General features: G+C 67.7%; 118 protein-coding genes (2 of these 118 cut by a window edge). 43 read left to right on the top strand and 75 right to left on the bottom strand.

The annotated features are described in order from the left end of the window. The 3 genes in view from O3I_RS14025 to O3I_RS14015 are tightly spaced (at most 2 nt apart) and all read right to left on the bottom strand, a layout consistent with a single transcriptional unit that may run on beyond the window. Positions 1-703: the 5' portion of a carbohydrate ABC transporter permease gene (locus O3I_RS14025; protein ID WP_014983585.1), read on the bottom strand. Its footprint begins 266 nt before the window's first position; the window shows 703 of its 969 coding nt (coding positions 1-703); the start codon lies at positions 701-703; the stop codon falls past the left edge of the window. A 2-nt stretch (positions 704-705) separates the two neighbouring features. Next, positions 706-2,064 carry an ABC transporter substrate-binding protein gene (locus O3I_RS14020; RefSeq protein ID WP_041562605.1) on the bottom strand — a complete coding sequence of 453 codons (1,359 nt, stop codon included), beginning with the start codon at positions 2,062-2,064 and terminating at the stop codon, positions 706-708. Next, the gene (locus tag O3I_RS14015; RefSeq protein ID WP_051066598.1) at positions 2,064-3,026 is read right to left on the bottom strand and encodes a sugar-binding transcriptional regulator; all 963 of its coding nucleotides are present in this window, start codon (positions 3,024-3,026) and stop codon (positions 2,064-2,066) included. Before O3I_RS14015 ends, O3I_RS14020 begins: the two co-directional genes overlap by 1 nt. 146 nt (positions 3,027-3,172) lie before the next feature. Between O3I_RS14015 and O3I_RS14010 the strand changes: the two genes are divergently transcribed. Next, positions 3,173-4,642 (top strand): mannitol dehydrogenase family protein, encoded by a 1,470-nt coding sequence (locus O3I_RS14010; protein ID WP_041563776.1) that lies wholly within the window; start codon positions 3,173-3,175, stop codon positions 4,640-4,642. On the opposite strand, the gene O3I_RS14005 is transcribed toward O3I_RS14010, so the two are convergent. Next, entirely contained in the window at positions 4,639-4,893 is a 255-nt protein-coding gene (locus tag O3I_RS14005; protein ID WP_014983581.1) for a hypothetical protein, read from the bottom strand. The genes O3I_RS14010 and O3I_RS14005 overlap by 4 nt on opposite strands. 100 nt (positions 4,894-4,993) lie before the next feature. Beyond that, positions 4,994-5,752, bottom strand: coding sequence for an acyl-[acyl-carrier-protein] thioesterase (locus tag O3I_RS14000; protein WP_014983580.1), 759 nt, complete (start codon positions 5,750-5,752; stop codon positions 4,994-4,996). 142 nt (positions 5,753-5,894) lie between these two features. On the opposite strand from O3I_RS14000, the gene O3I_RS13995 reads away from it, so the two are divergent. After that, positions 5,895-6,776: a hypothetical protein gene (locus tag O3I_RS13995; protein ID WP_014983579.1), complete on the top strand. Its 882-nt coding sequence runs from the start codon at positions 5,895-5,897 to the stop codon at positions 6,774-6,776. 83 nt (positions 6,777-6,859) lie between these two features. Here the strand turns inward: O3I_RS13995 and der are convergent, their stop codons facing one another. The 11 genes from der to steA form a co-directional block, all read right to left on the bottom strand. Beyond that, the gene (gene der / locus O3I_RS13990) at positions 6,860-8,263 is read right to left on the bottom strand and encodes a ribosome biogenesis GTPase Der (RefSeq protein ID WP_081594296.1); all 1,404 of its coding nucleotides are present in this window, start codon (positions 8,261-8,263) and stop codon (positions 6,860-6,862) included. Between the two features lie 11 nt (positions 8,264-8,274). Continuing rightward, positions 8,275-9,018 carry a (d)CMP kinase gene (gene cmk, locus O3I_RS13985; protein ID WP_014983577.1) on the bottom strand — a complete coding sequence of 248 codons (744 nt, stop codon included), beginning with the start codon at positions 9,016-9,018 and terminating at the stop codon, positions 8,275-8,277. After that, positions 9,018-10,592 carry a pseudouridine synthase gene (locus O3I_RS43780; protein ID WP_081593982.1) on the bottom strand — a complete coding sequence of 525 codons (1,575 nt, stop codon included), beginning with the start codon at positions 10,590-10,592 and terminating at the stop codon, positions 9,018-9,020. The genes cmk and O3I_RS43780 overlap by 1 nt, the downstream gene beginning before the upstream one ends. Before the next feature lie 9 nt (positions 10,593-10,601). After that, positions 10,602-11,246, bottom strand: coding sequence for an SMC-Scp complex subunit ScpB (scpB, locus tag O3I_RS13975; RefSeq protein ID WP_041563774.1), 645 nt, complete (start codon positions 11,244-11,246; stop codon positions 10,602-10,604). Between the two features lie 623 nt (positions 11,247-11,869). Beyond that, complete coding sequence (locus O3I_RS13970) at positions 11,870-12,832, bottom strand: segregation and condensation protein A (RefSeq protein ID WP_081594294.1); 963 nt, start codon at positions 12,830-12,832, stop codon at positions 11,870-11,872. Between the two features lie 200 nt (positions 12,833-13,032). Further along, on the bottom strand, positions 13,033-13,968 hold the full coding sequence (locus O3I_RS13965; RefSeq protein ID WP_014983573.1) for a ParA family protein: 936 nt from the start codon (positions 13,966-13,968) through the stop codon (positions 13,033-13,035). 362 nt (positions 13,969-14,330) lie between these two features. Further along, positions 14,331-15,284 carry a site-specific tyrosine recombinase XerD gene (gene xerD / locus O3I_RS13960; RefSeq protein WP_014983572.1) on the bottom strand — a complete coding sequence of 318 codons (954 nt, stop codon included), beginning with the start codon at positions 15,282-15,284 and terminating at the stop codon, positions 14,331-14,333. Positions 15,285-15,296: 12 nt separating this feature from the next. Further along, entirely contained in the window at positions 15,297-15,959 is a 663-nt protein-coding gene (locus O3I_RS13955) for an NUDIX domain-containing protein (protein ID WP_014983571.1), read from the bottom strand. Between the two features lie 4 nt (positions 15,960-15,963). Continuing rightward, on the bottom strand, positions 15,964-17,685 hold the full coding sequence (locus O3I_RS13950; RefSeq protein WP_081593981.1) for a CTP synthase: 1,722 nt from the start codon (positions 17,683-17,685) through the stop codon (positions 15,964-15,966). A gap of 89 nt (positions 17,686-17,774) precedes the next feature. Beyond that, positions 17,775-18,719: a copper transporter gene (locus O3I_RS13945; protein ID WP_014983569.1), complete on the bottom strand. Its 945-nt coding sequence runs from the start codon at positions 18,717-18,719 to the stop codon at positions 17,775-17,777. A gap of 31 nt (positions 18,720-18,750) precedes the next feature. Beyond that, positions 18,751-19,965 carry a putative cytokinetic ring protein SteA gene (gene steA, locus O3I_RS13940; RefSeq protein WP_014983568.1) on the bottom strand — a complete coding sequence of 405 codons (1,215 nt, stop codon included), beginning with the start codon at positions 19,963-19,965 and terminating at the stop codon, positions 18,751-18,753. 259 nt (positions 19,966-20,224) lie between these two features. On the opposite strand from steA, the gene O3I_RS13935 reads away from it, so the two are divergent. From O3I_RS13935 to O3I_RS42615, 3 genes are all read left to right on the top strand, one after another. Beyond that, positions 20,225-21,040 carry a hypothetical protein gene (locus O3I_RS13935; RefSeq protein ID WP_014983567.1) on the top strand — a complete coding sequence of 272 codons (816 nt, stop codon included), beginning with the start codon at positions 20,225-20,227 and terminating at the stop codon, positions 21,038-21,040. 279 nt (positions 21,041-21,319) lie between these two features. Further along, positions 21,320-22,489 carry a M23 family metallopeptidase gene (locus O3I_RS46295; protein WP_014983566.1) on the top strand — a complete coding sequence of 390 codons (1,170 nt, stop codon included), beginning with the start codon at positions 21,320-21,322 and terminating at the stop codon, positions 22,487-22,489. A 193-nt stretch (positions 22,490-22,682) separates the two neighbouring features. Beyond that, positions 22,683-23,183, top strand: coding sequence for a VOC family protein (locus O3I_RS42615; RefSeq protein ID WP_167829138.1), 501 nt, complete (start codon positions 22,683-22,685; stop codon positions 23,181-23,183). 87 nt (positions 23,184-23,270) lie between these two features. Here the strand turns inward: O3I_RS42615 and O3I_RS13920 are convergent, their stop codons facing one another. From O3I_RS13920 to O3I_RS13910, 3 genes are read right to left on the bottom strand one after another with little or no spacing between them, the layout of a single operon-like run. Further along, the gene (locus tag O3I_RS13920) at positions 23,271-24,680 is read right to left on the bottom strand and encodes a DHA2 family efflux MFS transporter permease subunit (protein ID WP_014983564.1); all 1,410 of its coding nucleotides are present in this window, start codon (positions 24,678-24,680) and stop codon (positions 23,271-23,273) included. Continuing rightward, on the bottom strand, positions 24,677-24,871 hold the full coding sequence (locus O3I_RS13915; RefSeq protein WP_041563767.1) for a hypothetical protein: 195 nt from the start codon (positions 24,869-24,871) through the stop codon (positions 24,677-24,679). Before O3I_RS13915 ends, O3I_RS13920 begins: the two co-directional genes overlap by 4 nt. Then, a complete protein-coding gene (locus tag O3I_RS13910; protein ID WP_014983562.1) occupies positions 24,868-26,277 on the bottom strand; it encodes an amidase in 1,410 nt (469 codons plus the stop codon). The genes O3I_RS13915 and O3I_RS13910 overlap by 4 nt, the downstream gene beginning before the upstream one ends. 76 nt (positions 26,278-26,353) lie before the next feature. Here O3I_RS13910 and O3I_RS13905 point away from each other — a divergent pair, with 76 nt between their 5' ends. Both O3I_RS13905 and O3I_RS13900 read left to right on the top strand, forming a co-directional pair. Further along, positions 26,354-26,758 (top strand): MerR family transcriptional regulator, encoded by a 405-nt coding sequence (locus O3I_RS13905; protein ID WP_014983561.1) that lies wholly within the window; start codon positions 26,354-26,356, stop codon positions 26,756-26,758. A 103-nt stretch (positions 26,759-26,861) separates the two neighbouring features. Beyond that, positions 26,862-27,281, top strand: coding sequence for an SRPBCC family protein (locus O3I_RS13900; RefSeq protein WP_014983560.1), 420 nt, complete (start codon positions 26,862-26,864; stop codon positions 27,279-27,281). 5 nt (positions 27,282-27,286) lie between these two features. On the opposite strand, the gene recN is transcribed toward O3I_RS13900, so the two are convergent. The 5 genes from recN to O3I_RS13875 are packed head-to-tail and all read right to left on the bottom strand — an operon-like array spanning position 27,287 to position 32,055. Then, entirely contained in the window at positions 27,287-29,062 is a 1,776-nt protein-coding gene (gene recN, locus O3I_RS13895; protein ID WP_041562603.1) for a DNA repair protein RecN, read from the bottom strand. Then, positions 29,040-29,999, bottom strand: coding sequence for an NAD kinase (locus O3I_RS13890; RefSeq protein ID WP_014983558.1), 960 nt, complete (start codon positions 29,997-29,999; stop codon positions 29,040-29,042). Before O3I_RS13890 ends, recN begins: the two co-directional genes overlap by 23 nt. Further along, complete coding sequence (locus tag O3I_RS13885) at positions 29,996-30,829, bottom strand: TlyA family RNA methyltransferase (RefSeq protein WP_014983557.1); 834 nt, start codon at positions 30,827-30,829, stop codon at positions 29,996-29,998. Before O3I_RS13885 ends, O3I_RS13890 begins: the two co-directional genes overlap by 4 nt. Before the next feature lies 1 nt (position 30,830). Next, positions 30,831-31,109 (bottom strand): hypothetical protein, encoded by a 279-nt coding sequence (locus tag O3I_RS13880; RefSeq protein ID WP_051066596.1) that lies wholly within the window; start codon positions 31,107-31,109, stop codon positions 30,831-30,833. Positions 31,110-31,149: 40 nt separating this feature from the next. Next, the gene (locus O3I_RS13875; RefSeq protein ID WP_014983555.1) at positions 31,150-32,055 is read right to left on the bottom strand and encodes an HAD-IIA family hydrolase; all 906 of its coding nucleotides are present in this window, start codon (positions 32,053-32,055) and stop codon (positions 31,150-31,152) included. Between the two features lie 299 nt (positions 32,056-32,354). Between O3I_RS13875 and O3I_RS13870 the strand changes: the two genes are divergently transcribed. From O3I_RS13870 to O3I_RS45910, 3 genes are all read left to right on the top strand, one after another. Next, positions 32,355-32,804, top strand: coding sequence for a hypothetical protein (locus O3I_RS13870; RefSeq protein WP_014983554.1), 450 nt, complete (start codon positions 32,355-32,357; stop codon positions 32,802-32,804). 109 nt (positions 32,805-32,913) lie between these two features. Continuing rightward, a complete protein-coding gene (locus O3I_RS13865) occupies positions 32,914-33,918 on the top strand; it encodes a hypothetical protein (protein WP_141692301.1) in 1,005 nt (334 codons plus the stop codon). Continuing rightward, entirely contained in the window at positions 33,908-34,372 is a 465-nt protein-coding gene (locus tag O3I_RS45910) for a hypothetical protein (protein WP_014983552.1), read from the top strand. Before O3I_RS13865 ends, O3I_RS45910 begins: the two co-directional genes overlap by 11 nt. Before the next feature lie 269 nt (positions 34,373-34,641). On the opposite strand, the gene O3I_RS13850 is transcribed toward O3I_RS45910, so the two are convergent. The 4 genes from O3I_RS13850 to O3I_RS13830 all read right to left on the bottom strand — a co-directional run bounded on the left by O3I_RS13850 (position 34,642) and on the right by O3I_RS13830 (position 40,541). Further along, complete coding sequence (locus tag O3I_RS13850; RefSeq protein ID WP_014983551.1) at positions 34,642-34,872, bottom strand: Trm112 family protein; 231 nt, start codon at positions 34,870-34,872, stop codon at positions 34,642-34,644. Positions 34,873-34,882: 10 nt separating this feature from the next. Then, positions 34,883-35,572, bottom strand: a complete 690-nt coding sequence (locus O3I_RS46785; protein ID WP_272944296.1) for a GtrA family protein — start codon at positions 35,570-35,572, stop codon at positions 34,883-34,885. 535 nt (positions 35,573-36,107) lie between these two features. After that, entirely contained in the window at positions 36,108-38,357 is a 2,250-nt protein-coding gene (locus O3I_RS13835) for a membrane protein (RefSeq protein WP_041562600.1), read from the bottom strand. A 24-nt stretch (positions 38,358-38,381) separates the two neighbouring features. Then, positions 38,382-40,541, bottom strand: a complete 2,160-nt coding sequence (locus tag O3I_RS13830) for a membrane protein (RefSeq protein WP_041562599.1) — start codon at positions 40,539-40,541, stop codon at positions 38,382-38,384. A gap of 330 nt (positions 40,542-40,871) precedes the next feature. On the opposite strand from O3I_RS13830, the gene O3I_RS13825 reads away from it, so the two are divergent. Beyond that, the gene (locus O3I_RS13825) at positions 40,872-41,996 is read left to right on the top strand and encodes a glycosyltransferase (RefSeq protein ID WP_014983547.1); all 1,125 of its coding nucleotides are present in this window, start codon (positions 40,872-40,874) and stop codon (positions 41,994-41,996) included. Beyond that, positions 41,986-43,125 carry a dTDP-4-amino-4,6-dideoxygalactose transaminase gene (gene rffA / locus O3I_RS13820; RefSeq protein ID WP_014983546.1) on the top strand — a complete coding sequence of 380 codons (1,140 nt, stop codon included), beginning with the start codon at positions 41,986-41,988 and terminating at the stop codon, positions 43,123-43,125. The genes O3I_RS13825 and rffA overlap by 11 nt, the downstream gene beginning before the upstream one ends. A 52-nt stretch (positions 43,126-43,177) precedes the next feature. On the opposite strand, the gene O3I_RS13815 is transcribed toward rffA, so the two are convergent. Continuing rightward, positions 43,178-43,777 (bottom strand): class I SAM-dependent methyltransferase, encoded by a 600-nt coding sequence (locus tag O3I_RS13815; RefSeq protein ID WP_014983545.1) that lies wholly within the window; start codon positions 43,775-43,777, stop codon positions 43,178-43,180. 116 nt (positions 43,778-43,893) lie between these two features. After that, complete coding sequence (locus tag O3I_RS13810; RefSeq protein WP_051066941.1) at positions 43,894-46,830, bottom strand: acyl-CoA synthetase; 2,937 nt, start codon at positions 46,828-46,830, stop codon at positions 43,894-43,896. Positions 46,831-47,362: 532 nt separating this feature from the next. On the opposite strand from O3I_RS13810, the gene O3I_RS13805 reads away from it, so the two are divergent. The 3 genes from O3I_RS13805 to idi all read left to right on the top strand — a co-directional run bounded on the left by O3I_RS13805 (position 47,363) and on the right by idi (position 50,354). After that, on the top strand, positions 47,363-48,769 hold the full coding sequence (locus tag O3I_RS13805; RefSeq protein WP_014983543.1) for a family 2B encapsulin nanocompartment shell protein: 1,407 nt from the start codon (positions 47,363-47,365) through the stop codon (positions 48,767-48,769). A gap of 143 nt (positions 48,770-48,912) precedes the next feature. Further along, on the top strand, positions 48,913-49,785 hold the full coding sequence (locus O3I_RS13800) for a geranyl diphosphate 2-C-methyltransferase (RefSeq protein ID WP_014983542.1): 873 nt from the start codon (positions 48,913-48,915) through the stop codon (positions 49,783-49,785). Then, positions 49,782-50,354, top strand: a complete 573-nt coding sequence (gene idi, locus O3I_RS13795) for an isopentenyl-diphosphate Delta-isomerase (RefSeq protein ID WP_014983541.1) — start codon at positions 49,782-49,784, stop codon at positions 50,352-50,354. The genes O3I_RS13800 and idi overlap by 4 nt, the downstream gene beginning before the upstream one ends. Here idi and O3I_RS13790 read toward each other — a convergent pair. Next, entirely contained in the window at positions 50,332-50,856 is a 525-nt protein-coding gene (locus tag O3I_RS13790; protein WP_014983540.1) for a hypothetical protein, read from the bottom strand. The two genes, idi and O3I_RS13790, sit on opposite strands and share 23 nt — an antisense overlap. A 309-nt stretch (positions 50,857-51,165) precedes the next feature. Between O3I_RS13790 and O3I_RS13785 the strand changes: the two genes are divergently transcribed. Then, entirely contained in the window at positions 51,166-51,516 is a 351-nt protein-coding gene (locus O3I_RS13785; RefSeq protein WP_014983539.1) for a hypothetical protein, read from the top strand. Between the two features lie 60 nt (positions 51,517-51,576). On the opposite strand, the gene O3I_RS13780 is transcribed toward O3I_RS13785, so the two are convergent. The 3 genes from O3I_RS13780 to O3I_RS13770 all read right to left on the bottom strand — a co-directional run bounded on the left by O3I_RS13780 (position 51,577) and on the right by O3I_RS13770 (position 54,628). Next, entirely contained in the window at positions 51,577-52,314 is a 738-nt protein-coding gene (locus O3I_RS13780; RefSeq protein ID WP_041563760.1) for an aspartate/glutamate racemase family protein, read from the bottom strand. Then, positions 52,314-53,822: an NCS1 family nucleobase:cation symporter-1 gene (locus tag O3I_RS13775; protein ID WP_014983537.1), complete on the bottom strand. Its 1,509-nt coding sequence runs from the start codon at positions 53,820-53,822 to the stop codon at positions 52,314-52,316. Before O3I_RS13775 ends, O3I_RS13780 begins: the two co-directional genes overlap by 1 nt. An 83-nt stretch (positions 53,823-53,905) precedes the next feature. Then, entirely contained in the window at positions 53,906-54,628 is a 723-nt protein-coding gene (locus O3I_RS13770; RefSeq protein ID WP_014983536.1) for a GntR family transcriptional regulator, read from the bottom strand. Between the two features lie 145 nt (positions 54,629-54,773). Between O3I_RS13770 and O3I_RS13765 the strand changes: the two genes are divergently transcribed. Continuing rightward, positions 54,774-55,940 carry a serine hydrolase domain-containing protein gene (locus tag O3I_RS13765; RefSeq protein WP_014983535.1) on the top strand — a complete coding sequence of 389 codons (1,167 nt, stop codon included), beginning with the start codon at positions 54,774-54,776 and terminating at the stop codon, positions 55,938-55,940. Between the two features lie 79 nt (positions 55,941-56,019). Continuing rightward, on the top strand, positions 56,020-57,255 hold the full coding sequence (gene ilvA / locus O3I_RS13760) for a threonine ammonia-lyase (protein ID WP_014983534.1): 1,236 nt from the start codon (positions 56,020-56,022) through the stop codon (positions 57,253-57,255). 122 nt (positions 57,256-57,377) lie between these two features. On the opposite strand, the gene O3I_RS13755 is transcribed toward ilvA, so the two are convergent. From O3I_RS13755 to O3I_RS13735, 5 genes are all read right to left on the bottom strand, one after another. After that, complete coding sequence (locus tag O3I_RS13755) at positions 57,378-58,766, bottom strand: M28 family metallopeptidase (protein WP_237748297.1); 1,389 nt, start codon at positions 58,764-58,766, stop codon at positions 57,378-57,380. Positions 58,767-59,019: 253 nt separating this feature from the next. Beyond that, on the bottom strand, positions 59,020-59,994 hold the full coding sequence (locus O3I_RS13750; protein ID WP_014983532.1) for an ABC transporter substrate-binding protein: 975 nt from the start codon (positions 59,992-59,994) through the stop codon (positions 59,020-59,022). A gap of 34 nt (positions 59,995-60,028) precedes the next feature. Continuing rightward, on the bottom strand, positions 60,029-61,099 hold the full coding sequence (locus tag O3I_RS13745; protein ID WP_014983531.1) for an ABC transporter permease: 1,071 nt from the start codon (positions 61,097-61,099) through the stop codon (positions 60,029-60,031). After that, positions 61,096-61,902 carry an ATP-binding cassette domain-containing protein gene (locus tag O3I_RS13740; RefSeq protein ID WP_014983530.1) on the bottom strand — a complete coding sequence of 269 codons (807 nt, stop codon included), beginning with the start codon at positions 61,900-61,902 and terminating at the stop codon, positions 61,096-61,098. Before O3I_RS13740 ends, O3I_RS13745 begins: the two co-directional genes overlap by 4 nt. 325 nt (positions 61,903-62,227) lie before the next feature. Next, positions 62,228-62,551 (bottom strand): DMT family transporter, encoded by a 324-nt coding sequence (locus O3I_RS13735; RefSeq protein ID WP_014983529.1) that lies wholly within the window; start codon positions 62,549-62,551, stop codon positions 62,228-62,230. 63 nt (positions 62,552-62,614) lie between these two features. Between O3I_RS13735 and O3I_RS13730 the strand changes: the two genes are divergently transcribed. Continuing rightward, complete coding sequence (locus O3I_RS13730) at positions 62,615-63,301, top strand: hypothetical protein (RefSeq protein WP_041562597.1); 687 nt, start codon at positions 62,615-62,617, stop codon at positions 63,299-63,301. Between the two features lie 65 nt (positions 63,302-63,366). Here the strand turns inward: O3I_RS13730 and argH are convergent, their stop codons facing one another. The 3 genes from argH to O3I_RS13715 form a co-directional block, all read right to left on the bottom strand. Next, positions 63,367-64,788 carry an argininosuccinate lyase gene (gene argH, locus O3I_RS13725; protein WP_014983527.1) on the bottom strand — a complete coding sequence of 474 codons (1,422 nt, stop codon included), beginning with the start codon at positions 64,786-64,788 and terminating at the stop codon, positions 63,367-63,369. 14 nt (positions 64,789-64,802) lie between these two features. Next, positions 64,803-65,702 (bottom strand): SAM-dependent methyltransferase, encoded by a 900-nt coding sequence (locus O3I_RS13720; RefSeq protein ID WP_041563758.1) that lies wholly within the window; start codon positions 65,700-65,702, stop codon positions 64,803-64,805. 61 nt (positions 65,703-65,763) lie between these two features. After that, positions 65,764-66,966, bottom strand: a complete 1,203-nt coding sequence (locus O3I_RS13715) for an argininosuccinate synthase (protein WP_014983525.1) — start codon at positions 66,964-66,966, stop codon at positions 65,764-65,766. Positions 66,967-67,237: 271 nt separating this feature from the next. Here O3I_RS13715 and O3I_RS45525 point away from each other — a divergent pair, with 271 nt between their 5' ends. After that, positions 67,238-67,402 (top strand): hypothetical protein, encoded by a 165-nt coding sequence (locus O3I_RS45525; protein ID WP_156055162.1) that lies wholly within the window; start codon positions 67,238-67,240, stop codon positions 67,400-67,402. A 6-nt stretch (positions 67,403-67,408) separates the two neighbouring features. On the opposite strand, the gene O3I_RS13710 is transcribed toward O3I_RS45525, so the two are convergent. From O3I_RS13710 to argC, 6 genes are read right to left on the bottom strand one after another with little or no spacing between them, the layout of a single operon-like run. Beyond that, positions 67,409-67,897, bottom strand: a complete 489-nt coding sequence (locus O3I_RS13710) for an arginine repressor (protein ID WP_014983524.1) — start codon at positions 67,895-67,897, stop codon at positions 67,409-67,411. Beyond that, the gene (gene argF / locus O3I_RS13705; RefSeq protein ID WP_014983523.1) at positions 67,894-68,862 is read right to left on the bottom strand and encodes an ornithine carbamoyltransferase; all 969 of its coding nucleotides are present in this window, start codon (positions 68,860-68,862) and stop codon (positions 67,894-67,896) included. Before argF ends, O3I_RS13710 begins: the two co-directional genes overlap by 4 nt. Further along, positions 68,859-70,082, bottom strand: coding sequence for an acetylornithine transaminase (locus tag O3I_RS13700; RefSeq protein WP_014983522.1), 1,224 nt, complete (start codon positions 70,080-70,082; stop codon positions 68,859-68,861). Before O3I_RS13700 ends, argF begins: the two co-directional genes overlap by 4 nt. Beyond that, a complete protein-coding gene (gene argB, locus O3I_RS13695) occupies positions 70,079-71,005 on the bottom strand; it encodes an acetylglutamate kinase (RefSeq protein ID WP_014983521.1) in 927 nt (308 codons plus the stop codon). Before argB ends, O3I_RS13700 begins: the two co-directional genes overlap by 4 nt. Next, the gene (gene argJ, locus O3I_RS13690) at positions 71,002-72,228 is read right to left on the bottom strand and encodes a bifunctional glutamate N-acetyltransferase/amino-acid acetyltransferase ArgJ (protein WP_014983519.1); all 1,227 of its coding nucleotides are present in this window, start codon (positions 72,226-72,228) and stop codon (positions 71,002-71,004) included. Before argJ ends, argB begins: the two co-directional genes overlap by 4 nt. Continuing rightward, the gene (argC, locus tag O3I_RS13685; RefSeq protein WP_041563757.1) at positions 72,225-73,298 is read right to left on the bottom strand and encodes an N-acetyl-gamma-glutamyl-phosphate reductase; all 1,074 of its coding nucleotides are present in this window, start codon (positions 73,296-73,298) and stop codon (positions 72,225-72,227) included. The genes argJ and argC overlap by 4 nt, the downstream gene beginning before the upstream one ends. 301 nt (positions 73,299-73,599) lie before the next feature. Here argC and O3I_RS13680 point away from each other — a divergent pair, with 301 nt between their 5' ends. Further along, entirely contained in the window at positions 73,600-73,875 is a 276-nt protein-coding gene (locus O3I_RS13680; protein WP_141692300.1) for a hypothetical protein, read from the top strand. A 61-nt stretch (positions 73,876-73,936) separates the two neighbouring features. On the opposite strand, the gene O3I_RS13675 is transcribed toward O3I_RS13680, so the two are convergent. Next, on the bottom strand, positions 73,937-75,172 hold the full coding sequence (locus tag O3I_RS13675) for a sodium/proton-translocating pyrophosphatase (protein WP_141692299.1): 1,236 nt from the start codon (positions 75,170-75,172) through the stop codon (positions 73,937-73,939). 324 nt (positions 75,173-75,496) lie between these two features. Between O3I_RS13675 and O3I_RS42610 the strand changes: the two genes are divergently transcribed. Beyond that, positions 75,497-75,994, top strand: a complete 498-nt coding sequence (locus O3I_RS42610) for a hypothetical protein (protein ID WP_014983515.1) — start codon at positions 75,497-75,499, stop codon at positions 75,992-75,994. A gap of 24 nt (positions 75,995-76,018) precedes the next feature. Here the strand turns inward: O3I_RS42610 and O3I_RS13665 are convergent, their stop codons facing one another. After that, the gene (locus O3I_RS13665) at positions 76,019-76,606 is read right to left on the bottom strand and encodes a TetR/AcrR family transcriptional regulator (RefSeq protein ID WP_014983514.1); all 588 of its coding nucleotides are present in this window, start codon (positions 76,604-76,606) and stop codon (positions 76,019-76,021) included. Positions 76,607-76,737: 131 nt separating this feature from the next. Here O3I_RS13665 and O3I_RS13660 point away from each other — a divergent pair, with 131 nt between their 5' ends. Beyond that, entirely contained in the window at positions 76,738-77,682 is a 945-nt protein-coding gene (locus O3I_RS13660; protein ID WP_014983513.1) for an alpha/beta hydrolase family protein, read from the top strand. Between the two features lie 8 nt (positions 77,683-77,690). On the opposite strand, the gene O3I_RS13655 is transcribed toward O3I_RS13660, so the two are convergent. The 5 genes from O3I_RS13655 to O3I_RS13635 form a co-directional block, all read right to left on the bottom strand. Then, entirely contained in the window at positions 77,691-77,930 is a 240-nt protein-coding gene (locus O3I_RS13655) for a hypothetical protein (RefSeq protein ID WP_041562596.1), read from the bottom strand. A gap of 20 nt (positions 77,931-77,950) precedes the next feature. Further along, entirely contained in the window at positions 77,951-78,502 is a 552-nt protein-coding gene (locus tag O3I_RS13650) for a hypothetical protein (protein WP_014983511.1), read from the bottom strand. Continuing rightward, a complete protein-coding gene (locus O3I_RS46285) occupies positions 78,489-79,886 on the bottom strand; it encodes a hypothetical protein (RefSeq protein WP_014983510.1) in 1,398 nt (465 codons plus the stop codon). The genes O3I_RS13650 and O3I_RS46285 overlap by 14 nt, the downstream gene beginning before the upstream one ends. Further along, positions 79,883-80,170: a hypothetical protein gene (locus O3I_RS13640; RefSeq protein ID WP_014983509.1), complete on the bottom strand. Its 288-nt coding sequence runs from the start codon at positions 80,168-80,170 to the stop codon at positions 79,883-79,885. The genes O3I_RS46285 and O3I_RS13640 overlap by 4 nt, the downstream gene beginning before the upstream one ends. Positions 80,171-80,406: 236 nt before the next feature. Further along, positions 80,407-80,622, bottom strand: a complete 216-nt coding sequence (locus O3I_RS13635) for a hypothetical protein (protein WP_014983508.1) — start codon at positions 80,620-80,622, stop codon at positions 80,407-80,409. 300 nt (positions 80,623-80,922) lie between these two features. Here O3I_RS13635 and O3I_RS13630 point away from each other — a divergent pair, with 300 nt between their 5' ends. Next, entirely contained in the window at positions 80,923-81,390 is a 468-nt protein-coding gene (locus tag O3I_RS13630; RefSeq protein ID WP_014983507.1) for a hypothetical protein, read from the top strand. A 184-nt stretch (positions 81,391-81,574) separates the two neighbouring features. After that, positions 81,575-82,096 (top strand): hypothetical protein, encoded by a 522-nt coding sequence (locus O3I_RS13625; protein WP_141692298.1) that lies wholly within the window; start codon positions 81,575-81,577, stop codon positions 82,094-82,096. An 86-nt stretch (positions 82,097-82,182) separates the two neighbouring features. On the opposite strand, the gene O3I_RS13620 is transcribed toward O3I_RS13625, so the two are convergent. Then, positions 82,183-82,785, bottom strand: coding sequence for a TetR/AcrR family transcriptional regulator (locus tag O3I_RS13620; protein WP_014983505.1), 603 nt, complete (start codon positions 82,783-82,785; stop codon positions 82,183-82,185). A gap of 64 nt (positions 82,786-82,849) precedes the next feature. Between O3I_RS13620 and O3I_RS13615 the strand changes: the two genes are divergently transcribed. The 4 genes from O3I_RS13615 (at position 82,850) to O3I_RS13600 (ending at position 87,572) form a co-directional block, all read left to right on the top strand. Next, entirely contained in the window at positions 82,850-84,220 is a 1,371-nt protein-coding gene (locus tag O3I_RS13615) for a flavin monoamine oxidase family protein (RefSeq protein ID WP_014983504.1), read from the top strand. Between the two features lie 101 nt (positions 84,221-84,321). Beyond that, positions 84,322-85,683 carry a flavin monoamine oxidase family protein gene (locus tag O3I_RS13610; protein ID WP_014983503.1) on the top strand — a complete coding sequence of 454 codons (1,362 nt, stop codon included), beginning with the start codon at positions 84,322-84,324 and terminating at the stop codon, positions 85,681-85,683. A 271-nt stretch (positions 85,684-85,954) separates the two neighbouring features. Then, complete coding sequence (locus O3I_RS13605; protein WP_014983502.1) at positions 85,955-86,896, top strand: quinone oxidoreductase family protein; 942 nt, start codon at positions 85,955-85,957, stop codon at positions 86,894-86,896. Positions 86,897-86,933: 37 nt separating this feature from the next. Continuing rightward, positions 86,934-87,572: a TetR/AcrR family transcriptional regulator gene (locus O3I_RS13600; protein ID WP_014983501.1), complete on the top strand. Its 639-nt coding sequence runs from the start codon at positions 86,934-86,936 to the stop codon at positions 87,570-87,572. A gap of 346 nt (positions 87,573-87,918) precedes the next feature. Here O3I_RS13600 and O3I_RS13595 read toward each other — a convergent pair whose 3' ends face one another. The 3 genes from O3I_RS13595 to O3I_RS13585 form a co-directional block, all read right to left on the bottom strand. After that, positions 87,919-88,305, bottom strand: a complete 387-nt coding sequence (locus tag O3I_RS13595) for a hypothetical protein (protein ID WP_014983500.1) — start codon at positions 88,303-88,305, stop codon at positions 87,919-87,921. Between the two features lie 498 nt (positions 88,306-88,803). Then, complete coding sequence (locus O3I_RS13590) at positions 88,804-89,262, bottom strand: SRPBCC family protein (protein WP_014983499.1); 459 nt, start codon at positions 89,260-89,262, stop codon at positions 88,804-88,806. Between the two features lie 194 nt (positions 89,263-89,456). Further along, complete coding sequence (locus O3I_RS13585; RefSeq protein WP_014983498.1) at positions 89,457-90,623, bottom strand: EstA family serine hydrolase; 1,167 nt, start codon at positions 90,621-90,623, stop codon at positions 89,457-89,459. 145 nt (positions 90,624-90,768) lie between these two features. Between O3I_RS13585 and O3I_RS13580 the strand changes: the two genes are divergently transcribed. After that, positions 90,769-91,350: a TetR/AcrR family transcriptional regulator gene (locus O3I_RS13580; protein ID WP_014983497.1), complete on the top strand. Its 582-nt coding sequence runs from the start codon at positions 90,769-90,771 to the stop codon at positions 91,348-91,350. Positions 91,351-91,509: 159 nt separating this feature from the next. Here the strand turns inward: O3I_RS13580 and O3I_RS13575 are convergent, their stop codons facing one another. Next, positions 91,510-91,893 carry a winged helix-turn-helix transcriptional regulator gene (locus tag O3I_RS13575; RefSeq protein WP_014983496.1) on the bottom strand — a complete coding sequence of 128 codons (384 nt, stop codon included), beginning with the start codon at positions 91,891-91,893 and terminating at the stop codon, positions 91,510-91,512. 96 nt (positions 91,894-91,989) lie between these two features. On the opposite strand from O3I_RS13575, the gene O3I_RS13570 reads away from it, so the two are divergent. Further along, a complete protein-coding gene (locus O3I_RS13570) occupies positions 91,990-92,838 on the top strand; it encodes an SDR family oxidoreductase (RefSeq protein WP_014983495.1) in 849 nt (282 codons plus the stop codon). Between the two features lie 428 nt (positions 92,839-93,266). Next, positions 93,267-93,674: a nitroreductase/quinone reductase family protein gene (locus O3I_RS13565; protein ID WP_041563751.1), complete on the top strand. Its 408-nt coding sequence runs from the start codon at positions 93,267-93,269 to the stop codon at positions 93,672-93,674. Between the two features lie 95 nt (positions 93,675-93,769). Here the strand turns inward: O3I_RS13565 and O3I_RS45520 are convergent, their stop codons facing one another. Continuing rightward, positions 93,770-94,075: a hypothetical protein gene (locus O3I_RS45520; RefSeq protein ID WP_167829088.1), complete on the bottom strand. Its 306-nt coding sequence runs from the start codon at positions 94,073-94,075 to the stop codon at positions 93,770-93,772. Between O3I_RS45520 and O3I_RS13560 the strand changes: the two genes are divergently transcribed. Beyond that, positions 94,004-94,477 carry a DUF4265 domain-containing protein gene (locus O3I_RS13560; protein ID WP_014983493.1) on the top strand — a complete coding sequence of 158 codons (474 nt, stop codon included), beginning with the start codon at positions 94,004-94,006 and terminating at the stop codon, positions 94,475-94,477. The genes O3I_RS45520 and O3I_RS13560 overlap by 72 nt on opposite strands. Positions 94,478-94,652: 175 nt before the next feature. Next, positions 94,653-94,787, top strand: coding sequence for a hypothetical protein (locus O3I_RS46780; RefSeq protein WP_272944295.1), 135 nt, complete (start codon positions 94,653-94,655; stop codon positions 94,785-94,787). 211 nt (positions 94,788-94,998) lie between these two features. Here the strand turns inward: O3I_RS46780 and O3I_RS13550 are convergent, their stop codons facing one another. The 5 genes from O3I_RS13550 to O3I_RS13530 form a co-directional block, all read right to left on the bottom strand. After that, positions 94,999-95,412: a DUF4189 domain-containing protein gene (locus O3I_RS13550; protein ID WP_014983492.1), complete on the bottom strand. Its 414-nt coding sequence runs from the start codon at positions 95,410-95,412 to the stop codon at positions 94,999-95,001. A 276-nt stretch (positions 95,413-95,688) separates the two neighbouring features. Further along, positions 95,689-96,642, bottom strand: a complete 954-nt coding sequence (locus tag O3I_RS13545) for an NAD(P)-dependent alcohol dehydrogenase (protein WP_014983491.1) — start codon at positions 96,640-96,642, stop codon at positions 95,689-95,691. Between the two features lie 361 nt (positions 96,643-97,003). Next, the gene (locus O3I_RS13540) at positions 97,004-97,909 is read right to left on the bottom strand and encodes an RNA polymerase sigma-70 factor (RefSeq protein WP_171904519.1); all 906 of its coding nucleotides are present in this window, start codon (positions 97,907-97,909) and stop codon (positions 97,004-97,006) included. Between the two features lie 34 nt (positions 97,910-97,943). Then, on the bottom strand, positions 97,944-98,327 hold the full coding sequence (locus tag O3I_RS13535) for a DoxX family protein (protein ID WP_014983489.1): 384 nt from the start codon (positions 98,325-98,327) through the stop codon (positions 97,944-97,946). 316 nt (positions 98,328-98,643) lie between these two features. Then, positions 98,644-98,835 carry a hypothetical protein gene (locus O3I_RS13530; RefSeq protein WP_014983488.1) on the bottom strand — a complete coding sequence of 64 codons (192 nt, stop codon included), beginning with the start codon at positions 98,833-98,835 and terminating at the stop codon, positions 98,644-98,646. Positions 98,836-98,939: 104 nt separating this feature from the next. Between O3I_RS13530 and O3I_RS13525 the strand changes: the two genes are divergently transcribed. After that, positions 98,940-99,560: a TetR/AcrR family transcriptional regulator gene (locus tag O3I_RS13525; RefSeq protein WP_014983487.1), complete on the top strand. Its 621-nt coding sequence runs from the start codon at positions 98,940-98,942 to the stop codon at positions 99,558-99,560. A gap of 177 nt (positions 99,561-99,737) precedes the next feature. On the opposite strand, the gene O3I_RS13520 is transcribed toward O3I_RS13525, so the two are convergent. The 3 genes from O3I_RS13520 to O3I_RS13510 form a co-directional block, all read right to left on the bottom strand. Continuing rightward, positions 99,738-100,472, bottom strand: a complete 735-nt coding sequence (locus tag O3I_RS13520) for an SDR family NAD(P)-dependent oxidoreductase (RefSeq protein ID WP_014983486.1) — start codon at positions 100,470-100,472, stop codon at positions 99,738-99,740. A gap of 117 nt (positions 100,473-100,589) precedes the next feature. After that, entirely contained in the window at positions 100,590-101,186 is a 597-nt protein-coding gene (locus tag O3I_RS13515; RefSeq protein ID WP_014983485.1) for a TetR/AcrR family transcriptional regulator, read from the bottom strand. A 119-nt stretch (positions 101,187-101,305) separates the two neighbouring features. Further along, positions 101,306-101,668 (bottom strand): winged helix-turn-helix transcriptional regulator, encoded by a 363-nt coding sequence (locus O3I_RS13510; protein ID WP_014983484.1) that lies wholly within the window; start codon positions 101,666-101,668, stop codon positions 101,306-101,308. A 70-nt stretch (positions 101,669-101,738) separates the two neighbouring features. Between O3I_RS13510 and O3I_RS13505 the strand changes: the two genes are divergently transcribed. Next, positions 101,739-102,095 (top strand): DoxX family protein, encoded by a 357-nt coding sequence (locus O3I_RS13505; RefSeq protein ID WP_014983483.1) that lies wholly within the window; start codon positions 101,739-101,741, stop codon positions 102,093-102,095. Positions 102,096-102,558: 463 nt separating this feature from the next. Here the strand turns inward: O3I_RS13505 and O3I_RS13495 are convergent, their stop codons facing one another. The 3 genes from O3I_RS13495 to O3I_RS13490 form a co-directional block, all read right to left on the bottom strand. Further along, a complete protein-coding gene (locus O3I_RS13495; RefSeq protein WP_237748296.1) occupies positions 102,559-103,857 on the bottom strand; it encodes a lipase family protein in 1,299 nt (432 codons plus the stop codon). A gap of 800 nt (positions 103,858-104,657) precedes the next feature. Then, complete coding sequence (locus tag O3I_RS44815; protein ID WP_141692296.1) at positions 104,658-105,008, bottom strand: hypothetical protein; 351 nt, start codon at positions 105,006-105,008, stop codon at positions 104,658-104,660. A 394-nt stretch (positions 105,009-105,402) separates the two neighbouring features. Then, positions 105,403-106,674 (bottom strand): lipase family protein, encoded by a 1,272-nt coding sequence (locus tag O3I_RS13490; protein ID WP_141692295.1) that lies wholly within the window; start codon positions 106,672-106,674, stop codon positions 105,403-105,405. Positions 106,675-107,184: 510 nt separating this feature from the next. Here O3I_RS13490 and O3I_RS13485 point away from each other — a divergent pair. Together O3I_RS13485 and O3I_RS46280 are read left to right on the top strand one after the other, a co-directional pair. Continuing rightward, complete coding sequence (locus O3I_RS13485) at positions 107,185-107,463, top strand: hypothetical protein (RefSeq protein WP_014983479.1); 279 nt, start codon at positions 107,185-107,187, stop codon at positions 107,461-107,463. A 151-nt stretch (positions 107,464-107,614) separates the two neighbouring features. Then, positions 107,615-108,085, top strand: coding sequence for a hypothetical protein (locus O3I_RS46280; protein WP_237748295.1), 471 nt, complete (start codon positions 107,615-107,617; stop codon positions 108,083-108,085). 106 nt (positions 108,086-108,191) lie between these two features. On the opposite strand, the gene O3I_RS46045 is transcribed toward O3I_RS46280, so the two are convergent. Both O3I_RS46045 and O3I_RS45515 read right to left on the bottom strand, forming a co-directional pair. Then, entirely contained in the window at positions 108,192-108,611 is a 420-nt protein-coding gene (locus tag O3I_RS46045; protein WP_014983478.1) for a hypothetical protein, read from the bottom strand. Between the two features lie 19 nt (positions 108,612-108,630). After that, positions 108,631-108,783: a hypothetical protein gene (locus O3I_RS45515; RefSeq protein ID WP_167829136.1), complete on the bottom strand. Its 153-nt coding sequence runs from the start codon at positions 108,781-108,783 to the stop codon at positions 108,631-108,633. Positions 108,784-108,802: 19 nt separating this feature from the next. Here O3I_RS45515 and O3I_RS13475 point away from each other — a divergent pair, with 19 nt between their 5' ends. Beyond that, positions 108,803-109,711 carry a class I SAM-dependent methyltransferase gene (locus O3I_RS13475; RefSeq protein WP_202804932.1) on the top strand — a complete coding sequence of 303 codons (909 nt, stop codon included), beginning with the start codon at positions 108,803-108,805 and terminating at the stop codon, positions 109,709-109,711. Positions 109,712-109,755: 44 nt separating this feature from the next. Next, complete coding sequence (locus tag O3I_RS13470) at positions 109,756-109,956, top strand: hypothetical protein (RefSeq protein ID WP_014983476.1); 201 nt, start codon at positions 109,756-109,758, stop codon at positions 109,954-109,956. Between the two features lies 1 nt (position 109,957). On the opposite strand, the gene O3I_RS13465 is transcribed toward O3I_RS13470, so the two are convergent. Further along, positions 109,958-110,668 (bottom strand): ArsR/SmtB family transcription factor, encoded by a 711-nt coding sequence (locus tag O3I_RS13465; protein ID WP_041563747.1) that lies wholly within the window; start codon positions 110,666-110,668, stop codon positions 109,958-109,960. A 64-nt stretch (positions 110,669-110,732) separates the two neighbouring features. Between O3I_RS13465 and O3I_RS13460 the strand changes: the two genes are divergently transcribed. The 3 genes from O3I_RS13460 to O3I_RS42605 all read left to right on the top strand — a co-directional run. Beyond that, positions 110,733-111,422, top strand: a complete 690-nt coding sequence (locus O3I_RS13460) for a hypothetical protein (RefSeq protein ID WP_063632248.1) — start codon at positions 110,733-110,735, stop codon at positions 111,420-111,422. Continuing rightward, positions 111,419-112,192: an isocitrate lyase/PEP mutase family protein gene (locus tag O3I_RS13455; protein ID WP_014983473.1), complete on the top strand. Its 774-nt coding sequence runs from the start codon at positions 111,419-111,421 to the stop codon at positions 112,190-112,192. Before O3I_RS13460 ends, O3I_RS13455 begins: the two co-directional genes overlap by 4 nt. 251 nt (positions 112,193-112,443) lie before the next feature. Beyond that, positions 112,444-112,503: the start of a Clp protease N-terminal domain-containing protein gene (locus O3I_RS42605; protein ID WP_014983472.1), read on the top strand. It continues 627 nt past the right edge of the window; the window shows 60 of its 687 coding nt (coding positions 1-60); it begins with the start codon at positions 112,444-112,446; its stop codon lies beyond the right edge, outside the window.

Genomic DNA, 112,503 nt, shown 5'->3' with positions numbered 1-112,503 from the left:
GGTGCGGCAGCGTGAGCTCGCGGAAGACCGCGAACGAGCTCGCGCCGTCGACCCGGGCGGCCTCCACGATGTCGCGCGGCATGGACTGCAGTCCGGCCAGGATCAGCAGCATCATGAACGGCGTCCACTGCCACACCAGATCGGCCATCACCGCGGGCAGCGGATAACGGCTCACCCAGTCGATCTGTCCGGCGCCGAACGGTTTCAGCACCACGTTCACCAGACCGAACACCGGGTCCAGCATCGTGGTCTTCCAGATCAGCGCGGCCGCAACGGGTGTCACCAAAAACGGGGTGATGAGCAGCGTGCGCACGATGCCGCGCCCGAAGAACGCCCGATCCAAGAGCAGGGCCAGCAGCAGGCCGAGCACCACCGAGATGATGACCGTACCGACGATCATGATCACGGTGTTCAGCGCCACCTGACGGAACTGACTGTCGCGGAACACTTCCGCGTAGTTGTCGAGGCCGGTGAAATGCCGCGAACCCGGACGGACCAGGTTCCACGACTGGGTCGAGTAGTACAGCGTGAACACGAACGGCAGCTGGGTGACGACGATCATGAAGATCAGCGCGGGCAGCAGCGGACCGCGCCGCCGCCAGCCCTCGGCCCTGGAGATCCGGTCGCGGCGGGAGACCAGCGGCGGTACCGACTCGGTCGCGGCAGGCGCGGAAGCTGCTGGTGCGGTGGTGGTTTCCGACATTGTCACTGACTTTCTCGATACGAGCGCCCGACCACGTCGGCGTACTGCTGCGCCTGGTCGAGGGCGGCACGGACGCTGATCCGGCCCGCGACCGCGGCGCTGATCTGCTGGCTCACCCTGGTGCCCAGATCCTGGAACTCCGGAATGGTCAGGAATTGGATGCCGGTGTACGGCACCGGTCGCACGCCGGGATTCTCCGGGTCGACACCGGCCATCGCCGACAAGGTGAGCGGCCCGTATGCCTTCGACGCCTCGCGATACTCGGGTATCTGATAGGTCGAAAGACGGCTGCCCGGCGGCACATGCGACCAGCCGAGCTTCTCCCCCACCATCCGGATGTAGGGCTTGCTGGTCATCCAGGACACGAATTTCCATGCCGCGTCAGGCTTGTCGGTCGTCTTCGGGATGCCGAGCGACCAGGTGTAGAGCCAGCCCGCGTTCGGCTTCTGCATGATCGGCGCGAGCGCATAGCCGATCTTGCCGACCACCTTGCTCGACGCGGGGTCCTCCAGCACCGAAACGGCCGAGGTGGCGTCGTACCACATCGCGGTGTTGCCCTGCGCGAGCTGCGTGGCGCACTCACCGAAACCACTGGTGGCCGCGCCGGGTTCGCCGTGCGTGCGGACCAGGTCGATGTAGAACTCGACGGCCCGCACCACCTCGGGGCTGGTGAGCTGGGCATGCCAGTTCTCGTCGAACCAGCGGCCGCCGAAGGTGTTGATCACCGTGTTGAGCGGGGCCAGGGACTCACCCCAGCCGGGCTTGCCGCGCAGGCAGATACCGGACCGCCCGGCCGCGGGATCGTCCAGTTTCGCGGCCGCGGCGGCGACCTGCTCCCAGGTGGGTTCGGCCGGGATGCTGAGACCGGCTTGCTCGACCAGATCCTTGCGGTACATCAGGAACGACGACTCGCCGTAGAACGGCACCGAATACATCGAACCCTGATACGACAGCGACTTGCGCAGCGACGGGATGAAATCTTCCTCGTCGTAGCCCGGCGTATTGCGCGCGTAGCTGGAAAGGTCGGTCAGCCAGCCGTTCTCGGCCCACTGCGGGGTCTCGTAGTTGCTGATCATCACCACGTCGAACTCGGCGCCGCCGGTGGCGACCGAGGCGGTGATCTTCGCCCGGGCCTCGTTCTCCGAGAGCGAGATGAATTTCAGCTTGGTCCCGGGGTTCTCGCGTTCGAACTCCCCGGACAGCGCGATCGCGTCGCGCATCTGCGAATTCGAGACCATGGCGATGGTGACCGTGTCGCCGCCGGCGCCGAACGAGCCGGCGCCCGCACAGCCCGCTGCGGCCAGCACGGCCGAAATCACCAGCGCCAGTATGTTTCTCCGTATCGGGCTGTGCCTTCGCATCAGGCCGCACCCTCCTTCTGCTCCAGCAGCCACCGCGCGCATTCGATATCGGTGACGAGAATCTTGGCCAGCCCGCCGCGCAGCGCGCCGAGGGTGGCTTCGTGCTTGGCCGCGCCGCCGGCGATCAGCAACGTGGCGGGGCAGGCGCGCACGGCGTCGAGCGCGACCGAGACCGTCCGCGCGGCAAGCGATCCCATGACGTCGCGGCCATCGGCACGGAAGAAGCGGCCGCCGATCTCCCCCACCGCGCCGAGCCCGCGCAGTTCGCCGAGGATCGCGGTATCGAGGTAGCTGCCCTCGAACAGCGTGGTCGCGGTGGACACCGTGCCGACGCCGAACATCATCACCTCGGCGTGCCGGCCGAGCGCCATCGGCTTGCCGAGCACCGAATCCTGTTCCAGCGCAGTGACTGTCGCCGGGTCGGCGTAGAGCGGGGCGTGCAACCGGACCGGGGTGGCCTGCAGGTAGGTCGCGCAGCGGCCGAGGGTGTACTCGACGCCGGTCTGATAGTCGCCCGAGGTCATCGACCCGTCCAGCTGGACCACGAACGTGCACCGGGTCGCCTTGGTGTGCAGCTCGTGCGCCACCGCGATCGTCTCTGGGCCCCAGGTGAATCCGAGGGTGTCGCGCGGTTGCAACCGGCGGGTGAGCACGGCCACCGCCGCGCGAGCCAGCGGCTGCAGGCCGGACGGCGAACCATCGGGCACGTCGCGCAGCACGACCGCCTCGGTCAGGCCGAACGCCGTTTCGAGTTCGCGCTCCAGTTCGGTGTGCACAGTGTCGCGTAGGTCGTCCGGGAGGCTGATCTCGATGCGCACCAACCCCTGGGCGCGCGCCCGGGCGATGAGCCGGCCCGCGGTCGGTCGCGAAACACCGAGTTTGGCCGCGATTTCGGCTTGAGTAGCGCCTTCCAAGTGATAAAGCTGCGCGGCGCGGAGCGCGAGCCTGACGTCATCCGGCATACCCGGCCGGGATGGGACGGTGGCCACATGGCCTCCTCAATGAGTCTGAGCATATGCTCAGCATGTGATCTCCTGCTCACAGAGGGTACCATCCGATATGTGACGTACACAACAGTGGTGGGGTAGTTATGACTTGGGACACAGGCGTGCCGCTCGATGCCGCGACGCTACGGAACCTCGGCTCCGATATCGCGACACCGGCCTACGATCGGGCGGAGATCACCACCGGCATAGTGCATTTCGGCGTCGGCGGCTTTCACCGCGCGCATCAGGCGATGTACCTGGACCGGTTGCTGGAGCGCGGCGAGGCGCGCGAATGGGGTATCTGCGGCGTGGGCGTGCTGCCCGGCGACCGCCGCATGCGCGACGTATTGACCGCGCAGAACGGGCTTTACACGCTGTCGGTGCTCGCCCCGGATGGCGGCTGGACCGCCCGGGTGATCGGCTCGATCGTCGAATACCTTTACGCCCCGGACGATCCCGAGGCCGTGCTGGCGAAACTGGCGGCGCCGAGCACCCGCATCGTCTCGCTCACCGTGACCGAGGGCGGCTATCACATCTCGGCGACCACCGGCGAATTCGCCGCCGAGGATCCGGCCATCCAGGCCGATCTCGCCCCGGATGCGGTGCCCGCCACCATCTTCGGACTGATCACCGAGGGGCTGGCCCGGCGGCGGGCCCGCGGTATCGCGCCGTTCACCGTGCTGTCGTGCGACAACATCGAGGGCAACGGCGAGGTCGCCCGCAAAACCTTCAGCGCGTTCGCCCGGCTGCGCGACGCCGAACTCGGCGACTGGGTAGCCGCCGAGGTGCGCTTCCCCAACTCCATGGTCGACCGGATCACACCGGTGACACCGCCCGACGCGGCGGCCGAGGTCGAGCGGCGCTTCGGCGTGCGCGACGGGTGGCCGGTGGTCACCGAGCCGTTCACCCAGTGGGTGCTGGAGGATTCGTTCACCCTGGGCCGGCCGGACTACGGCGCGGTCGGCGTGCAACTCGTCGACGATGTCGCACCGTACGAGCTGATGAAACTGCGCCTGTTGAACGCGAGCCATCAGGCGCTGGCCTACTTCGGCTATCTCAGCGGCTATCGGCTCGTGCACGACGCGGCGCTGGATCCGGTGTTCCGCCGATTCCTGTTGCGCTACATGGACGCCGAGGCCACCCCGACCCTGCTGCCGGTGCCCGGCGTCGATCTGGCCGAATACAAGCAGACGCTGATCGAACGGTTCGCCAACCCGGCGATCGGCGACACCATCGCCCGGCTCTGCGCGGAATCATCGGACCGCATTCCCAAGTGGGTGCTGCCGGTGATCCGCCGCCGCCTCGCCGACGGCGGCGAGATCACCTGCGCGGCAGCACTTGTGGCCAGCTGGGCGCGGTACGCGGAAGGCACCGACGAACAGGGTGAACCGATCGAGATCGTGGATCGGCTGCGCGAGCGCCTCGGCCCGCTGGCCCGCCGCCAGCGCACCGACCGCACCGCATTCCTCAGCGACCGCGAGGTTTTCGGCGATCTGATCGACGAGCCGCGGTTCGTACGCGAGTACGTCGCGGCGCTGGATTCGCTGTACGCCAAGGGGGCTCGCGCGACGGTCGCCGAACTCGCGGGCTAACCGCAGCCCGGTGTCCCGGCGTTGCTACCGGTCGCGAACGGCAGGCACAGCCCCGAGGACCCGGTGTTCAGCGCCCGGACGAACTGACCGGCCAGTGCGTGCGGGTCGGCGACCCGGTCCGCGCCACTGGCGATCGACGGTGCGTCGGGCGTCTGCGCGGACGCGGTGCCGTGCCCCAGGGCCACACCGGCGCCGATCGTGGCGCAGACGGCGAACGTGCGAAGGGAGACCGTACCCATCAGTTTCTGCATGACCTCAAATTAATGCGGTAACGCGATCACCCAACGCCCCCAATTGCTGGCCCCCGACTTCTGGTGCCGCCACCACCAGGACGTCCCGCGCCGACCAGAGTCAGAGCGGGAGCACCCGGGTAACGGCGTGGGTCTCGCCGCCGACGGTGAACCAGATGTCGAGTTCGGTGCCCGTGCGCTGCGCGACCAGCGCGACCTGATCACCGGACTTCAGCGGCTTCGCGTACTCGATGACGGTGCGGTGTGCGCCCGACTTCAGGTCACGGTGCTCGGCCAGGACCTCCTCGACGCCGCTCAGGTAGACGCTGTTGTTGACGTGGTCGAGCATGTCGATATCGGTGATCCGCAGCGGGAAGGGACGCACCTGGATGTCGGCGGCGTCGATGCGGGGCGCGGGCTCGGCGAGTGCCGCCTTCCAGCGCAGGCGGTGTTCGGTGGTGGCGGCCAGCATCGGCGCCATGAAGCGGTCGCTCATTCGCGCCGGCAGACCGGATTCGGTGCCGAAATGGATCAGGAAGGCCTCGGTCTCGACCAGGCCGCCCCCGCTGCCGACGATCTGGACCCGCATGTTGCACCAGCGATTGGACAGCCCGGAACACCAGCGGCGCAGCGTGACCCGCTCGCCGAACAGGATCGGCTTCAGCACGTCGATCACGGTGCGGCGCACCACCCAGCCGGGATGGGCGTCGCCGTCGTCCACCGCGTCCAGGTGCTCGAACCCGATGTCCTGCAGATAGCGGGCGATGGCGTCGAGCCGCAGATGTTGCTCGCCGTCGGTGTCGGCGAGACGTACCGGCCATCCCGTCTCGAACGGGGTTCCGGTGGTCGGACGTTCCGGCAGCACGCTGGGAATGACCATGCAGGGATACTGCCAGGTCGGGCCGCCTGCGCGCGCAGCGGCACGGTCGGCGCGTCGCGTATCTCACATCTGCGCGTCGTGGCCGCGGCCGTCACACCGGGGGGTTGACCCTCACACGGTGTCAGCTCGTTGACTCGACGCCATGCACACTTATGTCGGTTCGGTTCCCTACTGCTACAGCAACTCCCTGGCGATGCTGCTCGGTGCGCACGCCCCGTCGACCGGGGTGATCGAGACGCTGACCGGGTCGCCGTTCGGCGCCCAGCTCGAGGGCGGCACCGTGCCGTTCTTCGATCCGGTCGGCTGGCACCCGGAGATCGGGCTGAGTGCCGCGATCGAGTCGCTCGGCTGGTCGTGCACCCGCAGCGCGGGCGGGTCGGCTGCGGCCGCACTCGAGCGGTTGCGGGACGCGAGCACACGGGGGCCGGTGCTGGTCGGTCCGCTCGATCTCGGGTTGCTCACCTATCGGCCCGGGGCCGAAGCCGCGCTCGGGGCAGACCACTACGTGGTGGTGCTGGCGGTGGCGCGCGACACGGTGCTGCTGCACGATCCGCAGGGGCATCCGTTCGCGACACTGCCGGCCGAGGAGTTTCTCGAGTCCTGGCGAGGCGAGCGGGTGACGTACAGCGATACGCCCTTCGTGCTGCGCTCGGATTTCGTCCGGGAACGGGTTGTCCCGCCGGTCGAAGCGTTGGAATCAACCGTACCCCAAGCGATCCGGTGGACGGCGGGCGCGTCCGACGCCGCGACGGCGATCGCCGACCTGGTCACGCGGGGACTACCGCCGGAGATCCGTGGCCTGCTGGCCGACTTCGGTATCCGCGTGGGCAGCCGCCGGTTGATCGACGCCGCAGCGAGCCTGACCCTGCTCGGGCGCACCGCCGCGGCGGAACTCGCCGCGACGCAGGCCCGCCTGATCGGCAGCCTGCAGTACCCGCTGGTGGCGGGCGACGACCGCACGGTCGCCGCCACCCTGTGCGAACTCGCCCCCGGCTACGACCGGCTGGGCGCAGCCCTCGCCTGAAAACCCACGCACCCCTTCCGCTTTCCCGCACCCGCTGTGCCATGCCAGAGCGGGTGCGGGAAGCCGGAAAGGGTGCGGGTGCGTTACTTCTTGCCGCGCTCGCGCTTCTCGCGGACGCGCACCGAGATCCGCACCGGCGAACCGTCGAAGTTGAACTCCTCACGCAGCCTGCGCTCCAGGAAGCGGCGGTAGCCCGCCTCGAGGAAGCCGGTGGTGAACAGGACGAACGTCGGCGGACGGGTGGACGCCTGGGTGGCGAACAGGATGCGGGGCAGGCGACCGCCGCGCATCGGCGGCGGCGTCGCCGCGACTACTTCCTTCAACCAGTTGTTCAGGCGACCGGTGGAGATGCGCTTGTCCCACGACTCGAGCGCGGTCTCCATCTGCGGCACCAGCTTCTGCACCGCGCGACCGGTGTGCGCCGAGATGTTGACCCGCTGCGCCCACGGCACCCGGACCAGATCCCGGTCGATCTCCCGCTCCAGCTGCAGGCGCCGGTCCTCGTCGACCAGATCCCACTTGTTGAAGGCCAGCACGAGCGCGCGGCCGGAGTCCGCGACCATGCTGATCACCCGCAGGTCCTGCTCGGTCATCGGCTGCGAGGCATCGATCAGCATGATCGCGACCTCGGACGCTTCCAGCGCCGCCTTGGTGCGCAGCGACGCGTAGAACTCGGTGCCGCTGGAATGCGAGACCTTGCGGCGCAGACCCGCGGTATCGACGAATTTCCAGACCTTGCCGCCCAATTCGACCAGCGAGTCGACCGGGTCGACCGTGGTGCCCGCGACATCGTGCACCACCGAACGCTCGTCGCCCGCCAGCTTGTTCAACAGGCTTGACTTGCCGACATTCGGCTTGCCGACCAGGGCCACCCGGCGCGGACCGACCCCGCCGGTGCCCTCCCGCGGCGTCTCCGGCAGGACGGCGAGCACGTCGTCGAGCAGATCGCCGGTGCCGCGGCCGTGCGCCGCACTCACCATGCGCGGCTCGCCGAGACCCAGCGACCACAGGGCCGCGGCCTCGGACTCGATGCGCTGATCGTCGACCTTGTTGGCGACCAGGATCACCGGAATCTTGGAGCGACGCAGCTTCTTCACCGCGGCCTCGTCGGTGGCGGTCGCGCCGACCACGGCATCGACCACCAGCAGGATCGCGTCGGCGGTCTGCATCGCCACCTCGGCCTGGCGGGCCACCGACTGCTGCAAACCCTTGGCATCGGGCTCCCAGCCACCGGTGTCCTGCACCAGGAAGCGGCGGCCCGCCCAGTTCGCCTCGTAGGAAATCCGGTCCCGGGTGACGCCGGGGATGTCCTCGACGACCGCCTCGCGGCGGCCGAGGATCCGGTTCACCAGCGTCGACTTGCCGACATTCGGGCGGCCCACCACCGCGAGCGTCGGCATCGCGAGCAGCTCTTCACCGTCGAACTCGCCGTCGAGATCGGTGAGCTCCCACTCGGTTTCGTCACTCCAGATGCCGTCGCCGGCCATCACGTCTTCGGTCACTGCGAACCTCCCGTCCGGCCTACCGAAATCTGCTGCGCGACAACGCGGTACAGCTCGTCGATGACCTCATCCATGTTCAGGTCGCTGGTGTCGACCAGCACGGCGTCGTCGGCCGGACGCAGCGGGGACACCTTGCGGGTGGAATCGAGGTTGTCGCGTCGCTGCACATCGGCGAGCACGGCCTCGTAGTCGTCGCCGCGGCCTTCGGCGATGTTCTGCTGGTTGCGCCGATGCGCGCGCGCCTCCGCCGACGCGGTCAGATAGATCTTGGCGTCCGCGTCCTGCAACACGACGGTGCCGATATCCCGGCCCTCCACCACGATTCGCTGTGCGTCCGTGGTGATCTCACGCTGCAACGCGACCAGCAGATCCCGGACCTCGGGCACGGCCGACACCGCGGAGACCGCCTTGGTGACGGCGTCGCCGCGGATCTCCGCGGAGACGTCCTCGCCGTCGAGCCGGATCACCTCACGGCTCGGGTCGGTACCGATCGAGAGCGGCAGTTCCTTCACCGCGGCGCCGATCGCGGCGGCATCGGTCAGCTCGACACCCGCGCGCAACACCCGCAGCGTCGCCACCCGGTACATCGCACCGGTATCGAGATAGCGGGCACCGAGCCGGGTCGCCAGGCGCCGCGAGACGCTGGACTTGCCGGTACCGGACGGGCCGTCCATCGCCACCACGAGCGGACCGGTCCCCGACATCTGCCGAGGGGCCTCGACCGGAATCTCCACACCCATCACAACGACACCGCCTCGTAGAGTTTGCCGATTTCCGCGCGACCGAGCACCCGCAACGTGCCCGGACGCTGGTCGCCGAGCGCGACCGGACCGATATTGGTGCGCACCAGCCGGGTCACCGGATGGCCGACCGCGTCGAGCAGCCGTCGCACGATGTGTTTGCGCCCTTCGTGCAACACCAGTTTCACCAGCGAACGTCCCTCGCCCAGCTCGAGCACCTGAAAACTGTCCACCTTGGCGGGACCGTCCTCCAGCTCGATGCCGTCCTTGAGACGTTTGCCGATCGACTTGTGCACCTCGCCGTTGACCGTGGCCAGATAGGTCTTCGACACCTGGAACGACGGATGCATGAGCCGATGCGCCAGATCTCCGTCGTTGGTGAGCAGCAGCAGGCCCTCGGTGTCGGCGTCGAGGCGCCCGACATGGAACAGGCGCTGACCCGCCGCCACCCGCTCGGCGACGATGTCACCGACACAGGGACGACCCAGATCGTCGGACATGGTGGACTGCCAGCCCTTGGGCTTGTTCAAGGCGATGTGCACGAGTTCCTCGCGCACCATCACGCGGGTGCCGTCCACCCGGACCACCGCGACCTGCGGATCGATCCGCAGACCCTGCTCGCGCACGATCGCGCCGTCGACCTCGACCCGGCCCTGCGCGATCATCTCCTCGGCGGCGCGCCGCGACGCCACACCCGCCTTGGCCAGCACCTTCTGCAAACGCTCGCCCTCGCCCCACGGCATCTTGACGTGCCCCTCGGCGGCCGCGGGCTCCACGTGCTGCCGCTTCGCGGGCTTGGCGTTGCTGAGCAGCGGCGCGGACTGCGTCTGCTTCTGCGGCTTCGGGTTCTTCTTCTTGCCGGTCGGCACGGGCTGGGCGGCCCGGCGCACCGGGATGCCGTTCGGCGGAGTGCCCCACTGGGTGGTGCCGCCCTGGCCCGGGCCACGTCCCGAATTGCCTTGCGCGGAGCCGTTTTCGGTCCGGGGACGGTAGGAGCCGCCTTGTGCGGGACCGTCGGAGCGGCCGCGGTAACCGTTGCCGCCCTGGGCAGGACCGTCCGTGCGGCCACGGTAACCGTTGCCGCCCTGGGCGGGACCGTCCGTGCGGCCACGGTAACCGTTGCCGCCCTGGGCGGGACCGTCCGTGCGACCGCGGTAACCGTTGCCGCCCTGCGTAGTTCCGTTGCGGGTGCCGCGATATCCGTTGCCGCCCTGGGTATTTCCGCCGTCATTACGGCCGCGGTAGGGGCCGTCACCGTCGGAGCGGCCGCGGTAGGAGCCGCCTTCCGTGCGATCGCGGTACGAGCCGCCTTGCGCAGCGCCGCCGCGGTACGAGCCGCCGCCGTCCTGGCGGTCCCGGTACGAGCCGCCCCCCGCGCTGCCGCGATAAGCGTTGCCGCCCTGGGCGTTTCCGCGGGACGCGGTGCCGCGATATCCCCCGTCGCCGCGGGCGCTGCCGCGGTCTGTTCCCCCGCGAGCCGCACTGCGTGCGTCTCGCGTCGCGCCACCCCTGGTGGGCTGGTCGCTGCGTTTCCTACGATCCGGTGTGCCATCTCGGCGAGCGGGCGTATTCATTTTGTCCTGTCAATCCTCGCTGCCGAGGTCCAAGTCGGCCTCGGCGGGTTTCTTCAGCTTGGTGTAACGGGGGTCCGTGTCCAAGCTCTCGTTGATCTCATCGATCAGGTCGACGCCCGGGAGCAGGGGCGCCAGCGGCGGCAGGTCGGTCAGCGACGCGAGCCCGATCCGTTCCAGGAACAGCTCGGTCGTGCTGTACGTCGTCCCGTTCGTTTCCGGGTCGACGCCGGCCTCGGCGATCAAGCCCCGAGCCAGCAGCGTGCGCATCACCCCATCGACGTTCACGCCGCGCACCGCGCTGACCCTGGTCCGGGTCACCGGTTGACGGTATGCCACCACCGCCAGAGTTTCCAAGGCCGCCCGCGTCAGTTTGGTGCGAGCGCCGTCGAGCAGCACCCGTTCCACATAGGGCGCGTACTCGCTGCGAGTATAGAAGCGCCACCCGTCTCCGACGAAACGCAGATCGATCCCGCTGCCCCGCGCCGACAACTCCGCCGACAGCTCACGCAACACCCCCTCCACCCGCTCGGTGGTGTCGTCCAACGCCGCCGCCAACTGCTCTACCGGGGCCGGAGCGTCCACGACGAGCAACATCGCCTCCAACGCCGACCGGAACTCGGCATCCTCCAGAAACTCCGGCGTGAACTCCGACACTGTGTTGTCGGCGACTGGTGTCGCGTCGTGCGTGGGCACGTTTTCGGCGGACGCATCGCCCGCGTCGGAGGCATTGAATGCCTCGGCAGAACGATCCGCCGTGCCTTCGGCGGGCGCTTCCAAGCCAGCCGCCGCAGCGGCCGAGCCATCGGCGGCAACCGTCGCGGCGACCGCGACAGCCACGTCCTCGGCACTGGAGTTCGCCTCGACCCCACGCGAAGGACCAGTCCCGGCTGGACGAAGGCGACCCGCCGCAGCCGTAACCGAACCGGCTGCAGCCGAACCCCTGACGGAGCCCCTCGCGAGAGCGGCGTCCACACCGTCGCGAATCGCCTCCTCGTCTGCGGCAGCCGAGCCGTGGGCGGACGATGCTGCGGGGAGCGCGGCGGCGGCCACCTCGGGGCTTGCCTCTGCAGCGGCCGAGCCATCGGCGGCAGCCGTTGTGACAGCGACGTCCTCGGCACCGGAGTCTGCCTCGACCCCTCGCGAAGGACCAGTCCCGGCGGGACGAAGGCGACCGGCCGCAGCCGTGGCCGGACCGGCTGCGGAGCCCTTCGCGGGGTCCGTGCCTGGGGTGGGGTCCGCGTCCGGTTGGGCCGAGACCGGGGTGTCGGTGTGCTCGGTCACCCGTAGTCCTCCTCGATGGTCACGGTGCTGGTCTGGACGTCGTCACCGATCCAGCTGATCGACAGGGGGCCGAGCGGGTCGGGCTGGTCGAACTCGATCGTCTTGCCTCGGTACAGCTCGAGCAGCGCGAGGAAGCGGGCGACGATCTCGACCGGCACGGTGCAGTCGGCGACCAGTTCGGTGAAGGTCGTCCAGCCGCCTTTTCCTGCCAGCTTCAATCGTTCGAGCACCAGCGCGGCCTGTTCGGCGATCGACACGGCGTGGTTGTGCAGGTGGTCGAGTCCCACCTTGGGCACCGGGCGCGGGCGGAACGCCGCCGCGGCGATCGCGGCGAATTCGTGCGCGTCTACTCCCAGCGTAACCTCGGGCAGCAGGTCGGCGAAGCGCTCCTCCAGGCCGACGGCGCGCGGATACCGCCGCAGCGCGACCGCTTCCAATTCGCCGAGCAACTCGGCCACCTGCTTGAACGCCCGGTATTGCAGCAGCCGCGCGAACAGCAGGTCCCGCGCCTCCAGCAGTTCGAGGTCCTCGGCGTCGGTCATCTCCCCCGACGGCAGCAGTCGTGCCGCCTTGAGGTCGAGCAGCGTGGCGGCGACGACCAGGAATTCGGTGGTCTGGTCGAGGATCTTGTCGGCGCGCAGCGTCGTCGTGGCGTCGTCGGACAGCGCCGCGGTCAACGCCTTGGTGTAGGCGATGAACTCGTCGGTCACCTTGTGCAACGCCACCTCGGTGACGTCGAGCTTCCGTGAGCTGATCAGGGTCAGCAGCAGATCGAACGGCCCCTGAAAGTTGCTCAACCGCAGATGAAACCCGGACTTCTGCTCCGCCCCGGCCGCCACCGAATCATCCGTGCCCCCGGCCACACCGTCGTGCACGCCCTGCGGACGCGGCTGCACCGTCTGCTCGGCAGCGCTCGACCCCGAAGGGGGCTCGGGGTTCGCGGCGGGCTGCTCAGGCATCTGGACATCATGGGGTACGGCGGAATGATCCGATGTGTGCAGGTCCGGGGTCGACGTAACCTCGTCCGCCGCACGGTCCGGCTCGTCGGCGCGCGCCGCAGCCCGCTCCAGGAGGTCGCCCGACGGGTGGTCGTCGCCGTGGACGACCCCGTGGCCGGGCGTGTGGGTGGTAGCGGGTGGTGCGGGGTCGTTGCCGCCGATCACCGGCCGGACCGGTGGATGACTTCCCGCGCCATCGCCCGATATGCTTCGGCTCCACTGGATTTCGGCGCCCACGTGGTGATCGGCTCGCCCGCGACGCTGGCGTCGGGGAACCGCACGGTACGCGAGATCGCCGCGTCGTAGACCAGGTCGCCGAACACTTCGACGACCCGCGCCATCACCTGACGCGAATGCAGTAGTCGGGCGTCGAACATGGTGACCACTATTCCGTACAGGCTGAGCCTGGGGTTGAGGCGGTCACGCACCTTTTCCACGGTGTCGTTGAGCAGCGCGAGCCCGCGCAGCGAGAAGTATTCGCATTCCATCGGAATGATGACGCCGTCGGCGCAGGCGAGCGCGTTGACGGTGAGCAACCCGAGCGACGGCTGGCAGTCGATGATGATGTAGTCGTACCGGTCGCGGATGGAATGCAGTGCGCGGCCGAGCGAATGCTCCCGCCCGACCTCGTTGACCAGCTGGATCTCCGCGGCCGAGAGGTCGATGTTGCTGGGCAGCAGATCCATGTTCTCGACCCGGGTCGGCATCAGCACGTCGTCGATCGAGCCTTTGGAGCCGACCAGCAGATCGTGCACGGTCAGCTCGAGATCGTGGTGGGCCACACCCAATCCCGCGGACAGCGCGCCCTGCGGGTCCAGATCGACCAGCAGCACCCGGCGCCCGTACTCGGCGAGCGAGGCGCCGAGATTGATGGTGGAGGTGGTCTTGCCGACGCCGCCCTTCTGGTTGCACATGGCGATGATGAGGGCGTCGCCGTGCCGTTCCAGCGGCGGCGGGTCCGGCACGAGTCGCAGGGGGCGCCCGGTCGGGCCGAGTGCCGCGTCCTCCGCGACAGGGAGATCGGCCCCGGTGCCCCACAGGGTTTCGGCCGCTGCCGCCGAGGCGGGACCCGGATGCGGCTCCGCCCCAGCACCCATCGGCGGCTCTGCCGCTCCGGCTGATGTCACGATCCGCTGCTCCTTATACGTTCCTGCCCGTTGCCTCGCCGAGCGTAGCGAAGCCGATCAGGCCCGACCTCGCTTTCGTACGGTCCAGCTCTCGATAGACGCTACCGCTTATGAGCGTGCAAGAGCCGCGACGCGCGCGGCGTGTTCGCGGCACCACGCCGGGCCGCGAACAGCAAAACGCTACCCCGTATCGCTCTGCGCCACTCCGGGTCACCGTTGAAACGCATGTCGAAGCGGCCGAGTGACTCGTCCGAGCTGTCCCGTTTCCGCCTCCCCGCGGCTGTCCGGATGTGCTCCAGACGGACGATACTCGGTGCCGCGACCGCGCCGCCCTAGCGGGCACGGGGATGCGCGGTGGCCCACACCTCGCGCAGGGTGTTCACCGTGACGAGAGTGTAGATCTGGGTGGTGGTGACCGAGGCGTGGCCCAGGAGTTCTTGGACCACACGGACATCCGCGCCGCCGTCGAGCAGATGGGTGGCGAAGGAGTGGCGCAGCGTGTGCGGTGAGACGGCGGCGCCGATGCCCGCGCGTTCGGCCGCGGTCTGCAACACCTGCCACGCGGTCTGGCGCGACAACCTGCCCCCGCGCGCGTTCAGGAACAACGCGCCCGCGTTCGCCTTACCGGCGGCGGCCAGCATCGGCCGCCCCCGCACCAGGTAGGCGTCCACCGCGGCGAGGGCGGGCCGGCCGATCGGCACCATGCGTTGCTTACCGCCCTTGCCGTGCAACACGACCGCGCGTTCGGCGATATCGAGATCGTCGACGTCCAGTCCGACCATCTCGGAGATGCGCGCGCCGGTGGAGTAGAGCAGTTCCAGCAGCGCGCGGTCGCGCAGGCCGCGCGGTCCGCCGTCGGTGCCGGGCGCGGCGTCCGGATCGTCGACTGCCCCGCCGCCCGCGGCTTCGAGCAACTTCAGCACCTGGTCGTAGGGCAGTGCCTTGGGCAGCCTGCGGCCGGGCGCGGGTGGTTTCACCGCGTGCGCGACATCGGTGACGGTGAGACCTTCGGCGGCCGCGAACCGGTGCAGCCCGCGCACCGCGATCAGGGCGCGCGCCACCGAACTCGCGGCCAGCGGCGGATGGTCGGCGCCGCCCGCGCGCAACGCCATGGTGAATTCGGCGACGTCGCCCTCGGCGACCTGATCGAGCGCGGTGCGGCCGCGCCCGGTCAGGAAGTCGAGATAGCGTCCGAGGTCACGCCGGTAGGCGCCGAGGGTGTTCCGCGCGGCGCCGCGCTCGACCGCGAGATGGTCGAGGTAGGCGTCCAGTTCCCGCGCGAGCACCCGGCGCCCCCGTCAGTCCGCGGACTTCTGCGCCGCCTTGCGGCGCAGAAACGCCGTGGGCTGACCCGGCCACGGCGCGTCCGCCGGACGTAGCTCGGTGCCACCGGCCCGCGCCGCGGCGAGCGCGAGCACACCGGCCACCGCGGTCGCGTTGACGATCTCCCCAGCCAGTGCCGCGCGCACCGCGTCGGCGACCGGCATCCGCACGATCGCCAGATCGGCTTCCTCGAATTCCGGCTCGGGCTGGTCGGTTTCGTACAGTCCGCGCGCGACGTACACGCGCAGCGCCTCGTCGGTGAAGCCCGGCGACAGCGCCACGTCCACCAGCACCGACCAGTCCCGCGCGGCCAGTCCGGTCTCCTCGGCGAGCTCGCGCCGCGCGGCGACGAGCGGGTCCTCGCCCTGCAGATCGAGCAGGCCGGCGGGCAGCTCGAGCAGCCGCCTGCCGATCGGATGCCGGTACTGGTTGATCAGCACGACATTGTCGTCGTCATCGATCGCGGCGACCGCGACGGCACCGTGGTGCTCGATCACCTCCCGCTCGACGACCTTGCCGCCCGGCATCCGCACCTGGTCCAGCCGCAGCGCGAGAATCGCCCCGCTGTAGACCGTTTCGCTCGACACCGTCTCGAAATCGTGGCTGCCCGGTGCGGCAGCGCCCCCGTCCACCGTCATCGCGCTACGCCTGCTCCGCCGCGCTCACGAACTCTTCGTCCGGGATGTCCACGGGCAGCCGCTCGGCCAGCTTGTAGGTCAGGGCCGCCGCGACCAGCGCCGCGAACAGCGGATGCGGACGGGTCGGCCTGCTCTTCAGCTCCGGATGCGCCTGGGTGGCGACGAAGAACGGATGCACGTCGGCGGGCAGTTCGACGAACTCGACCAGATGCCCGTCCGGCGAGGTGCCACTGAACCGCAGCCCGCTCTTCGCGATCCGGTCACGGTAGGCGTTGTTCACCTCGTAGCGGTGCCGATGCCGCTCGGACACCTGCTCGGCGCCGTACGCCTGCGCCACCACCGAACCCTTGGCCAGGGTCGCCGGGTAGGCGCCGAGACGCATGGTGCCGCCGAGATCGGCCTCACCGGCGACGGCCTGTTCCTGATCGGCCATCGTGGAGATGACCGGATGCGGGGTGTCCGGCTCGAACTCGGCCGAATTGGCCTCGTCCAGACCGACCGACCTGGCCGCCTCGATGACCACGCACTGCAGGCCGAGGCACAGCCCGAGCAACGGAATACCGCGCTTGCGGGCGTAGGCGATCGCGCCGACCTTGCCTTCGATGCCGCGGATGCCGAACCCGCCGGGGATCAGCACCGCGTCCACGTCCCGCAGCGCGGCCTGCGCACCCGCGGGCGTCTCGCATTCATCGGACGGCACCCAGCGGATCTGCACCCTGGCCCGCGAGGCGAAACCGCCCGCGCGCAACGCCTCGGTGACCGACAGGTACGCGTCGGGCAGGTCGACGTACTTGCCGACGAGCGCGACCTCGACCGTCTCGCGCGGCGAATGCACCCGGTCGAGCAGGTCGCCCCACACGGTCCAGTCCACGTCGCGGAACGGCAGCCCGAGCTTGCGCACCACATAGGCGTCCAAGCCCTCGCGATGCAGCACGCGCGGGATGTCGTAGATCGACGGCGCGTCCGGGGTGGAGATGCAGGCGTCGACATCGACGTCACACATCAGCGCGATCTTGCTCTTGAGCGCCTGCGGCACCTCGCGGTCGCACCGCAGGATCAGCGCGTCGGGCTGGATACCGATATTGCGCAACGCCGCCACCGAATGCTGTGTCGGCTTGGTCTTCAACTCACCCGAGGGCGCCAGATACGGCACCAGCGAGACATGCAGGAAGAAGACGTTGTCCCGGCCGACATCGTGCCGGATCTGGCGCGCCGCCTCCAGAAAAGGCTGCGATTCGATGTCGCCGACGGTGCCGCCGATCTCGGTGATCACCACATCCGGGGTCTGCCCCTGCGCGTCCGGCGCGCTCATCGCGAGCACCCGGCTCTTGATCTCGTCGGTGATATGCGGAATCACCTGGACGGTGTCGCCCAGGTACTCGCCGCGCCGCTCCTTGGCGATGACCGTCGAATAGATTTGCCCGGTCGTCACATTCGCGTCCCGGGTGAGATCCCGGTCCAGGAACCGCTCGTAGTGACCGACATCCAGATCGGTCTCGGCGCCGTCCTCGGTCACGAACACCTCGCCGTGCTGGAACGGGTTCATGGTGCCGGGATCGACATTCAGATACGGGTCGAGTTTCTGCATCGTGACGCGCAGCCCACGCGCCGTCAGCAGCTGACCGAGGCTGGAGGCGGTAAGACCTTTACCCAATGAGGAGGCGACTCCACCGCTCACGAAGATGTGCTTCGTAGCTGTTCGCGCCTGAATCCGTGTTTGACCCACGGGTCTTCACGGTAACACGGATCAACTGTCCAGAAGTAACGCCACGCACGTTTGCTGTATATGTGCCGCGCGTGGCTGTCACCACTGTGCTAGCGGGGGGCCGAGGCCAGTGTGAGCGAAGTCGCCTTGTCGCCGGTGCCGTATCGGCCTGCGCCGCCGTTCAGTTGTTCGGTGAGGGCGAGGACGGTGGTGACGCGGCCGATCTCGCGGTCCAGATTGTCGACGGTGGTGACGGAGGTGGCCAGTGCGCCGTCGGTGCGCACCACGGCGATCGGTCCCGGGTTCTCCGCAGCTCCGGCGCGACCGGCGAGGACGACGCCGGCGCCGCGGCCGCGCAGGGCGCCGGCGAACCTGGCGATGTTCGCGCCCTGGCTGTTCTCCGCCGACTTGGCGCCGTTGCCGGTGATCACGACGGCGAGCTGGGCCGGCTGGATCGGGGTGTCGCCGTAGGCGAGGAAGCCGCCACCGCGCAAGGTCTCCAGGACGAGGCCGAGTTCCTGTGGGGTGCCGCGGGTTTGCCCGTTGGCCGGATCGAGCAGCAGCACCAGGCCGAGCAGGTCGCCCGCCATGCTGCCCTGATCGACTGCGCCGGTGCGCAATTGGGCCCCGGCCGGGATGACGTTGGTGACGGCGGTGCGCATCCGGTCGCCCTCGGTGGCGTCGGCGAACGCGTCGGTGAGTGCGATCCGGCCGGTGATCGCGGCCCCCGAGGTTTCCAGCGATTTGGTGACGCCCTCGATATCGGCGGGATCGGCGTCCGGCGTGGTGAACACGACCACGCTGCGGTCGGCGAGGGTGCCGCCGAGGATGCGTCCGGCGGAGCCCGCGATGAAGCGATCGGCGGCGTTGAGCTGATCGGTCAACTGCCGGTTCTGTTCGGACACGGTGTCGACCTGCTGGCGCAGATCGGACTTGTCCGCGCGCAACCCCGACAGCAGATCCGCCGCGAGGGTCTGCGAGCCGAGCACGACGCCGATGGCGAGTGCCAAGAAGATCGCCACGATCGAGACGGCGTGCTGGCGTAGCGAAATCATCGTTCTCCCTTGGTCATGGAGCGCAGGACGGTCACTGGCCGCCTGCGCCGACTAAGCCCTGCGCCCAGAGCGCGAACCGGTGCCAGGTGTCGGTGGCCCAGGTCAAGGCGTCGGTGCCGGTATTGGACGCGAGCAGCACGACGATCACCGCGACCAGCGCGGCGAGCACCACCAGTGCGACGCCGATGCCGGAGACCCGGTTGCGGTACAGCGTGGCAACGGCTTTGGCGTCCATCAGCTTGGTGCCGAGTTTGAGCCGGGTCAGAAAGGTCGCCGGGTTGCTCTCGCGCCGGCTGCGATCGAAGAAGTCGTCGAGCGTGGCCGCCGCGCCCGCGGTGACGATCAGTGCCGCACCGTGATGGTGAGCCAGCAGCAGCGCCAGGTCGGCGGGCGAGCCCGAGGACGGGAACGTGGTGGCGCCGATGCCGAGATCCTGGATCCGCTCGAGGCCCTTGGCATGACCGTCGGTGTCGGCGGGCAGGATCACCTCGGCGCCGCATTTCAAGGTGGCGGTGGTGATCTCGTCCGGATCGCCGACGACGAGGTCCGGCTTGTACCCCTGCTTCATCAGCGTGTCCGCGCCGCGGCCGACGCCGACCATGATCGGCACATACTCCTTGATGAACGGCTTGAGCCGCTTGAGATCCTCGGCGTGATCCGGTCCGTCGGCGACCACGACCACGTGCCGGTGCTTCATCGACAGTTCCAGCTCGGGCACGCCGATACCGTCGATGAGCAACGCGCTCTCGGTGCGGATGAACTCGATCGTGTTGCCCGCGAAGGCCTCGAGATGATCGGCCAGCCCGTTGCGCGCCTCGATCATCCGCTCGGCGATATCGGCGTCGGTGAGCTCGATGCCCTCGACGAGCACCTCCGGCTCTTTCTTGGTGACCTTGTCGAGATAGACGACGCCGCCGTCGATCCGGACCTTGATGCCGTCCTTGATCTTGCTGAAGGCATCCGAGCTCACCGTGTCCAGCAGCAGGATCCCGTTGGCCACCAGCACTTCGGGGCCGAGATTGGGATAGCGGCCGGAGATCGACGGCGAGGTGTTGATCACGGCGACCACGCCCGCCTCGACCAGCCGGTCGGCGGTGAGCCGGTCCAGGTCCATCTCGTCGAGCACGACGACATCCCCCGGCCCCACCCGTTTCAGCAGACGCCGGGTATTGCGGTCCACCCGGGCGATCCCGGTGCGGCCGGGCAGCGTTTCGGTGTTCCTCGACAACAACGCCAGCATCTTCATGGCTCCGATGCTGCCCGCTAACCCTCAACCTTTGGTGGAGGCGCGCCGTATCACCTACCACATGGGTCACTGCTAAAACAGCGACTCGACCCACGACACGCGGAACTTCTGCCGGATTCATTGTGGTCAGAGACAAAAACGCCCCCGCGGGCGCGCTGTTCGCCGTCGCCCGCGGCGAGCGTGTGCCGTAGCTAACATTCAGCGCGTCTTGTGCGTCGGCAACCGCCCGGCATACCTTGACCCCATATTTCCATCTGGGATGACTTTCGTCCGCGGCGCTGCGTACCGACAGAACTCCCATGGCATCTCCGACCCGCAGGCCGAGCGCGGCACACCCGCCGGCCACCGGGCCGAATCGAAGGCGGTACGCACCGTGCACAGATTGACGAGATTCCTTGTCGTTTCGGCGACTACGGCGGCGATCGGCGCGGCGTCGACACTCACCGCCCATGCCGAGCCCCGGTCGGACGGCATTCGATACACCGCGCAGGTGGTCGGCGATGCCGTAGTACTGACCACCGACTCCGGATCCCTCGACACCGCGGGGGACCAACTGGAGATCCGGGACGACGCGGGCGTCCTGCGGGCGTCCTTCCCGCTCGGCTACTACCAGGACAATCGGCGCTGGCCCGTCGCCGCCCGTGTCGACGGCACCACCGCGACCCTGACCCCGAGCGTCGACCCGGCCACCGCGACACCCGCGCCCGGCGTCACCGATCCGTTGCACGAGGTCGCCCTCGACCCCGAATCCCCCGAGTTCACCAAGGCATTGGAGAACTTCACCGCCGTCGTCGGCGTGGGCACCGCGCTGGGCACCCTCATCGGGACGGTCGTCGGCGCAGGTCTCGGCTGCGTGGTCGGCGGGGCACTGGTCGGCGGCGCGGCGACCATCCCGACCATCGGCGTGCTGACCATTCCCGGGTTTCTCGGCGGGTGCCTGGTGACGGCCATCCCCGTCGCCGCCATCGGCGGGGTCCTCGGCACCATCGGCTTCGGCATCCCCGCGGTCGTCATCGGCGGCTTCCTGCTCGGCGACGCGCTGACCAAGCAGAACGCGGCCCCGCCGAAGCCCTGACCCGCGAATCACCCGAGCATTCAAGGCATTACGGACAATCACCCGCTCAAACTGTGTCTACCGTCACAGTAAGCAAACTATTTCGCGCGTCTAACTAGCGAGGTCGCTACCGTTTCGTTACCGTCGGCCGACATCGACGACCGCTCGACGTGACGCAGCAAAGGACACCGGCTGGATGCGCTTCGAAACAACCGCGAATATCGGTGCGACACACCGAAGACCAGACGTTTCTCGCATACCGGCGCGTTCTGGACAATCCAGACAAATGCGGTCGATGCGATGAGCGGCTACGGTCCACGCGGTTTCGATCAGCGCAACAGCTCCCGGCTGCGCAACCCGGACAACCTTCAGCAATGGTCTAGCTATTCGTTGCGGAGAGACGAAACCTGGCCGGTTCGGGAAGACCATCGGCCCGACCGGTGGCCCACCACCGAGGACCGCTGGCCCGCTGACGACGATCGGTGGGCCGCCCCCGCGAACCCCCGATTCGCCGCAGAGCCGTGGTCCACCGAAAACCGTTGGCCCCAGGACCATTGGCCACCCGCCGAAGAGCAGTGGGCCGAGGACTGGCCGACCGCGACCGACGAACCACCCGGCGACCCGACACCGACCGATCAGTGGACGTGGTCGAACGATCGCCGGCAGTCCCCCAACGACCACGGCCCAGCGAGGCACGGCGCTGCCGAGAAAGCGACGCCCGCTGCTGCCGAGCCGCGCAAGCGCCGGGGCGGGCGGCATCGGATGCCTCCGCCGCCGACGGCACTGAAGGGGCGGGCGGCGATCGTCGCGATGGCCGCGGGTGCGATCGTGGCGGCGGGGCAGGATCTCGAGACCGGAAGCGGGAAGGCGCCCACGCAATCGGTGGCGCCGATGGCGCTGGGGCAACCGCAGGCGGTGGAGGTGGCGGCCGCCGGTGCGGAACCGCACAGCACGGATCCCGGTTTGCTCGCGGAAGGTCCGGCCACGCTCGGCCAGTTCGCCGACATGCTGCAGCACGGCAGCAAAGTCGCGGACGAGATCGCCGCGGACGTCCAGGCGAAGCTGCGTCCCCTGTTCGTCAAGTTCACCTCCGGCACGTTCACCTCCGGTTACGGAATGCGCTGGGGCACTCTGCATCCCGGCGTCGATGTGGCCGCGCCCATCGGCACCCCGATCGTCGCGGTGGAGGACGGCACCGTCATCAGCGCGGGACCGGCCAGCGGTTTCGGCATGTGGGTGCGCGTACTCGGCGACGACGGCACCGTCACCGTGTACGGCCACATCAACACCGCACTGGTCTCGGTGGGCCAGCACGTCACCGCGGGTGACGAGATCGCCACGGTCGGCAACCGCGGCGAAACCACCGGCCCGCACTGCCACTTCGAGGTCTGGCTGAACGGCACCGACCGCATCGATCCACTCCCCTGGCTCGCCACCCGCGGCATCGGCCTCGGCCCCGAGCGCGATTGACCTTTCCAGCCAGCGCAACCGAGCCCCGCGGAATTATCGAGAGCGGAATCACGCCAGGTCAGCACGCCCGCACTATTTACGACCGATCGATCGTACTATAGTCTCTGCGTGACAGGCCTGGCGATCTGCGCACACGATGAGGCCGAGAAGCGCCAGCTCGACCGGGCCGCGATCCCGACCGAGAGGAAACGCGATGCCTACCATGCTCCCGAGCTACCACGTGGGGATCGTCGTCGCCGATCTGCGGCAGGCGATGGCCGAGCTGAGCAAGATCGGCTTCGAATGGCACGCCCCGATCCGCAACGACAGCGATGTGCTCATCGACGACGCACCGGTCACCATCAGGCCGTGGCTGGCCTACTCGAAGCAGGGCCCGCCCTACGTCGAACTGCTCGAGCAGATGCCCGGCACGATCTGGGCCGAAACGGGACTGCATCACTTCGGCGTCTGGGCCGACGATGTCGCCGCGGAATCCGAACGCCTCACCGACGCGGGCATTCCACTACTCAGCAGCCAGCACGACAATCAGACCGGCGCACCCGCCCGCTATCACCAGACCGCCGACGGCGTACGGTTCGAGCTGATGGACATCGGGCGGGTCGGTCCAGGCTTGACCACCTATCTGAGCGGCGCCGCCGACAACTACCTCAACGGACTCGCCGAGGACTACTTCGACTCGGTCGCCAGGCACTGAAGACACTGTGGCACAGGCAGTTTCGTAACCGGTACACCGGGTAGCGGTGCCCGCGGCGCAAGTCCGCGATCCCCACCGCACACGAATTCAGGTGCGGTGGGGATCGCCGCACACTCCGCGCGCAGGCCGACCGGGCATCAGAACACCGGCGACGAAGCATGCCGCGCCGAGGCAGACGCCGCATGCGGCGAAGGCCACACCGTAGCCCGCGCTCAACGCGACCGCGCTCAATGCCGCGAGCCCGACCGCACCGCTGGTCTGGCGCACCGTGTTCAGCACACCGGCGGCCAGGCCGTTGCGTTCCGGCGGCACCCCGTCGGTCGCCGCGACGGTGAGCGGGGTGAACGCGGCGGCGGTGCCGTAGCCGAAGATCATGCCCGACACCAGCACCGACCAGAAGTACGGTGCCCCGAGCGCGATCCCGAGGGCCGTGCCGAGAAAGCCCACCCCGCCGATCGCACAGCACAGCATGGCCGCCCGGCGCGCGCCGAACCGCACGGTGAGCCAACCCGCGGAACGGGAACCGACGACCATCGCGATACCCGAAGGGAGATAACCGATCCCGGCCAGGAACGGCGAATACCCGTACACGTCCTGCATGTACAGCGACAGCAGGATGGGACTGCCGAGGAAGCCGGCGCCGAGCAGGAAGATCACGATGTTGGCGCTGGTCACCGAGCGCAACCGGAAAATGGTCAGCGGCAGCAACGGCTCGGCCGACCAAAACGCCTGGTGCACAGCGAAAACGGCGATCGACGCCGCGCCACCGAGCAACGCGACGAGCACACCTGGGTCGCTCCAGCCCGCAGCCGCCGACCGCATGATGGCCAGCACGACACCGGTGATGCCCCCGGTGGCCAGCACCGCGCCGACCACATCGAGCCGCGGCCGCGCGACGGCCGTCACCTGACGCGGCAGCACCACGAGTGCGCCGATCATCCCGACGACCCCCACCGGGGCCAGGACGAAGAAGACCCAGCGCCATCCGGCCAATTCGGTGAGCAACCCGCCGAGCACCGGTCCTGCCGCGGCGCCCGCCGCCGCGACCGCACTCCAGATGGCGAGCGCCCGGGCTCGGCCGGCCGGCTCGAGAAAGGTCGTGGTCAGCATCGACAGCGTCACCGGCATCAGCAGCGCACCCCCGAATCCCTGCACCGCACGGGCGGCCAGCAGGAACCCCGGCGCGTCGGCGAACCCGGCCACGACCCTGGCGACGGTGAATATCCCCAATCCCGCCAACAGGATTCGGCGGCGGCCGAACACGTCCGCACAGCGCCCGCCGAACAGCAGACAACCCGCGAAGGCCAGGGTGTAGGCGTTCACCGCCCACGGCAACGCCGCGGGCGTGAAGCCGAGGTCGGCGCGCAGGTCGGGCAGCGTGATCGAGACGATGGTGGCGTCCATGACCACGCTGAACGAACCCAGGCAGGCCAGCGCCAACACCAGAACCTGCTGCCGCGTGGGCTGCTCGGCGCGCACGGCCGCACCGACGCTCACTGCTCCCACCCCGGCTCGCCGGGCCGCGCGTCGAATCGGGTTGCGGGAACCGCGTATCGAGCCTCGGGTATCGCGTAGAGCGCGTCTACCGCGGCCCGGAGGTCCGGATACTTCACCGCGTGGCCGCGGACCTCGGCCGGGTGCGCGGGCAAACCGGCTGCGGCGAGCAGTGTTTCGACGATGTCGCTCATGCCGCCGCCGTCCGGGTCGGCGGCGACTGCCGGTGCCACGCGGTGTCCTGCTGGAACGCCTCACCGACCCGCAGGACCACGGCCTCGCCGAACGCGGGGCCGGCGATCTGACAGGACAGCGGCAAGCCGTCCGCGCCGAAGCCCATGGGTATGGCCAGCACCGGATTGCCGAGGGCGTTCCAGTACGGGGTGTGGATCATCCGGAACAGCGCGGCATCGTCCTGATGCCCTGCCGCATCGGCCAATTGGTCCAAGCGCGGCGCGGTGACCGAGGCCGTCGGGCACACCACCACGTCGACCTGTTCGAACAGTGCACCGATCGCCGCCTGCGCGACCCGCCGGACCCGTTGCGCCTGAACGTAATCCGCACCGGATATCAACGCACCCTGGGCGAGCAGGCCACGCGCGGCGACGAAATATCCGTCCCAGTTCCGGGTCAGGTCGTTGCGGTGGTACGCCAGGCCTTCGGAGACCGCACTGACGATCGTGGCGGTGGTGGCTTCCCGGTAGAACGGCAGCGTGATCTCGGCCGTCTGGGCACCCCGCGCGCCCAGAACCGCTATCGCGCGGTCGAATACGGCCGGTAGCTCAGGGTCGCCACCCTCGGCGAGATCGCGCACCACGCCGATCCGCACACCGCTCAGGTCGGTCTCCGGCGGTCCGACGGCGAAGGCCGTGTCCACCACGGGATGCGTGCTGTCCGGGTCGCTCGGGTGCGGACCGGCGAGCACCGCGAGCAGTGCCCCGCAGTCGGCCGCGGTGCGCGCCAGCGGGCCCACCCGATCCACGCTGTAACCCAGTGGCACACAACCGGATTTCGGCACCCGCCCGAAGGTCGGCATCAATCCGGTGACCCCGCAGAACGCGGCGGGCATGCGAATACTGCCCGCGGTGTCGGAGCCGAGCCCGGCCGGAAACAGGCCCGCGGCGATCCCGTTCGCCGTGCCGGAACTGGAACCGCCGGCCCAGCGGTCCGGCCGCCACGGATTGCGCGGCAGCGGGAACGGCTTGCCGGAATCCGGTATGCCGCACGCGAACTCCATCGTTGTGGTCTTGCCGGTGATGATCGCACCGGCCGCCTTCAGCCGCGCCACGACCGGTGCGTCCCGTCCCGCACCCCACGCCCGATCGTGTACCAGACTCTGCGCGGTGGTCGGGCCTTCGGCCACGGCCATGGTGTCCTTCACCGCGAGCGGAATGCCGTGCAGCGGCCCGCGGGCGAGCCCGGCCGCGCGCTCGGCATCGGCCTGCCACGCCTGCTGCATGGCGGTTTCGTCGAAGCGGGTCAGATAGACACCGAGTTCGGTGTCGTGCCGGTCGGCGAGCGCGATCGCGGACTCGATCAGCGCGGCGCTCGTCGTTTCGCCCGCGCGCAGTGCGCGGGCGGCCTCGGCAATGGAATACATCGGCCGTCCCTTCGGAGTGATCCAGCAAGTTAGGGTTACCTTGCCCGTTCAACCCGAGTTGAGGTCAACTAGAGACATGCCGGAGCTCACGGATATCTCCACCGTCGTCGACCACTTCGCGCTCCCCTTGTCGACGCTGCACTATTGGGAACGCCGCGGCCTGCTGACGCCGCATCGCCGCGGCGGCCGCCGCTACTACGACGACGATCAGCTCTATCGGATCGCGTTGATCAAGCAGTGGCGCACCACCGGCTTGATGAGCCTCGACGAGATCGGCGAGTTGCTCACCGCCCGGGCCACCGATCCCGACTGGCGCACCACGGTCGACGCCCACATCGCCGCGATCAATCGGAACATGGCCGAACTCGAGACCGCGCGCGACTATTTGGACTATCTGCTCACCTGCCGATACGACGGCGAGCTGGAGAACTGCCCGGCCTATCGCGCGACGGTCGCGCTGCCGGACCGGCCTGGTCCATGATGTACGGAATGCACTGTCTGTGACACCGGCCACCCGGACTCCCGGCGGGTACCGGTGGTACCTATATGCTGCGGGTCACAGGTAACTCGAAGAGGAGACCCCCATGGCCAGCACCACCGTCGACGCCGTCATCGCCGCCCCGCGCGAGGTCGTGTACCGGCTCTTCGCCGATCGCGAGAGCGTCAGCCCGTACCTGCCGATCACCATCAAACTGACCAAGCCCGGGCTCACCGAGCGCGAAGGCGTCGGCGCGCAGCACCTGCTCGGCGTCGGACCGCTCGGCGTCACCGAGGAGATCACCAAGCTGGTGCCCGGCGAGCGGATGGAATACAAGATCGTCAAGGGGGCGCCGGTGAAGCGCCACGTCGGCGTCATCACCTTCACCGACGCCGACAACGGCACCCTGGTGTCCTACACGATGGAATCCGAGCCGAGCCTGCCCGTGCCCGCGAAGGTGCTGGAGTTCGGGTTGAAGAACCTGATCGGCCAGTTCATCAAGGCCGCGCAGAAGGCCGCGCGCTAGCGCACTCAGACGGTCGCGCCGGACTTCTCCGAGCGCGCCGTCTCCAGCAGTTCCTCCGCGTGTGCCCGGCCGGTCTCGGTGTCGTCCAGACCGGCCAGCATGCGCGCCAACTCGATGACCCGTTCGTCCTTGGTCAGCGCCCGCACCCCGCTGTTCACCTTGCCCTTGCCGTCGTCGGACTTGTCGACCACCAGGTGGGTGTCGGCGAACGCCGCGACCTGCGGCAGGTGCGTCACCACGATCACCTGATGGGTGCGCGCGAGCCGGGCCAGCCTGCGCCCGATCTCCACCGCGGCCCGGCCGCCGACGCCCGCGTCCACCTCGTCGAAAACCATGGTGGCGCCGTGATCCGAGCGGGCGAGCACCACCTCGAGCGCGAGCATCACCCGGGAGAGCTCACCACCGGAAGCGCTCTTGCTCAACGGCAGTGACTGCGCGCCCGAGTGCGCGGACAACCGGAACTCCACCTCGTCGACGCCCGACGACCCGGCGTGCAGCTCCTTGCCGCCGACCAGCAGCGGCGCGGAATCCTGTGGCCCCGCGGGCACCGGCCGGACCTCGACCTCCAGTTTGGCCTTGCCCATGGCCAGTCCGCCCAGCTCGGCGCTCACCGCGGACGCGAGCTTGCCCGCCGCCTTCTTGCGCGCGGCACTCAGCTTGCCCGCCGCCTCCCGCACCCGCTCGGCCGCGATCTCGACCTCGGCCGCGAGCGCGGTGAGCGCCTCCTCGGACACGTCGAGCGAGCCGAGCTTGGTGCGCGCCTCGTCGGCCCAGGCGAGCACGCCGTCGATGTCCGGGGCGTACTTGCGGGTCAGCGACTTCAGTTCGGCCTGGCGGGTGAGCAGCGAGTCGAGCGCGCCGGGATCCGACGGCAGGTCCGAAAGATAACCGCTGAGTTCGGTGGTCAGGTCGACCACCACCGCGATCGCCTCGCCGAGGCGCGGCGCCAGCGCGGTGAGCTTCGGATCGTCGGCCGACTCGATGCGCGAGCGCGCCGCACCGAGCAATTCCAGTGCGCCGGAACCGTCTTCGGGCGTTTCCGGCGAGCCCGCCAGCGCGTCGTGCGCGGTCGCGGCGGCCTCGCGCAGCGAATCCAGGTCGCTGAGCCTGCGCACGTCCTCGACGATGCGCACATCCTCACCGGGTTCCGGTGCGATGGCATCGATCTCGGTCAGCGAATGCTGCAACCGGTCGGCCTCCTGCGCCAATTCCCGGCTGCGCGCGGTACGTTCGAGCAACTCGTTGCGGGCGTCCAGCCAAGAGCGCCGCTGCACACCGTATTTGCGTAGCAGCGGCCCTACGGTATCGGCCGCGAACTGGTCCAGCGCCGCCAATTGCTGATCAGGGCGCTGCAAACGCAACTGATCGTTCTGGCCGTGCACGGTCAGCAACGGCGCGGTGAAATCGGCGAGGACCGCGGCGGGCACGCCCCGCCCGCCCAGGTGCGCGCGGGAACGGCCGTCGCTGCCCACGGTGCGGATCGCGATGATACTGCCGTCGTCGTCCTGTTCGGCCGCAGCCGATTCCAGCACCTGTGCCACTTCGGCGCGAGCGCCGTCGTTCACGTCGTCGACGGTGAAACGGCCCTCGACCACCGCACGCGCGGCACCGAGCCGGACCCGCCCCGGATCGGCGCGCGCACCGCTCAGCAGGTGCAGGCTGGTGACCACCATGGTCTTGCCCGCACCCGTCTCACCGGTGAGAACCGTGAGACCCTCGTGGAATTGCGCGGTGGCCGTCGAGATAACGCCAAGCCCGTCAATCCTGATCTCTGTCAGCATGTGTGCTCTCCGTTCGCCGCCGGCCACGCCAGCCTGTCACGGGCAATTGGAACTTGCGCACCATCCGGTCCGCGAAGGGCGCGGAATCCAGCCGCACCCAGCGCACCGGCTGCGCGCCGCGGACCGCTTCCAACCGGCCGCCACGCGGCAGGTCGAGCGTGCGCCTGCCATCCAGGAAAACTATCGCATCGTGCCCCTCGGCCGCCGCCTCGACCGCGATCCGCGACTCCGGGCTGGTCACCAGCGGCCGGGCGAACAGGGCGTGCGCGTTGCTCGGAATCACCAGCAGCGCTTCGAGTTCCGGCCACACCACCGGGCCGCCCGCGGAGAACGCGTACGCCGTGGAGCCGGTCGGGGTGGCGATCAGGATGCCGTCGCAGCCGAACGCCGACACCGGCCTGCCGTCCACCTCCAGCACCAGCTCCAATACGCCCATCCGCGAGGCGTTCTCGATGCTCGCCTCGTTCAGCGCCCAGCCGGTTTCCACCACCACATCGTCCACCCGGACGTTGACGTCGATGGTCATCCGGTGCTCGATCCGGTAATCCCGCCGCACCACATGGGCCAGCGCGTCGTCGAGGTGCTCAGCCTCGGCCTCGGTCAGAAAACCGATGCGGCCCAGATTGATTCCCAGCACCGGCACCCCGGCCGGACGCGCCAGCTCGGCGGCCCGCAGGAAGGTGCCGTCGCCACCGAGCACCAGCACCATCTCGCAACCGACCGCGGCCTCGGGCCCGTGCGCGACCACCCGCACCGGATAGCCGCCCGGCTCGGCCTCGAACCGGGTGCTGTCCGCCTCGTCGTCGAGCACCCGCAGGCAGATGCCCGCATCGGCGAAGATCTTCGCCAGCCGGTGCGCGGTCTCGATGATCTCCGCCCGGCCGGGATGCGACACCAGCAGGATCTCCCGGCTATCGGCCCTCGTCGGCGCGTTCACTGTGGACCCTCCTCAACCGCACGCTCGACGAGGGCAGCCACTCGCGCCTCGTCGTCTTCGGGTCTGCCGTCCGCCGTAGCGGACTTGCGCAGCCACAGGAAGTATTCGACATTGCCCGACGGGCCCGGCAACGGGCTGGCCGTCACGCCCTCGGTGTACAGGCCGAGCGCCGCCGCGGCCGTCGCGACCTCGCGCACCGCCGCGGCGCGCAGCGCCGGATCGCGCACCACGCCACCGGAACCGACCCGCTCCTTGCCGACCTCGAACTGCGGCTTCACCATCGGCAGCAGATCCGCGCCCGGCGCGGTGCACGCGGCCAGCGCGGGCAGCACCAGGGCCAGCGAGATGAACGACAGGTCACCGACCACCAACTCGACTGGGCCGTCGATCATTTCGGGGGTGAGGTTGCGCACGTTCGTGCGATCGACCACCCGCACCCGGTCGTCGTTCTGCAACCGCCAGATCAACTGGCCGTAGCCGACGTCCACCGCGACCACCTCGCGCGCCGCGCGCGACAGCAGCACATCGGTGAAGCCGCCGGTGGACGCGCCCGCGTCGAGGCAGCGCTTCCCCGCGACGGTGAGCCCCGCGGGTTCGAACGCCGCGAGCGCGCCGAGCAGCTTGTGCGCGCCGCGCGAGGCCCACGACACCTCGTCGGCCTGTTCCCGGACCAGCAGCGGCGTACCCGCCTCGACGGCGGTCGCCGGCTTCACCGCGACCGTTCCAGCTATCAGGACGCGACCGGCGCCGATCAGCTCGACCGCGTGTTCTCGCGATCTCGCCAACCCGCGGCGAACCAGTTCGGCGTCCACGCGCGCGCGTCTGGCCACCTCAGATCTTGTCCACCGTGGCCAGGGCCTGCACGAGCACGTCGTGCGCCTGCTCCAGGATCCGGGCGCGACGGGTGATGTCCGCGCCGGTCTCCGCGCCCTCGGCCGTCGCGTGCGCGCCCGGCCAACCGGTGCGGGTGACGAGTTCGGTGAGCAGGCCATCGATCTCGGTGCGGATACGCTCCGGGTCGGCGGGCTCCGGACGCCCGGGTGCACCCGGCAGATGCTGGCCCGGCAGTGGCACCCCGGGGCGGGGTCCGCCGGCACCTGGCGTCGGCATTCCTGGGCGGGGCATGGGAGTAGTCATCGTGCGGTCAACGCTATCGGATTTCCGAACCGGACGCGCGCACCGTCACGGCCCGTCCCGGGTTGCGCCGCAACCGGTCGGCCAGCACTGCGGCGAGGTCACTCGGATCGATGTCCGATTCGGCCGGAATCGGCGGGTGGTTCAGCGCGTCCAGCGAATCGGCCACATAGGTCGGAACGAATTCGGCCGCCGCGTCTTTCAGTTCGTCCAAGGTGCTGACGCCGGTGAGCACCAGCAGCGATTCCAGGCCCACGGCGTTCGCGCCCTCGATATCGGTGTCCAATCGGTCACCCACCACCAGCGCGCTGCGGGTGCCCGCGCGCACCAGCGCGTCCTCCATCAACGGTGCGAACGGTTTGCCCGCCACCATCGGCTCGAGCTCGGTCGCGGTGCGCAAGGCGGCGACCATCGCGCCGTTGCCCGGTGCGAGGCCGCGCTCGTTCGGCAGCGTCTTGTCGGTGTTCGCGGCCACCCAGAGGGCATCGGCGCGGAGGGCGTACGCGGCCTCGGCGAGTTCGGGCCAGCCGGTCTGCGGCGAATGCCCTTGCACCACAGCGGCGGGCGCGGCACCGTCGAAACGACGCACCGGACGCAAGCCGACCGCCGTCACCTCGGCAGCCAGATCATCGGTGCCGACCACCAGCACCTGCGCGCCGGGGGCAAGGCGCTCGGCCAGCAGCCGGGCCGCCGCCTGCGCGCTGGTCACCACGTCGTCGGTGGTCGCGGAAAAGCCGAGCTCCACCAGATGCGCGGCGACCGTCGCCGGCGACCGGCTCGCATTGTTGGTGACGTACACCAGCCGCTGCGTGCCCTCGGCCGCCAACGCCGCCGGCGCACCCTCGATCACCACGGGACCCCGGTACAGGGTGCCGTCCAGGTCAAGCAGCAAGGCTTCGTAGCGATCTCGTAGCCGCTCCACACCACTCTCCGTGTCACCGAACTTCGCATCCCTGCGGATGCCCGAACCGGCCCCGCCGCGCCCATGGCAGCTCCGAGACACCCGCACATTACGCCAAGGCGCCGACACGAACGTCAGGTCGGTTGGTTCGAGCGCCGCGGCGAAGGGGTTCCGATTCGTCGGCGGATGGTTCCACGATCGGTGCGGCGGGATGTGGTCCGGCCAGGCGGTCCGGAAACCGGCTGGCAGGGTGGCCGGCGGGTTAAACTGCTGATCAAGTCGTCGGTCTCGGGGGCGGGCCGGTGCGGGAAGGTAGTGCCATGTCGGTTCGTGCCATCGCTGTGCTGCCCGTGCTGTTGTGCGCGGCGTCGCTGGTCGGTTCGGGTCAGGCGACCGCGCAAGGGTACGGCGGCTGCCAGGCCGGCAGCACGATGAGCGGCCGGTTGGTGCCGGGGACCGGCAGTGCCGGCCAGAGCATTCATCGGGAAGCGAACCTGCGCGACTGCGCCAGTCCCCTGCTGCCCGGTGTAGACGCCGCGCGGATGAGCGTGACCATTCCGTTCAACGCGCCGGGCGCGACCAGCTCCGCCGAATTCGCCTGGTCCGACGGAAGTGTCAGCACGGCAACCGGTTACGGCAACGGCCTGTGGTCGATCACCGCCGGGCCCGCCACCGGCCACGCCCTCCACATCCACACCGCCGACACCTGGAACGGCTGGTACTTCAGCTACGCCGAGGTTCTCGTCACCTCGGCTGCCTTCGTCTCCTGACTCTCCTCTCCGAACCCCTTCTCCCCCAACGCTTCCCTGTACTCCCGTCCAGTTTGCCGGTGAGTTGCGCGACACCGCATGCGCGTTTCCAGCAACACACCGAGCAAACTTGTCCATCAGACACTTTTCGAATGAATTTTCGAGACTCGGCCCGTACGTTTGCCCCCATGGTCAGCTCGCAACACGAAGCGATGCACCGCATCTTCCAATACGACCCCGGCACGTTCGCCCGCGCTTCCGCGCCCTGGACCTGCCGTTCCCCGACCCACTGGAGGTGATTCAACTGTCAGTCGACCTCACCGAATGCCGCCCCGTCGAGCGCCGCGCCGACACGATCCTGCAGATCGATACCGCCGAAGGACCATTCCTGCTGCTGGTGGAAGCACAGGGCAAGCAGGATCCGACCCGGCCGCCCGCCTGGGCCTACTACCTGTCGTATCTACAGGCCAGATACGAACTACTACCCGTGCTCGTCGTCATCTGCCAGGACCATGCGGTCGCGTCCTGGGCCGAGGGTCCGCTGCCGGTCGGCCACGACCGGTGGCCGAGCCTGATCCTGCGCCCCCTCGTCCTCGGCCCGCACAACGTGCGACCGGTGACCGACCTCGACACCGCCGTCTCCGACCTCGCGCTCGCCACCCTGTCCGCCATCACGCACGCCAAACAACCCGATATCACCGAGATCCTCGAAACACTGGCCAAGGCACTCAGCAAAACCGGCCCCACCGAAGCAGCCCACATGTACCGCGAACTCACCGAACTCGGCCTCGGTACTGGCGAAACCCAACAGATGTGGAGGAAACTTATGTCCATGGACCTGGACTTCTTCCGTTCCCAGACTTCCGAAGATCTGCGCGCGCAAGGACACCGGCGCGGCAAGGCCGAAGGCAAGGCAGAGGGTAGGGCTGAAGGAAAAGCAGAAGGGAAGGTAGAAGGGAAGGCAGAAGGGAAAGCCGAGTCGGTCATCCATGTCCTGGATGCTCGCGGCATACCGCTGTCCGACGCCTTTCGAGAGCGAATTCTGGCCTGCCAGAACAACGAAGAGCTCGATCGCTGGCTGGATCGCAGCATCACCGCCACCACCGCCGACGAGGTCCTCGCCGATGACCACTGAGGCGAATTCCATACCGCTGTGGTTCTTCCGGTCCGAGACGTCGCAACGCATCCGTGCCGACGGCGAAGCCAAGGGGCGGGCCGAGGACATCGTCCGGATTCTGGAGCATCGCGGTATACCCGTAGCCGACAGCGTCCGTGCCCTCATTCTGTCTTGCCGAGAGGCGGACTATCTGGACTCTTGGTTCGACCGCAGCCTCGTTGCCAGCACGATGCATGAAGTCTTCCTCGATACGCCCAGTTACGCCGATGGGTTCGCCAAGGGATTAGCCGACGGAGAAGCCCAGGGGCGGGCCAGTGTCATCGTGCGCGCTTTAGAGCTTCGCGATATCCAACTGTCCGACGCCGACCGCAATCGGATTCTGGACTGCCGGGACTTTGATGTTCTGGACCGCTGGTTCGACCGCAGCCTTTCGGCAGCGAACGCCGAGGAAGTCTTCGCCCAGGACGGGTGATCCGAGCGGCAACCCGGGCTGGACAGTTGAGCACCAGGTAATGGTGGCGGCATCGGCCGAGGGCCACGCCACCATTACCTGGTGATCAGGCGTCCAGGGCAGTTCCTGCTGGAGTGGCCGCAATTCGTGTGCTTGTTGAGCGGCAACGAGTTTCGAACCGCGGCGGGCCGGTTCGCGGACGACTGGTTGCGGACTCCACCAGCGTTGGACTCAACCAATGCGTCGCACGCGCCGTCGCGAACAAGCACACTCAGGCGGGAGGAGGGGGCTCAGCTTTCGACGGGCTGGGCGATGAAGTCGGCGTGTTCGGCTTCGGTGGCGTCGCGGGCTTCGTCGATGAGAAGCACGGGGATGCCGTTGTCGATGGGGTAGGCGCGGCGCAGGCGCGGGTTGTAGAGGACGGTGCCCTCGGTCGCGCGGACCAGCAGCAGCGGGCCCTTGTCCTGCGGGCAGGCCAGCAGGCTCAACAGCGTGGCGTCCAAGGTGGTGTGCTCCGGCATGACCGAAAACCTACCCGACGACGTCGTGCGATTCGACCGCCGGTCGGCGGTGGAACGAGATGTGGCGGTGGCCGAAGTAGCTGGCAACGGCCACCAAGCCCATCACCACGACCGCCGCGGGTTTGTCCGGGAAGTGCCACACCGACACCGCCAACTCCAGCAACACCATATTCAGCAGCAGCCCACCGGAATTCACCGCGACGAACCGCAAGAAGTCACGCAGCAGATGCCCGCGCACCCGAAACACCAGCGTCCGATGCAACACGAACGCGACCGCGATACTCACCGCATAGGCCGCCGCCACCGCCACCGAAGGCGGCACATTGTCGCCGAGCACCGCCAGCCAGACCACAGTCATCCCGATACCGAGCGCAGTATTGAACCCGCCCACCACCGCGAACGCCAACTCCTGCCGCCGCACCACCCGCAACAGCGGCCCCGGATTCTCCACACCCCCCGCAGCACTCTCCCCCACCCCGGTCGCGCCGCCCCCACCCGCAGCGGCACCAGTCAGAGCCCCGCCGCCCGCACCGGCCACCACACCACCGGCGGCACCGGCCGATGCCCCACCGCCCGCGCGGGCCACCGCAGCCCGACCACCATCGGTCAGACCCTCGGCTCCCGCGTCGGCCGCCACGCCATCGGCGGCACCGGCGACCATCACGTTCGGTCCGGACGACGAAACATCCGTGTCCCCCATAGCAATACGAGCCGAGTCGGCCGCTGCGTATCCGCCCCGGTGGGCGTTCGAGGCCGTTGCGCCCGCGCCGTCGGCAGGCCTGAACTTCTCCCCGTCAGGCGCGAACTCCGCTGCGCTCTGCACCGAATCATCCGGCTCCTGCGCAAGACCCGGACCTGTCTCGGGAGGCGACGCGGGCGGCACGTGTTGGCTCGCGGCGTCGGTCCGTAGGTCGTACTTGTCGGCGTCACGGAATGGGGCTCGGGGCACCGCGCGGATCACCTCCTCGGTGCGTGCGGAAGCCACGCTCCGGTCATCGTCGAAATCCACCAGGCGGCACCTCCTGTCGCGCTGGGCACTCTAGTCGCCACCGCACGATTCCTCGACGACCACCCCGGCCCGCGCGCCCACTGCCCGCCCATCACGCCCGGAACCGAGTGCGAACCGCACGCAACTCGGCCACTTCACAGACCTCCCACACCGAGCCTCGGCGCGCCACACGGCATGTCGCTGTGTGAGGTGTCGACAAGCCCTGTGAGGCGACTTTTCGGCCAGTTCAGCGCGACGCGTCGGCCAGATCGGGTTCGGCGGCGTCGGGGGCCGGTTCGACGAGTTCGTCGTCGCGGCGGCGGGTGTACAGCCATTGGAGCAGGCCGACGCCGATCAGGCCGAGGGCGATGGCAGCGGCGCCGATTTGCCAGCCGGGGGGACGCCAGGTGAGTTCTAGGTCGCCGTTCTTGGTGCCGGCCGGGATGTCTACGGCGAGGAAGGTTTTGGCGACGAGGTGGGTGGGGAGGTCTTTGCCGTCGAGGGTGGCGTGGTAGCCGGGCCAGCCGAGGCGGGCGAGAACGACCTGGCCGCCGGTGCCGGAGCTGACCCGCACTGTGCTGGTGCGGTCGGATTCGGCGACCGAGGTGGCGGTGACGCCGAGAGCGGCCGCGACGCGCCCGTTGCGGGTGGAGAGCAAACCGTCGACGCGTTCCAGCACGGAGATGTACTGCTCGTGGCCGGGGTAGTCGACCCATTTCCAGCCGGGCGGTGCGGGCTGGTTGCGGGCGTCGGGGTACATCGCGCGTTGCAGCACGACCCGGTCGACCTTCATGAGGTCGACGATGGTGCGTCCGGTGCCGGGTTCGATGTCGAACGCGCGCCGGAACGCGTCGGGGCACACGCTGGTGTCCCAGCGCATGCAGAGCAGTTCGCCGAACCAGTAGTGCCCGTTCGGCGTGTACCCGCTGACGTAGGTCAGTTCGAGATCTTTGGCGTAGTTGCCGAAGACGAGAGACCCGTAGGCGCCCTTCAGGTTTCGTTCACCGGGCGTGATGGGTCCGCGATCGGCGAGTTGCAGGGTGGTGCCGGTGAAGTCGGGGAACGCGGCTTTCATCTCGGAGCGGTTGGTCGGCAGGTTCCAGCCCATCGGGGTCGGCTGGGCGGCCCACACCTGGACGTAGGCGATGGGGAACACCGCGACGAGCGTGAGCGCGCAGGCGGCGACCGTTCCTTTGTTGCGTCCGAGCCACACCACGGCCGCCCCGAGCGCGACCACGGCGAGCACCGCGATCACATGCCCGCCCAGTTCGCGGGGCGCGGCGGAGAACGATCGCACGAACAGCAACCCGATCAATACGCCCGCGGCGATGCCGCGCCGCCGCCAGCCGTCGAAGGTGGCGTAGCGCCCGAGTAGCACGCACACCAGCACCAGCAGCCCCAGCGCCACCATCGGCAGCACCCGCGCGGGCCAGCGCAGCGGCCCGATGGCGCCGGGGCCTGCGGTCCACATCAGCGCCATGATCGCGAACAACGCGATCGCGGTGAATTCCCGCCAGTTCTCCCGTGCCTTGCGCCAGTCGATGAACGCCAGCGCCGGGATCAGGAACCACGCGATGTAGACGACCGGCATCGGCTGCACGTAACCCCACCAGGAGTTGTAGGCGGGCAGCGTGCTGGGCAGGCTGGCGTTCAGCGATTCGGACCAGGGCACGGTGAGGAACTGGTCGTTGTTGATCTGGGCGGTGCCGCGCCAGGTCACCTTGGCCGAGAGCATGCTCGGCAGGTAGGTGGCCAGCCCGACCAGCGCCGCGCAGCCGGCGGTGGCGAGCAACCACAGCGACGGACGCCATTTGCGTTGGTAGACAACCTCACCGACGACGACCGCGCCGATCATCAGCCCGGCTTCCACGGCCGGGAAGATGTACTGCACCGAGATCGCGAGGTACAGGAATACGAAAGTCGGGATCGGCCCGCTGGATCCGGGCTTACCGCTCCCGCCGAGTCCGCGCGCGTAGCGGACCCCGGACGCCCACGCGTGCGTCAGCCACGCCGTGCCGACGAACGCGGTGTACCAGCTGGCTTCGTCGAAGAACAGCAGCCAGCCGGTGAACGGCATGGTGACGCCGGCGACCGCCGCCCACGGGGCTTTCGCGCCGTAGGCGAGACAGATCCGGTACACGCCGAGGCCGAGCACGATCGCGAAGATCAGTTTCACCACGGTGGCGTAGAGCGCGACGTTGTCCACCGAGGGCGCGATCAGATCGATCAGCAGCTGCGGCGGATTCAGCAGGCCCGCCTCTTCGATGGTGTAGTTGCCCGCCATCCAGTGTTCGGGAACCAGCATGGGAAATTGCCCGTCCCGCAGGCGATTTCCGAGCATCACCCACAGCGGGGCGTACTGCGACTCGGTGTCGTCGGTGTAGAAGTGCCGGACGTTGGCCAGCAGGACGGCGCCGTATCCGGCGATCACGCCGAGTGCGGTTATCAGACCCCACTTGTACACGTCCCGCCGAGCGAGCGCGCTACTGCTTTCCACCACGAGTCCCAGACCCTACAGGCATCACACGGCGGCGGGCTGCTCCCCTGTCCGTCGACGCGAGCGCACGTACATCCACTGCAGCACACCGGTGCCGACAAGACCGGCGGCCAGCGCGGCGATGCCGATCTTCCAGCCCGGCGGACGCCAGGTCAACACCAGTTCGGCGTTCTGGGTGCCCGCGGGAAGGTCAACGGCGACAAACGATTTCGCGACGGTGGTGATCGGAATCTGGTTGCCGTTCAGCGTCACGCGATAGCCGGGCCAGCCCAGGCGCGCGAAGACCACCTTGCCGCCCGCGGGCGCGCTCACCCGGACCCGGCTGGTCGTGTCGGTCTCCGAGATCGATGTCGCCGTCGCGTTCTTGGTGGCCGAGACCCGTCCGTTCACCGTGGAGATCGGCCCGTCGACGCGTTCGAGCACCGAGATGAACTGCTCGTGTCCCGGGTAGTCCACCCACTTCCAGCCCTCCGGTGCGGGCTGGTTGCGCGCGTCCGGGAACAGTGCCCGCTGCAACACCACCCGGTCGATCTTCATCAGGTCGGCGAGGTTGCGCCCAGTGGTCGGCTCGGGAGCGAACATGCGCCGGAACGCATCCGGGCACACGCTGCTGTCCCAGCGCATGCACAGCAGCTCACCGAAATAGAAGTGGCCGGTCGGGGTATAGCCGTTGACGTAGCTCAGGTCCAGCGATTTGGCGTAGTTGCCGAAAACCAGGGAGCCGTAGGCACCTTCGAGGCTCTTGTCCCCCGGCTGCACCAGGCCCCGCTCGGCGAGTTGGAGGGTGGTTCCGGGGAAGTCCGGGAAGGCTGCCTCGGCCTCGGAGCGGTTGGTCGGCAGGTTCCACGTCATCGGTGTCGGCTGCGCGGCGTTCACCTGCAGGTAGGCGATGGGGAACATGGCGACGATCGCCAGCGCGCAGGCCATGGCCGTGCCTTTGGTCCGATCCAGCCAGAGCACGCCGGCGCCGAGCGCGACCACCGCCGCGACCGCGAGCACATGCCAGCCCACCTGGTGCGGATCGGCGGAGAAGGTCCGCACGAACAGCAGGAAGATCAGCACGCCCGCGGCGATCGTCCGGTTCTTCAGATCCCGTGTGGTCGCGTAGCGCCCGAGCAGCACGCACACCAGCACCAGCAGCCCGATGGCCAGCATCGGCAGTACCCGCACCGGCCAGCGCAGCGGGCCGATGGAGCCCGGCCCGGCCGCCCACATCAGCATCACGACCGCGAAGAACGCGACGCCGGTCAGCTCCCGCCAGGATTGCCGGGCCCGCTGCCAGTCGATGAACGCCAGCGCCGGAATCAGAAACCAGGCGATGTAGGTGACCGGCATCGGCTGCACGTAGCCCCACCACGAGGTGAAGGCCGGCATCGAACTCGGCAGGCTGGCGTTGAGCGATTCCGACCACGGCACGGTGAGGAACTGGTCGTTGTTGATCTCCATGGTGCCGCGCCAGGTGACCTTGGCCGAGAGCATGCTCGGCAGGAAGGTCAGCAGCCCGGCCAGTCCGGCGCAGCCGCCGACGATCGCCAGTCGCAGTACGGGCAGCCATTTCCGTTGGTACACAAGCTCGCCCACCGCGACCGCGAGCAGCATCAGCGCCGCCTCGACCGCCGGGAAGATGTATTGGGTGGAGATCGTCAGATAGAGATAGACGAACACCGGGATCGGTCCGCCCTGCCCGCGGGTGTAGCGCACCGAGGATGCCCAGGCGTGCACCAGCCAGGCCGTGCCGGTGAGCGCGGTCATCCAGCTGGCCTCGTCGAAGAACAGGAAGAAGCCCGAGAGCGGGAACGCGATACCCGCCACCGCCGACCAGGCGGGCCGGCCGCCGTAGGCGAGGCAGATCCGGTAGACGCCGAGCGCGGAGATGATCGCGAAGACCAGTTTCACGACGGTGGCGTAGAGCGCCATGTTGTCTACCGAGGGCGCGATCAGATCGATCAGCAGCTGCGGCGGGTTGAACAGGCCCGCGTCGTCCATCGTGTTGTTGCCCGACATCCACCGCTCGGGCACCAGCACCGGGAAGGTGCCGTCGCGCAGCGCGCGCCCGAGCCCGATCCACAGTCCGGTGTACTGGGATTCGGTGTCGTCGGTGTAGAAGTGCCTGGCGTTGGCGAGCAACACCGCGACGTAGCCGAGGATCACGCCGGCGACGGTGATCGCACCCCAGCGGTACACCTCGCGACGAGCGGAGCGATCGCCGGCCGCGGGCTCGGGCGCCGACGCGGCCCGGTCCGCTCCGGCATGCGCGGGCGGCTCGGCAGAAGTAGCCGTGTTGACCTCGGCGGACCCGGGGAGCACCACCCTCGTCACTGCGCTTTCCGTCACGAGTTCCAAACCCTACACAGCGGTGTGGCACTTGGCATCAGCCCGCCGCCGCGATGATGATGGGGGGATGTGCTGCCCCGGAATCGGAAACCCGCACCATGCTAGAGTTCTGGACGGCTCGGGCCCTGCTGTCCCGCGGGAGCTACCGGCACGCACCGTCATCGAAAGTCGATCAAGCTGATGCCGATTCCGTCCAATCAGACGCCCCGTTCCGCCGTCGTACCGAACGGCCGGTCCGCCCGATCGCACGGCATCTCTGTCGTCGTGCCGATCTACCGGGGTGAGGACACCGTCGGCGAGCTGGTCGCCGAACTCCACGAGCTCACCCGTCCCAGCACCACCGCGGGTGGGGTCACCTTCCAGGTCGACGAGATCATCCTCGTGCACGACCACGGACCCGATCGCTCCGATGTGGTGCTGCAAGAACTCGAGCGCGCCTACCCCGAGGTGCGCACCATCTGGCTCAGCCGCAATTTCGGCCAGGACGCCGCGACCATCGCGGGCATGTCCGCGGCGAACGGCGACTGGATCGTCACCATGGACGAGGACGGCCAGCACGATCCGCGGTTCATCGGCACCTTCCTCGACGCCGCGCTGACCGAACGCGCCGAACTGGTCTACTCGAAGCCGAGCAACACCCGCCCGCACGGCTTCCTGCGCAACCTCACCTCACGCGGCGCGAAACTGGTGCTGGCGACACTGTTCGCGTTCCCCGACTCCACTCGGTTCGAGAGCTACCGGTTGATCCGCGGCGCCATCGGCCGCCAGCTCGCCGAGGTCGCGTCCAACGGGGTGTACCTCGATGTCGCGCTCACCTGGGTGGTCGGCAAGGTCGCGCAGGTACCGGTGGTGCTGCGCGCGGAGGGCCGGGAAGAATCCGGCTACAACTACCGCCGGCTGTTCTCGTTGTTCTGGAAGATGGTGCTGTGCAGCGGAACTCGCGGCCTGCGCCTGGTCAGCATGCTCGGCGTGACGCTGGCGCTCGGCGGCGGGCTGCTCGCCGCCTTCATCGTCTACGAGGCGCTCACCACCGACAACTGGGCGCCCGAGGGCTGGGCGTCGATGATCGTCGTCCTGCTGCTCGTGTCCGGCGCCATCCTGTTCTCGCTCGGGCTCATCGCCGAGTACCTCGGCGTGGCGCTGCACATTCTGGTCGGTAAGCCGCTCTACCTGACCGTCGATTCACCGACGCCGCGTCCGCAGGCACTACCCTCCGCAGTCGAGGATCCCGCCGCCGACGCGACCGCCGCACTGCGGACCTTGACCACCACCGCCAACAGGGGGAACGACCGGGTTGACCACTGACCGCATCATCTTCAGCCGCCCGTTCCGGGCCCGCCGCGAACTGGCCAATCTGGAGGCCGTGCTCGGCTCCGATCACAGTCACGGCGACGGACCGTTCACCGCGTCGGCGACCGCGAAGCTGAAGACGATCACCGAGGCGCCGCACGCGCTGCTCACCACCTCGTGCACCTCCGCGCTGGAGATGGCGGGCCTGCTGCTGGAGCTGGGCCCGGACGACGAGGTGATCGTGCCGAGTTTCGCCTTCACGTCCACCGCGACCGCGATGGCCCTGCGCGGCGCAACCTGCGTGTTCGCCGATATCGATCCGGAGACCGGCAATATCGATCCGGAATCGGTGGCGGCCGCGATCACCGACCGCACCAAGGCCGTCGTCGTCATCCACTACGGCGGTGTCGCCGCGGATATGGAACGGCTGCTCGAACTGTCCAATGCGCACGGTGTCGCCATCGTCGAGGACAACGCGCACGGGCTCGGCGGCCGCTGGCGCGGACGCGCGCTGGGCACCCTCGGCGCGCTCGGCACGCTGAGCTTCCACGACACCAAGAACGTGCACTGCGGTGAGGGCGGCGCGCTGCTGCTCACCGACGAGATCCTGATGGCGCGCGCGGAGATCATCCGGGAGAAGGGCACCGACCGGGCCCGCTTCCTGCGTGGCGCGGTGGACAAGTACTCCTGGCAGGACATCGGCTCCAGCTATCTGCCCAGCGAACTGAACGCCGCCGTGCTCGACGCGCAACTCGACGAGTTCGCCATCATCCAGGCCGGACGGCACCGGGTGTGGGACGCCTACGCCGCCGCACTGCCGGACTGGGCCGCCCGCAACGACGTTCGGCTGATGACCGTGCCCGGCGATCGCGAGCACACCGCACACCTCTACTACCTGCGCGTGCCCGACGAGGACCGCCGCGACGACCTGATCTCGCATCTGCGCGGCCAGGGCATCGTGGCGCCGTTCCACTATGTGCCACTGGATTCCAGCCCGGCCGGGTTGAAACTCGGCCGCACCCCGCAGCCCTGCGTACGCACCGCGCAGTTCTCCGGAACCGTTGTGCGCCTGCCACTTTGGCCGGACCTCACCGACGATCAGATCGGCCGCGTGGTCGCGGCGGTCACCGAGTTCACCGTCTAGGCCCTGTCTCGAAGTCCGGCCGGATGCGCCGGATGGGACTTCGAGACAGCGCCTAAGCGTCGAGGACGTACAGCTTTTCGCGCCCGCCCGCGATGAGTTCCTGCCGGTCGATGCGGGCCGCGTAGCGCCGGAAGAACTCGTCCAGCGTCGCCTCGGTGAAGCGGTGCGCCTGCGCGCCGTCACCGGCATCGGTGAAACGCTGGCCGAGCAGCGCGAGCACTCGATTGTCGCTGCTGGCCAGGTTGCGCACGGGCTCAGCGATGATCACCTGCTTGCGCGCCGCGGCCAGCATCCGGTCGAGCACCGGCGCGGGATCGGGCAGGAAGTGATAGAGGCTGGCCTGCATCAGCACATAGTCCGCCGCGGGCAGCGGTGTGTCGGAATTCAGATTCCAGACTCGGCCCTGCCCGCCCGCCGCGCTGAGCTTCGCGACGAATCCGTCGTTGCGATCCAACCCCGTGTAGTCGACCGACTTCTGCCGCAGATACCGGGTGTACAGGGTCGCCGGACCGCAGCACAGGTCGACCACGCTCGCGCCGACCGGCACCAGCGCCTCCACGGCGCGGTACCGGGCCGCGTAGTGCCGGCCGTACAGCGCGCGCATCAGCAACTCGTAGACGGTGGCGTTGCGGTAGATCAGGCTCGATCGCACCAAATACCCCTGTGAACAGAATCGGACAGCAACGTCAGCGTGGGATGCTACGGCGCGCGGCCGCCGCCCGCACATGCGGGCGGCTCGAGCTGCTGAATTCGGCGGCGCGCGAACGGCTATCGGTCGCCGAGCACGGCGGCCGCGTCTTCCTCGGTGAGGATTTCGTAGGCGTCCGAGGTCCGGTTGTACCACCAGGTATCCGGCCCCGACTCGGGGCGTCCCGCCGCCTGCACCGCACGGGTGGACGGACGGTAGGAGGAACTGCGCGGGATCTCGTCCACCACGTAGACCACATCGGGCCGCTGGTCCGGATCGAGCGCACGCAACGCCTCGGTCACGTCCTTGGGCTCCAGCCGGAATCCCTTGCGCACACATACGGCGGCGACCGCGATGCAGTGCTCACCCGCGTCCAGTCCGTACGCGACCTCCATGTCGACCGCGGTGATGTCGTTGAGCACATCGACGATCGGCTGGCCGAACACCGGCCCGCGCGCGGTGTGGATGACGGTGTCCTTGCGGTCGATCAGCCAGTAGTCGCCGTCGCTGTCGCGGCGGAACAGGTTCTCCGTCGGCATCCACGAGTCGCCGGGCGCGAACACGCCGCGCAGCCCGCCGACGGAAATGTCCACGCCCTCGGACGCTTTGCCGATCAGCAGGCCGACCTCGTTGTCCGCGCACCGCCGGGCATACCCGGCCTCGTCGGTCTGGATCTCCCCGGTGACCGGGTCGTAGGCAACCAGTTCCACCCGGGCGGTGCCGGGGACCGGCCTGCCCTTGCAGCCGCGTTTGGCGCCCTGCACATTGGCCAGCACCACGTCACCCTCGATGGAGGCGTAGAACTCCACCACCCGCGCCGGATCGAACTGCTCGGTAGTACGCCGCCACAGTCCCGCGGGCATGCCGGAGCCGATGAACAGCCGAATCGGATGCCAGTGGTGGTTGGCGGCCGGGCTGGGTGAATACGGCCCGGCCGGGAACACCTCGGCGTCGAGGATGTCGCGCATCATCGTCCAGGTGTAGGTGACCACCGTGACGCCGTAGCGGTGCACCTCTTCGGCGAACCGGGCCGGGTCCAGCGAGCGGGCCAGCGCGATCCGGCTGCCGCCCGCGATCGCGCCGCCCAGACTGACCAGCAGGCCGGACGAATGATGCAGCGGCGCAAGGCAGTACACCGTGTCCCTGCGGTTCAGGTCGGCGGTGGTCGCGGTGCCGAAGGCCGACAGCGCCCAGCGATGGTTGGTGATGTATTTGGTCTCGAGCCGGTCGCCGGTGCCGGTGACGAGCACGAACGCCAGCTCCCGCGCGAGCCCGGGGTCGGGCCGGTACCAGCCGGGCAGCTTCACCTGCGCGGGATCGATCTGCTCGAGGTCGATCACCTGGCCGTCGGCGGGCAGATCCAACTGCCTGGCGTCCCCGCCGCCGAGTACCAGCACCCGCGCGCCGGTGCCCGCCGCGTGCCGCAGGTTCTCCGGATCCGCGACCACCGTGTCGACGTGGGTCAGTTCCAGCGCGCGAACGAGTTCACTGCCGGGCGCGAGCAGCACCGCCACCGCGCCGAGCCGCGACAGCGCGGCGACCGTCGCCAGCGCGCTCGGCCGGGTTTCCATGATCACACCGACCCGCATCGCCGGGCGGATGCCGACCGAGATCAGCCCGCGCACCACGTTGTCGATGCGCACGTTGACCGCGGCGTTGGTATGCACCCGGTCGTCGAAGAGGAACAGATCCTTCAGCGGGGCGCGCCTGCCCTGTTCGGCGATCAGCCTGCCGAGCGAGATCCGGGTGTGCGGCTGGATCATGCCGAGCCGGGTCAGCCGGGGCAACGCCCGCGCGGCCTCCCCCGCCAGCTCCACCGAGCCGCGCACGGTGTTGTTCGCGATACCCTCCAGCGCCTTACCGACGCCCGCGCCCGCCTCGGCCAGCGAGGCCGCGGTGTGCACCACGCGGGTGGCCGCCGAACGCGGCCGGTTCGACTCGACCTGATCGACCATCGGATGGATCTCCGGCGGCAGCAAGGTGTCTCGTTCGAGCCAGTCGACCCACTGCCGCACCAGCGGCCAGGTGTGGTTGGTCGCGGTGCTGCCCGCGACCAGACCGAAATGCCCGGCGACCAGCGTGGCCTCGTAGACCTCCGCGTTCGGCGCGGCCCGCACGATGCCGCGCACCGCCCCGGGCTGGCCGATGTCGTCCACCTCGCCGACGAACGCGAGGATCGGGCACTTCAGCTCCGCGAGCGAGACCGGGTGGTCGCGAATCACGAAGCCGCCCAACATCAAACGGTTGTGCGCGACGAACTGCTTGAGCAGATCGGCGGCGGCCGGACCGGCATAGCCGACCCAGCCGTCACTGTTCAGGAACCGGCGCTGCCGCTCCTTGGGCAGCAACGCCTCCCGGTCGTGCAGTTGGCGCAGGAAGTCGAGCCTGGCCTTCGCGGTCTTCATCGGATCGAGCATCTGGAAGCCGATCCGCACCATCGAATCGGTGATCGGCAGCCGGGTCACCACATGATCGGCCAGGAAATCGGCGACGTCGGAGACCATGCCGTAGGGCAGGCCGAACGGCATGCCCGCGACGATGTCGACGGGACTGCCGAACGTCACGATGCTCTGCACGCCCTTGCCGTACCGGTAGGCGGCGACCTGGTAGGCGAACATGCCGCCCTGCGAGTACCCCATCAGGTGCACGCTGCTGCCGGTCGCCTCGGTCACCGCGTCGATCGCGCTGCTCACCGCGAGCACATGGTCGGCCAGGTCGCGCTCCCAGCCGCCCTCTTCTTTCGCCGGCGAGCCGAAATCGACCACCCAGCAATCGATTCCGCCCCGATGCAGGATCCCGACGGCGCCGTCCTCGGCGTTCACGTCCCAGATGTCGGCGTTCACCATCAACGGAGGCACGAGCAGCACGACCGGCCGGTCCGGGGTCGTGTCGTCCGGGAAGTAGTGTCGCAGCCGGTACATGCGCCTGCGCTCGACCACCTCGAACGGGGACGACTCGACATCATGGGTCAACCCGCCGAAGCGGATGACCTCGAGGCCGTTCTGCGCGGTTGCCATCAACCGCTGCACCGACCCGACCAAATCCTTCGCGCTGAACTTCACAATCGCTCCTGGCCCTACCCTAGAACGTGGCACACACGACCGGCGCACTCCGCCGAAAAGGAGTCCCTTCCGGTCCCCGAGAAGTACGCCGGCTACATGTTCCGTCGAGCTTCCCACACCAAGTGTCCATTATGTGGCTGCTGTGACCCGATCCATGTCGGTCGCGCGCTGTTAGCGGCGCGCGAGGGTAGCTATCGCCGCGCGATCTGTCCGCCGAATCACCGTTCGTACGCACACTGTTATCCGGCGTTGTTTCGATCGGTCGCGTGTCGTGACCATCCGAATCGCGGCACGAACATCTGCGATATTCCGCTGCGCGGGCCCGACCGCCCGGACTAAACTCGGGCCGTCTGGAACACACTGTCGTGTAAGACATTTCGTTCGTTCACCGTAGCTTTCGCGGGTTTCCTGCCCGCTTATTCGTGGTGCAGTAAAACCGTCTTCGAGCTGTTCGTCTCGGTGCCTTAACTCGAGGGGAGGACCACGCATGACCATCGAAATGCCCGTCCACACGGAAAACAATGTCCGCAAGAGCCTCAGTACCTCCGCGGCCGCCAAACTGGCGCACACCACCAAATCCGAACCGCAGATGCAGGGCATCAGCTCGCGCTGGCTCACCCGTATGCTGCCATGGACCCAGGTCAACGGCGGTGTGTACCGGGTGAACCGCCGCCTCACGCACACCGTCGGCAACGGCGAGGTGGAATTCATCGTCGACGGGTCACAGGCGCGCGTCATTCCCTTGGAACTCCAGGAACTTCCGCCACTGCGCGGTTTCGACGACGAAGAAGTGTTGCGCGCGCTGTCCGACCGTTTCGAGCAGCGAGATCTGGAACCGGGCACCGTGGTCGCCGAATTCGGAAATCCGATGCATCAGGTCGTCCTCATCGTGCACGGAAAACTGAGCAAACTGGGCTCCGGCGAATACGGCGAGCAGACCAAACTCGGCATGTTGGCGGGCGGTGATTTCTTCGGCGAACAAACGCTCACCGATCCGGATGCCATTTGGCCGGCCACCGTCAAAACCGTCACGCGGACAACGGTTCTCGTGCTGCCCAGGCAAGCCCTCGACGAAGTGACCGAGAACGCACCCGCACTCCGCGAGCAACTCTCGCGCGTCGCCGCGGTGTCCACCCAGCCGCAGAACCACAAGGGCGAGGCCGATATCGAAGTCGCGTCCGGGCACGCCGGGGAGCCGATGCTCACCGGCACCTTCGTCGACTACGACTCGGCGCCGCGGCAATACGAGCTGAGCCTGGCGCAGAGCGTGCTGCGGGTACACACCAGGGTCGCCGACCTGTTCAACGATCCGATGAACCAGGTCGAACAGCAACTGCGCCTGACCGTCGAGGCGCTCTACGAACGCCGGGAGAACGACCTCGTCAATAATCCCGACTTCGGCCTGCTGCACAATTGCGATCTCAAACAGCGCATCGCCACCGAGTCGGGCCCGCCCACGCCGGACGACATGGACGAACTGCTCAGCATGCGCCGCAGCACCAAACTCTTTCTCGCCCACCCGAAAGCCATCGCCGCGTTCGGGCGCGAATGCAGCAAGCGCGGCCTGTATCCGGACCCGGTGGACGTGGACGGCCACCGCGTGCCCGCCTGGCGCGGGGTGCCGATCTTCCCGTGCGGCAAGATCCCGGTCAGCGAGACCGCGACCACCTCGATCCTGGCCATGCGCACCGGTGAGAAGGACCAGGGCGTGATCGGCCTGCACCAGATCGGCATCCCGGACGAGTACGAGCCCAGCCTGAATGTGCGGTTCAAGGGCATCGACGACCAGTCGATCATCTCCTACCTGGTCAGCTGCTACTACTCGGCCGCCGTGCTGGTCCCGGACGCGCTCGGCGTGCTCGACAACGTCCTGGTCGCCCGCCAAGCCGACTGACGGGGCGCAGCCATGTCGGCGCTCTCCCGCGCCCGGCACGCCGGCAGCAGACGCTACAACGACACCTGACCACCGACCCGACGACCCCGAAAGACGCAGTCCCGCAATGTGAGCCCTACCGTGACCAAAGGGGATGATCTCGCATGACCACGCTCAACCCGCACACCGACACCGTGCTCCGCACCAGCTACCAGAAGTCGGTCGCCGACTACTGGAACAACAACCCGAACGACGACCGGGTCAACACGAAACTCGGTGAGGTGGACGGGCTTTACCACCATCACTACGGTATCGGCGCCCCCGATCTGTCGGTCCTGACCGGGCCGGAGGAGACCAGGCAGGAACGCATCGTCAAGGAACTGCACCGGTTGGAGACCGCGCAGGCCGAGTTGCTGCTCGACAATCTCGGTGACGTCCGGCCCGGGGACCGGCTGATGGACGGCGGATCGGGTCGCGGCGGGACGAGCTTCATGGCCAACCAGCGCTTCGGCTGCGCGGTCGACGGCGTCACCATCTCCGAATACCAGGTGCGCTTCGCCAACGAGCAGGCCGCCGCACGCGGCGTCGCGGACAAGGTGCAGTTCCACTTCCGGAACATGCTGGAAACCGGATTCGAGCCGTGGTCCAGGCGCGCCATCTGGACGAACGAGACGACGATGTACGTCGACCTGTTCGATCTGTTCCGCGAATTCGCCCGGCTACTGGAACCGGGCGGCCGCTATGTCTGCATCACCGGCTGCTCCAACGACCTCACCGGCGGGCGATCGTCGTCGGTCAGCTGGATCGACGCGCACTACGGCTGCATGATCCACCCGCGCAGCGAATACTTCCGCGCCATGGCCGACAACGGCCTGGTCCCGATCGGCGTCACCGACCTCACCGCGGCGACCATCCCCTACTGGGAACTGCGCACCAAATCCGAGCTGGCGACCGGCGTGGAGAAGCCGTTCCTGACCGCGTACAAGGAGGGCAGTTTCCAGTACCTGCTGATCGCCGCCGATAAGGTAGGCAGGTGACCAACTCTGCCGACCAGCCACTGACCGACCGCGAGGCCCTGCTCGTCGAGCTCGTCGACGACGCGGGTCACGCGGTCGGGACGTGCTCGGTGGCGCTGGCGCACCAGGCGCCGGGCCGGCTGCACCGCGCGTTCTCGGTGCTGCTCTACGACGCGGACGGGCGGGTGCTGTTGCAGCAGCGGGCGGCGGTCAAGACCCGCTTCCCGGCACAGTGGGCGAACACCTGCTGCGGGCATCCCGCACCGGGCGAACCGGTCGAGGCCGGGGCCGCGGTGCGCCTCGCCGAGGAGATGGGCTTGGCCACCGCGCTCACCGAGGTGGGCGTCTATCGCTACCACGCCGAGGACTCCGCCACCGGGCGCGTCGAATTCGAATGGGATCACGTACTGGTCGGCAAACTCACCGACGGGGCGCCGCACCCGGACCCGGCCGAGGTCGCCGACTACGCGTGGATCCACCCGGACACGTTGCGCGAGCGGCTGATCGCCGACCCGGGCAGCTACACGCCGTGGCTGGCGGGCGTGCTCGACGTCGCCGAGCAGGCGGTCACTGGAACGTCGCCGCGCTGAGCCGGCCGACGCCGGTGCGCAGGCCCGGGCCGAGGCAGCCGCCGATCATCTCGGGGGTCATCATCTCGTAGTCCGCGGTGATCCGGACCGTGCTGCCCTGGCCGAGTCCGGCCACCACCGCCAGCGGGCCGACGGTCGGCTGCTGCATGGTGACCGGCCACTGACCCCACAGCCTGCTCGTCTCCCCGTTCGACCACAGCACGTCGACGGTGATCGGCCCGTCCGCCGGATGCATGCAGTCCGAGGTCGCGATGTGGGTGCCCGTGAACGTGCCGCCGGTGATGCCCTCGGGGCCGCCGGAACAGTCCCGCAGCACACCGACCGAGGTGAAGGTCAGCGTGTTCGGCGACATATCGATCGCGCCGTCGACAGCGGTCCAGCGAAAGTCGCCGCCCGCACACGTGCCCGCCGGCGGCAGCGCGGACGCTGTATCCGGGAAGAACGGGATGAGGAACGCGGCGGATACCGCCGCCGTCAGGGTGAACTTGCCGAGCAGCAACACCGCGGCACCTCTTCTCGCGGGCGGACCCCGAGCAGCGACCTACCCACCGGTCGCCGATCGGGCTGGACCTTTCGCGGAGCGGGTGGAGCACGAGCATGACGAGAATCTCATACCGCCCTTGCGGTTTTTATCCCGCCACACAGGCATTGGCGATCGGCCGCCCACAACGGCTCAAATGTGTAGATGCGCATATCTACGTAGGAGCATGTCCGCAATCCTGAGAGAAATCATAGGAACGGCACAGGCTACGACCAGGTCGGTCTTGCATCCTGAATGTCGTAGCAAGTTGTCGGCTAAGTGAGGTGCGCAATGGTTGAAGTCGAGGTCACCGGTACGACCGTGACGATCCAGGTGCTCGGTGGGCATCAGGTCCTCGCGCTGCGTGAGCAGATCACTTTCGATCTAGCCGACATCACCGCGGTGACCAAGGCCGAGGTGGACCTGCGCCCGCCGTGGCTGCGCACGCCCGGCACCTTCTTCCCCGGCGTGATCGCCGCGGGCACCTTCCGCGGCAAGGGCCGAAAAGAATTCTGGGACACCAGGTTCGACGGCCGCGCGCTGCGCATCGAACTCGCCGGCGCCGCATTCACCCGCCTCGTCATCGACGTGGACGACCCGGACACCGCGCTGCACCTGCTCCAGACCGCGGTAGCGGCATAACCCCTCCCCCGATGCCCCGCAGGCTCGACGCGTGCGGGGCATCGGCCTGCTCCGGCCCGGTCAGCCCGCGGGACTGCCGAACGAACGGAGCAGTCCCGCATAGGGTTTGGGTGGTGGCGTGGCGAACTCGCCCCGCCCCGACTTGCGCACTCCCAGGGTGAGTAGCGACTGCGCGGTCAGCGTCGCCGCCGCGACGCCGTCCACGACCGGCACCCCGATCTCGGCACTGATATCCGTGCACAGCCGCGCCATACCCGCGCAGCCGAGCACGATGGCATCGCAGCCGTCGGTGTCGACCGCCGTGCGACAGGCCTCGATGACGATCTTGCGCGCGTCCGGGTCGGTCTCCAGCGCGAGCACCGGCAGCTCACAGGCGTGGATACCACGGCAGAATCGTTGCCACCCATAGCGTTCCACCAGATCGGCGGCCCGGCCGACGGTTCGGCTCAGCGTGGTGACCACGCTGAAACCACCGCCGAGGTGACTCGCCGTGGCCATGGCCGCCTCGGCGAGCCCGATCACCGGTCCACGGGCCAGTTCCCGGGCGGCGTCCAAGCCCGGATCACCGAAGCAAGCAAGCACGTAGCCGTCCACTCCCTCCGCCTCGCCGAGTCGGATGGCGGCGAGAACCCCGGGGACACTGAGGGCTTCGTCGTAATGGCTCTCGATCGACGCGGGACCGAGCTCGGCGGTCACCGCGTCGAGCCGGGTGCCGGGCGCGACCACGGCGCGCGCGCACGGCTCGATCGCGTCGGTCATCGCCCGCGTCGTGTTCGGGTTGATCACCCGGATCCACATCAGGCCCGCACCGCCCACTTCGTTCGAGTGGCCAGCACGTAGTAGACGGCGAAGCCCAGTCCGCAGCCGATGAACCAGCTGTACTGTGCGGCCGTGGACATCCCGGTGACGTCCCCGGCCAGTACCGGGAGCACCGCCGCCAGCGCGCCCACCACGGTGGCGAGCACCGCCGCGGGGTTGTATCCCCCGCGGTACCAATATCTTCCGGACTCCGCCATGGAGAACAGGTCGTCCACCACCACGTGCTGTTTGCGCACCAGGTAGTAGTCGGCGATCAGCACGCCGAACAGCGGGCCGATGAACGCGCCGAGCACCTCGAGCGTGTAGTGGATCACCTCCGGGTTGTTGTACAGGTTCCACGGGGTGATCAGCACCGAGCCCACGGCGGCGATCATGCCGCCGGCCCGCCAGCTGATCCGCTGCGGGTGCACATGCGAGAAGTCGAAGGCGGGCGAGATGAAGTTCGCGACGATATTGATGCCGATCGTGGCGACGGCGAAGGTCACCGCGCCCAGCACGATCGCGAATGTGCTGTCGATCCGCGCGACCGTCGCCACCGGGTCGGTGATCAGCTCACCATAGACCGGCACGGTCAGCGAGGCGGTGATCACCACCAGTAGCGCGAAGACCAGGAAGTTGAACGGGAGACCGAGCAGATTGCCACGGCGCACCGCCGCGAAAGTCCGGCCGTAGCGGGAGAAGTCACCGAAGTTCAGCATCGGGCCGGAGAAGTAGGACACCACGAGCGCGATGGCGCCGAGCAGCACCGGCACCGCGTCCCAGCCGGTGTAGGTCACCGCGCCGAGGTTCAAATCGATGGCGCCCCAACCGGCTTCGGCGATCAGGTAGCCGCACAGCAGGAACATCACCACGTAGACGGCGGGTCCGCAGAAGTCGATGAACCTGCGGATGGCTTCCATACCGCGCCAGAACACCGCCGCCTGCACCACCCACAGCGTCAGGAAACTCCCCCAGCCGAGCAGCGAAAGGCCGAGAAAGCCGTGGTCTTCGGTGACGGCGTAGGGCGCCAAGCCTGGAAAGAGTTTCACCAGAACGACATCCAGGGCAGCCGACGCCAGGAACGTCTGAATCCCGTACCAGGCCACCGCGATCAGACCGCGGATGATCGCGGGTATGTTCGCGCCCAGCACCCCGAAGGCGCTGCGGCACATGACCGGATACGGCACGCCGGTCACCTGGCTCGGCTTCGCCACCAGGTTGCAGAACAGGTACACGATGGCGATCCCGATCAGCAGTGCCGCGAGCACCTGCCAGCCGGCCAGGCCGAGCGCGAACAGGCTGCCCGCGGTGACGTAGCCGCCGACGCTGTGCACGTCCGACATCCAGAACGCGAAGATGTTGTAGGCGCCCCATTTCTGCTCCCGCAGCGGCGCCAGATCGGCATTGGTCAATCGGGGGTGATACTCGGCGGGCAGTGTGCTGCCCGCCGGTGCGGGACGAGCGGGCGGCGCGAACAGTGGCGCCGCCGGGACGAGTGCGTCGGTCATGAGGTTTCCCATCCGGGTGGATCTGTGATCGCACCGACGGTAGGAAGCCGCGATTGCCCGGCCGTTGCGTTGTTATTTCCCGGCTATTGCGCGGCAGATATATCTTCCGGTGCGAGCAGGCCGGTATCGGTCGGCAGTGTCGCGAGCACGGTCTCCAGCCTGCGGTGATGCCGTTCGGCCAGGCCGAGCAGACGGTCCACATCGCGGGCCAGGAATGCGTCGAGGAGCAGGGCGTGGTCGGTGTGCAGCCGGATCCGATCGGCGCGGCCGATGTGCACCATGGACTGCACCGGCTCGGTGACATTCCAGGCCGATTCGAGCATCTGCAACAGCCGGAACATGCGTGAGGGCCGGGTCAGCGCGACATGGAAATCGCGGGACCGGCGGTGATAGGCGGCCGGATCGTCGTCCCGGATCGCCTGTTCCAGCGCGACGTTCACCGCGATCAGCTCGGCGCGGTCGGCCGCGTCCGCGTGCCGCGCCGCGGCCGCGAGCGCGGCGCTCTCCAGGGTCTCGCGCACGATGTACATTTCGCGCAGCTCGGTGGCGGTGAGCTGGGCCACGGCATAGCCGCCGTGCGGCTGATGGGTGACCAACCCCTCCCCGATCAACGTCTTGAGCGCCTCCCGGACCGGGATATGACTCACGCCGAACAGCTCCGCCACCTCGCGCAGCGGGATGACCGTGCGCGGCGGCACCGCACCGTCCAGGATCACCCGGCGTAGCTCGCCGAGGATGATCTGCGGGCGGCCCGGGGTGTCGGCGACCAGCCGCGCGAGCAGCGCCGAACGTCGTCTCGGGGGCATGCGAACACGCTAGACCAGGCATGTTGCGATCTCGGTCGGCATTGTGACGCTCAGGAAACGTCTGCCCGCGGGCACCGGCGGGTGTGCGGGCGCCGCGCGGGGGCATGCCATCCTGGAATCGATCCGTACAACAGAGAGTTTGGCGATGACGGTTTCGACAGCACAGTTCGTAGATCGCCGGTTCGCGACCCTGGTCGCCGAGTTCGACCGGCTGTTCCGCCGGCCCGCCGACGGCGGCGGCGCGCTGGCGGTCTATCTGCACGGCGAGCCCGTGGTCGATGTCTGGGCGGGGTTCGCGCGGCCCGGCGTGCCGTGGGCGCAGGACACGGTGGCCATGGCGTTCTCCACCGGAAAGGGTGTCGCGAGCACGCTGCTGCACAGGTTCGCCGAGCGCGGCCTGCTGGACTACGACGAGCTGGTCACCACGTACTGGCCCGAATTCGGTGCGGCGGGCAAGGATCGGCTCACGGTGCGCGAATTGCTCACGCACCGAGCGGGTTTGCATCGGCTGCGGGATCTGCTGCCCGGGCCCGTGGAGCGATTCTTCGACGATGTGGCGGTGACCGAGGCCCTGGCCGCGGGGACGCCGGATCCGCGCCGGCTGGTCACCAGCGGCTATCACGGCATCACGTTCGGGCATTTGGTGGCCGAGCTGGTGCGCCGGGTGAGCGGGGCGAAGTTCACCGACGTGCTGCGCACCGAGATCGCCGAACCGCTCGGCGCCGAAGAACTCTGGTTCCGGGTGCCCGAAGCCGAACGCGGGCGCATCGCGACCAACTTCCCTCGGCTGACCGTGGCGGGGATGAGCTGGGAGAACAGCCGTCGGCTCACCCGCAGGACCAGGTTCGCGGCCGCCATGGACACCACGCCGAACGGCTTCGCGGAACTGATCGCCGATCCGCGCCTGCATGATTCGGTGATGCCCGGCGTCAACGGCGTCTTCAGCGCCCGCGCCCTCGCGCGGCTCTACGGCGCGCTCGCCGACGGCGGCACGTTGGACGGCTTCCAGCTGCTGCGGCCCGAAACCATCACGGCGATGGCCGAACGCCAGATCTTCACCCCCGATTATGTTCTCGCCCTGCGCATCCCGTGGGCGCTCGGCTTCCACGGCGTGCCGATGAAGCCGTCCAAGGCCGAACCCATCTCGGCGTTCGGCCATTTCGGGCTCGGCGGCTCCGGCGCCTTCGCCGACCCCGCCACCGGATTGGGGCTCGCCTTCGTCACCAATCGGCTCGGCAGCCGGGTCACCCCGCTCGGCGATGCCCGGCTGGCCCGGCTCGGCGCGCTGGCACACAATCTCGCCAAACGGTGAATCGCGCTGTTGTCCTTCGTTCGGTGTAAAGGAGAAATGGCCGAAGATTCGTGGGAGGAATGGCGGCCGAGATGGCAGCATGTGCGGCATGGAGTTGGTCGGTATGGAACGGATCGAGGCCGCCGCGGCCTTGCTCGCGCCGGTGATGCGCAAGACGCCGATGGTCACCTCGCGGGTGCTCTCGGAGCGGGTCGGCACCGAGGTGCTGCTCAAGTGTGAGAACTTGCAGCGGACCGGGTCGTTCAAACCGCGCGGCGCGTACAACCGGATCGCCAATCTGCCCGCCGAGGACCGGGCGCGCGGCGTGGTCGCGGCGAGCGCGGGCAATCACGCGCAGGGCGTGGCCTGGGCGGCCGCCTCGCTGGGCCTCACCTCGACGGTGTTCATGCCGGTCGGCGCGTCGCTGCCGAAGCTGGCGGCGACCAAGGCCTACGGGGCCGAGGTGCGGCAGGTCGGCGAGACCATCGAGGATTCCCTGGACGCCGCGATGGAGTTCGCCGAACGCACCGGCGCCACGCTGATCCATCCGTTCGATCACCCGGACATCGTGGCCGGGCAGGCGACGGTGGCGCTGGAGATCCTGGAACAGGTCCCCGACCTGGGCGCGGTGCTCGTGCCGACCGGCGGGGGCGGGCTGATCGCCGGGGTCGCGGTGGCCCTGCACAAGCTGGCGCCGCAGGTGCGCGTCATCGGTGTGCAGGCGGCCGAGGCAGCGGCCTGGCCGGGGTCGCTGGCCGCGGGCAAGCCGGTGCGGGTCGGGCGGATGTCGACGATGGCCGACGGCATCGCGGTCGGCCAGCCGGGTCAGGTGCCGTTCGCCCATGTCGCCGAGCATGTTTCGACGATGCTGACGGTCGACGAGGACTCGCTGTCCAAAGCACTGCTGCTCTGCCTGGAACGCGCGAAGCTGATCGTGGAACCCGCGGGCGCGGCGGCGGTCGCGGCGCTGATGAGTTGTACCGCAGCCGATCTGGATCTGGACCTGAGCCGGCCGGTGTGCGCGATCCTGTCCGGCGGCAATATCGATCCGCTGCTGCTCACCCGGCTCATCGGCCACGGATTGAGCGCGGCGGGTCGTTATCTCGCGGTGCGTGTGACGATCGCGGACCGGCCCGGTGGGCTCAGCGCGCTGCTCGCGGTGGTCGGCAAGACCGGGGCCAGCGTGGTCGACGTCGCGCACTCGCGGACCGGTACCTGGTTGGCGCTCAACGAGGTCGAGGTCTCGCTCACCCTGGAGACCCGCGGCCACGCGCACCGCGACGACGTCCTCACCGCATTGACCAACGCGGGCTACTCCGTTCGCGTCGAGGACTAGATAGCCGACCGGCGCGGCGGGGCGGCTGTCGTGTACCGCCCGCAGCCGTGTCGCCGCCCTCGGTCGAGGACGGCGACACGGGTGGGTACCAACGAATCAAGCTGTTACCGAACGATATTCGTTCAGGGGAGCACGTCGGCAGCCGCGTAGGTCTGCATCGCGTCGGCGATCGCACCGGCGTTGTCGGTCAACGCCTTGTCACTGATGTTGGCCGTCGTATCGCAGGAACGGTGGTAGCAGGGGTCGTACGGACGGCCCGCCGTGCCGCCGAACTGCCGCTGCTCCTGCGCGGTCTTGATGCCTTCGGCGCCGGTGAACAGGCCACCGACCGAGATGCCCACCCGCATGAACGGGCCGTAGTCCGACCGTCCGTCGAGCGCGGTGCGCCCGTACGGCAGCCCCTTCGAGGTGAAGTAGCGGATGAAGTTCTGCTCGATCTGGGCCGAACCGGCCGGGCCCTGCCTGCCGTCGTAGATCTTGTAGGCGTAGTTGATCGAACCGATCATGTCGAAGTTCAGGTAGAGCGCGATCCGGTTGCGATTGGCCTGAGACAGGTTGTTCACGTAGAACTTCGAGCCGACCAGGCCGAGTTCCTCGGCGCCCCACCAGGCGAAGCGGACCTTGTTCTTCGGCGTGGACGTGGCCATCTGCAACGCGATCTCTAGCAATGCCGCACTGCCGGAACCGTTGTCGTTGATGCCGGCGCCCGCGCGCACGGAATCGAGGTGCGCACCGGCCATCACGACCTTCTCCGCGTTACCCTGCGGGGATTCGGCGATCACGTTGTGCGTCGTGGCGGGCAGCGCCTCGGTGTCGGTCTTGAGGCGGACCACCGAGTTCGACTGGCCGGCAAGGTCTTTGCCGACGGCGTAGCTGGTGGCGACGACCGGCACGGTGATGCCCTTTTCGTCGAGCGCCTCGGTGAAGGCGTCGGTACGGCCCGGCTGCCCCTCGTTGAAGATGATCACGCCGGAAGCGCCTGCGGCCTGGGCGTTTCGTGCTTTGTCCGCCGCGGTGCAGGTGCCGCGCTGCAGCAGCGCGATGTTGCCGCGGGTGAACTTCGCGAAGTCCGTTGCCTCACAACCGGAGGTCGAGGCGTTCGCCTCGCCACGCGGCGACAAGGCCAGGTCGACGCCCTGAACCGCGGCCTTCGTCTCGCCCGAGCCGGAGTAGGTCAGGGTGGCGAAATCACCGAGCTGACTGCGGTCCGCCGGGGTCGCCTTATAGCTGGTAGCGCCGCCGGAAACCCGTTCCATGACCGCCGTCGTCCGCTCCCGGAACGACTGGAAGGTGAACGGCTGCAAGGTCACCTGGTATCCGGCCTTGCGCAGCTCGCCGGCCACGTAGTCGCGCGAGGCGTCGTAGCCGGCGGTGCCTGCCGCGCGGGTGCGGCCGTTGGCGTTGGCGATCGCCTGGAACCGGTCGAGGTGCTGCTTCACGGCGGGTGCCTTGATCGAGTCGGCCAACTGCCGCTCGGGCGGTGCGCCGGGTTCCGCGTACGCGGAACCCATCAGCGCGAGTGAGAAAACGACGGGCAGAGCGGTGGCTGCGGCGATAACGCGGCCGGCCCTGTCTCGGGGGAAGATGCGGGGCATATCGGCTCCTCCAGAAGGGATGGATGAATCCCGGATGGTCGGAGATTAAGCCGATGCGTCACTGTGATGAAACCCCAGTTGATAGTGGGGAAAGCGGCTGTGTACCAGGTTGTCCCGCCCGTGCCGACCGGACGCGTGTGCGTCCGGTCGGCCCCTCATCGGGCGGTGGTCAGCACTTGCGCTTGTAGAAGTACTTCGAGTTGGCCTCCATATCGGCCTGGGTGATGGCGATCATGTCGGTCTGGATCGTCCGGGTCACCGGCTTGCCCTCGATCGCGGCGACCGCCTGATCGACGCCCTTCGCGCCGATGCCCGCGGGATCCTGGGCGATAAGGGCTTGCACCGTACCGGCTTTCAGGTCCTCGACCTGCTTCGGGCTGGCGTCGAAGCCGACCAGCTTCACCTGGCCGAGCTTGTTCGCGTTGCGCAGACCGGTGGCCGCACCCTCGGCGGAGCTCAGGTTCGTGGCGAAGATACCGGCGAGATCGGGATGCGCCGCCAGCGTCGCGGTGACGATCGAAGCCGCCTGTGCCGCTTCGTTGTTGTTGTACTGCACGCCGAGCGAGGTGATGCCGGGGAAGCTCTTGACCGCCTCCTCGAAACCCTGCGCACGGGCGTCGGTGGTGGACGTGCCCGCCTTGGTGTTGATCACCAGGACCGGGCCCTTGTCCCCCACCAGCTTCGCCAGGGTCTGCGCCGCAAGCGCGCCGCCCTTCTTGTTGTCCGACGAAATCGACGACAGCGCAACGGAAGTGTCGTCCAGCGCGGTGTCCACCTCGACGATCTTGATGCCCGCGTCCTTGGCCTGCTTGATCGGATTGGCCATGGCGGTGGCGTGCGTCGGCGCAATCAGGATGCCGCCCGGCTTGTTCGCCACCACGCCGGTCAGCACCGGGGTCTGCGTGCCCGCGTCGAACTTGGTCGGCGCCTGCGTATCCAGCTTGTAGCCGAGTTTCGCGGCCTCGTCCTGCGCGCCGCATTGCATCGAAATGTAGAACGGCTCGTCCGCGACGCCCGGGATCAGCACCAGCTTCTTACTGTCGCCGCTGCCCGAATTACTCACCTGCCCACTGCAACCCGCCAGCAGCGCGCCGACCGACACCATCGCGCCGATCACCACCGCGGTCCGCTTCGCCACCCTCATTCGGCTACCTCCGCCATTTCTGTTGTTGCCATACCTATTTCCGATCCCGGGCCCGGCGCCGGAGCTGGTCGAACCAGACCGCCGCGACGAGGACCACGCTCACCGCGATCGGCTGCCAGAACACCGGCACCTGCGCGATGACGAACCCCTTCTTCAGCACCGACGGGATGAACACGCCGATCACCGTGCCGACGATCGACCCGACACCGCCGAACAGGCTGGTGCCGCCGATCACCACGCCCGCGATGGCGTCCAGGTTGTCTGTCGTGTGGCCGCCGATCGTGGTGGTGCCGAAGTAGGCCAGATTCATGAAACCGGCCAGCCCGGCCAGCACCCCGGTGAGCAGATAAACGGTGATCAGGTGCCGGGTGACCGCGATGCCGGAGCGGCGCGCGGCCTCCTCGTTGGAGCCGATGGCGTAGGTGTAGCGGCCGAAACGGGTGGTGTGCAATACCCAGGCGGCCAGCACGGTCACCACGGTGGCGACCAGGACCAGGTTCGGCACGCCGCCCAGGGTGGTACCGAAACCCAGTGTGTTGCGCAGCTTTTCGGGCACTGTGCGGGTGTCGACGCCGCCGGTGATCAGCTGCGCCGCACCGAGCGCGGCGCCGAACGAGCCCAGCGTGACGATCAGCGGCGGAATCTTGGCCTTGGCCACCAGAACTCCGTTGACCAGACCCCAGACACCGCCGCCCACAACCGAAAGCAGGAAGCCGATGCCGATGATGCCCCAGCCCGCGTTGGTGGCGTCCTGATCCGGGCTCAGCGCCTCCATCGTCTTCGCGCCGATCACGCCCGCGAAGATCAGCACCATGCCCACCGAGAGATCGATGCCGGAGGTGATGATCACGAACGTCATGCCCACCGAAAGCACCAGCAGCACCGAGGTTTCGATGAGCAGCGTCTGAAAGGTGAACCGGGTCGGGAACGCGTCGGGGCGCAGCACGCTGAACACGATGCACAGCACGACCAGCACCACGCCGATCCACACCGTGCTCGCGCCCATGAGCCGTTGCAGGACAGTGCGTTGCGGCAGCTCGACTTTGCCGTTGCCGTTGCCGGTCGCCTCGACGGTGACGTCCGGGGAACCGCCGGAGCGCGTCATGCCGCTTCCTCCTGTGACAGCGCGCCGGTCATGGCGCCCACCAATTGTTCGAGCGTGGCGTCGGCCGCGGTGAACCGCGCCACCCGCTTGCCCAGCCGGAGCACCTCGATGCGGTCGGCGACCGCCAGCACCTCCGGCATGTTGTGACTGATCAACACCACGGCGATGCCCTGATCGCGGACCCGGCGGATCACGTCCAGCACCCGCTCCCGCTGCACCACGCCGAGCGCGGCGGTCGGCTCGTCCATGAACACCACCTTGCTCGCCCACATCACCGCCCTGGCGACCGCGACGCTCTGCCGCTGACCGCCCGACAGCGAACCGATGGGCACGTCGGTGCTCTGCAGGGTCACGCCGAGCCGCCGGAAGTGTTCGACCGCTTGGACTCTCATCGCGGTGCGGTCGAGCATGCCGAGCTTGCCGGGTAACCCTTTGCGCACCAGCTCCCGGCCGAGGAACAGATTCGCCGCCGGATCCAGGTCCGGGGCCACCGCGAGATCCTGATACACGGTTTCCACGCCGAGTTTGCGGGCCGCCGTCGGAGTATTCAGTACCACCGGCTTGCCGTCCAGCAGAATCCGCCCGGAATCGGGCTGTTCGGCGCCGGAAAGGCATTTCACGAGCGTCGATTTGCCGGCGCCGTTGTCCCCGATCAACGCGACGACTTCGCCCGCGCTCACCTGAAAGTTCGCGCCGCGCAGCGCCTCGACACCGCCGTATCGCTTCACCAGTCCCTCGGCCCGCAACGCGACCACCGATTCCGCAGGCACATCGGCCGTTTTCGCCGCATCGTCCGAGGTCATCGGCCACATCCGCGGACACGCAGCTGAGCAAACGTCCAGTCCATCGCCCGATGCTACGACCGCCCCCGATCTCATGGGACGATTTCGACAAAATGCGTCCGCCCCAACGCAATCCCACTTTTCCACCCCGAAAACAATGCACTCAATGTTCCATACGAACACGCTATGGAGTAGTGCACCAAGAATTGCCTCAGACACCGGCTCCGAAAATCCCCCGTTTCACCGGAACCGCCGACCGGACCTCGCGTCGAACAAGACGCAACCCTTTCCTGTCGTCACCGTGTGAAACGAACCAGTTCGGTCCCGAAAGCAGTCCGCCGTGGGTTCAGTGCTGGCCGCCGAGTTCCAGGGCGAGGACGCCGAGGATGACGAGGGCGATGCCGCCCACCTGGATGAGGGTGAGGCGTTCGTCCAGGAAGAGGACGCCGATGACGGCGATGGCGGCTACGCCGACGGCCGACCAGATGCCGTAGGCGACGCCGATCTGCATGCCGCGCTTCAGCGACTGGGACAGGAACCAGAAGGCGGCGCCGTAACCGATGACCACGACGATCGAGGGGACCAGTTTGGTGAAACCCTCGGACAGCTTCAGGGAAACGGTGGCGGTCACCTCGGACGCGATGGCCAAGGCCAGCAGAAGCATGGTCATGGCGGCAGCGTAGCGAGTATCGGACAATGGCAAGGCGGTGCGGGGGGCGAACGGCGACTAGGTGTGGTGATCAGCGTGGACGTGATGGTGCTGATCATCGGCGCGATCGTGGTGGCCGTCGTGATCGTGCTCGTTGTGGTTGTCCCGCTGTCGATTCGCGCCGAGCGCAGGCGTAAGGCCGCGCTGGCCGGCTGGGCGCACGCGCACGGCTGGTCCTACGCCGAGCGGGTCCGGGCGGACTGGACCGTGCGCCTGCCCGGGCGCAACAAACGCGGGCTGGGCGTGACGATGACGGGGCAACTCGACGGCCGGTGGGTGACCGTCGCGGACTATTCCTACGAGACCACCTCGTCCAGCAACTTCTCCTCGACCTCGCACAGCACGACCAGTACGACGACGCACTACTACATCGTCATCGTCGTGCACCTGCCCCAGCCGCACCGGCCGGTCGCCGTGCTGACCCGCGGACTGTTCTCACAGCTGGGCCGTACCTTGTTCGGCGACAAACCCACCGCCACCGGCAATCCGGACTTCGATTCCCGTTTCCGCATAGTCTCACCCGACCCCAGGTACGCCCATTGGCTGGTCACCAAGGACCTGATCACCGCCCACCTGCACAACGTCGTCCCGCACTGGAGCGTCGGCAACCACGACTTGGTCACCTACCGTCCCGGCCGCCTCAAAGACCCGAACGCCATCCCCGCCCTGGCCGCTCCCCTGCTCCACGTAGCAGCCCTGCTCCCCCGCTGAACCGCGTCGCACAGTCCACCGTCCGCGCAGCAGCGCACCGGTGCGGCCTCGGCGACCTGCGCGGATCAGCGCAGCCAGTCGCGGACTTCCCCGGTGGCCGTGCGGATGTCGTCGAGTTGGCGGGTGACCTGGGGGCCCGCGGTGCCGCCGCGGGCGTTGCGGGAGGCGATGGAGCCCTCGACGGTGAGTACTTCGCGGACCTGGGGGGTGAGGGCGGGGTCGATGGCGGCGAATTCCGCGTCGGTGAGTTCGTCGAGTCCCACGCCGCGCGCTTCCGCGGCACGCACGCAGGCACCGGCCGCCTCGTGCGCGACTCGGAACGGAACACCTCGCCGGACCAGCCATTCGGCGATATCGGTGGCGAGGGTGAAACCGGCGGGGGCGAGTTCGGCCATCCGCTCGGTGTGGAAGGTGAGGGTCGAGACCAGGCCCGCAATGGCCGGGAGCAGCAGTTCCAGCTGCGCCACCGAATCGAACAGGGGTTCCTTGTCCTCCTGCAGATCCCGGTTGTAGGCCAGCGGTTGCGCTTTCAGCGTGGCCAGCAGGCCGGTGAGGTTCCCGATGAGCCGGCCCGCCTTGCCCCTGGTGAGCTCGGAGACGTCCGGGTTCTTCTTCTGCGGCATGATCGAGGAACCGGTGGACCAGGCGTCGGCCAGCGTGATGTACCCGAATTCCGGTGTGCTCCACAGGATCACCTCTTCGGCCATACGGCTGAGGTCGACGCCGATCATGGCGAGCACGAACGCGGCCTCGGCGGCGAAATCGCGCGAGGACGTGGCGTCGATCGAATTGGCCGCCGCCGCATCGAAATCCAGTTCGGCGGCGATCGCCTCGGGATCGAGCCCGAGCGAGGAGCCGGCCAGCGCGCCGGAACCGTACGGCGACACCGCGGCCCGCTTGTCGAAGTCGCGCAGCCGATCGATATCACGCAGCAGCGGATGAGCGTGTGCGAGCAGGTGATGCGCGAGCAGCACCGGCTGTGCGGCTTGCAGGTGCGTCTTGCCCGGCATCACCGCGTCCGGGTGCGCGCCGGCCTGCGTCACCAGCGCGTCGACGACGTCGAGCAGTCCGGCCGCGACCCGGCGGACCGCGTCGCGCAACCACATCCGGAACAGCGTGGCCACCTGGTCGTTGCGGGATCGCCCGGCCCGCAACCGGCCGCCGAGTTCGGCGCCGACCCGTTCGATCAGCCCGCGTTCCAGGGCGCCGTGCACGTCCTCGTCCGAGTCGGCGGGGCCGAACGCGCCCGAATCCACGTCCGCGGCAAGCTGATCCAGCCCGGCCAGCATCCCGGCGAGGTCGCTCTCGGACAGCAGCCCGGCCTTGTGCAGCACGCGGGCGTGCGCCTTGGACGCGCGAACGTCGTACGGCGCCAAGACCCAGTCGAACTGTGTCGACTTGCTCAGCGCGGCCATCGCCTCGGCCGGTCCGGACGCGAATCGCCCGCCCCAGAGCGCACCGGTGTTCGTGCTGCCGCTCTGCGTCATGGTGTGCTGTCTCCTCAGGGTCGGATGGCGGTCATCAGTAGATGGGTTCTCATGTGCGCGGCAAGGTCGGCGGCGACCGGGCGTCCGTGCTCGGCGAGCACGGTCGCCGGGTCGGCCCGCGTGGCGGACCAGCCGTGTTCGGTGAACCAGGCGACCGGATCGCTGCGGCCCTCGGCCGGATACCACAGCGTGCCCACGTCGACATCGACGTCGAACGCGGCCCGCATCCGCGCTCGGGCGTCGTCGCTGTGCACCGTGTCGGGCGCTTCGGCCAAGGTCATGTTGAGCGCGACCCGGCTGCCCGGCGCGCTGAGTTCCGTCACAGCCGTCAGCAGCCGGTCCTGGGCGTCGGCGGGCAGGTAGCGCAGCAGCCCCTCGACGAGCCACGCCGTTGGCACGGCGGTGTCGAAACCCTTGTCCCGCAAGGCGACAGGCCAGTCGTCGCGCAGATCCACCGGGACCTCGCGGCGCTCGACCGCCGGTTCGATGCCCTGCGCCGCCAACGCGGAAGCCTTGAACTGCAACACTTTCGGCTGGTCCAGCTCGTACACCGTACTGCCGCCGGCCCATTCGAGCCGGTAGGACCTGGCGTCGAGCCCGGCGGCCACGACCACGATCTGCCGGATGCCCGCGGCCACCACGGCGGCGAAGAAGTCGTCGAAGTAGCAGGTGCGCGCGACGATGAGGTCGGCGAGCAGCCCGTAGGAACGCGTCGCGGCCGGATCGGCATCGCCGAGGCCCTGACTCAGCCGGGCCCAGGCAGCCGGATCGACCGCGTCCACCAGTACCTCGGCGTACGGATCACGGAACAGCGCGTCCGGCCGCCGGGATTCGCCCGCGCGCACGGCGGCGACGCCGAGCGCCGTCGCGCCGACACTCGTCACGATGTCCCAGCTGTCGTCGTCGGTCCGCATCATCGCTCCCTTCGGGTCGGCCGGTCAGGGCCGACCCGTCCGAGGCTACTGCGCGCGCCGCCTACTTCTGGTTCAGGTCCCGGCGCGCGGCGACCTTGGAGGACAGGCCGTGGATCTGCACGAAGCCCTTGGCCAGCGACTGGTCGAAGGTGTCACCCTCGTCGTAGGTGGCCAGGTTGAAGTCGTACAGCGACTGGTCCGAGCGACGGCCGTTGACCACCGCGCTGCCGCCGTGCAGCACCATCCGGATATCACCGGTGACGGCCTGCTGGGTGTCGCCGATGAAGGCGTCCAGCGCCCGCTTCAGCGGGGAGAACCAGAGGCCGTCGTAGGCCAGCTCGCCCCAGCGCTGCTCGACCTGGCGCTTGTACCGGCCCAGCTCACGCTCGATGGTGACGTTCTCCAGCGCCTGGTGCGCGGTGATCAGCGCGATCGCGCCGGGGGCCTCGTAGATCTCGCGGCTCTTGATGCCGACGAGCCGGTCCTCGACCATGTCGAGCCGGCCGACACCCTGCCGTCCGGCCCGGTGGTTCAGCTCGACGATGGCTTCGAGCACGCTGACCGGACGGCCGTCGATGGCGACCGGCACACCGCGTTCGAAGGACACGATCAGCTCGTCCGGCGCCTCGAAGTTGACGGTCGGGTCGGCGGTGTAGTCGTAGACGTCCTTGGTCGGCGCGTTCCACAGATCTTCGAGGAAGCCGGTCTCGACGGCCCGGCCCCACACGTTCTGGTCGATCGAGAAAGGCGACTTCTTGGTGACGTTGATCGGCAGCGCGTTCTCCTCGGCGAAGGCGATGGCCTTCTCCCGGGTCCAGGCGTAGTCGCGAACCGGGGCGATCACGTTCAGGTCGGGCGCGAGCGCGCCGATGCCGACCTCGAAGCGGACCTGGTCGTTGCCCTTGCCGGTGCAGCCGTGCGCGACGGTGCTCGCGCCGTGGAACTTGGCCGCTTCCACCAGGTGCTTGACGATGAGCGGCCGGCTGATCGCGGAGACCAGCGGGTACTGCCCCATGTACATCGCGTTGGCCTGGATGGTGGGCAGGCAGTACTCGTCGGCGAACTCGTCGCGGGCGTCCACCACGATGGCCTCGACCGCACCGCAGTCGAGCGCTCGTTGGCGCACCACGTTCATGTCCTCGCCACCCTGGCCCAGGTCGATGGCCACGGCCACCACCTCGGCGCCGGTCTCCTTGCCGATCCAGCTGATCGCGACGGAGGTGTCCAGCCCACCGGAGTAGGCGAGTACGACGCGTTCGGACATGGTCTGTGTGCTCCTCGGTTTCGGTACGTGTGTGCGAAGTGCGGGCGACTGCCGCCCCCGGTGTTCGCCTCGGGATCACGGGGCCCGCACGTTCTACAAATGATTATGCACGATGATGCAAGCCCATGCATAACCGGGGGTGCCCCAGCTACCGAACCGCATCATCGGACCGGCGAAAGTCTCTGCCCATCAAGCGAATCCCCGCGGGCGAACCCGGTCCTGTGCGACCCTTGGGGGCGGAAACGTTCGGCCAGGCAGAAGGAAGAACGTCATGCTGCTGCATCTCATCGGGCAAGAATTCAGCACCCTCGGCAACGGCGTCCTCGACGTCGGTCGCGCGGTGGTCGACCTCATCCAGGACATCATCAACGTGGCCACCCCCGACAACGGCGGCACCCCGCGCAGCGGCGGCGGTGGCCAGTACCCGTTCAGCTGACGCCGCTCAGGCGATCTCCTCGATCTTCGCCGCCAGTTCGGCGCCGGTGAACGGCTCGCGGGCGATGACGGCGATGGTGTCGTCACCCGCGATGGTGCCGACGATGTAGGGCAGCGCCGCCCGGTCCAGCGCGCTGGCCAGGTAGTGCGCCGCGCCCGGCGGGGTGCGCAGCACCGCGATGTTGCCGCTGTGGTCGGTGGAGACCAGCAGATCGCCGAGCAGCTTCGCCAGCCGGTCGGTGCCGCCGGTGACCCCGCGGATGGGGCTGCCGTCCTCGGGCACCACGTAGACGCCCGCGCCGCCGTCGGCCGCGCGCAGCTTGACCGCGCCCAGTTCGTCCAGATCCCGCGAGAGCGTGGCCTGGGTGGTCTCGATGCCCTCGGCGGAGAGCAGCGCGGCCAGTTCGGTCTGGCTGCGGACCGCGTGCGCGGTCAGCAGCTCGACGATGCGCGACTGGCGCCCGGCGCGGGTCCGCGCGATCTCCGGACCGGTCACGCCCCACCGTCACTTCGCTTGGCCAGCAACCAGACCAGCAGCGCCTTCTGCGCGTGCAGCCGGTTCTCGGCCTCGTCCCACACCACGCTGTGCGGACCGTCGAGCACCTCGTCGGTGACCTCCTCGCCCCGATGCGCGGGCAGGCAGTGCAGCACCACGGCATCGGCGTCGGCGCGCCCGAGCAACGCCGAGTTCACCTGGAACGGCCGGAACGGACCGACGCGGTCGAGCCCGTCGTTCTCCTGTCCCATCGAGGTCCAGGCGTCGGTGACCAGCGCGTCCGCGCCGTCGGCCGCCGCCTGCGGATCGTCGGTGAGCGTGATGGTGGCGCCGGTCTCGGCGGCCCGCTTGCGCGCCGCCTCCACGATCCACGGCAGCGGTTCGAACCCGGTGGGCGCCGCGATGGTGACGTTCAATCCGGCGGTGACGCCGCCGAGCAGCAGCGAGTGCGCCATGTTGTTCGCGCCGTCACCGAAGTAGGCGAGAGTGCGGCCCACCAGGTTGCCCTTGCGCTCGACCAGGGTCTGCAGATCGGCGAGCACCTGGCAGGGGTGGAATTCGTTGGACAGCGCGTTCACCACCGGAACCGTTGCGGTCGCGGCCATTTCGTCCAGCCGGACCTGTTCGAAGGTGCGCCAGACGATCGCGTCGACATAGCGGGACAGCACCCGGCCGGTGTCGCCGAGCGTCTCCTCGCGGCCGAGCTGGGTGTCGCGCCCGTCCACCACCACCGCGTGCCCGCCGAGCTGAGCGATGCCCACCTCGAACGAGAACCGGGTGCGGGTGGAGTTCTTCTCGAAGATCACCCCGACCCCGCGCGGCCCCTCCAGCGGCCGTTGCGAGAACGGCGCGTGCTTGAGTTCGGCGGCGAGGGCGAGGATTTCGGCCTGCTCGGCCGGGCTCACGTCGTCGTCACGGAGAAAGTGCCGGATCGGGGCCGAGGTCCCCGCAGCTGTGGAAGTCATTGCGCCGCAGCCTCCTTTGCGTCTTGGGTGGCGGCGTCGAGGATCCCGGGCAGATCGGCGACGAAGTTGTCGGCTTGGGTTTCGGTCAGGATCAGCGGCGGGGCGAGCCGGATGACGTCGGGCTTGGCCGGATTCACCAGATAGCCCGCCGCCCGCGCCCGCGCCTCGACCTGCGCCGAGATCGCATCGGTGAGCACGATGCCGAGCAGCAGTCCCGCACCACGCACCTGATCGATCAGCGGATGTTCCAGCAGTTCGATGCCGTCGCTGAGCCGCTTGCCGACCGACTCGACGTGCGCGAGCAGACCCTTCTCATCGATGGTGCGCAACACCGCGAGCGCGGCCGCCGCGCAGACCGGGTTGCCGCCGAAGGTGGTGCCGTGCAAGCCCGGGGTGAGCAGCTCGGCCGCCCGGCCGGTGGCCAGCACCGCGCCGATCGGCAGTCCGCCGCCGAGTCCCTTCGCCAGCGTGATCACGTCGGGCACGATGCCGACGGCCTGGTGCGCGTAGAACTTTCCGGTCCGGCCGATGCCGGTCTGCACCTCGTCGAGGATGAGCAGCGCGCCGTTGCGCGCGGTGATCTCCCGCGCCTTGGCGAGGTAGTCGAACGGCGGCACCACCACGCCGCTCTCCCCCATCATCGGCTCGAGGAACACCGCGGCGGTGTCGTCGTCGACCGCGGCCTCGAGCGCGGCGGCGTCACCGTAGGGCACGTGCACCACGCCCGCGGGCATCGGCTCGAACGGCGTGCGCTTGGCCGCCTGCCCGGTGAGCGCGAGCGCGCCCATGGTGCGGCCGTGGAACGCCTCCTCGCAGGCGACGATCTTGGACCGGCCGGTCAGCCGCGCGATCTTGAACGCCGCCTCGTTCGCCTCGGTCCCCGAATTGCAGAAGAACGCGCGTCCGGCATGCCCGTCGTCGGTGGCGCCGTCGCCGAAATGCGCGAGCAACCGTTCCGCCAATTCGATGACCGGCTCGTTCGCATAGATATTCGAGACATGGCCGAGCGTGCCCAGCTGCTGGGTGACCGCGGCGAGGATCGCCGGATGGGCGTGGCCGAGACTGTTGACCGCGATGCCGCCGAGGAAATCGACATAGCGGTTACCGTCCGCGTCGTAGACCACCGCACCCGCGCCACGCACCAGCGTCAGCTTCGGGGTGCCGTAGTTGTTCATCATCGCGGCGGACCACCGCTGTTGGAATTCCTGGTCTTTGCTCATTGTTTCGTTCCGTCCGGCGAGCCGGCCCCGGCCGGGGCGGGCGTCACCATCGTTCCGATTCCTTCTCCGGTGAACAGTTCCAGCAGCACGGAGTGCGGGATGCGGCCGTCGATGACATGGGCGGTCGGCACGCCGCCGTGCACGGCGCGCAAGCAGGCTTCCATCTTGGGCACCATGCCCGCGTCGAGCCGGGGCAGCAACTCGGCCAGCGCCGCGGTATCGATCCGGGTGATCAGCGACGAGCGGTCCGGCCACTCGGTGTACAGGCCCTCGACATCGGTGAGCACCACGAGCTTCTCCGCGCCGATCCCCTCGGCGAGTGCGGCCGCGGCGGTGTCGGCGTTGATGTTGTGCACCACGCCGTCGGCGTCCGGCGCGATGGTGGAGACCACCGGAATGCGGCCAGCGTCGATCAGATCGAGCACCGCGTCCGGATTCACCTCGCTGACGTCGCCGACCAGGCCGATATCGGTCGGCACGCCATCGACCTCGACGGTGCGGCGGGTCGCGGTGAACAGGCCCGCGTCCTCCCCCGAGATGCCGACCGCGTACGGACCGTGCGCGTTGATCAGCCCGACCAGCTCGCGACCGACCTGCCCGAACAGCACCATACGCACGACGTCCATCACCTCGGGCGTGGTCACCCGGAAGCCGCCGCGGAATTCGCCTTGCAGGCCGAGCTTTTTCAGCATCGCGCTGATCTGCGGCCCGCCGCCGTGCACCACCACCGGATGCACGCCGACGGTGCGCAGGAAGGCCATGTCCGCGGCGAAGGCCTGCTCGAGTTCGGCGTCGACCATGGCGTTGCCGCCGAACTTCACCACCACGATCTTGTCGCGGAACTTCTGCAACCAGGGCAGCGCGTCGGCCAGCACATGCGCCTTGTCCAGCGCCGAAAGCTCGTGGTGCAGTTGGCCGGTCATGAGCTGTAGGCCGAATTCTCTTCGACGTACCCGTGCGAGAGGTCGGTGGTGCGGATAGTCGCCTGTGCCTCACCGACATTCAGCTCGATGCGCACCTCGATGTCCATCCCGGACAGGTCGACATCGCGGGCGCCGGGTGCGCCTGCCCCGTCGACGCACACCGGATTTCCGTTGAACGACACCGAGATCCGGTTCGGATCGAGGGTGACCGGCGCCATGCCGACCGCGGCGAGCACCCGGCCCCAGTTCGGGTCCGAACCGAACAGCGCGGTCTTGACCAGGCTGTCGCGGGCGACCGTGCGAGCCGCGGCAACCGCCTCGTCCTCGCTCACCGCGCCGGCCACCGTCACCAGGACCCGCTTGGTGACGCCCTCGGCGTCGGCCATCAGCTGCGCGGCCAGGTCGTCGCACACGGCGAGGACGGCGGCGTCGAGATCGGCCTGGCTCGGGGTCACTTCGCTCGCGCCGTTGGCGAGCAGCAGCACCGTGTCGTTGGTGGAGCAGGAGCCGTCCACGTCGAGCCGGTCGAAGGTGCGCGCGGTCGCGTTGCGCAGCGCCTGATCCAGCTGGTCGGCGCCGACGGCGGCGTCGGTGGTCAGCACCACCAGCATGGTCGCCAGCGAGGGCGCCAGCATGCCCGCGCCCTTGGCCATCCCGCCCACGTTCCACTTGTCGCGGTGATGGAAGGCCGCTTCCTTGGGCACGGTGTCGGTGGTCATGATGGCGTGGGCCGCGTCCAGGCCGCCGGACAGGCCGCCGCCCATCTCGTGCACGATCTCGGTGATCGCGGGAATCACCTTGTCCATCGGCAGCCGGTCGCCGATCAGCCCGGTCGAGCAGACCGCGATCTCCCCCGCGCCGGTCTCGGTGCCCCAATTGCTCAGAGCCGCAGCGAGTTCCTCGGCGGTCTTGTGCGTGTCCTGGAAGCCGCCCGGCCCGGTGCAGGCGTTCGCGCCGCCGGAATTCAGGATCACCGCGCGCAGCCGCTTACCGGTGAGCACCTGCTGAGACCACAGCACCGGAGCGGCCTTGATCTTGTTGCTGGTGAACACGCCCGCCGCCGCGTACTCGGGCCCTTCGTTGAAAACCAGAGCCAGGTCCGGCTTTCCGCTCGCCTTGATGCCCGCCGCGATACCGGCCGCGCGGAAGCCGAGCGGTCCGGTCACGCCCTGGTTGCGTACCAGCCTGCCGTTCGCGTTCGATGCTGCGGCGAATGTCGTCACGGTGCCACTCCTACGGTGGAAAGTCCTGCGGTCTCGTCGAATCCGACGGCCAGATTCATGGATTGCACCGCGGCGCCCGCGGTGCCCTTGGTCAAATTGTCGATCGCACCGATCACCACGAGCAGGCCCGCGTCGGTGTCCACCGCCACCTGCAGGGTGACGGCGTTCGCGCCCAGCACCGCACCGGTCTGCGGCAGTACGCCCTCGGGCAGCAGATGCACGAAAGGTTCGTCGGCGTAAGCCTTTTCATAGACGGCGCGCGCCTGCGCGACGTCCACCGTGGTCGGCGCGGTGCAGGTGGCGAGGATGCCGCGCGGCATCGGCGCGAGCACCGGAGTGAACGACACCGCGATCTCGGTGCCGCCCGCCGCCTTCAGGTTCTGCGCGATCTCCGGCGTGTGCCGGTGCGCCCCGGCGATACCGTACGCGCGCGCCGATCCCATCACCTCGGAGCCGAGCAGGCCCACGTCGAGTTTGCGGCCCGCGCCCGAAGTTCCGCTCACCGCAACGACATTCACCTGCGGTGCGACGATGCCCGCCGCGACCGCGGGCGCCAGCGCGAGGCTGGCCACGGTCGGATAGCACCCCGGTACCGCGATCCGGCGCGCGCCGCGCAGCCGCTCCCGGCCGCCGGGCAGTTCGGGCAGGCCATAGGGCCAGCTGCCCGCGTGCGGGCTGCCGTAGTACTTCTCCCACGCCTGCGCGTCCGTCAACCGGAAGTCGGCGCCGCAGTCGATGATCACCGTCGAGTCGGGCAGCTGGGCGGCGATCGCCGCGGACTGGCCGTGCGGCAGGCCGAGGAACACGATGTCGTGACCGGCCAGCTCGTCGGCACTCGTCGGGCCGAGCACCCGGTCCGCCAGCGGCAGCAGATGCGGCTGCAACTCCCCCAGCGCCGTCCCGGCATTCGCCCCCGCCGTCAGCGCGCCGATCTCCAGGCGCCCGTCGCGGTATGCCGGGTGCCCCAGCAACAGGCGTAGCACTTCGCCACCCGCGTACCCACTCGCCCCGGCCACCGCCACCCGCAGCGCGGGCGCGGTCGACGCCGGCGCGTGCACCGAATCAACCATGTGATGATTATGCACGACCATGCAAGCTCATTCATAGCCAGGGCCGGTTTCCCCACTACCCGCCCTTGATCCAGCCACCGGCGAGGCGCCACATCCACCGTAACGATTCGCCGTCTTTCCCGGGGCCCGTCCGCAGCGGGACCGTCTCCACTACCCCGACAGACCCCTTCCGACCAGCCAATTCCGGCCCGCCAACAGAAATGGTGTGACCCGAACCACCTCGGGGAAGCGGCTCCCCAGCTTCATTCCGACCCCACCCTCGACCGCCGGCTGCACTGCGGCAGCCGAATCGAGCAACCGCGTGACGGTGACCAGCTATGCGACGAGCCCCTCGGATCAGCAACCCAATCGACCGAACTGGCCGGCGTTTCGACCGCGGCCACAGACCTCGTTGTTCGGCGGCACGGCGGGCGAAGAGATCGCCGAAGTCCAAGTCAACGAGACGGTCGCCGGCGCGGCGTCGCAATCCCTCGGCACCCTGGACTGGCCCCGCCTCGGCCAGCCCGCGTACACCCCCGCCCACATCCTCGACCAACTACTGTCCAACCCCGACAACCCTGTTGCATCGACCCCTTGAACCCCAGCGAGTAGCCGCCACCACCATTACCCGGGGATCACTTGTCCAACGGTGTTATTGCTCAGCACTTCTCGTAGCGGAGCACGAGGGGGCGCTCTATCGGGCCGGGGATGTTGCCTCGAGCGGTGCAGGCGCCGACGGTGATTTGTAGCAGCCGATATCTGGTCGAGTACTTGAAGTACGAGTCGTCACCGATGAGATCGGCCACGGCGTATCGGATGCGGAGGCCCGACTGCTCGATGGTCGCGAGGTGATGTTCGGCGAGCACTTTTCCGTTCTCCCGGATGTCCGAATGGGGCTGCACGGTGATCCCCTCCACGGAGTGCAACACGAGCGCGTGGGGTGGCAACAGGTTGTTGTGCAACCGATTCCACAGCGCCAGCTCGTCCTCGGTGGGATATCGGTTGAGCATGACCAGCGCTGCACCACGTGTCGCGGCGGTCCGGATCGACCACCGCGCGGCTTCGAGGTCGGGGAACTCCTGCCGCACTGTTCGATACGCCGCGCCGACCGCATCGGCACCCGCGGTGGGCCGCAACCGCACAGCGATCTCGCCGATCCCGTCATCGGCGTTCTTCGAGCTGTCACTGGACCCGTACTCGTAATACCGCCAGGTGCGCGAGGTCCACGTCACCTCGTCCTCCGGAAAAGCGTCGCGCAGCGCGAGCCACCGCGCGATGATGGGCGACGCTGCGTCCAATCCGCTCTTGCCCACCTTGACCGAGCTCGCGCTGTCACCACGATGGACTTCCAGATCGAATTCCCAGCGGTCGAAGTCGGGTCGGTGCACTTGGTTTCGGAAGGCCGCGACCACGGCTTCGGCCTGCTCGGCCGTCGCGGCGGCGGTCAGCACGACCAGCGTGGCGAAGGTCCGGCCGACCTCGGTGCCGACCCGCTCGACCCCCGGCATGGCGCCGAGCACGGTCCTGATATCGCGCGACTCGTGCGACAACACCGGCCGGTCGTCCATGGTCACATGCTGGGCGCCCCAGCCCAGAACGGTCGACACGAGGACACCGATCAGCGCGATGCCCGCCCAGCCGAGCCACGGCCCGCCGTCGCGCCCGTCGACGTAGAGCATGATTCCGGCGACCAGCAACGAAATGCCGACGCCGACCCACGTCACCCCGAGCGCGAACGGCGCCATGGCTTCTCGACATTCCAGAGCGAAGCAAGCTTTCGTATACACCACCAACGGCCCGAACACACCGAGCACGGCGACGACGAAGAACCCCATCCAAGCTACGTGCGTCCGGGCGGCGAAGTGCGCCACCCCAGCGCGCACAGAGATCGGCATGAGGCAACGATAGTGGGCGTTGGGCGGGTACGGTACCAGGATTCCGGGGGCATCAGGGTGTGCGGTTTATACGGTGTCCGCCAACGTCTTCGGTGTCAAGTAGTCGAAAGTTGTAGTGCTGGTTATTCACCCGACCGTTGATGCATCGGTAATGTCGACTTGCCTGGCCAGCAGCGGGGATTGCTTGCCGCACACGTCAAGCATCGGGAGACATCGGATGTCTTGTGGCGCACCGTGTCTCAGACTCCTAGTGCGCGGAGATTGAGACACGAGAGCGGGGCCGTTTCGCACTCCGATCGGCGTAGTTCCGGATATTGTCTGCCAATGGTGTACGCGATTGCCAAGAGTGCCGGTTTCTATGCGGCGCACGGTATCTGGAGTGTTTCCGACGGCGATATGCTCACTCCGCTGCTCGGTTACGCGGCTACCGACGGAACAGAAGGTTTGGAGCGCCTGCACTCCGACGACGCCGCCGAGGCGGCCCACATCGGCGCCGAGCGATTACAGACCGGGCGGCCGAACTGGGTGCGCGCGGTATTGATCGTCGACGCCTTCCTGCACCTGCCGCGCGGACGCACCGACGCCCTGATCATCGATGCCGTCGAGTACACCCCGCGAGCACGATCCCTGCGCATGGCCGTGCCGTACCGGCCCCAGTCACCCACCGGCAAGTTCGCCGTGTACCGACCGAAATTCATTGATACCCAAGGTTTTACCGATCCCGACTACAGCGATCTGGCAGACTCGTTCTACGCGGGCGTCGATTCCCATCAACAGGCCGCGGCGGTCTGGCACACCCACCTGCTGGACGAATCCGCCTGAGCCCCAAGCACACACCGGCAGCGTTCACCGCCTACATCCGTCGAGCAGCAGCCCGATGGTGATGCGCGCGTCGTAATTCGGATCTTCTCGCTCCGCGCCCGCGCAGATGTCCCCGATCGCACGCAACAGCTGATAGGCGCTCACGTCGGCCGTTACCTCACCCATACCCTGTGCCGCACAGAGCATTTCACTGAACACCGGGACGAGCCGGTCCAGGAACAACGCGTGCAGGGCGGTGAAACTGTCGGGATCGTTGCGCAGTGCCGCGGCGAGTCCGTGCTTGGTCACCAGGAAGTCCACGAACAAGTCCACCCATCGACGCAGCGCCTCGAACGGCGAGGAGGCGCTCGCGAGCAACGCGGGCCCGGCCTCGGCGCACGCGTCGACCTGGTGCCGATAGACGGCGGCGACCAAGTCCGCACGAGTGGGGAAATGCCGGTAGATCGTGCCCATGCCGACACCGGCCGCGGCCGCGATCCGGCGCACCGGCGCGTTCACCCCGTCGGCGACGAACACCGCGGCCGCGGCGTCCAGCAGCGCCCGCTCGTTGCGCCGTGCATCCGCTCGTTTCGCCGGGGTCTCGGGCGGCAATGTCTCTTCGCCAGCACTCACGCGACGCACCTCTCTCAGGACAGTGGTTGTAAAGCGGAACATTGCTCCGTATATTCGGAACAGTGCTCCGCTTCGCCAGTCTATCGGCTGCCACGGGACACGCCGCTCAATACGTTCGAAGGGAACCCCCAATGCCCGCTCCAGCCTCGGTCACCACCACTGCCGTCCCCGCCCTGAGCACGCCGATCATCAGCGTGAAGCCGGTCGTCCTGCCCGCACCGGAACGCGGCGACGATCTCCAACTGCGGATCAGCGCGCCCAGCACGGGTACCGGCCTCCCGGTCCTCCTCCTCGCGCACGGCTACGGCAAGTCGATGTCCTCCTACGACCCGCTGGTGGACTTCTGGGCGTCCCACGGATTCGTGGTCGTCCAGCCCACCTTCCTCGATTCCCGCACGCTCGGCCTCACCCCGGAAGACGCACGCTACCAGCACATCTGGGAGATCCGGGTACAGGATGTGCGGCGCGTGCTCGACGAACTCGACCGCGTCCTCGCCGCGGTGCCGGGGCTCGGCGCGCGCATCGATCCCGAGCGGATCGCCGTCGCCGGGCACTCGTGGGGTGGCCAGACCGTCGGCATGCTCTTGGGCGCCCGCGTGATCGGCGCGGACGGGACGCCCGGCCCAGACCTGACCGACCGACGCGTGAAAGCCGGTGTGCTGCTTGCCACTACCGGACGCGGCGGCGCCGACCTGTCGCCGTTCGCCGCCGAGCACTTCCCCTTCATGAGCCCCGACTTCGACCAGCTGCGTACACCCACCTTGGTCATCGCGGGCGACCACGACCAATCCGCGCTCTCGACCCGCGGCCCCGACTGGTTCACCGACGTGTACACCGACAGCCCCGGCACCCGAAGCCTGCTCACGCTCTTCGGCGGCGAACACATGCTGGGCGGTATCCACGGTTACCACGCCGCCGACACCACCGACGAGAACCCCGACCGCGTCGCCCTGGTCCGCAGGGCCGCCTGGGCCTACCTGCGCGACGCCCTGGCCCTCGACGCCACCGCGTGGCACGAGATCCAGTCCGACCTCACCCGAGCCACCGCCCCGATCGGCCGCATCGACAACAAATAGCCGGTCCGTCAATCACTGTTCGCGCCGCGCATCACCACGTACAGCAACCAGAGCAGCAATGCGATCGGCGTCAGGACCGCCGCGAACAGAATGCCCCCGAACATCCCGTAGCCATGCGGATCGAAGAGCACTCCGGTGACGCTGAGCACCACTTCGCCGACGAGCACCGCGATGGCCGCGACGGTGCAGGCGAACGCGCCCAGCACGACGCGGCGCAGCACGGTCCGCAAGCGGGTCGTTCTCTCCATGTTCGCTCCGCGGGTTGGCGTCACTCCGGGTCGGGCGTGCAGACGGTCAGGAACGATTTCCGATTCTCGCGCTGGACCGCCGCGGTGTCCATCCAGCCGCGGTCGCCGAAAAGGTAACTCGCGGAGGGGTGCTGGGCCGACTCGCGCAGCAGTTGCGGGATATCGACCCTGGCCCCGTAGGACGGCGGCCCGTCGACAGCGAAGTGCGCCGAGCCCGCCTCGGTCCAGTCGTAGTCGGCGGGCAGCGGTGTGCGAACCTGCAGTGGGCCGGTGTCCGGGGCCGGCCGCCCGGCGGAGCTCAGCAGGTCCATGTGCTCTACGAGGACGCCGGGTCGCGGCGCGGTCCACACCTGCGCGGTGCTCTTTCCCGTGCCGGAGTCGAAGGTCAGGGTCATGGCCGTGACGTCGGCGCACGGCGTGCCCGTCCACAGTCTCAGCACGCCGTCGTCCACGCGGAACCCGGCGGCCGGCGGCAGTGACGGCGCGTACTGCGCCCTGGTGTCGCATGCCGCGGTGGCCGCCGCCATGAGCAGCACGGCGCAGGCGACACGCGGCCGGCTAGTACCCGCCATCGGACAGTCCTGCGTCTTTCTCGGTCTCGTCACCGCCGGTGACCTGCTCCCATATATAGGAGGCGACGAAGCCGGTGTGCCCCTCGCGCGCCCACTGCTGGGAGTGCCGCTCCTCGTGGTGCAACAGCCGGTCCAGGTCCAGCCGTCCACGGTACGGACCGTTGTCGCCCTCGAACCAGGCGTGACCCGAGCTCGCCATCTCGCGAATCTGCTGTGCCGGATCCTGGGGGTCATCGATATCGACCATGAAGGTATCGCCCCAGGTCGTGCCCGCGTTCGTGCTGAACCGGTCCTGGACGACGTTCCCGCCCAAGCCCATCATCATGCCGTTCGGCGTGGTCGCCAACCGACCGCCGTTGTTGTGCACGAATGCCACGTCTTCGTCATAGCTCCAAGAGTTCTGGCGTTGCCGGTCGGTGATTCGGCGCACTTCGTCGGATCCGTACGGAGTCGGCTCGAAATCGGTTTTCTCGCCTTCGGTGCCGTAGTCGGTGCCCGCGTTCAAGATGTAGGTCATCCGCACGGCCTTCGCGGCGTCGGCCGCGCTGATATCGGTCGGTAACAGGAAATAAGACTTGAAGATACCGTCACCGTCCTCGTCCTCCCGGATTTCCTGCAGTCTTTCCAGGATCTCGAAGTCCGCCGGGGTGATGTGGTGGTCGGCGACGATCTGTTTGATCGTGTCGATCGAAACACCCCGGCGCACCGCGTTTTCGAGCCATTGCCGGTAATAGCCGGACACGGGTGGCCCGGTCAGCAGCCCGGCATCGCGCAGCGCCTGCTCCATCTCGGCCACTTCGGCGTCGAGTTCTCCACCCTTCTGCGCACCTGCCAGCGTGGTCGCGCCGTGGTCACTGACCTTGCGGTCCTGTGCGAGCTGCAGCACCAGGGCAATGGCAGCGTCGATATTCTTCGCGGTGGTGAGGATCGACTTGGTTTCCCGCACCAACTGCTGCCTGATGGTTTCGCGGTGCCGCCGAGCCTCGGCCCGATCTTCGGCCTCGACGCGCGACCTCGGCGCCGGGTCGGGTGGTTTGTTGTCCACGATCGCGCCGTCGGCGGTGATGCCGAACAGGTAGGAGTCGGCGAGCGCGTCATTGTTGGCGACCCGGGTCTTCAAGGCGGACACGTCATCCGACGCGTTGTGCAGCGCACGCTCCACCGCGGACAATTCGGCGATCAGGATCTCGGCGTTGTTGCGGGTATCGCCGAGCGAATCGCGTGCGCGTTCGCTCGCAGGCCCGTACCAGCTCGGCAATCGCCTGGCATCGTCGAGTTCGTCCTGGAGCCCGATGAGTATGTCCCGCCGCCCGCGCAGATTGGTGGCCGCGGTATCGAGGGCCGTGGCGTCCCATTTGCGGACGTCGCCGTAGCCGACACTCATCGTCGGAATGCCCTTTCGGCCTCTGCCTCGTTCTCGGTGTACAGCTTCACCGCCGCCTGCACCGATTCGTTCCACCGGCCGATCTCCTCGGCCCAGCCCTTCGCGCGATCGTTGAACGTGGATGCCAGAGTGGGCGCACGCTTAGCCGCGTCCCCGCCTGGCAAGGCAGTCGCGATCGCCGCCAACCCGGTACCGGGGCTCACTTCCCGGGCTTGATTCGCCGCGGAGCCCGCCGCGTTGCCCGCCGTCCGCAACTGACCGATTTCGACCTCGAACCCGCCCACAGCCCGCGCCACCTATCCCTGAAATGCCGCCAATGCTATCGCTCGACAGGTTTTCGATCTTGCCCCCGGTTCCGGGGGCCGTGCGTCTGTCCGCTATCGAAAGCCACCTACGGTTTCGGCCGAAAGTGCACTGGCGCAACCAGTTCCACACCATGCGCCGAATTGCCCGACACCTCGGAAGTCCCGTAGCACCGCTGACGTGCGGCGCGGTCGTCGAACTCGATCAGAACAATGGATCAGCCGAAGTCTCCGGCACGGGTGTGTGTATCCCCCATGCTTACGCGCTCTTCGTCGCTGACGGGGTACTGGATCGCGTCGATCTGGTCTTGCACCACCTCGGCGCGCGCCACCAATTCGACCCGGTCGGGTTCGGTGAGGCTCTCGGCACCGAGCTTCTCGAAAACGCAGGAGAGCACCGACCGTAGGTCCTCCAGTTCGCTATCCGGCTCCATGCGGCCTCACCTTACGGCCGAAACATCCAGAATCTGCCGCTCGTCCGCGGCTATGCTGACTGCGTGTTCGATCGGGAGGGTCGGGCACGCCTCGAGCGAGCAGGAATTGCGTTGAACGTCAAGGTAACCGAAGACCAGGCCGTGGAACCACGCGAGACCGATCGGGCGTTTCGGCTACGACAGATCGGGTGGGCGCTTGCTGTCGTCGCACTCTTCGCGGCAGGAGTGGCGGCGTGGTCCGTAGCTGTCTCACCTCCCCGGTTCTATCGCGTCGACAGTGTTCCCACAATAGTGTTCGTCATGACCCTGCCACTCTGCTGGACACTGGGGTGGGGGCTCTACAGCAACTTCGCCTTGCGGTTGTTCCCGGGCAGGCAGTGGTTGCGGCTGACGATCGGCGCCGTCCTGGTACTGGTGGCGTTGATCTCATGGCCGACCTCGATCGCCTTGTCCTCCGCGGCCGGCAGCCGCCTCGGCACCGTCAAAGCCGTCGAGGTGAGTCCGGACGGGCGCTACGAGCTTGTCGCCCAGTCCTTCTCGGACGGTTTCGAGCCGTGCTGTCGCGTGCTGTTGCGCGAACACGATGGCTTGTTCAGCAGGCAAACCCTGGTATGGGAGCGCATCGAAGGGAATTGCCCAGTGCGCGTGTACTTCCCGGACAACGACACGATCAGCATCACCGAATGGAAGGACAGTGCGGCCCTGACGACGACCTTCGATCGCGACCGAATGGAAGTCGCGCAGACTTTGCCTCCGAAAGGGCGCTGATGTCGGGTCGGCTGCAGGTCGGTCCGATAGCTCGCCGCCGGGAGCGCCGGTTCGACACCCAGTCGCGATAACGGACTCAGCCTCGGGCTCAGGTTTTATGGCGCACACCGGAAATCTTATCTAGAGTTTCACTATGACAGCGCAGTTCCCCGATTCGGTTCTGTTCCAAGGGGATTCGTTCTCGGTGACCGCGATCGACGGTACGGGATTGTTCGACCCGGGCGCGCACGGTCTCGAACCGAAGTGGCTCCATACCGGCTGCTACCGCGGATATATCTGCTCCTACGCCATCGTCGAGCAGCGGTTGGTCTTGCGGGACCTTCACATCAGAACCGAGGATGAACCGACTCGCCTGCATGGCGTACCACCAGAGCAGGACGGCAACGGCTCGAGTTGCCACTACCGAGGGCTGGATATTCCAGTGACCTTCACCGGGCGCCTGCTCATCGGGACCGACGTCATCCCGAACCGCCCATATCTGAACATGGGATTTTCACCGGCCTGGATATACGAGCAGGTCTACGACCTGACCCTGCGCGACGGGGAACTGCTGACCGCACAGGACTGCTCGGCGGCGGTGGCCGCGACCAGGGCAGAGATCATCACCACGGCCACCAACCCCGCGCCGGGCGAATCGACCGGCGACTGGATCACCCGCACGTTCTCCCTGACATACGACTACAGCTGGCCAGGAAGACCTGAATAGCCGGACGGTCGAGGTGACGGCACCGCTCGACGTCGGCCGCACAGATCACCCTGCTCGAGAGCCATGGTCTCGTTTTCGTGCAGGTTTCAGTGCGGGGTGGTGCCGGTGATCAGCCCGCCGAGCATGGCCCGGGCCAGCTCTACCGCTCGAGTACGGCTCAGGGCTGAATCGTCGGATTCGGCAATGGCGAGCGACATTTCAGTGAGGGCGCCGTAGAAAGCGCGGGCCAGTAGTTCGGGCGGGTGTGGCTGTATCCGCCCGGCAGCAAGCAGGTTTTGGGCGGCGGTCACGACGAGTCCGTTGAGGTGGTGCTGGTCGATTTCGCGCCAGCGTCGCCAGCCCAGCGCGATAGGGCCCTGCAGCAGCACGATGTGGCGATACGCGGGTTCGGTGCAGATGTCGAGAAAGGCTTCCATCGCACGGTCGACGCCTTCCGAGGGATCGGCCGACGAGTCGATCGCGGCTCGGATTCGTTGTGCCGCTTGCTGTTCGAGTTCGTCGAGGACCGCCTCGAACAGCCCCTTCTTGCCGTCGAAGTGGTGATAGAGCGCGCCGCGGGTCAGGCCGGCGGCACGCACCAGCTCCTCTGCCGACAGATCGGCGTACTCCCGTTCGGCGAACAGGCGAGCCCCGGTCTCGAGCAGCGTTTGCCGGGTGTTCTCGACATGCTTGTCCCGCAACGACTCCATACGCTATGTTTAGCACATACAGCGTGTATGACAGATACGCGATGCATGGATCGGAGCTGTCCGGATGGACAAATCGGTGGATGTGGTGATCGTCGGTGCCGGTATCGCGGGCCTCGTCGCTGCCCGGGACCTGATGCGCGGCGGACACGAGGTGCTGGTCCTCGAGGCGCGCGAGCGGGTGGGCGGCCGCGTGCTCAACGCAGAACTGCCCGGTGGCTCGCCGATCGAGGTCGGTGGCCAGTGGGTCGGCCCGACGCAGCATCAGGTAATGGCGTTGATCGGTGAGTTGGGTCTGCGGACCTATCCCACGCACACCGCTGGGCGTCACATCGCCGAGCTGGGCAGCTCTCGCTCGGAATACACCGGTCGCATTCCGCGGGTCAATCCGCTGACGTTGCTCGATATCGCCCAGACGCAGTTTCGCCTGGACCGGTTGGCGCGCAAAGTCGCCCGGACCGAGCCGTGGGAGTACGAGCGGGCGGAGTCCCTGGACGCGCAGACCTTCGACACGTGGCTGCGCGACCACGCCCGCACCACCGACGGGCGAGCCTTCTTCCGATTGATCACCGAAGCCGTGTTCTCCGCTGGGCCGGAAGACATGTCGGCGCTGTGGGCGAACTTCTACATCGGCGCCGCCGGCGGGCTCGACGCGCTGATCAACGTCGTCGGCGGCGCCCAGCAGGACCGGGTCGTGGGCGGCACCCAAACCATTGCGCTGGCCATTGCTCGCGAGCTCGGGGAACGGATCGTCCGCAACCGTCCGGTCACCGAAATCGATTGGGACGGAATCGGAGTGCGAGTCCGTACCGACGGCGGGACGGTGCGTGCGCGCCGCGCCGTGATCGCGGTACCGCCGCCACTGGCCGCCCGGATCCGGTTCACGCCGGGCCTGCCCGGGGACCGCGACCAACTCGTACAGCGCATGCCGATGGGCCGGGTGATCAAGGTCAACGTCGTCTACGACGAACCGTTCTGGCGGGCCGAAGGCTGGTCCGGACAGGCCAACAGCGATCGGCGAGCCCTGGGCACCGTCTTCGACAACACCCCGTTCGCCGGTGGTCCTGGCGTGCTCGTCGGTTTTCTCGAGGGCCGCCACGCCGACGCCGGCGCCCGACTGAGTCCGGCCCAGCGGCGCATGGTGGTGCTCGAGGACCTGGCCGGATACTTCGGCCCGCGCGCCCGCAAACCCCTCGACTACATCGAAAAGGACTGGGCCGAAGAGGAATACAGCCGTGGCTGTTATGGCGCGTTCACCACCCCCGGCACCCTGACCCGGTTCGGGCCCGCGCTGCGCCGGCCGATCGGCCCGCTGCACTGGGCCGGCACCGAAACCGCCACCGTTTGGCCCGGCTACATCGACGGCGCCGCCGAGTCCGGCCACCGCGCCGCCGAAGAGATCGACCGCGCCCGAACGACCGCTGCGGCGGACCGATAGCCATCACGGATTCCATCGCCCGCACCGACAGTCCGCACGGCGCAGCGACACCACAACCGAATCAGCTTCGGACAGGGCGGGTTTCGCCCGGAAAGGCAAATATGAGCAGCAATGACGCTACGCAGACCGGGCCTACCTCGGGCTCGAAGGCGGCCACCGCGACCGTGGCTGTGGTCGGTGCCGGGCTGTCGGGACTGACAGCGGCCCGCACTCTGCACCGGGCGGGTGTCGACGTGCTCGTGCTCGAGGCCGCCGACCGTTGCGGCGGCCGCGCGATGAGTGAAACCACCACGCTGGGATCACGCGTGGACCTGGGCGGGCAATGGATCGGCCACGACCATCCCCGCATTGCCGCGTTGGCCGCGGAACTGGGTGCCACCCAGTTCCGCATGCACACCACCCAGCGGCCGACCATCCTCGACGGTGCCCGCCGGGTGCCGTTGGCCGCGCCGTCCATGCTCGCGGCCGCAGTTCTGCTGCTCGGTTTGGCAGCGTTGTCGCACATCCATCCACCCCGGCGGTGGGACTCCACGACCGTCGCGGACTGGTTGGCCAAGGCGCCCGGGCGCACACCACGGCGACTGCTGGAAGTGGCCGCCATGACGTCGTGGTGCGCCGACCTGGACCGCTTGTCGGTGCGGGCGATGATGAGGATGATCCGCCTGCAGGGTGGACTACGGAACATGCTCTCGACCATCGGCGGTGCGCAGGAGAGCCTGCTGGTCGAAGGCGTCGGCACCCTGGTCGACGGCCTGGCCGGCGAACTCGGTGACCGTGTCCGGCACGGGCACCGGGTCACCTCGATCATCGAAGGCGCCGACGGCGTCACCCTCACTACGACCGCCGGATCGATCAACACCACCAAAGTCGTTGTGACAGTGCCGCCACCGTTGCTGAACCGCATCGACTTCCAACCGCCTCTGCCGCCCGAGCGGAGCGCGATCGCCGCTCGCACCTACATGGGGTCGGTCTACAAAGCGATCGCCGTGTTCCCGACGCCGTTCTGGCGCGACCGGAGCAAGAACACCGAGATCATCGTCCTGGACGCGCCCGGAATCGCCGTGTTCGACACCAGTCCGCCCGCTGGCCCCGGCCACCTGTGCATGCTGGTGGGCGGTCCGCACGCCCGCACACTCGACCATCTCGACGCCGCCTCCCGGCGCGAAACCGTCCTCGGCCCCCTGGTCTCCTTGCTGGGCACCGAGATACTCCAACCGGTGAGCTGGCACGAGAAAGCCTGGCATCTCGACGACAACGTCGGCGGTGGCTACACCGCGCTTCCCGAACTGGGCAGCACCGACTCGACAATGCCGTGCACACCGGTCGGCGACATCCATTGGGGCGGTACCGAAACCGCGGCCGACCACCCGGGCTACCTCGACGGTGCCCTCGAATCCGGCCACCGGGTAGCCCACGAGGTCCTCGATTCCCTCGCACACCGAGACCAGCTCACCCGGCGATAACGAAACCGAGCACGGCGAACGGACAGGCCCGCTCGGCGGCTGAGCCCTTCATGGTCCCGCAACTGGATCAAGGCCACACCCGATCTCAAGAGGAAGCCGGCAACGGCCGCTGGCAGCAGCAGACCACACCTGCGTGCTGAGCGGGTCATGTGCAGCAACTGGTTTCCCCATCCGGCGATCACCACCGGCGGACCACTGCCGTTGACGGATGAACTTCCCTGACGATAACGTTCCGATCCGTATTGGAACGTAATAATGAAAGGGGCTCAGCATGAGAGCGGTGATCGTCGAGGCATCGCAGGAACTCACCGTGACCGACGTGCCGGAACCGACTCCTGGTCCGGGGCAGGTCTTGGTCGATGCCGAAGCGATGGGCGTGGGTTACGTGGACGTCCTGACGCTGCGCGACGACAACGAGCACTTCCTCGGTGCCGGTTCGGTGCTCGGTCTCGAGGTTGTCGGGCGTGTGCGGACAACAGGTTCGGCCGTGCCGGAAGGGCTCGTCGGGAAGCGAGTGCTGGCGCAACCGGACTTCGGCGGTTATGCCGAGCAGCTTGCTGTCGACGCCGACCGCCTGCTGCCCGCGCCGGACGATGCCGATCCGGTCGAGATGGTCGCGTTGGGCCTGAACGCACTGGTCGCCGAGGGCGCACTGCACCGAGCCGAGGTAGCCGCCGGTGAACGGGTGCTCGTCCGTGGTGCGAGCGGCGGGATCGGTGTGCTCGCCACCCAGATCGCCCACGCCCGCGGCGCTGAGGTCACCGCGGTGACTTCCGCCGCGGAGTGGGGAGAACGCTTGCGAACGCTCGGAGCCACGAAGATCGTCGACCGCACCCGATCCGGCCCGCCCGAGGACACCTACGACGTCGTCGTGGACACAGTGGCCGGCCCGCAGGTGGGCGAATACCTGGAACTGCTGCGTCCCAACGGACGCTACGTCCTGTGCGGAGGTGCCGGTGGCGTCCCGGGACCCGAACTGTTCGCGCCGCTGCTCGGTAACTTCCATAAGTCACCGACCCTGCACGCGTTCAGCCTGATCTCGGTGGCACCCGAAGATCGCAAGCAGTCCTGGGATCGGGTCGTCGCGCTAGTTGCCGATGGTCGACTGTCCCCGGTGCTGGACCAGAGCTTCCCACTCGGCGACGCCGCCGCCGCACTTCAGCGGGTAGAGCACGGAAAGTCGTTCGGCAAGGTCGTTCTGCTCCCGGGATAGAATCGGCCCCTTTCGAGGCTGCGGGTAGGAGAATTCGATGGCACGCCAACGCGACGAGCGGATCGACCGGGCAGTGCTGGCTGCGGTGGCCGCACTCCTGCGGGAGGTCGGCTACTCGGCGTTGACCATGGAGGCCATCGCTGCGCGCGCGGGCACCACCAAACCCGCCATCCGCCGACGGTGGAAAAGCCAGAAACACTTGGTGGTTGCGACCCTGGCCGAACAGCGCACCGGAGTCGTGAAGATCGACACCGGGTGCACCTATTGCGATCTCGTCGGCCACCTCGAAGCGCTCCGCGTCGGGATGGCCGACCCGGTCTTCGGTCGCGTGCTTCCGGCGTTGATCGCCGACCTCGCCGACGACCCGGAATTGCGCAAAGACTTCCTCGCCGTTTTCTGGGAACCTCGCCGGGAAGCGTGCGTCGTATCACTACGCAAGGCCGAGGCCCGCGGTGAGATCCGCCCCGGACTCGACATCGATCTGCTCCTGGACCTGTTCGCCGCACCCATCGTCTTCCGCGCACTGTTCGGCCATCGCGAACCCGGGCAGGCGTTCGTCCGGGACGTCGTGAGCAGCACGCTGTCCGGAATAGGCATGGTCGCGGACAGCCACTGCGAGCACGCCGACCGAGTGAGTGCACCGCATGTCGCGGCGATGCGGCGTCCCGGGGTGTAGACGAGAGCACCACCTTCATTGTTCCTGACCGACCCCTTGCATCGATCTACGGCACGGCCTGCAGTTCGAAATCGAAAAGTGTTGGAATACAACATAATTCGGCAATGTTGTAGGCGGCAGCCGTCGAAGACATCGCAGCTGCCCTCGCCGACGACGCTGCGCGAGAAGAATCGGCGGGACTTCCGCAACCGTCCTATATTGCCGCATGGCGCGCTGACCGAACCGGACAACTCGGTATTGTTCGACTGTCGACTCCGAGCCGTCTCGATCGGCGATGAAACTCGATACGCGACGTGCACTCACGAGACGGGCGGCGACGGCGGGCCGGTCGCGCCGCAGAGCGAGATCAGAGACCGCAGGGCGTGCCGGCCTCGTCCAAGGCAGCGGTGAGAGCGGGATCGCCCATCACCCTGTCGAAGTCGTCGAGGTTTGTCGCGGTCTCAAGCCGACTCAGCTGTGCCGCAGCAGTATTGAGCGCGTCTTTGAGCGCGCCCGGATCTGCGGCGTCCGCCACCACGCGGAGGTCGCTGGCGGTGTCGAGGTAGATCTGCCGCAGTACGGAGAACGAGGCCGGACCGTCGAGTGCTCCGAGCCGGTTGTTCAAACCCGTCCAGGCCTCGTTGAAGGCGGCGCAGGTCGCCTTGTCGTCTACCGCTCCCGCAGTACCGGCAACCGCGGTCAGACCGCAGGTGACGAGCACCAGCGCCGACGCGATAAAAGCTGTTCGTCGCATTGGTATGTCCCTTCTCCCGAGGCGATCCCGACACCAGACATCTTCTCAGCAAGGCGAACTGGTGTGCGACGCGGGGAGAGTCCGGCCCGGATTGTGCGGGCATCGGCGGCCGGCCGTTTCGTGGTTGAGCCTTACCGACGTTGTGGTGCCGCCAGATCGAGGTCCGATGCGACAAGCATCCTGGCTCGAAGACGCAGTCGTCCCGGTCCCGCTGCTCGCCGCGGCTCGAAATCGGGCGCGGGTGCCTGTGCTTAGCGTGCTGTTCTGCCGCGACCCGCGCTTCGAACTCGCTGGCGCCCGGTATGGAAGATCAATGGCCGCAGACCTCTCGCGTCGACCGAAGGCACAATATTGCCGCTGGGCGCGCGTTAGGCCTTCGTCCAAACCAATTGGCTGGCAGCACTTCCCAACGCCCGATCATGCCGACGAGCGGATGGTGACGTCGACCAACCGACCGGCATCAGGAACAGACTCCGAACAGCGAGAACCGGATTCGAGTCAGTTCTCCAGGGCGGCCGCGAGGCGCTCGAGGGTGCCGCTGATGGTCTCCCGGTTACGCGCTGTCCGGTCCTGCACACCGGAGATCTTCTTACTGAACTCCAAGCCCTCCGGTGGCCGCAGGTCCTCGGTCCACTCGGTCACCCGGCAACCCGTCGGCGTGCCTTCGATGCGGTAACCCCAAGTCGCGTAGTGGAAGTCGCGCATCGAGCATTCAAAGGTGAACGCTCGGCCGGGGTCGGCCTCGACGACTTTGCCCTGAGTGGTCCACTCGCGCTCACCGTTGCGGTTGTGACCTTCGAAAGTTGCGCCGACGACCGGGCCGTCGAAGCCCTCATGCCACTCGCAGGCGTAGCACTCCTGTGACCACTCACCCATGCGGGTCACATCCGCGACGGCCGCATAAACCGCGTCGGGCGAAGCAGCGATGGCACGAGAGATTTCCAGTTTTTCGACCACGAGATCCGAGCTTAGCCTGGAGCTGTCCACATGCCCTTTTCCCAGTGCACGACAACATGTTTCGCACCTCCCGGTGCACGCGTTTCTCGCCCGGCCGAGATCCCGACGAGCCGACAAGCAGAACTTGCTCGCCCCGGCGGGATCGTGCTCAGCTCGTCGATCTGCCGGGAGATGGCGGCGGTCCGCACTGGTGATCAGGCCCGCCGCGCAGCAGTGACCAGCGCACCCAGCAGTCGCAGATGGTCGGCGTCGGCCTGGTTGGGCACCAGGAAGCGGCGGCGCAGGAAGGCGTAGGACAGCTCGTGGCGTGGGTCGACCAACGCCTGTTGTCCACCGGCACCGCTGTGGCCGAACGCGCCGGCGCCGAGAACCGGGTAGATCTCCGACGACGCGTGGAATCCGACCGCCCAGGCCTTGGGCTGCCGCAGGACCAAGTCGAAGCCGTTGGCCTGGATCTGGCCGAACGCCGACGCGGTGGCGGGTTCGAGCAGCGGGTCGACGCCGTCGACCGGCGACACGAGCGCCGAATACAGCTTGGCCAGGCTGCGGGCGGTGCCGATGCCTCCGAACGAGGCCGGCCCGCGGGAGCGGACGACCGCAAGATTGGGCAGTTCCCACACCTCCCGGTTGCGCGGATGGTGACGGTTGAAGGCGATGCCGCTGAGACTGTCCGGGGAGGTCGCGGTCGCGGCAAGCTCCCGCAGGCGTTCCGGGGTCGCCGTCATCGGTTGCGCACTGAGGAATCGGCCGTCCTGATCCGCGGGCAGGCCCAGGTGCAGGTCGAGCTTCAGCGGAGCCTGGAGTCGTTCGGCGAAGTGTTCCTGGACGGTGCGGCCGGTGGCGCGGCACACGAGTTCTCCGCTCAGCGCGGCCATCACCAGCGCGTGGTACCCGGTTGCCCGGCCCGGTCGCCAGAACGGGCGCTGCGTGCCGAGTCGTTCGGCCACGAGTCGGTCGTCGGCGAGTTCCTCCATCGTGAACCCGTGCGCGGCACCCACCAGACCGGCCTGGTGGGCGAGCAGTTCGCGTACCAGGAGGTCCCGCTTGCCCTCGACCGCGAACTGCGGCCAATAGTGGCTCACCTTCTGATCCAGGTCCACCACGCCGTCCTGAACCAGCAGCGCCACCACCAGGTGGGTGACCCCCTTGCTCGCCGAGTAGATCCCCATGATCGATTCGGCGTTCGTATCCGGCCCCGCCCATAGGTCGACCACCTTCTCTCCGCGGTGGTAGGCGGCCAATTGGGCGTCCAGTTCGCTACCCTCCGCGGCCAGCAGTGCGGCGAACTGCTCGCGCACAGCCTCGAATCCCGGCGCGACCGTGCCTTGGATGCCAGCCGCCTCCTCGAGTGCTTTTTTCATCGTGTCTCCCGATGTCGCGTGACGGCCGATCCGCCGCCACGACTCACATTAGCCCATTAGTGACCATTGGTCACTAATGGTGTGAGAGATGTCGCCCCCCTTACGGCGACGAGCTCGGCGGCGGGCCCTGTCTATCGTCTGATTCATGAGTGACGAAGTGGCCAAGCGACGAGGTCCGGGCCGTCCTGCGCAGATCAGCCGGGACAAGATCGTCGAAGCGGTGTCGCAGGCCGACAACGTCGACACGCTGACCATGCGCGAGCTCGCGGCGAGCCTCGGCGTCAGCCACAGCGCGCTCTACCGGTGGATCAAGAACCGCGACGAGCTCTTCGATCTCCTCAGCGAGGTCGTCGTCGAGCGAATCCTGCTGCGAGCCGATGCCGGAGATCCGGAATGGCGAGCCTGGCTCACCCGACTCGCGTGGGCTATGCGCGACGAATTCCTTGCCCTGCCCGGCTATGCCACGCACCTGTCTCGTCCGCACGAGCACAACGCGCACTCGATCGACCGCGTCCGGGGCGCGGTCAGCGCCGTTCTCCGCCGGTCCGGCGTGACCGCCGAGATGGCCGAGCACAGCTGGCAGATCTTCATGACCTGCGTCGTCGGCTGGCTGGCGACAACCGAGAATCCCCTCCACCTCGGCACCGACGCACCGAGATTCGACCTGTTCCTCGACACGCTGCTGCGTGGCCTACCCGCCCGTGAGCCCGGTGCCGTACGACCGTGAACTGTTGATTTCCGGCAGTGCCGCGTGTACCGCATCGCCCATCAGCGTTACCCGCGACATCTGCCACTCACGCGGGCCGCGGAGCGGCCATGAGATTCACCTTCCGGGTGTATTCGGGGTGGGACTCGGCGATGAGTTCCGCTTGCGTCCTGAGGTACGTCACGACTGGGCGGCGAGTCGGTCGTCGTAGGCCGCCCGTGATTCCAGGACGCGGGTCGCGTTGGTCAGGGACCAGTCGGCGATCGCGGTGGTGAGGGCGCCGGCCACGACACCGAGGTCGGTGAGGGCGTACTCGACACGCGGCGGGATGGTCGGGTAAACGGTCCGGCTGATCAGCCCGTCGCGTTCGAGGTTGCGCAGCGCCTGGGTCAGGGATTTCTGCGTCACGCCCTCGATCTGGCGACGCAGCTCGGTGAAACGCAGCGGCCGGTCGTAGCGGCGCAGTAGGCCGAGGACGTAGAGCACCCACTTGTTGGCCAGCACGTCGACCACCGTGCGGGACGGGCACTGCTTCGCATACGTGGGCTGCCTACCGGTATCCATCAGGTACCTATATATCCAAACGGTGCCTTCTTCACAAGAGAAACCGTAAGCGGGAGGATCGAACTCGCTCGTGAACGCGATTCGAAGGGATAGGTCATGATCTTGGTCACCGGAGCGACCGGCAAGGTTGGATCCGAAGCCGTCCGGCTGCTCGCCGCCCGGCACCACCCCACCCGGGCGCTGGTGCGTGACCCGGCACGCGCGGCGAGCGGCGGCGCGGCGGGCACCGAAATCGCGGTGGGCGACTTCGACCGACCCGACACGCTCGACACGCCCATGCACGGCATCGACACCGTCCTGCTCATCAGCCCGTCCCAGCCGGTGGCGGAGATCGCGATCATCGAGAGCGCCCTGCGCCACGGGGTGCGGCACATCGTCAAGATCACCAACCACAAGGCGACCGCCGACTCTCCGGTCGACCGTCGACGCGCTCATGCACGGATCGAGGCATATCTGAAGGGAACCGGACTGGCGTACACGCTGCTCGCACCGAACCTCTTCATGCAAAATCTGCTCGCCGCCGCGCCGATGATCAAGCAAACGAGTGGATTCACGATGTCGACCGGCGACGGCCGGTTCGCGATGGTCGACGCCCGCGACGTCGGCGCCACCGCTGCGGAGATCGCCGCGGCGCCCGAGCGGCACGCGGGCCGAACCTACCTGCTCACCGGTCCCGACCTGCTCACCTACGCCGAGGTCGCGAAAGAGTTGACCCACGCGCTGAACCGGGAGGTCGAGTACCGCCGCGTCTCTCCCGGCGAGCACCGCGCGGCGATGATCCGGGCAGGCGTTCCCGAGGCCGTCGCCACCTCCAACGCCCAGGTGTTCGGCCTGATCGCCGAAGGCGATGCGGCGTGGCTGACCGACGACGTGGTATCGATCACCGGGACCCCGCCACGCAGCCTGCGCACCTTCATCACCGAGCACGTCACCGCTTTCCGATAACGGTAGGACCTGATCGGAGATCGGACGCCCGTGAGCGGCCCCGGGTCAGACTCGGCGACTCGCGCAGGCGGAGCTGTGGGCATGCCCAACTCGGGCAGCCGGACACGAACATCCGGCAATGCCGCGACCCGCGCGGCTTGCAGCACCCCCATCCTCGGAGAGTGCACCGACAGGCCACGCGGCGGCGATACGCGAGCCATTGACGACAACAGAGCCTTGTGTTTGACTCGCAATAAAGCTATTTGATTCATAATAAAGTCAATGTGAGTGCTGGCCGATTCCGGCGGTCGGCGAGGCGACGCGGTGGCGATCGAGACGGGCCCCAGGCCACTTCGGCTACTGGCGCCGGCTCGTACGACCCGGGCCGGCCCTACGAGCCGGCACCCTCGTTGTCCCGCACCAACATCCGACTCGACGATCGGAACGGAATGTTCGAGTACAACCCCGAAGTCATCGCCGAGTTCCGTGCCAACAGCGGCCGGGTCGGCGGCCGATTCGCCACGTTCGATATGGCATTGCTGACCACCGTCGGCGCCCGGACCGGCCTGCCGCGCACCAGCCCTGTCGTGTACTTCACCGACGGTGGCGACATTTTCGTCGTCGCCTCCGCCGCCGGTTCTGACCGGAATCCGGCCTGGTATCACAACCTCGTCGCCAACCCGGAACTCACCGTCGAGGTCGGTGCCGACAGCTACCGGGCCAAAGCGACGCCCACCGAGGGCGAGGAGCGCACCCGGCTGCTCGCGAAGGCCATAACCGCCCAACCAGGTTTCGCCGAGTTCGAGGCCAAGACACGGCGACGAATCCCGGTGCTGCGGATCACCCGAACCAGTTGATTCGCGGTCTGGCCGCGGAACTTCCGAGACGCACCCTATTGCCGCTGGGCGCGCATTGGCCGAACCACCAGCGACTGCTTGGCCGCTTACGGGCACTACTGGAACGCGCCGAGCAGCAACTGCGCATGGAGCACCATCACGATGCTCAGCAGTAAAGAGAGGCTCGCTTCATCCACATCCCCGGATTTGTCTACTCCCGCCTCTGAGTTCGCGTCAGCGGACGGGCCGTCCAGCCTCGTGGCCGTTGCAGGGTCGCCGTTCGAACCGCCGACGGCGAGTTCATATCCAGCGGTGCTGAACAGCCGGCCACCAGCGCATGATGGGTGGCTATGGAGCGTGGTGTCGACATGATCAAAGTGTGGTTCTTCCTGCCGCGTGATGAGTGGCACCAGTACGAACACGAAGGCATGTGGGCGAGGAGGACTGGGGAGGACACGGCGGTCGTTCAGAACAGCCCGTTCCTAGCGGGCGGAGTGGCTGAGGGTGATGTTGTGCGATTCCGGACAGACTCCGACGGGCGGCATTGGGCAGTTGAGCGCGTCAGTTCTTCTGGCAATTGCACGATCCGTGTCGTACCTGTCCCTACCGGGCCTCTCGGGCGGAGCCCGGAGGCAGTGCATCAGCGACTGTCGGGGTTCGAGCTCGGAGGCGAGGTGTACAGCAAGGACTTCCCCATGGTGGCGTTCACCGTCCCCGCTGGCGCCGACTTCGCTGGGATCAAGGAGCTTTTGGCGCACGGGACGGAGTCGGGATGGTGGCACTACGAGGTCGGGTACGGAACCGCGGAATGGTGGAACGCCTGACCGCTGGTTGTAGTGGCCGGTGCCGTTGAGCGTGAAAGTAGTGCAGCGCCGCGAACCTGCGCTCGATGTGGTTCAACCACGACGAGTAGATCGGGCAGGGATGCTTGGCCAACTCATCAGCCGACCGCCAGAGCTGTCGGTGTGTCTCGGGTTCACCGTCGTTGACGATGGGCGGGTGGAACCCGACATCACCTACGACGCCGCTGCGGCGGTCCGGGTGTATGTGGCCGAGATGGACCGCATTGGCGTGCCGTCGCCCGAGGAGCTCAACTCCCGGGTGCACGGCACCGGTCAGGGTCCCGTCGACTAGACAGATCTGACGGTTGTCATACGCAGAACAACTCGGGTCCACCTAGCCATCAGCCGCGCCGCACCTGGTCCGCTCGGGCTCAACCGAGCCGCAGCCGACGGCTACGAACGTCCCCTGATGCCGCTGGGCGCGCGTTCGTCGTTCGTCCAAACCGATTGGCTGACAACACTTCCCAACGCACGCAAATGCCGAGGACCATGCTGGAACCAGATCAAGGCCGGGTGCAGGCGTGTTCGCGGTTGAACGAGCCGGCGCTTCCGGTGCCGGTGGGGAGGTTGCGGGTGGCGTCTGCGTATGCCTCACCCGGGGTCGCCCCCTTACCGAAGCCCACGATCGGGAACCCCGCGACGATCGAGAGCGGACTCGTCACGACTGCACCACAGCCGTTCGCGAACGTCACCATCATCCGGCAGTCGATGATGCCCTGCCCCTTGCACGTTCGGTCGGCGGCTCGGATGGCGTCGGCTTCGGTTGGGTGGTTGACCGAAAACGCGTAGACGTTGCCCCACACGCTGAGAGAACCGGCGCCCCAGCTGACCGGGTCGTCGGCGGCAGCGGGCGGTGCCGCAAGAACGACAGCGGCACTCACCGAAAGCGCTGCGGTCGCAAAGAATTTGATGAACATGTGGCGTGCTTCCTCTGCGCGCCGACCAGGGTGCGGCGATCGCATGGAAGATACCGCAGCGCATGGACCCGAGATCGCCCCAAGTCTTGGGGGCACGGCAAAAACCGTCACGAACTGCGGTGTCCGTGACGGCTCTCGACAGTCGATGTGCATTGGACCGAGTCCGGGCGACCACTGCGGACTTCCGTCAAAGCCGCTGCCGCAGAAGAGGTTTCGGAGGCCCTCTACGAGGTCGCCACGCCGAACCGGACATCTCTGAAGCAGCAGCCCCCGCAATCAGCGGATCTTGACTACCACCTTGCCGAGCGCGCGTCCGGTACCGACGTAGGACAGCGCTTTCGCGGCCTCGTCGAGTGCGAACGTGTGGTCGACATGGATTCCGATCCGGCCTGCGACACACGCCTCCGCGAGTGGTGTGAAATGCGCGGGCCCTTCCTTCACCGCAAGGACTCCGAGAGAACGCCCGGTCACCAAGCCGGCGAGTACGCCGACCGTCGTCATCCGCAGCAACGCGCTAGTGGTGCCGCCGACGCAGCGGTACCGGCCACCGCGGGCGACCGACCTGTGATAGGCGAAGATCGACCGGTAAGCGACGAGGTCGAGCACTCGCTCGTATGGTCCGGTTCTGGTGAAGTTCTCGACGCGATAGTCGATAACCTCGTCGGCGCCGAGCGTGCGCATGAACGCCAGCTTGTCGGAGTTGTCGACCGCGGTCACGTGCGCGCCGGCGTTCTTGGCCAACTGGATCGCGAACGCTCCGGACCCGCCTCCCGCTCCGTTGATCAACACCGACATTCCGGCAGCGATATCGGCCGTGCCCTGTAAGGCGATCGCCCCGGCTTGGGGCAGGGTCGAAGCTTCGGCGAAGCTCAGCGACGCCGGTTTATGGGCCAGCGCTGATTCAGGAGCCACGGCATATTCAGCGAATCCGCCCTTGAGCATCAGATTGTCGCCGTAGACCTCGTCACCGGGTGCGAACAGGGTGACCTCGGAGCCGACGGCTTCGACCCGTCCGGCGATATCGGATCCAAGAACCGGGCGACGGGGAGTCCGGAGCCCGCCGATGCGTGAATACAGCGGCGTCCCCCGCAGTGTCTCCCAGTCGGAGAGGTTGATCGACGTCGCATGCACCTGGACCAGCACCTGTTTCGGCGTCGGCGCCGGCGTCGGGATATCCGCGATCGACAGCACCTCGGGGCCGCCGTAGCGGTCGTACACGACGGCCCTCATGCGGTACCGGCGCGGAGGATCGAACGACAGCCTGACACGTGACAAAGTCTAATCGGCAGGGCCGCTGCGCGGCCACGCGAACTGTACGCCCGACCTTCTGCACGAGAGCGAGATTCTTTGCCACATAGTGCATCTCGAATCCTCGACGCAGGACACGTAGACCATGCTCCCGCTGACTACCGGCTCTTCGCTCTGCCCGATCATGCGATAAACGAGCCGACAACCGCTGCTCGCGTGCGAAATCAACTCGGAACCTTGCAGTAGTTCGGAGTCGACAACGGTTCCAGGCACCATCAGATCACGCAGGCTGTGCCCTCGCCCAACGCCGGCAAATGCCGAGTTCCGTGTATCCAGTCGGTGTTCACCGCACGCTGAGTGTCGTGGGTGCGTCGATGTGGGTCAGCTTCTCCGGGTTACGGACGAAGTAGAGCCCGGTGATGCGACCGTTCTCCATTCGGAAGGTCATGATGCCGATTTCGTTGTCCCAGCGGACGATGAGTGCGGGATTGCCGTTGACCACGGCGGGTTCGGTGGTGAGGGTGGCGCTGATCTTGCCGAAGCCCACCAGCAGGTTCCGCAGCACTTGTTCGATGCCGATGATCGGTACCCGTGCGGCGGTCTTGATGCCGCCGCCGTCGGTGAGCAGCACGACATCCGGGGCCAGCACGTTGAGAAGTCCTTGTGGGTCACCGGTTTCCAGCGCTCGTTGAAACGACTCCAGCGCCGCCCGCGCCTGGTCAGGGGACGTCACCGAGCGTGGACGGCGGGCTTCGACATGTTGACGTGCGCGGCGGGCGATCTGACGAACGGTCGTCGGCGTTTTGTCGACAGCGGCGGCGATCTCTTCGTAGCTGACGTCGAAGACCTCGCGGAGCACGAATACCGCACGCTCGGTCGGTGAGAGTGTCTCCAGTACGAGCATCAGCGCCATCGACATGGTTTCGGCGAGCTCGATGCCCTCGGCCACATCCGGTGTCGTGAGCAGCGGTTCCGGTAGCCAGGGGCCGACGTAGGACTCCTTGCGGCGTTTGAGGGTTCGAAGCCGGTTGAGTGCCTGGCGGGTGGTGATCCGGACCAGGTAGGCGCGATGATCGTGCACTTGGTCCACATCGACCTGCACCCACCGCAGCCAGGTCTCCTGCAGTACGTCTTCGGCATCGGCGGCCGAGCCGAGCATCTCGTAGGCGACGGTGAACAGCAGATTGCGGTAGCCGACGAACGTGTCGGTCGCTGGGTTGGTCGTTGCGCTGTTCACCGTGCTCCTCATGCTTTGCCGCAAATGCCCGGCAAAGGCTACCGGGTCAGCCGGCGAAGGGTTCGAGCACGAGCCGGCCCCACACCACGAACGCCGCCATAGCCAGATAAACCACGTTCGCCGTGATCACCTTGTATTCCCCGTCCCGGACGTGGACGATCATCGCGCCCACCATCAGCAACGACCAGCACACCGCGGTGACCGGAACCACTGTCGGCGCGATGCCGAGCACAGCGGGCAGAATCAAGCCGACCGCGGCCAGCACCTCCACCGCGCCCATGGTTTTGACGACCCCGGCACTGGCGGTCTCCGTCCACCGCCCGCCCGGCGCCTGAGCCAGTTTCGCCTTCGGGGTGAACGCTTTGATGTTGCCGCTGACGAGCGCGACGACGGCCAGCAGTCCGGTGACGATCCACAACGCGATGTTCATGAGGTTCTCCTTGTTCGAGGTTCGGACCTGAAGACACTCCCTGGCCAATCCCCGTGACATTGCGTGACGCAGGTCACTGAACACTTGCGGAAGGCAGCTGGTGGTCGACCGAGACGCACGCTCTTGCCGCCGACCGCGCGGAGGGTAATGGCCAGACGTACCGATCTGCCGAATTGAGCGCGTTCGGCCCTCGCCCATATCCGGCCGCAAGCTCGTGCGAAGGATCGGCATTCGATCCAGATGCCCGGTCGTCGCGTCGCCCCAGCGGACGCCGGCCGCGTTCGCTAACGCCTGTACCACCAGGCGCCTGACTCGATCAGCGGAAAGCCTTGTGCCGCAGCGCAAGGACGGCACCGACAGCGCTCAGGATCAGGTAGCCGGTGAGTCGCGCCCACCCCGGGAGGTCGAGGTAGTTGAGTACGAACCAACTCTTCGAGCCCCCGGCGAGGTTGTTGATCAGCCCGCCGACACCCTGAATGAGCAGGAGTAACCCAAGTGTTTCGAACATCGCTCTCCCTTATCGATACGATCGTATTGATTTGATACGTGCCAGGGTAGCCTTGGACCTCGACTAGAGTCAAACCAATACGATCGACACGGAAAGGGTGGGCAGTGGGCGGCAAGGGCGCAGCGGTGCGCGGTGTGGGCGCCGCGCACGACGAGCGACGGCAGTCGATTCTGGAGGCGGTGTTCGCGATCGTGGACACCGACGGGGTCGAAGGAATGAGCATCCGTAACGTCGCCCAGCAGGCCGGCGTCTCCATCGGCCGAGTCCAGCATTACTTTCCCGCAAAGGAAGATCTGTTGGCGGCGGCATTCACCAGCATCGCCGAGGTCGGCGGTAAGCGAGTTCAGGAGCAGGTCGCAGCTGCGGGCGCCGGTGACCCGGTCGCGACGCTCCGCGCGATACTTGCCGAGACCATTCCGCGCACCGCCGCCGACCACCGCCGGTTCCGCATCATGCAGGCATTCGAGACGCACGCGTTGCCGCGCCCGAGTCTCGCCGCGCAGGTAACCCAGGGCTACGACGGGCTGATCGACCTGATCGCACTTCTTCTGAGCCGCACGGCCGCAACCGGTCTCGACTTCGCCGAGGCTGCACGCGAACTCCTCGCGCTGTCCACGGGCCTTGCCGGACTGACCCTGACCGGCAACATCACTCCGGAGCAAGCCCAGCACATAGTTTTCGCTCGGCTGGACGCCTTCGTGAGCGGATGTCGAGGATCCGGCTGAAACACGGTCCCGCGGCGACGAACCGAGCCTGGGCCGCGAACGCTGCCGGCCCCGGCGAATCCATGGCATCGGTCGTGACTGCTCGGCGTCTCTGGTGGCATCCGCTACAAGCGCATCCCCGAATTCGGCCCCGCTGTCGCCCGGTTCGGCGCGTGGTGTGCGGCGCGTAAGGCGCATTCACACCTGCGCGTACCCGCCGTCGGCGAAGAACTCGGCACCGTTGACGTACCTCGACGCGTCCGAGGCGAGGAACGTCGTGACCGCGGCGACCTCCTCCGGCTCGGCGAGCCGACCGAGGGGGACGGCACCTTCGGCCTGCTCGAGCATCTCGGGCGTGATCAGCTCGAGCAGACCGGGGGTGCGTGTACCGCCCGGGGACACGACGTTGACCCGGAACCCGTGCGTGCGCGCGCTAAGCGCCCACCCGCGGGCGAGGGTGCGGACCGCGGCCTTCGACGCCGCGTAGATTTCGAGCCCCTGGTTGGGTCGTGTCGCGGCGGTCGAACCCGTCAGGATCACCGAGGCGTTCGTGCTGAGGAATGGCAGCGCTTGCTGCAGGGTGAAGATCGTGCCCTTGACGTTGGTGGCGAATACGGAGTCGATCAGATCCTCGGTCACCTCGCCGAACGGAGCCGCGGTGCCGACGCCGGCGTTGGCGACCAGCACGTCGATGCGCCCGGCCTGGTCGTGCACGGTCCCGTAGAACGCGTCGAGTTCCGCGGGTACCGAAGCATCGCAGACCACGCCGGTCACGCAGGGCCCGAGCTCGCCGACCGCGGCCTCGAGCGCGTCCTTGCGGCGGCCGGTGATGAACACCTTGGCGCCTTCGTCGCGGAACGCGCGTGCTGTCGCGAACCCGATGCCGCTGCTGGCCCCGGTGACCACAGCGACCTTGTCTGCCAAGACGGCCATGCCGCCTCCCTCCAGGTTATGGACTATTACGTCCATAACCTTCGCTGTTATGGACCGGATAGTCAAGAATATTTCGACATCGGCAGGGCTTCCCTCAGGTCGGTCGATGAGTTGTCGCTACCGCGACGGAGTGGGTAGCAACCGCGCCAGGGTGGACCGGGCCACCGTGGTGAGCATGTCGATGTCCATGCCGGTGCGCCCGAGCGCGATGACGCCGAGTTGGGCGACGAGGACCGCGCGGGCGGTCTCGGCAGGGTCGATGGCGGGGTCGAGGTCGCCTTCGCGCTGAGCGCGTTCCAGCGCGGCGGCGAGGATGGTGGCGATCGCGTCGTAGCTGCGGCGGGCCTCCGCGGCCACGTCCGGCGTGCTGGTGGCGAGCTCGGCGTTGCTGTTGGCCAGCAAACAACCCCGGCGCGCCGTTGCCCCGGTCGGGTCACCGGTCGAGCCGAGCACGAACTCGCGGACCAGGTCGATCCCTCGCGCCGCGGCGGCCAGACGCTCACGCAGCATGAGCAGGTTCGCGTCGTCGTAGGCGCGCAACACGCGCAGGAACAGGCTGCGTTTGTCCCCGAACGCCCCGTAAAGACTGCCCTTGCCCAACCCGCTCACGCGCAGCAGGTCGTCCATCGACGTCGCCGCGTAGCCCTTGTCCCAGAACTCGTCGCGAATGGCGAGGACCACGCGATCTTCGTCGAACTCACGAGGGCGGGGCATGCCCCTACGGTACTAGTTCTGGACCGTACGGGCCATAATGGGCGGCGGCAACGCGATCGAACTCGCCGAGCGCTACACGCCGGACGCCTGCTACAAGAAGACGCTGCTCGCCCACCTACTCACCCGATCGGTGCATCGGTCCGGTTCGCGGCTGTTGACTCCTGGAAGTCGACGAGCTCTGCGCCGTGCACCTGCGCCCACCGCGTCAGCATCGCTATCGGCTCTTGGAGCGTCTCGCCGAGCGGGGTCAGGCTGTATTCCACCCGCGGCGGCGCTTCGGCGTAGCGCCGCCGCGCGACCAGGCCGTTGCCCTGCAGGCGGCGCAGGGTCTGAGCCAGCACCTTGTGAGAGATACCGCCGGACAAGGCGACGAGTTCACTGTGCCGCTTGGGGCCGTCTGCCAGCGCGTACAGGGTAACTACCGACCACTTGTTCGCGATGACCTCCATCGCCGTGCGCGCGGGACAGTCGGTCATGAACATGATTCCGGCAGGGGGACGCACGGCCCGTAGGTTACCAAAAGGTACCTAGCGGATTCTTAGCGTTACCGTCATGCACATTGCAGCCCTGATCCTGTCCGTCCTGCTCGCCGTGGCGATGCTCCAGTCCGGAGTGATGAAGTTCGTCCGCCCCGCGTGGATACGCCGATTCGCCGAAGCAGTTCACCTCACCACCTCCCAGCTCACCGTCCTCGGGAGCCTGCAGATCGCCGCGACGATCGGCCTCGTCGGAGGCATCTGGTTCCCGCCCTTCGCGATCGCCGCCGCGATCGGGTTGGTGCTCTATTTCACTGGCGCGATCCTCACCCACATCCGCACCGGCGACCGGAACATGACGGGCGCCATGGTCTTCCTCGCTTTCTCGATCGCGACATCAGTCGTGCTCGTACTCGACGTCCGCCTCGCCTGAGCTCGCGCTCCCACCTAGGCGGCACCGACCGCGCTGCACCACGCCTGTTCGACCTCTCACGAACGTCCGCTCTGTGCCGCATAGCGCGCTCACCCGACGGTCATTGCGGTGGATGTCGAGCGGACCGAGATGCGTTCTACGACTTCACCGGCCGTACCAGCAAGCGCACCGGGTCAAGCGGTGGTGTGGCCGGGAGGTGACCATCGACACGCGACAGGTCCGATGAGCAGGGGCTGGTCCAGCATGCCTGCCGTGAACGACACTCCGGTGACCTTGGCCGCCAGGCGAAGGCTCTCGGCGGGGTCGCAACCCCAACGGTCGTGCGGGAACTCCAATCGGTGGCAGGTCGCGATCGTCCCGTCGATCGCGTACTCCATGCACCGGCCCGAAACACCCCCACGCGACCGCCGCCGTCCCCCTCGGTCGAACACACGGCACCAGCCGTGAAATGCCTGGTGGCGCGCTACGCACCACCGATCGCCATCGACGGGACCGTGCGCGTCGAGCAACCACTCGGCGCGGGCTCCCCCGCTAGGCGGTCATCGATCCAGCGCAGGACCGCGGGTGTAGCAGTGATCGCGAGACTGACATGCTCGCTCAATTGGTCGCGCGTATAGGTGATCTGCGCGCCCGCCGCGCACCACTGTGCCACCGCCTCGTCGGCCAACGCGATGTCGAGGATCTCGTCGTGGACGGCGTTGTAGAAGAACAGTGGCGCGGTAGGGACCACGTCGCCGAAGTCCACGTTGACGAACGACGCCTGTACCTGCTCGAGCAGCTGCGAAAAAGGGATCGTCAGGTAGTCGTCCATACGTAGGAACGCATGCTGAGCGATATTCGGAGCCACACATTTGCTGTCACCCGCCGCCATCAGAGCGTGCCCGGCAGGAGTCAGATATTTGTTGAAAGCCGCTGCCAGAGCGGGATCGGCGCGCATCATGCCCGGCAGGAGCGACGGCAGGAAACCGGAGAACGGACCGGAATCGAGCGACTCCAGGTAGGGGGCGATGGGTAGTGTCCAACCACCCATCGCAACACCGACCAATCGAATTTCGGGAGCGTAGGCGGGTTGGACCTGCGCGGCCCAACTACTACCGATCGTCCCACCGGAATAGCCCGCCACAGCAACTGGGGTGTCGACGCCGGACAAGCCGAGCGGCGTGAATCCCTCGGCGGCCCGCACACCGTCGAGTACGGCGTAACCCGGCTGTTTCGGGGAGAACATCGCCCCCAGTAGCCCCTCCCAGTCCGGCACGGAAATCGCATGACCGGACGACAACATTTGGTCGACCTGTATGAGATCCAGAGCGGAGTCGTACTTGTCGGGCGCTCCTTGCCGCAGCGCGAACGAGGGGGCACACTGCGGGGCCGAGGCATCTTCGGCAGCCTGGTAGCTGATCAGCCCTTTGACCGGCCCGGTTCGTGGGCGCAGCACCGTCGTCACGGTCACTGTGGGTCGGCCAACGGAATCGGTCGTTCGATACAGCAACTGCCACGCATCAGCGTCCTGCGCCTGTGGTCCCAGCGAGGCCACCTCGACGGAGCGCGAATTCAAAATGGTGCCTGGCGGATTCGAACTCCAGCCCGATGGCGGAGTATAGAACGGGTCGTTCTGCGGAGTCGGCCGCGGATCCGCGCTACCGACCGCGATGGGATAACCGGCAAAGCACAGCACGAGCGAGACTGCGATCAGAACCGTACGTAACCGACCGCGCTTTACCACTGAATACGTTGCACCACAGGTTGATACGGCACTGTCCACGTCTCCGACTTCCCTCCCCGGCAGGGACCCGACTCCCGGTGAATCCCCTGAAGTCAGCAAGATTACCTCCCTCGATCATGATCGACACCGGAACCGGAGATAAAGTGATCATGCGCGATTACGGCTGTGCTGAGCCTGTTTGAAGTCCCGGGCCAGATCGGCGTTTACAAGGTCAGGTGTGTCCACAGCACCGTTGGACAGCAGGCTCCGCGCGGTTGTCGCCACCATCCCGACTTTCCCCGCTGTCGAAACCGGATGTGCCGTAGTCGAACTCGCGATCATGAGCGTCGATTGTGGCCGCGAAACCGCCCGCTGCCCTCCCATGCCCGGGATCAGCCCTCGCTTACACTCAACCGCCGATTACAACCCGTCAATGCGCCAATGGAGCAGTGCGGATCCGGACTAATCACTCGACCGAACCTCGGAGAAGTGGTCGCTACGAAACGGGCTTCGGGTATCCAGGGCCCGGCACGCCGACCCGCGCACGACCATGCATTACGACCGGGCGCGGACCAACCTGGATCGCCACGCCAACTATGTCCTCGCTGCCTACATGGCTTCGGGCACATGACAGCTCAACGCACGCACATGCCGATCTGCGCGCATCGCTGCGCCCTGAACCGTCTGTGTAACGAAGCTCTCGGCGCCACCACGTGGCAGCCGGTGCTGGAGTTCACATATAGCCTCGCTGGCGAGTTCGTCCGGGGTTCGAGTCGACGCACAAACGAGGGCCTGGCCGCCGCCCGCCCCTCGCCCGCAGGGCAAAAGAGAGCTGACCGCCGATGCCGTGAAAGGGAAGGCTATCGGCAGCGGAAACTGGTTACCTCATGCGGGCCCAACGCCTCTCCGAATATATCCTCCCCGACGCCGGCACGGACATCTTCACACTCGTAGGTGTTGCCATTAGGTTTGTCGACGATCTTTGCCTTTTTGACTGTGCCCTGGGCGGGCGCGCCGTTTTCCGGCGTGCAGTCCGTTCCCGTATAAGCCCCTTGGTAGCCACCTTCTCCATCGCCATGGATCACCTTGTCGCACACGTATTTGTAGTCCGGAGCGGCAGCGGCAACCGCAGCGGTGATTGTCGCGCTAGCTACGGCCACCAGGCATGCAGCGGCGAGAACGGCGATCCTGGCAGTTCGAACAAGGGGCATCCTTTTGTCCTTCGGCTCCGGGGCGTCGGCGGGCTTGGTTCAAGGGTGAATGCCCAGTATTCGACGCGATCGCGAGTTTGGATGGCACGGCCTTCTGACGTTTCCAGCGGTCAGGTTGACCGTCAGACGACATTCGAGACGGTTGCCAATCGGTGAGTCACAGCTGCTGGCGGGTATGGTTCCATCGACTGGCAGTGCAACCGATGTATACGATAATACGTTGGCGGAGAACATAATTGGACTCGATAAAACCGACGCCGTCCGTGCGGATTCGTCGTTTACGTGGAACTGCTCACCATTGACTCGGTCGAGTGGTTCAGGAACCACAGGCTCCTGCATGGGCTCGGCCGCACGGCCGACACCAGGGCACGGCGACGGTGCGCTGCCCGAACGGCTACTTCGGGGTGATGAATTGTGACAGCACGGTGGTGGTGCTGCATCCAGCCGGCACCGGAGTATCGGTGTCGACGCGTTCCCTCAGCCAAGAGAACGCGGCAGGGGAGGCCGAGAAAATCGTGCTCAAGTGCTCGGCCAGCTGCTCACGTACATAGGTGACCCGAGCCCCACGAGCACAGAGGTCTTCGACCATTCGGTCGGTCGGGCCCACTGGAATCACTTCGTCCTGCACAGCTTGAAAGACATAAAGCGGCGCAGCTGGTGCGTGGGTACCCAGTCTGGCCTGGTTGATAACGTCCGCGAGCGGCGGCAACGCCAGGACCTGGTCCAGCGGAATGTCGAAATACCGTTTCCAGTCGCCGAGGAACTGCTGGGCGAGAGTGGTGGACAAGCATTGCGTCTGGATCTGATCCATCACAGCCGCGCCCTCAGATGTCAGGTGCGGTCGCATCGCCGCTTTGACCTCGGGATAGGTGGCGTAGTAGGAGGACAGGCCGCTACCGACTATGGCCGAGAAGGGTCCACCGTTCGTGGTGAACAATGCTGCATTGATGTCAGGCCCGGGGCCGCCGTACGCCGCGCCGGTTATATTGAGCTCGGGTGCGTAACTGGGTTGCAGCTCAGCCGTCCACCCCGTCGCGAACCCGCCACCTGAGTATCCGTACAGACCGACGCGGGTCTCGGGGCCGAGACCGAGCGGAGCGAACTGGGTGGCCGCGCGAATGCCATCCAGGGTCATGTAGCCGGGCTCTCGCGCAACCGGGAAGTGGCCGAATCGCCCGCCGAAATCAGGCACCGACACCACCCAGCCGTTCTGCAGCGCAGTTTGCAGGTCCATCAACTGCCCCATGGTCTCTGTGGAGGATTGGGCACCGGCCTGCAGCCCATAGGACGGGACACATTGCGGACCGGAGGCGTCCTCGAACATTTGAAGCGACACCAACGGTCGGTCCCCTCGGACATTGTTGGGCAGGAACACCGTGGTGACGGTGACATCCGGCTGCTCGAACACGTCGGTGGTGCGATAGAGCAATTGCCAAGCTTGGGCCGGCAACGGCACCACCGACTGGACAGGCCGGGATCGCAGAATCACGCCCTGCGCCGCGGACTCGAAACCGGCTGGTGGCTGGTAGAACTCATCCGCCTGCGGCAAAGGTGGTGCCGCAGCCGCCGTATTCGGGGAAAAAACCACCGGCCCGGCCAACGTCGCCATGACGGCCACTGCGGCGACGCCGAACCAGTAGACACGTCGCTGGGCATTACTGGACATCTCGACCTCCACTGTTCGGATGGATCGGCCTCGCGTCCGCAGAGCCCGGCAAACCTGTTGTGCCGCCGCCTATTAATTCAGCGAAATCCAGCCCAAAGGGCAGCACTCGGACCTAGCTTTGTCCTGACGCATCCGCACTGGAGGCCACGTCGTAACTGCGGGTATTCAAAACACACGCACCGCATTCGCGGCATTGGGCCAGATGATGAGCAATGCTGAAGCATGTATTCATGCAAACTACCAAAATCATATTGATGAGTGTGAGATCGACAGGTGGAATCTTCGACCCGCGCTACGAGCCCTGGGGGTCTGCCGCACGTCGACCGCCACCCAACTATCTCCTCGCCGCCTACATGGGCATCGTGCCCCAGGGTCTCCATTGAGGTAGGCCCCCTGACTCAACGCACTCACATGCCGCTTACGGATCGGCGCAGCCGCCCAGCCTGACTCCCACTGAGTGAAGTACATTCGCTGCGGATCTTGCGGCAGGTCAACGCGGGCGGGTGTTAGATGGTGGTCAAGATGTTCGGCGCTCTCGGACTGTTCAGCGGGATGATCGCCGTAGCGACGTTTCAGCTTTGGTGGATGCTGTCGCGTCCGCGGGTAGAGGTCGAGGTCGGTGCCGACTTCTACGACTCGTCTCAGTCGTCGGGTGTCGTCACCGATGTCTACTACCCGGTTGTCGGCGGTTGGCTGTATCTACTGTTGCTCGCTACGCCGTTGGCTCTGGGGATCGCGATCGGAACTGCTTTGACACGCGCTGGCTGGAGTTTGACTCGAGAGAGATGAGCCAGCGAAGGGGCTCGGGCCGACGCGGGGAACGCACGCGCATGCCGATGAGCCGATGGTGGTGCCCGCTGCCAAGCCCCCGGTAGTCGGGACTGCTCGGTTATGTGTCGTGCACCTACATTCTGATCTGGTAGCTAACCCGGCGACGTGGATGCTCCGGGTTGATCTGCTGATCAACGTGTTCGTGTTGGAGGACTTATCGATGTTTGCTCATATAGCGTCGCTGCCCCGGGTGTTTCGTGCCCGCTCTTCGATGCGACCAGGGCTGTTGGGCGGCAAGATACCCGTGGTGGTGAAACAGGTGAGTGGACAGGAGCTTCTCGCGCTAGGCGACAGGGCTCGCGGAAGATTCAGTGCGTATGGTCGCCCGCGTTGGACCGCGGCGCACCTGGACGAGATAGCTTCGGTTCTGCTGATTCCACTAGTCCGGAAAAGCGGTCCTGATGGGCGACCAATGGCATGGCGGTGTTATGCCGGTGTCACCCTGACGGGCAAAGGAACGGTCGTCTTCACCCTCGATGTTTCGATCGCAGATTTCCACCGATTGTCCACAGTAAGCGATCCCTGGGTTGTCGCCGAAGCACTGCTGCCGCATGCTCCACACCTGCCGATCGAAGAGTGAGGGTCCCGAGCCTCAGCGGTCGCGTGCCGCCGGGGCCCAGGACACTGTCATGCCGCAGCAGGGCCTCGCACATGCCGACGACAGCGCGGTTGCCGGTGGGGCGTAGTCACAGGTGATCATCGGTGAGTGTGAAGGGGTCCTCGCCGGATTTGTAGAGGCACCATTCCTGCCAGAGGTTTTCCGGGTCGATGTCGCGATATCCCCGGGACTCGTCCATCACATGCCGCATTGACAGCGGCAGCATCATGGCGGGGGCGTTGTCACGCGCGTCGAGGAGCTCGGCCTCGGTCAAATCCGAGCCCTTGTCCTCTTCGCTGGACAAATCGTCTTCGGCCGATTCGAGGACGAGATCCAGCAACCAGAAACTCAGCTCCCAATCGGCCTTATTCGCAAGCAGCAGATCAACGAACTCATCGAGGCGTGCCGGATCGGATACCTCGATGGGCCAGTCCTGCATCCAGCTTTCGTGCGCGATGTTCGCCAGTTGTGCGACTCGCGACGCTGAATCACGGCCCGGATAGATCATGCGGTTGAAGGTAGCGAACTCAATAGCCGCGAGGAGTGGGTGCGTCGGATGGCCAGACGTTCGGGAATTCGGTCATCAGCGGATTGGCATCGACCATGCGGGTCGCCAGGACGATACGGACCGGGTCGATGCCCTCGATGGGGACGGTGGTCAGGCCAGCTATGGCCGTCACCGCGTTTCAGGCGCATCCTATGAGTGCGCAACGTGGGCGCGCGTGGTCGGCGCGCTCGGCCCTGGCCCGCGAGGAGGAACGCATGGAGAGCGCGCCGAGCAGGACGGCGATGTTTGCGGCCGTGTCGCGTGGATTGTTTCGGCTGGAGACGGCGTCGCCGTGGGTGCTGGACGATGCGCTGGCCCTGGTGCTTGTGGGCCCGGTATGGCAGCAGCTGCGAGACCAGTTCGATCCGCTGTTCCCCGACCCGGTGCGTCGCGAATCCCGGGCGGCTGTGTGCACCCGCAGCCGATACGCCGAGGACCGGCTGGCCGCCAGCGCCTTCACCCAGTACGTGATTCTCGGTGCGGGGCTCGACTCGTTCGCGTGGCGGCGGCCGGATCTGCTCGGCTCGCTGACGGTGTTCGAGGTGGATCACCCTGCCTCCCAGGCATGGAAGCTCGAGCGGGTCAGGGAACTCGGCCTGCCGCTCAGCGACTCGCAGGTATTCGTGCCGGCGGATTTCGAGGCCGGACCGGTTCAGGATGCGCTGGGCCGGGCCGGGTTCGACTGGGCACAGCCGGCGATGTTCTGCTGGACGGGCGTCGCCCCCTACCTGACGGCACCGGCGATCGAGTCGGGGTTGCGCACGATCGCGGCGGCTGCTCCCGGGTCCGAGGTGGTGTTCTCCTACCGAGCCGAGGACTCCGCACTCGACGACGTGGGGACGGAATTCGCCCGTATCTACACGCCGATCGCGGCTTCTGTCGGCGAGCCGCTGCAGCCCGGCTGGCCGGTATCCGAGATCGAGAGGCTGATCAGCCGGTGCGGACTGAAAGTCGTGGACCATCCCGCACATGCCGACCTCCAGCAGCGGTACTTCGCCGGCCGTACCGATGGTGTGCGGCCCTATACCTTCGAGACACTCGTGGCCGCACAGGTCACCTGAGCGGGCAGGCCATGCCAGGCCGGATGATGATGTAGCATTAGAACATGCGTTCGAACGGAGCTTACGAAGAGCAGCTCAGCGCCCTGGAGGGTGCGCTGGCTGGGCTGCGGGGCCTCGATGTGGCGCGGGGTAGCGAGGAGGAGTTGTCGGACCTGCTGGATCGACTGGAGGCTGCCGCGCGGATGCTGGCGGGGTTGATCACACGGGTGGCTTATCGGCTGCGGCAGTTGCGCGAACCGATCTGATTCACGGCCGCAACGCGGACGGATCGATCGCCAGCAGTGTGTGCAAGGCGGTTTCGCCGTCGGCGGTGACGCGGACGGCGCGGCCGGTGCCGACGCGGGTGATCCAGTCGCGTTCGAGGAGGCGATGACAGATCTGCGCGCCCGCGATACCACCGAGATGGGTGCGTCGTTCGGTCCAGTCGAGACAGGGCCGGGCGAGCGGGCGGCGCGTCCCGCGCAAGGCGGCGGGCGCGATGCCCAGGGGTCCGGTGAGCCAGGACAGGCCGGCTTCGGTGAGGGCGAAGCCGGTGTCCTGGTCGAGCAGACCGCGCTCGGTCATCGCGTCGGTGATCGCGACCCCGAGGCGTCCGGCCAGATGGTCGTAGCAGGTCCGGCCCCGCGCCAACGCCGTTGCGACAGTGGCGGTTCGCAGATTCGTCACGGCCGGGCGCGACGGTTCGAGCTGGGTGACCATCGTTTCCAGCAGCTCGGCGACCTGCGGCCCCGCCAACTGCACGTAGCGGTGCCTGCCCTGGCGCCGTTCGACCAGCAGCCCGCCGTCGAGCAACCGGTTCAAATGTTCGGTCGCGGTCGACGCGGCCACCCCCGTGTGCCGGGCGAGCTCGCCCGCGGTCCACGCCCGGCCGTCGACCAGCGCCAGGCACATATCGGCGCGGGTGCGGTCGGCGAGCAAGGCGGCGAGACCGGCCAGTTCGGCTCCTCGGGATGACACCACCCCATCATGGCGCGCCCTCGTTTCGGCGGCGACCGAAATGTCGCGGAGATACGGTCTCGCCATGACTCGGACACCGCCCATGCTCACCGACCCCGACCAAGTGCGCCAAACCTTGATCGACGCACCGGTACCCGTCGCGCCGCAGGTGGACGCGCCGATCGGTGTCGCGTGGTTGCGCGCGCACGTGCCCCGGTTCCGCGAGGGCGCCGAGCACCGCCGGCTGCGCGCACTGGTCGTGGCCGAGCTGGACCGCCTCTCCCCCGCCGACCTTCGTGCGCGGGCACGTGCGGCGGGCGGCGCCCTACCTCATATCCGTGCCTTGGCGGAAAAGCTTGGACTGCAAGGCATTTCAGAGGAAACGGTGACGTTGGTCGCCGCTCACTATCAACCGCACGAGCCGGACGACGCCGCCGCCGACGCGGCAGTAGCGGATTTGGTCGCCGCCTGCGGCGGCGTGCCCGATGACGCGACGGCGACGCGAATCTGCCTGCTGGTACAGGCCTGTGCCGCGATCACGGCGCTCGTCGCCCACGTACGGGAGTCAGACCCGCACGGCAGCGCGGAGGAACGCATCGCCCGCACCATGGACGAACATCCGCCGCTGCGTTCGACCCGCCGGGTGATCGACGGCGAACTGGTCGAACTCGACATGCGCCACCCGGGACTGGGTTTCGGCGTCGGGCCGCACGCCTGCCCGGGCCGGGCGCACGCCATCGCACTCGCCGCAGGCATCATCGAGGGATCAGCGTGAACAAGACCGAGACCTTCCACCGACTACATCACCGTGACGAGCCGTTGGTGCTGCCGAACGCCTGGGACTTCGGTTCCGCGGCGCTGCTTGCGGCCGAGGGGTTTCCGGCGATCGGCAGCACCAGCCTCGGAGTCGCGGTCGCGGCGGGCCTGCCGGACGGCACCGGCGTCACCGCCGCGGCCACCATGGCGCTGGCCCGGCTACTCGCCCGGCTGCCGGTGCCGGTGACCGTCGACATCGAAGGAGGTTTCAGCGAAAGGCCTACGGCCGTCGGCGAATACGCCGCGCAGCTGGCCGAGATCGGTATCGCAGGAATCAACGTGGAGGACGGCCGCACCGAAAACTCGCTGGCCGCACCGGAACACCAGACCGCGGTGATCGCGGCGATCAAAGCGCACGCGCCGCAACTCTTCGTCAACGCGCGCGTCGACACGCACTGGCTGCACCTCGATGCCGACAGCACGCTCGACCGGGCCGCGCGGTACGCCGCCGCGGGGGCCGACGGCATTTTCGTCCCCGGTCTCACCGATCCCGCCGCGATCGAACAGCTCGTCGCCGCCGTACCGCTGCCCGTCAACGTCCTCTATTCGCCGACCGGCCCGTCCCTGGCGACCCTCGCCACCCTCGGCGTCCGCCGGATCAGCACCGGTTCACTGCTGTACCGCACCGCACTCGCCGCGGCCGTCGACACCGCCCGAGCGGTCCGCGCCGACACTCCGCTGCCCACCGCGGCCCCGCCCTACGATCGGATCCAAGCCCTCACCCAGTGAGATCGCCGAACACCGAGAGTTTCTGCACCGCAATCTAGTTGCCCGCATCGCGCGATCGCAGCCGTCGGGTCACCGGACCGGCGCGGCACCGCCTTGCTCGACGACCGCGCACCCGGCAAGCCTCCGCCCGACTACGCGTCGATCTGCGCTATCGGCCCAGCACCGCGGAGTCAACCACGCATATCGGACAGTCGGAGTGCCCGTGGTGTCTACCATTGAAGCCAGCGGCCGACGGCCGAAAGGGGCTCGCGATGTTCGAGAAATTCTCCGATCACGCTCGGCGAGTGGTGGTGTTCTCGCAGGAAGCCGCC

Origin of the sequence: Nocardia brasiliensis ATCC 700358 (assembly GCF_000250675.2) — a bacterium.
Classification (GTDB): Bacteria; Actinomycetota; Actinomycetes; order Mycobacteriales; family Mycobacteriaceae; genus Nocardia; species Nocardia brasiliensis_B.
Note: the sequence above shows the minus strand (reverse complement) of the source record. Positions and strands in the feature narration are given on the sequence as shown.

Bases quoted from the DNA above. Each gene is read 5' to 3' on its own strand.
- O3I_RS13905 (WP_014983561.1), top strand. From the start codon at position 26,354: ATGCCGGAGCTCACGGATATCTCCACCGTCGTCGACCACTTCGCGCTC.
- O3I_RS13970 (WP_081594294.1), bottom strand. From the start codon at position 12,832: ATGCCTGAGCAGCCCGCCGCGAACCCCGAGCCCCCTTCGGGGTCGAGC.
- argB (WP_014983521.1), bottom strand. From the start codon at position 71,005: ATGACCGGCCAACTGCACCACGAGCTTTCGGCGCTGGACAAGGCGCAT.
- O3I_RS13540 (WP_171904519.1), bottom strand. From the start codon at position 97,909: ATGAGGAGCACGGTGAACAGCGCAACGACCAACCCAGCGACCGACACG.
- O3I_RS46285 (WP_014983510.1), bottom strand. From the start codon at position 79,886: ATGAGTGTCGGCTACGGCGACGTCCGCAAATGGGACGCCACGGCCCTC.
- O3I_RS13575 (WP_014983496.1), bottom strand. From the start codon at position 91,893: ATGGATACCGGTAGGCAGCCCACGTATGCGAAGCAGTGCCCGTCCCGC.
- O3I_RS13610 (WP_014983503.1), top strand. From the start codon at position 84,322: ATGAGCAGCAATGACGCTACGCAGACCGGGCCTACCTCGGGCTCGAAG.
- O3I_RS13870 (WP_014983554.1), top strand. From the start codon at position 32,355: ATGTCGGTTCGTGCCATCGCTGTGCTGCCCGTGCTGTTGTGCGCGGCG.
- O3I_RS14020 (WP_041562605.1), bottom strand. From the start codon at position 2,064: ATGCGAAGGCACAGCCCGATACGGAGAAACATACTGGCGCTGGTGATT.
- O3I_RS14005 (WP_014983581.1), bottom strand. From the start codon at position 4,893: ATGCAGAAACTGATGGGTACGGTCTCCCTTCGCACGTTCGCCGTCTGC.
- O3I_RS13630 (WP_014983507.1), top strand. From the start codon at position 80,923: ATGACCCTGCCACTCTGCTGGACACTGGGGTGGGGGCTCTACAGCAAC.
- O3I_RS13470 (WP_014983476.1), top strand. From the start codon at position 109,756: ATGCGTTCGAACGGAGCTTACGAAGAGCAGCTCAGCGCCCTGGAGGGT.
- O3I_RS13515 (WP_014983485.1), bottom strand. From the start codon at position 101,186: ATGCCCCGCCCTCGTGAGTTCGACGAAGATCGCGTGGTCCTCGCCATT.
- O3I_RS13995 (WP_014983579.1), top strand. From the start codon at position 5,895: ATGCACACTTATGTCGGTTCGGTTCCCTACTGCTACAGCAACTCCCTG.
- O3I_RS45525 (WP_156055162.1), top strand. From the start codon at position 67,238: ATGCTGCTGCATCTCATCGGGCAAGAATTCAGCACCCTCGGCAACGGC.
- O3I_RS13510 (WP_014983484.1), bottom strand. From the start codon at position 101,668: ATGTTCATGACCGACTGTCCCGCGCGCACGGCGATGGAGGTCATCGCG.
- O3I_RS45910 (WP_014983552.1), top strand. From the start codon at position 33,908: ATGACCACTGAGGCGAATTCCATACCGCTGTGGTTCTTCCGGTCCGAG.
- O3I_RS46295 (WP_014983566.1), top strand. From the start codon at position 21,320: ATGAGCGGCTACGGTCCACGCGGTTTCGATCAGCGCAACAGCTCCCGG.
- O3I_RS46045 (WP_014983478.1), bottom strand. From the start codon at position 108,611: ATGATCTATCCGGGCCGTGATTCAGCGTCGCGAGTCGCACAACTGGCG.
- O3I_RS13520 (WP_014983486.1), bottom strand. From the start codon at position 100,472: ATGGCCGTCTTGGCAGACAAGGTCGCTGTGGTCACCGGGGCCAGCAGC.
- O3I_RS13675 (WP_141692299.1), bottom strand. From the start codon at position 75,172: ATGCCGATCTCTGTGCGCGCTGGGGTGGCGCACTTCGCCGCCCGGACG.
- O3I_RS42615 (WP_167829138.1), top strand. From the start codon at position 22,683: ATGCCTACCATGCTCCCGAGCTACCACGTGGGGATCGTCGTCGCCGAT.
- O3I_RS13475 (WP_202804932.1), top strand. From the start codon at position 108,803: ATGAGTGCGCAACGTGGGCGCGCGTGGTCGGCGCGCTCGGCCCTGGCC.
- O3I_RS13570 (WP_014983495.1), top strand. From the start codon at position 91,990: ATGATCTTGGTCACCGGAGCGACCGGCAAGGTTGGATCCGAAGCCGTC.
- O3I_RS13550 (WP_014983492.1), bottom strand. From the start codon at position 95,412: ATGTTCATCAAATTCTTTGCGACCGCAGCGCTTTCGGTGAGTGCCGCT.
- steA (WP_014983568.1), bottom strand. From the start codon at position 19,965: ATGAAGATGCTGGCGTTGTTGTCGAGGAACACCGAAACGCTGCCCGGC.
- O3I_RS13945 (WP_014983569.1), bottom strand. From the start codon at position 18,719: ATGATTTCGCTACGCCAGCACGCCGTCTCGATCGTGGCGATCTTCTTG.
- recN (WP_041562603.1), bottom strand. From the start codon at position 29,062: ATGCTGACAGAGATCAGGATTGACGGGCTTGGCGTTATCTCGACGGCC.
- O3I_RS42610 (WP_014983515.1), top strand. From the start codon at position 75,497: ATGGTGTACGCGATTGCCAAGAGTGCCGGTTTCTATGCGGCGCACGGT.
- O3I_RS43780 (WP_081593982.1), bottom strand. From the start codon at position 10,592: ATGAATACGCCCGCTCGCCGAGATGGCACACCGGATCGTAGGAAACGC.
- O3I_RS13545 (WP_014983491.1), bottom strand. From the start codon at position 96,642: ATGAGGGCCGTCGTGTACGACCGCTACGGCGGCCCCGAGGTGCTGTCG.
- O3I_RS13780 (WP_041563760.1), bottom strand. From the start codon at position 52,314: ATGTGGATCCGGGTGATCAACCCGAACACGACGCGGGCGATGACCGAC.
- cmk (WP_014983577.1), bottom strand. From the start codon at position 9,018: ATGGGTGTGGAGATTCCGGTCGAGGCCCCTCGGCAGATGTCGGGGACC.
- O3I_RS13850 (WP_014983551.1), bottom strand. From the start codon at position 34,872: ATGCCGGAGCACACCACCTTGGACGCCACGCTGTTGAGCCTGCTGGCC.
- ilvA (WP_014983534.1), top strand. From the start codon at position 56,020: ATGTGCGGCATGGAGTTGGTCGGTATGGAACGGATCGAGGCCGCCGCG.
- O3I_RS14015 (WP_051066598.1), bottom strand. From the start codon at position 3,026: ATGCCGGATGACGTCAGGCTCGCGCTCCGCGCCGCGCAGCTTTATCAC.
- O3I_RS13740 (WP_014983530.1), bottom strand. From the start codon at position 61,902: ATGACCTCGGACGATGCGGCGAAAACGGCCGATGTGCCTGCGGAATCG.
- O3I_RS13915 (WP_041563767.1), bottom strand. From the start codon at position 24,871: ATGAGCGACATCGTCGAAACACTGCTCGCCGCAGCCGGTTTGCCCGCG.
- O3I_RS13910 (WP_014983562.1), bottom strand. From the start codon at position 26,277: ATGTATTCCATTGCCGAGGCCGCCCGCGCACTGCGCGCGGGCGAAACG.
- O3I_RS13600 (WP_014983501.1), top strand. From the start codon at position 86,934: ATGGCACGCCAACGCGACGAGCGGATCGACCGGGCAGTGCTGGCTGCG.
- O3I_RS13560 (WP_014983493.1), top strand. From the start codon at position 94,004: ATGGAGCGTGGTGTCGACATGATCAAAGTGTGGTTCTTCCTGCCGCGT.
- O3I_RS13490 (WP_141692295.1), bottom strand. From the start codon at position 106,674: ATGTCCAGTAATGCCCAGCGACGTGTCTACTGGTTCGGCGTCGCCGCA.
- O3I_RS13800 (WP_014983542.1), top strand. From the start codon at position 48,913: ATGACCACGCTCAACCCGCACACCGACACCGTGCTCCGCACCAGCTAC.
- O3I_RS13535 (WP_014983489.1), bottom strand. From the start codon at position 98,327: ATGAACATCGCGTTGTGGATCGTCACCGGACTGCTGGCCGTCGTCGCG.
- O3I_RS13775 (WP_014983537.1), bottom strand. From the start codon at position 53,822: ATGACCGACGCACTCGTCCCGGCGGCGCCACTGTTCGCGCCGCCCGCT.
- O3I_RS13745 (WP_014983531.1), bottom strand. From the start codon at position 61,099: ATGACGCGCTCCGGCGGTTCCCCGGACGTCACCGTCGAGGCGACCGGC.
- O3I_RS13720 (WP_041563758.1), bottom strand. From the start codon at position 65,702: ATGCGGACCGACGACGACAGCTGGGACATCGTGACGAGTGTCGGCGCG.
- O3I_RS13805 (WP_014983543.1), top strand. From the start codon at position 47,363: ATGACCATCGAAATGCCCGTCCACACGGAAAACAATGTCCGCAAGAGC.
- O3I_RS13700 (WP_014983522.1), bottom strand. From the start codon at position 70,082: ATGAGCAAAGACCAGGAATTCCAACAGCGGTGGTCCGCCGCGATGATG.
- O3I_RS13765 (WP_014983535.1), top strand. From the start codon at position 54,774: ATGACGGTTTCGACAGCACAGTTCGTAGATCGCCGGTTCGCGACCCTG.
- O3I_RS13620 (WP_014983505.1), bottom strand. From the start codon at position 82,785: ATGGAGTCGTTGCGGGACAAGCATGTCGAGAACACCCGGCAAACGCTG.
- O3I_RS13900 (WP_014983560.1), top strand. From the start codon at position 26,862: ATGGCCAGCACCACCGTCGACGCCGTCATCGCCGCCCCGCGCGAGGTC.
- O3I_RS13965 (WP_014983573.1), bottom strand. From the start codon at position 13,968: ATGGGTGCTGGGGCGGAGCCGCATCCGGGTCCCGCCTCGGCGGCAGCG.
- O3I_RS13735 (WP_014983529.1), bottom strand. From the start codon at position 62,551: ATGACCATGCTTCTGCTGGCCTTGGCCATCGCGTCCGAGGTGACCGCC.
- O3I_RS13650 (WP_014983511.1), bottom strand. From the start codon at position 78,502: ATGGCGGGTACTAGCCGGCCGCGTGTCGCCTGCGCCGTGCTGCTCATG.
- O3I_RS13785 (WP_014983539.1), top strand. From the start codon at position 51,166: ATGGTTGAAGTCGAGGTCACCGGTACGACCGTGACGATCCAGGTGCTC.
- O3I_RS13580 (WP_014983497.1), top strand. From the start codon at position 90,769: ATGAGTGACGAAGTGGCCAAGCGACGAGGTCCGGGCCGTCCTGCGCAG.
- O3I_RS13460 (WP_063632248.1), top strand. From the start codon at position 110,733: ATGACTCGGACACCGCCCATGCTCACCGACCCCGACCAAGTGCGCCAA.
- O3I_RS46280 (WP_237748295.1), top strand. From the start codon at position 107,615: ATGCTCCGGGTTGATCTGCTGATCAACGTGTTCGTGTTGGAGGACTTA.
- O3I_RS13615 (WP_014983504.1), top strand. From the start codon at position 82,850: ATGGACAAATCGGTGGATGTGGTGATCGTCGGTGCCGGTATCGCGGGC.
- O3I_RS13635 (WP_014983508.1), bottom strand. From the start codon at position 80,622: ATGGAGCCGGATAGCGAACTGGAGGACCTACGGTCGGTGCTCTCCTGC.
- O3I_RS44815 (WP_141692296.1), bottom strand. From the start codon at position 105,008: ATGCCCCTTGTTCGAACTGCCAGGATCGCCGTTCTCGCCGCTGCATGC.
- O3I_RS13715 (WP_014983525.1), bottom strand. From the start codon at position 66,966: ATGTCCGAACGCGTCGTACTCGCCTACTCCGGTGGGCTGGACACCTCC.
- O3I_RS13530 (WP_014983488.1), bottom strand. From the start codon at position 98,835: ATGTTCGAAACACTTGGGTTACTCCTGCTCATTCAGGGTGTCGGCGGG.
- O3I_RS13825 (WP_014983547.1), top strand. From the start codon at position 40,872: ATGCCGATTCCGTCCAATCAGACGCCCCGTTCCGCCGTCGTACCGAAC.
- O3I_RS13660 (WP_014983513.1), top strand. From the start codon at position 76,738: ATGCCCGCTCCAGCCTCGGTCACCACCACTGCCGTCCCCGCCCTGAGC.
- argH (WP_014983527.1), bottom strand. From the start codon at position 64,788: ATGACGCAGAGCGGCAGCACGAACACCGGTGCGCTCTGGGGCGGGCGA.
- O3I_RS13505 (WP_014983483.1), top strand. From the start codon at position 101,739: ATGCACATTGCAGCCCTGATCCTGTCCGTCCTGCTCGCCGTGGCGATG.
- O3I_RS13750 (WP_014983532.1), bottom strand. From the start codon at position 59,994: ATGAGGGTGGCGAAGCGGACCGCGGTGGTGATCGGCGCGATGGTGTCG.
- O3I_RS13770 (WP_014983536.1), bottom strand. From the start codon at position 54,628: ATGCCCCCGAGACGACGTTCGGCGCTGCTCGCGCGGCTGGTCGCCGAC.
- O3I_RS13605 (WP_014983502.1), top strand. From the start codon at position 85,955: ATGAGAGCGGTGATCGTCGAGGCATCGCAGGAACTCACCGTGACCGAC.
- der (WP_081594296.1), bottom strand. From the start codon at position 8,263: ATGGCCGGCGACGGCATCTGGAGTGACGAAACCGAGTGGGAGCTCACC.
- O3I_RS46785 (WP_272944296.1), bottom strand. From the start codon at position 35,572: ATGGGGGACACGGATGTTTCGTCGTCCGGACCGAACGTGATGGTCGCC.
- O3I_RS13485 (WP_014983479.1), top strand. From the start codon at position 107,185: ATGGTGGTCAAGATGTTCGGCGCTCTCGGACTGTTCAGCGGGATGATC.
- O3I_RS13810 (WP_051066941.1), bottom strand. From the start codon at position 46,830: ATGGCAACCGCGCAGAACGGCCTCGAGGTCATCCGCTTCGGCGGGTTG.
- O3I_RS14000 (WP_014983580.1), bottom strand. From the start codon at position 5,752: ATGGTCATTCCCAGCGTGCTGCCGGAACGTCCGACCACCGGAACCCCG.
- O3I_RS13655 (WP_041562596.1), bottom strand. From the start codon at position 77,930: ATGGAGAGAACGACCCGCTTGCGGACCGTGCTGCGCCGCGTCGTGCTG.
- argC (WP_041563757.1), bottom strand. From the start codon at position 73,298: ATGGTTGATTCGGTGCACGCGCCGGCGTCGACCGCGCCCGCGCTGCGG.
- O3I_RS13595 (WP_014983500.1), bottom strand. From the start codon at position 88,305: ATGCGACGAACAGCTTTTATCGCGTCGGCGCTGGTGCTCGTCACCTGC.
- O3I_RS13755 (WP_237748297.1), bottom strand. From the start codon at position 58,766: ATGGGTTCCGCGTACGCGGAACCCGGCGCACCGCCCGAGCGGCAGTTG.
- O3I_RS13585 (WP_014983498.1), bottom strand. From the start codon at position 90,623: ATGAAAAAAGCACTCGAGGAGGCGGCTGGCATCCAAGGCACGGTCGCG.
- O3I_RS13880 (WP_051066596.1), bottom strand. From the start codon at position 31,109: ATGCCGACGCCAGGTGCCGGCGGACCCCGCCCCGGGGTGCCACTGCCG.
- O3I_RS13955 (WP_014983571.1), bottom strand. From the start codon at position 15,959: ATGACGGTGGACGGGGGCGCTGCCGCACCGGGCAGCCACGATTTCGAG.
- O3I_RS13935 (WP_014983567.1), top strand. From the start codon at position 20,225: ATGACTTTCGTCCGCGGCGCTGCGTACCGACAGAACTCCCATGGCATC.
- O3I_RS13565 (WP_041563751.1), top strand. From the start codon at position 93,267: ATGTTCGAGTACAACCCCGAAGTCATCGCCGAGTTCCGTGCCAACAGC.
- argF (WP_014983523.1), bottom strand. From the start codon at position 68,862: ATGACTTCCACAGCTGCGGGGACCTCGGCCCCGATCCGGCACTTTCTC.